The following is a 115,343-nucleotide window of genomic DNA, read 5'->3' as shown; positions in this document are numbered from 1 at the left end:
AACAAGTTTGGAATAAAGCCCAGCAAGATACTTTAGCGCAAAAAGAATATTATAAAACCCATCAAAATAAGTATGTTAGCTCACAATCGTATAACATAGATATGTATGCTTCTCCTACAAAAAAGGAAGCCAAGAAAATACAAAAAGCCTTGCGAAAAGGAAAAGACCCACAGGAGATTAACCATAAATATAATGTAGTTTATACCCAAGGAGTTTTTCCTGTAAATAGTTCTAAAATCCCTAAAGCATATACCCCAGCCGAAAAAGTATCCGAAATCTATAAAAATAATACTATGTTTGTAGTAATTAATTTATACGAAGAAGTTCCTGCGCAAGCATTAGCATTTTCTGCCGTAAAAGGGAAAGTAATTAGCGAATTACAAGAAGAGCTTGAACAAGAATTAGTAAAGGAATTACATCAGCGTTATAACTTAAAAACAAACCAAGAAACCTTAAGAAAACTTCAGCAGCAGCTTGAATAGGATAGGCCTACATATCATTATAATATTTAGTTTTACTAGCTGTAATTTATTTACAGTACAAAAAGAGCCAACTTCGCTTGCAAGAGTAAACGATGCTTACTTATATAAAAAAGATATTAAATTGGTGTTGCCAGAAACTTACACCAAAGAAGATAGTATTCTTTTAGTTAATAATTACATTAACAACTGGGCAACAAACCAATTGCTAACCGACCAAGCAAAAATAAATTTACCCCAATCACAGCTTAAAAAGTTTACTAAACTTATAGAAGATTATAAAAAACAACTTTATACAGAAGCCTATAAAGATGTTTTGATAAGTAAACAGCTCGATACGCTGGTTACAACGCAAGAGATAGAAACCTATTACGAAAATAATAAACAAAACTTTAAGTTAAATCAGGATTTAATTAAACTCCGATACATTTACTTTGCAAACTCTAATATCCATCAGGAAAAATTAGAAAAAGCTTTTAAAAATTATAAAGAAGAAGATGTTGCTTACCTTAAGCATGAGAGTTTAAAATACATAAGTTATTCATTAGATGATTCTTTATGGATCTCTAAAAAATCTATTGCAGAGAAAATACCACCGTTAAGCTCAAAAACAATAGATGAAAAACTAAAAAAAGACAAATATTTGCAACTTGAAGACTCTTTAGGCGTATTTTTGATAAAAATAAACGACATCAGGCGAGTAAACGAAACCGCTCCGTTAACCTATGTTGTGCCAACGGTAAAGCAAATTATACTAAACAAAAGAAAATTAGAGTTTTCTAAAAAACTAGAAAAAGAAATAAGAGAAGATGCACTTAAAAACAAAAAATTTGAAATCTATTAATTATAAACTTCTATTTACGGTTATAGGCCTAGGTATTAGTTCTTTTGTAGCAGCACAAACAGATACCACATTGGTTATTACAGAGGCAAATGCCATTAATAAACACCAATTAAAAACAGATACTACATCAAAAACATTTCAACGCTATAAAGCAGATGGAGTAGCCGCCGTTATTGGCGATTACTTAATTCTAGAAAGCGATATCCAAAAAATGCGTCAGGATGTAACTAACCAAGGAATTAAAGGAATTACCGACTGCCAACTTGCCGGCAGAATGATGGAAAATAAACTTTATGCACACCACGGGAAGTTAGACACTACAATTGTAGTATCAGATTTACAAATAGGCTCGCAAGTAGACCAACAAATTGCCCACATGAAAGAGCAATTGGGAAGTGTAGATAAAATGTTGGAATTTTATAGAAAAGACACCGAACAAGAACTTAGAGAAACCCTTATCGAAATCAACAAAGAACGTGTACTTACCTCAAACATGCAGGAAAAAGTAGTTTCGGAAGTAGAAGTAACCCCAGAAGAAGTACGTTTGTTTTTTGATAACATCCCAGCAGATGAACGCCCTACCTTTGGCGATGAAGTAGAAATAGCACAATTGGTTATTAAACCCGAAGTGCCACAAGAAGAAGTGCAAAAAGTAATCGACCAACTAAATGAGATGCGAAACGATATCGTAAACAACGGAGCGAGTTTTGCAACAAAAGCTGTACTTTACTCTCAGGATGGAACAAGTGGTAAAGGAGGGAAAATGAGTATAAAAAGAGACGATCCCTTAGATAAAGATTTTAAGCAAATAGCCTTTAGCCTTCGTGAAGGAGAGGTAAGCAAACCATTTAAATCGCAATTTGGTTATCACATTGTTCAGGTAGATAAGGTAAGAGGTCAAAACTTAGATATTCGTCACATTATATTAATTCCTAAGGTAACCAACAAAACCGTAGAAGCTGCGAAACAAAAAATAGACAGTATCCGTCAGAACATAATCGATGGGAAAATAACTTTCGATGCCGCTGCAAGACGCTATTCAGACGAAGAAGAAACCAGAGGAGATGGAGGGAAACTTATCAACCCTAAAAGTGGCGATACACGCTTTGAGCTTACCGATATAGATCCGCTTATTTACGATAAAGTAAACAACCTTAAGAAAGGAGAAGTATCTATTGTACTTACCGACCAAACTCGTACGGGTAGACGCTTTTTTAAAATTATTACCGTAATTGAAAAATACCCAGAGCATGTGGCTGATTATGCCAAAGATTACACAAAAATTAAACAATTAGCACTTCAAAAAAAGCAATTAAAAGAAGTACAACGTTGGCAAACAGAAAAAATAGAAGAAACCTATATTAAGATTAACGGAAAATATAGAGATTGTGAATTTGAAAGCAACTGGTTAAAAAATTAAACTTATGTCGGACGTAGCTGCTATCAAAAACTTAGTCGAAAAGCACAAGCAATTAAAAACAGAAATTTCTAAAGTAATTATAGGTCAAGAAAAAGTAGTTGACCAAATTTTACTGGCTATATTTTCTGGCGGGCATGCCTTGTTAATAGGAGTTCCTGGTTTGGCAAAAACCTTAATGGTAAACACCATAGCAAAAACCTTGGGGCTAGATTTTAAACGCATTCAGTTTACACCAGATTTAATGCCTAGCGATATCTTAGGTTCAGAAATTCTAGACGATAATCGTAATTTTAAATTTATAAAAGGCCCTATTTTTGCCAATATTGTTTTGGCAGATGAGATTAACCGAACTCCGCCAAAAACACAAGCGGCACTTTTAGAAGCCATGCAAGAAAAAACGGTAACCGTTAGCGGAACCAACTATAAATTAGAAAAACCTTACTTTGTACTAGCTACGCAAAACCCTATAGAACAAGAAGGTACATACCCATTGCCCGAAGCGCAATTAGATAGGTTTATGTTTTCTATTCAATTAGATTACCCCACTTTTCAAGAAGAAGTAGATGTGGTAAAAAGCACAACCACCCATAAAACAAATACGGTAGACACCTTGTTTTCGGCACAAGAGATTATAAAAATACAAGAACTTATTAGGCGTATTCCTGTAGCAGATAATGTTATAGAATATGCCGTTAGGTTGGTAGGAAAAACCAGACCAAAATCTGCCGATGCTCCAAACATCATTAAAGAATATATCGATTGGGGAGCAGGGCCAAGGGCTTCGCAAAATCTTATTTTAGCAGCTAAAACACACGCGGCAATAAACTCAAAATTCTCTCCAGATATCAGCGATGTGCAAGCAGTAGCAGAAGGAATTTTGCAGCACAGAATCCTTAAAAATTATAAAGCCGAAGCAGAAGGCTTAACCGAAGGGATGATTATTGAAAAAATACTTTAAAACACTAAAAAATCTATTTAGATTAAATATAAATTAACCTTAATTTCAAAACATAATTAATGGCTAAAAGTTTTATAATTAGCTATTTTTTTGAAAAAATATTTAGATTGCTAATTTTTTTAGGTTAAAATTATAAAAAATATAGTTTAGTGAATATATTTTAGAAAAATATGTATTTTGGTGCATATTTTTGAAAGTCTTTTAATTTACTTAAATTCGCCTACACTCAAAAAAATAAAACTCTATGGCATTTGATATCGACATGATTAAAAATGTCTATGCGAATATGGCAAAACGCATAGATAAAGCCCGTGAAATTACAGGCAAACCTTTAACCTTGGCAGAAAAAATACTTTACGCCCACCTTTGGGATGGAGAACCTACACAAGCCTACAAACGTAGTGTAGATTATGTAAACTTTTCTCCAGACCGTATTGCTTGCCAGGATGCTACAGCACAAATGGCACTTTTGCAATTTATGCAAGCTGGTAAAGATAAAGTAGCCGTACCAACTACCGTACATTGTGACCACTTGATACAAGCTAAAATAGGGGCAGATAAAGATTTACAAACAGCGCTTAACACCAGTAACGAGGTTTTTAATTTCTTAGAATCCGTTTCTAATAAATATGGAATAGGTTTCTGGAAACCAGGAGCAGGTATTATTCACCAAGTAGTGTTAGAAAATTATGCATTCCCAGGAGGAATGATGATTGGTACAGACTCACATACCGTTAACGCCGGAGGCTTAGGAATGGTAGCTATTGGTGTAGGAGGTGCCGATGCCGTAGATGTTATGGCAGGAATGCCTTGGGAGTTAAAATTCCCTAAAATGATAGGTGTAAAATTAACCGGTAAATTATCAGGATGGACAGCTCCAAAAGATGTAATTTTAAAAGTAGCAGGGATTCTTACCGTAAAAGGAGGTACCGGAGCTATTGTAGAATATTTTGGAGAAGGTGCTAAAGCTATGTCATGTACAGGTAAAGGTACTATCTGTAATATGGGAGCCGAAATTGGAGCTACCACTTCAACCTTTGGATATGATGAGTCTATGGAGCGTTATTTACGCGCTACTGATAGAAGTGAAGTTGCCGATGCAGCAAACGAAATTAAAGATTACCTAACTGCAGATCCTGAAGTATATGCTAATCCTGAACAATATTTCGATGAAGTAATCGAAATTAATTTAGATGAATTAAAACCACACTTAAACGGACCTTTTACGCCAGATTTAGCTACAGAAGTAGGTTCAAGTATGACCGAAAAAGCGAAAACTAACGATTGGCCTTTACAAGTAGAGTGGGGATTAATAGGTTCTTGTACAAACTCTTCTTACGAAGATTTATCGCGTGCCGCTTCTATTGCACAACAAGCTATCGATAAAGGATTAAAAACAAAAGCAGAATTTGGTATTAACCCAGGTTCAGAACAAGTACGCTATACAGCCGATAGAGATGGAATCTTAGATGTATTTGAAAATTTAGACGCAAAAATATTTACCAACGCATGCGGGCCATGTATAGGGCAGTGGGGACGTTATGAAGACCCAAAAAATGCGCCTAAAAACACCATTGTACACTCTTTTAACCGTAACTTTGCTAAAAGAGCAGATGGAAACCCAAATACACACGCCTTTGTAGCTTCACCAGAAATGGTTGCTGCTATTGCCATTTCAGGACGTTTAGATTTTAACCCTATTACCGATACATTGATTAATGAAAATGGGGAAGAAGTAAAATTAGACGAGCCAACAGGATGGGAATTACCTCCTAAAGGTTTTGCTGTAGAAGAAGCAGGATATATTGCACCTAAAGCCGACGGAAGTAGTGTAGAAGTAGTGGTAGACCCTAATTCTGACCGTTTAGAATTATTAACGCCATTTACTCCATTAGGAAATAAAATAGAAGGCGCTAAATTATTGATAAAAGCACATGGGAAATGTACTACCGACCATATTTCTATGGCTGGACCTTGGTTGCGTTACCGTGGGCATTTAGATAATATCTCTAACAACATGTTGATTGGTGCAGTTAATGCATTTAATATGAAAACAAATTTCGTAAAAAGCCAATTAACAGGAGAATACGATGCAGTACCTAAAGTACAGCGTGAATATAAAGCAAAAGGAATTAAAACAGTTGTTGTAGGAGACCATAACTATGGTGAAGGTTCTTCACGTGAACATGCAGCTATGGAGCCTCGCCATTTAGGGGTTGCTGCGGTAATTGTAAAATCTTTTGCACGTATACACGAAACAAACCTTAAAAAACAAGGAATGCTAGGCTTAACATTTGCTAATGAAGCAGATTATGATTTAATTCAAGAAGATGATACTTTTAACTTCTTAGATTTAGATAAATTTGCCCCAGGTAAACCTTTAACGATAGAGGTGGTTCATGCAGATGGTTCTAAAGACACTATTGTAGTAAACCATACTTACAACGAAGGTCAGATAGAATGGTTTAAAGAAGGTTCTGCTTTAAATTTAATAAAAAAGCAAAATGCTTAATTTTATATAGCTGATAAAAGCATAGATAGTTAATAAAAAGCCCTGGAATTTCCAGGGCTTTTTTTATAGGGATTAGTTTAATAAGTACAAGGTGAGTCCAATATAAGTCCAATGTACCTCCAATATGTCTCCAATATTTCTTATAAAAACATTGGACACAAACTAAAAGCACCCTCAACGTACTTTGTAAAAACAGTAAAATACAATATATAGTTAAGTGTTTTTTCTTAAAAAGTTATATATTTTTGAGGATATATAGAAGTTGTTCGAGAATACCCTATGGGTCGCTCAAGTCATGTCGCCTGCGGCAACATTTTCTCTTGAGCTATTCTCGAACAACGCCCTGACAGTACGACTGTAATTCGCTATATTTGTAGTATATTATTAATATTTTGACTTGAGACGCCTACATAGGTGAACTCTCGACAACAAACGGATATAGCGAATTACGTCTAATGGCTCTCTTTGCTCTTGAAGTTTTCACTTCAACGCAAATCGCCATATCCGTCAGGGCGTTGTACGCAAGCTGAAAAAAGCCACCTCACGTTCAAGCTCTTTTTATTTTGCTCGTGCCTCACAAAATAAAAAGAGCTTTCACTTCCCCACCACCCGAAAACAAATAGACAAAAAGTAAATAATATTCCGAATAAGTTAATATATTTGCGTTAAACACAAAGAAATTGGCGAAGGTGGAAATCAACAGAATTAAAGTTGCTCTAGCAGAAACAAGAAGAAAGAACAAATGGTTAGCTGAACAAATTGGAAAGGATGAATCTACCATTTCCCAATGGTGTACTAACGCAAGACAACCATCGCTCGAAAATTTAATGAGAATAGCTAACGTATTGGATATTGACATACGCGAATTATTATACTCAACAAAAAATTCTACAGATTAAGCTATGACTAAGAAAAAAACATATATCGACTTATTTGCTGGTTGTGGTGGTCTATCACTTGGGTTATTCAATTCTGGTCATTGGAACGCAAAATTTGCAGTTGAAAAAAGTCCTGATGCTTTTAAAACGTTAGAGCACAATTTAATTAATAATAACAATCATTTTGACTGGCCTAATTGGTTACCGCAATCAAACCACGACATAAACGAAATAATTAAAAATCATTCTGATGATTTAAAAGGCTTAAGAGGTACAATTGATATGGTTGCAGGCGGACCACCTTGTCAAGGTTTTTCTACAGCGGGAAGAAGAAATGAGAATGATAACAGAAATAAACTTATAGAATCGTATATCAAGTTTATCAGACTTGTCCAACCTAAAATTATATTCTTTGAGAACGTAAAAGGGTTTACACAAAAATTTGATAAAAATAAGGTAAAAGGAAGAGTTTATTCAGAATACGTTCAAAATGCCTTGAAAAGAGGTTCTAAAAATCTTGATGCTACTGGTTATGATGTCTTTGGTAAACTTATTGACTTTTCGGAATTCGGAGTACCACAAAAAAGAACACGATTTATTTTAGTTGGAATTAGAAAAGATATATCTGAAAAAGTTAGTCCAAAACATTTCTTTGAACAAATAAGCGAACGAAAAAAAGAATTTCTAGGGAATAAAGGAATTGGATTAACAAATAGTCTTGAAGATGCTATTTCGGACTTACTTAGAATAGAAGAAACTATATCACCCGACACAAAATCTTTTAACGCTGGTCTTTACAATAAGCCAAATTCTAATTATCAAAGACTATTAAAAGGTAAAGTCAATACTTCCATTCCAGACAGTCATCGTTTTGCTAAGCATAATCCTAGAACAATTGAAAAGTTTCAATTTATATTAGAATATGCAGAAAAAAACAAAACATTGTCAAGTGAAATAAAAGACAGATTTAATCTTAAAAAAAGAACTATCATTCCACTTTCAGGGGAATTGCCAACACCAACAATAACAACACTTCCAGACGATTATATTCATTATTGTGAACCACGTATTTTTACTGTTCGAGAATATGCCAGAATACAATCTTTTAATGATTGGTATCAATTTAAAGGAAAGTATACAACTGGAGGAAAAAGAAGAACACAAGAAGTTCCAAGGTATTCACAAATCGGTAATGCGATACCGCCTTTATTTGGCGAACAAGCAGGAATTGTTTTAAACTCAATATTGTAATGGCAAAAGTTAGGTTTAGAACGAACGTTTTACTAAAAAGTATAATTGGAAAAGATTTAATAACTGACGACAATATTGCAGTATTAGAATTAGTTAAAAATTCATTTGATGCTGGCTCAAATGAAGCAAAAATTATCTTTAAAAACGTAATTACCGAACAATCAATAAAGAACTATAAGAAGCATAACGAATCTAAAATTATACTTCGCGATACTGGTTCTGGAATGTCTGAATATGACCTTATAAACAAATGGTTGAATATTGCATATTCTGAAAAAAAATCGAAAAAAGAGGAGTTCAATAGACAATTAGCGGGTAACAAAGGAGTTGGTAGATTTTCTTGTGACAGATTAGGTAAATCATTGATAATCTATACTAAAAAAACAGACCAACCTTTATTAAAACTTTCTATAGATTGGACTGAATTTGAAAAGATTGATGATATTGAAAGAAACATTCAAGACGTTGATTTTGAATTAGAAGAAATTACTATAGAACAGTATATAAGGGAAACTCAACTTGAAAAATTTGAAACAGGCACTACTCTATTCATAAGCAATTTAAGAGAGGTATGGGGTTTACCAAAAATTCAATCTCTAAAAAGACAACTTGAACGTTTTATAAACCCGAATCAAAATTTTGAAGCGGAATCATTTGATGTTATAATTGAAGCTGAGGAATTTAAAAGAGCAGAATTAAAATTACCTGAAAGTGAAAGAGTAAATGGTACTGTTAAAAATAGAATCTTTACTAAACTAGATTTCAAAGCAACTTATATTAAAGCAACAGTCTCAAAAGACGGTCAAAATATCAAGACTGTTTTGAGAGATAGAGGAAAAGAAATTTTTACTCTAATTGAAAATAATCCATTCCAATTATTAAAGGATATTGAAATCCATATTTATTACTTAAACCCATACTCTAAAGCTTATTTCAAAAGGCAAACCGGAATTCGGTCTGTTGATTTTGGCTCTATATTTTTATTTATTAATGGATTTAGAATACCGCCTTACGGAGACCAAGGAAATGATTGGTTAGGTATGGAATTAAGAAAAGGTCAGGGTTATAATAGATTTTTAGGAACACGCGAAGTAATTGGGAGGATTGAAATAAATGGAGTCGAATTTGATGAAGATGAAGATGATTTTTTCATTATTTCTAATCGTTCTGGAGTAGATAATAATAAACATTTCGAACAACTTACTAAAAACGATTCCCCTTATGGCCTTTATTTTAAGACGTTTAGAAGACTAGAAAGATTTGTCGTTGAAGGAATAAAATGGGATAGCTCAGTATTAAAAGATACGGCTATTGAGAAAAAAGTTCTAAACGACAAAAATTGGAATGAATCAAAAGAAGAGTACCGAGAAGATTATCTGACACGAAATAAAAGAGTGATTTCTGTAATCGAGAAAATAATCAATATAAAAAGTGATGACATTGTCTCTTTGTCTATCAATAAAGATTTGGTTAGCGAATTAGCAGATGAACAAGCAAAAAAGGCTAAAGCCGAAATAAATTCAATAGTTGGTCAGCTAACAAATAAGACACTAACTTCTGAACAAATTTCAGAATTACTAAATGATTTAAAAATATCAGAAGCCGAAATTGAGAACTTCCCAGGTCAACAAAGTCAAATTGAAAACCTAAAAAAGGAACAAACCAAACTAAAACTTGAACTTCAAAAAAAGTTTGACGAGACAAAAGAACTTGAAGATGAAGCTACTAGATTAGAAGAAGAAGCTAAAAGACTTCAAGAAGAGTTAGAGCTAGAAAAAGAAAAAAACACTTATTTAAAAACATCTTCTAGAACTCTTACAGAAGATGCAAAAGGATTAGTTCACAATATTAAAATCACTTCTAGAAAAATAAGTAGTAGTGTAGATAATCTATATGACAAAATATTAAACGACAAATACACTAAAAATTCTTTACTTAAATCTTTAGGAGCAATTAAATTTCAATCAGAAAAAGCTAATAAAATTAGCAAAATTATAACGCGCTCTAACTTTAAAGCCGATAGAAATGCTCAAATAGCAGACGTTGTTCTTTATATAAAACAATACATAGATATTTACTCAGACATATACCCAAGAAATGAGCTTGATTTTAATGTAATTGACAATGAATCTAGTTTAACAAAGAAATTTAGTGTACTTGATATGTCTGTTGTTTTAGACGACCTAATATCAAACTCTGAAAAGGCAGGAGCAAGTAAAATCGAAATAGAGATGACTAATCCAAAAGAACAAGAACTCAAAGTTCTATTCTCTGATGACGGTAAAGGAGTAGAAAAAAAGTTCCTTGAAAATGAAAAAGCAAAAAACAAAATATTTGAGCTTGGTGTTACAACGACAAATGGAGGCTCTGGAATCGGATTAAATTCAGTTAGAGAAGGTTTAAAATCTATGAATGGTACGATTAATTTACTTGGTAATAATATAAAGCTTAAAGGTGCTTGTTTTGAAATTGTAATTAAATGATAAAAAGAAGTTGCCTAATAATAGATAACGAAGACCAAATTGAAGAAATTGAAAAATTGGTTAGGGATGCTAAACATCAAGGTATTGAACTTGATTGTCATCAGTTTAATGTAGGAAACACAGCCTATTCAGACATTCTCTCTGGAGGTTATATTGATATAGATAAAGTTTGTCAAGAGTTTAGAAAGAAGTTCAAGGGTATTTACTTTGACATTATTGCATTTGATTGGGATTTAGAAGATGACAATATTAATGGAGTAGAACTAATCAGACAATTTACATCAAAAAAAATCGCGAGATACTCACCTAAAATTGTCTACTCTGGTGTTCTAGATGATGTCATCAAAGATATTATTCAAGAAAATTTGGAACTTGTAAAAGTTGAAGAAGGATTTAAACCTATCATCAAAGATAAAGCGATAACTAAAATTAAATCTTTAGTAAGAAATAGAGTCTTTGATTATTTAGATAGAGGCAATCGTGACCCTATGATTTTAAAATTTCTATCTGAAGAAATTCAATCTACAGAACTAATTATAGTTCAAGTTCTGGAGCAGTATCCAGATTTAATTTTTGAAAACAATTTTGTAAATGCAAAATTTAATGGTAAAACATTTCAGGAATTAGCTGATTTTCTCAAGAATAATGACCCTATCGCTAATGAATTTAAAAGAGAAATTATCCAACAAGTAGTTTCGTATCTTACAGAAAAGATTTAGTATGGACAGTAAGGTTTTAATAGTTCATCCATACGATAAGTCTACTAGTTTCTTAGAAAGGATAAAAAATCATTTACAAGCAGAATTTGCAGAAAGTTTGCACTACTTCAGTGTAAAACCAAATGCCACTTCACACACTCAATGCCTTGAGACCATTAATTCTTTCTCTACTAATGGACTATTATTATTTATGGGACACGGCAAAAGTAACTGTCTGTATGGTGCAAAAGGAGATTATTATGGGACACTAGAAAATGAATTGGTAAAAGCTGAAGAACCTGATAAATATTTCTATGAGGATAATTTTATAAATGAAAATAATTTAAGTGTCTTCAACAAAAAGAAAATCATCTCATTGTCTTGCAATTCAAATGGACAAATAGGAAGAAAATCAGTTGAAAATGGAGCTAAAGTTTTTTTAGGATTTGGCGATTTACCTACTTCAACAGAAGAACTTGAAGAGCAAGGAGAAAAAAATAAGTCCGGTGTTTCTCTTAGTAAAATAGAACAAGCTTTAAAGACAGAAATTAATGACATAATTAAGAAAAGTGTTCGAATAGGAATTATTAAAAACTATTCTTTTTCAGAATTGGTTGACTTAATCAATTTTGTTACAAACCAAAAAATCAGTCATTACTTAGTTAATCAGAAAAAAGTAAATGAACGAAAACTTATTGCTAATTATTTATATACCTTTAAAAAAGAAATTAAAATTTACGGAAACGGAAAAGAAAAGTTAATTGAATAAGCCAACGTAAGTACAAGCACTTTTAAAGTTTGCTCGTACCTCACAAATTTAAAAGAGCTTGTACGCCAACGCTAGCAAGTTTACGGAAAGAAAAGCCAGCGTACAACAAAGAACTGAGGTGAAAAACAAATAAAATTTATACTTTTTTACACCAAAGTACTTTTATAATTTGCATCATAAGGCAAACCACTTTTTACTATGGCAAAAGCTTGTTTTAGAAGCTTATTACACACCGCTATTAAAGCAAGTTTTTTACTCTTCCCCTTAGCTACAATTCGGTCATAAAGTTCCCGACATGCTTTGTTGTATTTACAAGCATTAAAACTACACATAAACAATAAATTTCTAAGCTTTGGATTCCCCATCTTACTTATTTGGGGCTAAAGTAATCCCTTTTCATCATTTGAAAATACTGCATGTTGCCTACTGTGGTATAAAGTGGCATAATGGTCTTTTTTGATACATCAATCCCAATCACATCTCTTACTTTTTTCATATATTTAAAAAATTAATGATTAATGACGTTTTGCAACTATTTCCTTTAATGAGCCATAGTGGCTAGGTATTCCAAGTAGTTCAACTAAACGTCGTGCAAGAAGTAGAGAGGACTATTACGTGTAATAGGTATTACCTAAAGACCGTTCGAGTTCTCCTCTCTAATCTTGTTAAATTTAATAATATCAAAGTAAAGTAGACCGTTGGGCTTCATTTAAAACAAAAAAACTAAATGGCAGATAATAATCAGATTGTTCTTCAAACATTGATTGAGCAAAATCGACAAGAATTATACCCTGAATTAAAGTCTGATGACTATTTTCATCTATTTGTTACCGAACAAATTATGAAAGATTTGGAACTTTCATATGATGAGATAGATGAGGGAATAGTTGATAATGGAGGTGATGGCGGAATTGATTCTATTTACACTTTTGTCAATCAAGAATTAGTACAAAGAGATACTGAATTAATTGATGCTAAACGAAACTCAACAATTGATGTTTATATACTTCAATCAAAAAATGTAAATAGCTTTGGTGAGACACCTATTGAAAAGTGTAATTCTTCTGCTATTGATATATTTGATTTAAATAAGCCAATTGATAATTTAAGATCAATTTACAATTCTGATTTACTTGCAAATGTTGAAGTTTTCAGAAATCAATATTTGCATCTTGCTTCAAAATTTCCAATTCTTCGTTTCCATTACTTTTACGTAACAAAAGGAGTTGAAGTTCACCCGAACGTAGAAAGGAAAGTTCAAATTTTAGTTAATTCAATTAAAACCCATTTTGACAAAGCAGAAGTAAGATTTGAATTTGTAACTGCAAAGAAATTAATTGATTTAACTCGTAAAGAGCAAATTAGAAGTAAAGATGTTGCTTTAAATGACAATCCTATATCAACACAAGATGGTGGTTACATAGCTATAGTTCCTATTAAACAATATTTCGACTTCATTACAGACGAAAATGGACGTTTAATTAAATATTTTTTTGATGCTAATATTAGAGATTATCAAGTAAATGTTGATGTAAACAAAGAGATTAGAAAAACCTTAATTAGTCAAGATTCAAATGAAGATTTTTGGTGGTTAAATAACGGAGTAACAATAACAGCTGTTAATGCCACATTTGCGAGTAAGAAATTACATATTGAAGACCCACAGATTGTAAATGGACTTCAAACATCTTTTGAAATTCATAAATATTTTACAGATAATAAAATTGAAAATGAAAATAGAAATGTTCTTCTAAGAGTCATAAAGGTTCAAGATGAAAAAAGTAGACTAAATGTTATTAAGGCTACCAATAGCCAAACAAATATTCCACCTGCATCACTAAGGGCAACTGACCCAATACATCGTGACATAGAAGATTACCTACATTCTAAAGGATACTTTTATGATAGACGTAAAAACTATCATAAAAACCAAGGAAAACCAATAAATAGAATTGTTAGTATTCCTCATTTAGCTCAAATTATTACAGGTTTATATAATCAGAAGCCTGATTATGCTAGAGCTAGACCTTCAACATTAATTAAAAATAACACAGATTATCAGAATATATTCAAAGAAAGTTTACCTTTAGATATGTATCACAAAGGAATTCTAATTCAAAAGAAAGTTGAGAATGCATTAAAAGAATATAATAGTCCTAAACTGACTAGACCGCAAATAGGAGATATTAAATTTCATATTACAATGTATGTTGGGTGCTTGTTAACAAAAAAAATCAAACCAAAAGCAGAAGATATTGGAAATATTGACATTAATTTAATGACAGACGAAATGGTAAATAAAGCAATAGAAAATACTTTTATTGTTTATGACGCAATGGGTGGAACCAATTCAGTTGCAAAAGGAAATGAATTTGTAAAAGAAGTATTAGAGCAAGTTAGTAACAACCTTAAATAAAAAAACGAAAGCCCAACAACGGTAGTCGTTGCACAAGCCTATAACTTTGCCTAAATTGATTTTGTATAAGCCGTTTTAAGCGGCTTTATTTTTTTTATTAGTTAAGCGAATAGTTAATAGTTGAGTGGCTTAAAAGTGAAGATATAGACTTCTGTAAACGGTTTTTTACAGAAAACAATAAAGCAAGGCATCCTGCTCCACTTTTTGTTCGTTTTTCTATAAATTTCAGGTATTTTTTAAGGTTGTAAGCAATGGCAGAAAGCTGCATACACTTGTTTGCCTGTTTTAATCCTAAGGTATTTACTTTTCTCAGTCCCATAAACTGTGTTAATGTTCCAAATACGGGCTCTACCGTGCTTTGCCGTTTGGCTTTCATATACCGACCCTGTGGACTGTTTACTCGGGCTATGTTGCGTTCATATTCTTTGCGGTAGGCGGTAATGTTTATTCGTTTCTCATGACTTTTACCTATACATTGTTGCTTTATGGGGCAAGATTTACAATCACTACGTTTGGTAAAATATTGGTCTTTTAGCGTACCTTTTTCCAGTTTTTGTTTGCGGAAGGTAACTTTTTTACCTTCAGGGCAAAGTCAGTAATTACCCGACTGGATATGAGTAAACCCTTCAGGACCTCCTTTGTAAGTTCCATGAGGAGGAATAAAACTTTTTAGTTGATTTTTTTCTAAAAAAGCATAATTGTCTCCGCTGCTATAACCTGTATCGGCTATGCAGTTTTCCCACAGTAACCCTGCATTCCACAAACGTCTTTTTACTCGTTTTACAATATCTGGAAGTTGCTGATTGTCTTTGCCATCGGCATGGTAAGCTTTAATATCGGTAATAACGTGTTGATTGGTATCTACCGTTAATTGAGATAAATAGTTGATTTTTACAGCCTTACCAGGTTTTACACTGATACGGGCATCGGGGTCGGTAGGGCTGTAATGTGTTTTGTTGCTGGTATATCTAGCGCCTTTATTACCTGCTCCCGGGCGCCCGTTTTGTTCTTTAGACCATTTGTTGTTTCTGCTACTTATCGCCTGTAACTCTTTTTGATGAGCCGATAGGGTTTGTTGTACCTTAGTAGCTTTGTTTGTTTTTGCTTCACGAAAGGGTTTGTCTTTGTCTCTATTGCTGATATGACGAACTTTCCGAAGGTGTGCTTCTAGTTCTTCTTCAGGTACTTTTAGTTCTAAACTATCCATCGAAGCATTGGCCTTTACAGGGGCAGAATCTATGGCTTGGGTGTGACCACTTACCATGCCTGCTGATACACATAGTTCGAATACCTTGGTAAAAACTTCTTCAAATATTGTTTCAGGGAAAAGCTGTCGAGTTCGACTAATGGTGGAATGCCAAGGAAGTTCTTCATCGATATCATAACCTAAGAAAAACAAGATGTCTAAACGCATACTACAATGAGTTATAAGCTTACGGTCGCTGATAATATTCTCTAAATAGCCCACTAAATATAGCTTAAAGAACACCACAGGATCGATGCTTTTTTGCCCGCTGCTACCATAATAGCCTTTGGTAAGCGTGTATAAGTAGTCTAAATCTAAAACCTTGTTTAATCGACGATAAAAATTGTCTTCGGGAACACGCTCACTTAATTGAAAATTACTGAATAATTTTTCCTGATATTGTTTCTTGCCTTGCATACAACAAGTTACGAAAATTAATCACAGGAAAACACCTTAGCTATGGATTTTTTTCCTAAATTGTGCAACAGGCACAATGTATAACCGCAATTACGGCAGATTCGACTACGTCCGAATCCACTCGGAATTGCTAACGTCTGTGCTTAACCGAAAAATTAACGTATATTAACCCGTAACTGACGGTTATACGAAACCGTTGGCAATAATGATGAAAGAAATTAGAGCAAATAAAATTTGTAGGTTTTTAAAAGCAGACTTGGAAGTTTTTAAAAGTTTAGTCATTGACGCAAAAATAGATATTGACATAAAAGAAATTAGACCTACTACAAAATTTACCGAACCCGAAACAGAAAAAATTTTCATTGCTTTTGGGAAAACATTACATAAGTTTTTTAAAAATTCTAACTTAAATAAAAATCAAGAAATAATTGGTGAAAGAATTGAATATCCTATCAAACTTAGAAATATCGAATTAATAGACGAACAAAGGTTATTAAATTCTATTTTTTATTGCATAAAAACCCAAAATAAAGATTTCTTGATTAATAGCATTAATGACTTCCAACAAAAATCAAAATTTAGAAAACATATTGAATTTCTAAATCTTAAAAATCAGGTTCAATCAACTTCCTCTCAAAATAATTATATAGAACTATTTAATAAATTAGTGAACATAATAGAAAATACAGATGACCAAATAACAGATAATAAAAATAAAGATATTGAACAAGTAAAAGAAAAGAGTGTAGAAAAAAATGAAGTAAACAATACAGATTACGAAAAAATTGTAATGGAATCGTTTAGAACTGGAAATCAAGATAAGTTTGGTTATTAATTATGGAAATGGATTATTGGAAAATAATATTTAATCTTATTAGTAATCATATTTTAACTTTTCCTAATATGATTAACTAAAAACGATTAAATTGGATACAGTCGACCAATTATTTTCTAAAACCACTGATAATAAAACTTACTATGTTTTAATTTTCAAATACTGCAAGAAATAGATTATTTAAAAAGTCACTATTGCCAATCGAGTAGACGGCTCCGCACCCAAATAGGCACGGAGTTCGCTTCTCAAATATTTATATTCATGAAGTCCTATAATAAAAATAACAACGCACTGAGTACAACCACCGTACGTACGGGCCTCGTATACGGCGGTTTAATAATGATACATTATTTTTTGAGTATTTGCCCCGCACTACTCATATAAGAAAAACGGTTGGCATTAATACGGAACGAATTTTGATATTTCAATAAAATGTATTTACTTTGTAATAACATTAAAAATTATGGAAACATCAATAATCAAAATCGGAAATTCAAAAGGACTTCGTTTGAGTAAGACCATTTTGGAAAAATATAATATCAAGGATAAAGTTGAGCTTATCCTCGAAAAAGGACAAATAATTCTCAAACCAATTGCTTCGCCAAGAAGCAATTGGGAAAAGGAATTTAAGAAAATGAGTGAAAATGGAGACGACAAGTTACTTATGAACGATGTATTCGACGATGAAAACCTTGAGGAATGGATTTAAAGCAATACTCAATCGTTCTTGTAAATCTTGACCCGACAATCGGGAGTGAAATAAAAAAGACAAGACCTTGTGTTATCGTTTCACCAAATGAAATGAATAAATATTTGAACACAATCGTCCTTGCGCCAATGACAACGAACCTGAAAAAATACCCAACAAGGGTTACCGTAAAACACAACGGAAAAAAGGGAATGATTGCAATCGACCAAATTCGGACAGTTGACAAGACTAGAATCATCCGAGTTTTTGAAAGTCTGACAAAATCAGAAATTGAAAATTGTAAAGAAGTGATAAAAGAAACCTTTGTTGACTAAAAAGAAAGTACTAATGCCAACATTGGTAGTTGTTGCACAAGCCTATAACTTTGCCTAAATTGATTTTGTATAAGCCGTTTTAAGCGGCTTTATTTTTTTATTAGTTGATTGAATTTGAGTGTATTAAAAATGAAGCTGTACGTTTTTTTTTTAATACCAAACAAACCAAAAGTGTCGGGTTTTTCGGCATCGTGAAAATTGTCTGTAAAATTTGCCACGAAAGAAGCGTTGAAATTTTAGGCTGTTTGAGTATTGGTTTACCAATACGAGTTCTCTAAAATTTAGCTTCCGAGTAATAAATTTAAGACAAGATTCAGTAGCCTAGATTTTTTTGATTCGTTTTTTTATCGATGAAAAAAATGAATACTCATGTCGCCTACAGCAACATTTTCTCTTGAGCTATTCTCGAACAACGCCCTGACAGTACGACTGTAATTCGCTATATTTGTAGTAAATTATTAATAACTATTGACTTGAAACGCCTACATAGGTGAACTCTCGACAACAAACGGATATAGCGAATTACGTCTAATGGCTCTCTTTGCTCTTGAAGTTTACACTTCAACGCAAATCGCCATATCCGTCAGGGCGTTGTTACCAATTTAAGAAATGATGATATTACTGTTTTCTGCCTTATTATTACTTATAATATTAGTGATTAGATATTTTGTTGGTTCAAAACGGAATAACGGATTGAAACCCCTCGTTGGTTTTGGAATTTTAATCGGACTTTTATCTTTGGGAGCGAATTTATTGTTTAGCGATTCATTTGGAGCTTCAACACCTGTTAATATTCGGACTGAAAATCTGACCGATAAAAGCTTGAAAATTTACACAATAGCATTTTGGAGCAACAGCTGGAATGGAACAGGAAACTACGTAACTTATGATACAGAGTTAAAACCAAATGGAAAGTCTGATTTTTGGTTTGAAAATGAGGGAACGACAGAATTTTGGATTGTCGCAAAAAACGAAAATAACAAAATTGAATACTTAAATGTTATTACAGAAAAAGAAAGTGAATTTGATTTTAAAATAACCGAAAGTAAAAATATCGACGCTGATAAAATTAAAATCGCAGAAGAATTAACATTTAAAACGGATAAAAATGAGCGAATGGAAAAGTATGCGATTTGGTCGAACATTGGATTAATAGGACTTCTGATTTTGAGTTTAATAAAAATAAAAACTAGCGCCAACAGCATGTAAAAAATTAGTACTTGGTTTTTGCCTACTCATTCTTTTTTTAATAAGTTAGTTGATTGCATAGGCAATGAGCCATAGACTAACCATTGACTAAAATTTATGAAAAAACACATATTCATCATATCGCTATTAAGTATTGTATTTAATCTAAATGCGCAAGACATTCCCATAGCCGGAACGGTTTATCAGATGCAACATAAATATTTAGGTGACTTTGATAACTTTATTGAGGTTATTGATACTGTGGAAACTAATGATTATGACATATATTTAATAAGTGATTTAAAAGGTTCTAAGAAAAGAAAAATACTAAAAAGTAAAACTTCAAAATTTAATGTTTCTATAAAAAAGAAAACACTAAAAAAATTTCCTTATTTAGAGTTCTACTCAAAAAAAGAATATTCATATAAAAAGGTCAAAATAGACTCCTTAAAAACTACTGATAATAAAATAATTCTTGAAAAAATGCCTGTTTTTACGGCAAAACCTGTCATTTATCTTTATCCATTGAAAGAAACACAAATTTCATTAAAGATAGATATTAAAGGTGGAAAACTAGAAACTACTTATCCAGAATATAAAAATGGGTGGAACTTAATAGCAGACAAAACAGGAAACATACTAAATGTAGAGGACAACAGAAACTATCAGTATTTATTTTGGGATGCTTTTATAAAGTTTCCTTCAGAGCATTTCAATTATACATCTGGATTTTTCATCGATAAAAAAGATTACATTTCTTTTCTTCAAAACACTTTAGGTAAAATTGGACTAAATGAAAAAGAAATAAATGATTTTATATCATATTGGTTGCCGCAGTTAAATAAATATAACAGATCGTTTGTTCATTTTAGGGTAAATGATAATATCGATAACAGTGTGTTTTTAAACTGTAACCCTAAACCTGATACTGAAATTAGAGTTTATATGGAGTTTAAAGATGCAGAAAACGAAATAAATAGAAAAATCCCTACTCAAAAGTTTAAAAAAATAGAAAGAAAAGGATTTACTTTAATTGAATGGGGCGGTGCAGAAATAAAAAAACTGTAACCAATTGAGTAAACAGCTTCTTCTTAAAATAACGGAGTAATACCTCTTGACTATTTATATTCACGAAGTCGTACAGCAACACTTTTTCTTGAGTTATTCTCGAACAACGCCCTGACAGTACGACTGTAATTCGCTATATTTATAGTAAATTATTAATAACTATTGACTTGAAACGCCTACATAGGTGAACTCTCGACAACAAACGGATATAGCGAATTACGTCTAATGGCTCTCTTTGCTCTTGAAGTTTACACTTCAACGCAAATCGCCATATCCGTCAGGGCGTTGGGCGCAAGCTTAAATCTTTTCAGAAAATAAAATTCAACTTTAAACTTGGATAAAGTTGCCTTTTTAGGTAACTTTGTCAAAAATTAAACGACAAATAAATTTGAGCGAATTTAACAGACAAATATGTTTTTACGAAAATCACTTTAAGGAATTTTATAAGAAACAATTGCTTGCTGTAAGAAATAAAATTGACTGGACTCTTTTGCTCATAAAAAGAACAAGGATTGTCCCAGAAAAATATCTGAAACATTTGACAAATACAGATGGACTTTGGGAAGTAAGGGTTTCAGCGGGAAATGGAATTTTCAGAATCTTCTGTTTCTTTGATGAGGGTAATTTAGTTGTTTTATTAAGTGGATTTCAAAAGAAAACACAGAAAACCCCAAAAAAGGAAATAAAAAAGGCTGAACGATTAAAAAAAGAGTATTTAGAAAACAAATAATAACTTAAAAGTGGCGAAAACACAAAAAATACGGTAAATAAGTTATGAAAACAAATAAAAATATAACATCTTTTGACGACCATTTGGATGAGCAATATGGGAAAATTGGAACAGAATCAAGAGAAAAATTTGAGGAGGAATTTGAAACTTTTAGAATAGGAGTTTTAATTCAAGAAGCTCGAAAAAAACAGCACCTGACTCAACAAGAACTTGCAGAGAAAGTTGGAACGACAAAAAATTATATTTCTCGAATAGAAAATAATGCGAGTGATATCCGACTATCGACTTTGATGCGCATAATCCGAGAAGGGCTTGGAGGAAGTCTAAAATTATCTTTGGATATCTAAAAAAGAACTAATGTCAATCGAGTAGACGGCTCCGCACCCAAATAGGTGAGGAGTTATACCTCTTAATTACCAACACGGGTTCGGTTCAATAATGATACATTAAGTTGTAGCTTTTTTGATTAGATACCTATCAACCGATGGTAACTAAAATCCAGCTAACAATATTTCTTTAAATTTAAAAAAGCAAAAGCCCTGGAAGGAAATTCCAAGGCTTTTTTATTACCATTGGTGTAGCTTATAAGCACTATCCCAAAACATAAATTCTAGATTACTAGCTGCAATAAAAGCTTCTGTCATGGCTTCTTGTTGTTCTGGTGTACAATTTTCTGCCGCAGCATTGCAAATAGCTAAAGCAGAAGTTACAGATTTTCCGAATTCTTCTCCAGCATAGGTATCAATCCAATTTTTATAAGGGTTGTTTTCTGCGGTATTTTTATAAATAAAATCTCCTATTTCTTTATAAATCCAAAAACAAGGCAATACCGCTGCCATGGCAACTTCTACTTGTGCTAAACTTGCTGTACTTTCTAAAAAATGAATGTAATGATGTGTAGTAGGTGCTAATTTTCCTCTTTCTTTAAGGTTAAATTCTTTAAAATAAGAATCGTGTAATGCTCTTTCTACAACTACAGCCCCTTCTGCAAATCTTATAAAGGCTAAGCAGTTGTCTACATTTTTAGTTCTAGCGCCAATAATAGCTAATGCACGTGCAAAATGCTCTAAATAATGAGCATCTTGATCCATGTAAAATTGAAACTTTTCTAAGGCTAAAGTTCCTTCTTTAAGTTCTTTGATAAAAGGCATTTCTTGGATACGCGTATAGATTGGGGTGATGGCCAACCAAGCTTTATTTGTCCAGTTCATATTTAATAAGTTTTTGAGGATTAAAAAAATGATTTACAGGGCCGTTACCTTTGCCTATACTTACATCTTTTCCGTTTTCTATGGCTTTATGTATGTAATCTTGAGCAAGTTTAACAGCCTCTTCTAATGGATACTCTTGTGCTAAATAACTTGCGATGGCTGTAGATAATGTACAACCAGAACCATGCATGTTATGGGTATTAATTTTTTGAAAATGGTATGCTGTTGTTTTATTTTCTTGAAATAAATAGGAGGTCAATACGGCGGTATGTAAATGTCCTCCTTTTACCAATACGGCTTTACAACCTGTTTTAAGAATGGTTTTTCCTGCATTTTGCATTGCGGTGGTGTTGTTGACTTCCATATTTGCGAGTATAGCAGCTTCATCCATATTTGGGGTAATAAGCTCGGCTATTGGGAATAGTTTTTCTTTTATGGCCTTAATGGTTTCTTTTTCGATAAGGCGATGACCACTGGTAGAAACCATTACAGGATCAAATACAATAGGGATATCAGGGTAATTTTTTAAAAAGTTAGCTATAACATTGACTAATGCAGTACTATGAACCATGCCAATTTTGATAGCAGAAGGCACAATATCTTCAAACATACATAGTAGTTGTTGTTTTATAACTTCCTCTGGAATAGGATGAATAGATTTTACTCCTGTTGTATTTTGTATAGGTAATGCTGTTAATACCGTGGTTGCATAACAACCTAAAGCCGAACTTGTTTTTATATCGGCTTGAATGCCTGCGCCACCACTACCATCAAAACCAGCTATGCTTAATACTGTAGGGTAGGTATATGTTTTCATAATGCTTTTTCTATTTCGTTTCTAATTTCTAATGCGGCTTTTTGTGGGTTTTTACTTGCACAAATGGCCGAAACTACAGCCAGGCAGTCGGCACCTGCTTTTATGGTGTTATAAGCCGTTTGTTTATTCATGCTTCCTATTCCTACAAGTGGTTTATCGGAAATAGTTTTAATGTATTCTATTCCGTGATATCCCCACTCGGTAATTGTATTGGTTTTTGTAGGCGTTCTAAACACGGGGCTAGCCGCTATATAATCGGTATGTTTTATGTTTTCTGTGTCTAATAATTGTTGTTTATACTCTATAGAATAGCCTACGGTTAAGTTTGTATTTTGATTTTTGATAAACGCAGGACTTTTGTCCTGCTGCCCAACGTGTATTCCAAAACTATTTATAGCATTTGCTACAGCAAGATTATCGTTAATTATTAGCGGAATACCATAATGAGTTGTTATGGCTTTTATTTGTTTGGCATGTTTAATAAAAGTAGGGGTTTCCATGTTTTTTTCGCGTAATTGGATAACATCAACTCCCCCTATAATGGCCTGTTTTACAACTTCTTCTATCGGGAAATAAATACAATTCTTTTCTGAGATTACTAAATATAACCGAAAAGGAAATTTATTATTCATAAGTTGTTAATTGTAAGTTGTTTATAAATTCCTTCTCAGTTATTGTGTACAATACATCCAGTAAATGTACTTGAAAACTACCCGGACCTTGACTTTTTTTAGCAGCAAGACTTCCAGCTACGCCCAACAAAGCCATAGCTGTTGTGGTGGCTATAAAATAATTGGAAGTAATACCACAAAACGCAGCGGTTAGGGCAGAGGCTGTACATCCCATCCCGGTAACTTTCTCCATAATAGGATCGCCATTATCTAGCTGAATTTGTGTCGATTCATTAATAATAATATCGGTAGCTCCTGAAATACAAACCGTACAAGCATACATTTTTACAAGCTGTTTTGCTGCTGCAATAGCTTGGTTGCTTTCTGCAGTACTATCAACTCCTTTTGTCGATGTATTTTGTGTAGCTAAGGCAATAATCTCGGAGGCATTGCCTCGAATTACTTGTGGCGATAGTGCTAATAGCTCACTAAGAACTTTATTTCGGTAAGTTGTTGCACCAGCACCAACGGGGTCTAACACCCAAGGGATTTTATTTTGTTGGGCAACTCGGGCAGTTTTTAGCATACTTTCTACCCAATACTCATCTAAGGTACCAATGTTTATAACAACGGCCTGTGCAATAGAACACATGTTTTCTACTTCGGCTTGCGCATGTGCCATAACGGGCGATGCACCAGAAGCAAGTAAGGCATTTGCCGTATTATTCATAACCACATAATTGGTAATATTATGTATAAGGGGCGATTTTTCTTTTAAAAGAAGAATATTCTTCCAGAGTTGTTCTTTCATTAGTGTAAAATTTAATAAATTATATAGGCTGAAGGAACACGCTCTTTTTGAAGAAAGAATGGTGTAAAAACAATGTGTATAGTTACTTTTCCCTACGCTGGTATAAACCAAATCAGGTTCAAAGGGACTCTCTCAATTCTTTTCAGAATACCCCTAAAGCCAATTTCAAATATATAAAATATACGTTAACTTCCCGCATAAATAAATTATTAAAAACTTCTTGTTTTATAGGTTACTTCTTTGTTTATTCATCGTTAAAATATATTGATATGAGTTGGGTTTATTTAATTCTTGCGGGTTTATTTGAAATAGGCTGGCCATTAGGGCTAAAACTATCACAAACAACACCACATAAATATGCTTATATAAGTGTTGCCATTGTTTCTATGGCCATTAGTGGTGTATTTTTGTGGATGGCGCAAAAAACAATTCCTATAGGAACTGCCTATGCTATTTGGACAGGTATAGGCGCTGTGGGCACATTAACTATCGGAATTTTATTTTTTCAAGATTCGGCATCTATTTGGAGGCTATTATCTGCTTTATTGATTGTTGTTGGTATCGTAGGATTAAAATTGGCGCATTAGTTATTGTTTTAATTATATTTCGAGAAAAATAACTTTATGGAAAAGAATCAACTAATTTATGTATTTGATGTGTTGTGCTCTTGGTGCTATGCTACCGATAAAGAAATACAACAAATTCAGGATACTAACAAAGAGGTTTTAGAGGTTAAGGTAGTAAGCGGCGGAATGTTTATAAACGATACGCCTAGAGGAATTCTAGATATTTTTAGTAAAGACCAAGTTAAACCAGCATACCAACGGGTAAGTGAGTTAGGTGGGGTAGAAATATCGGATAAGTATTTAGAGGATTTGGTGATGAAACAAAATTACCGATTAGATTCTAAAATTACCTCCATGGCTTTTTCTGCCTATAAACTTTTAGAGACAGATCGCAGTAAAGATTTAAACTTTATCTTCGAAATGCAAAAAAGTATTTATGTAGATGGGTTAGACCCAAATTCGGAGAATTTTTATAAAGCGGTTGCAGAAAAATATAACATAAATACCGAAGCGTTTTTAACACTTATGAAATCGGAAGAGGCAAAACAACTTACTACTAGCGATTTTAATTACGCTAGGCAATTGGGCGTAGATTCTTATCCACAAGTATTTTTTAGAACTAAAAATGATGAGTATTATCTTATTGCAAAAGGGTTTAGAAAAGCAGTAGACATCCAGCAAATTATAGACAGTATCCTTAGCGAGAAAAGCTAGGCAGGCTGTTGTCTTAAAATAATAAAAAAAGCAGAAGTAACTAAATTGCTTCTGCCTTTTTTATATCGTATAGATTTTTTTGTAATTACTCGTTTTTATTCTTTTTATAGGGTTTATCTGTTTTTTTAGGCGGTAAAGGTCCGCGTAAGTGAATAATAAGTCCATTAAGAAAATTACGTAAAAACTGATCGCCACATTCTTTATACTTAGGGTGGTCTTCTTTTCTAAAAATAGCTCCTAATTCGCTTTTGGTTACTTTAAAATCTACCAATTCAAAAATCTTGATAATATCGTCATCACGTAATTTGTGAGCTACACGTAATTTTTTAAACACATCGTTGTTTGATAAAGCCATATTTATAGGTTACATTAATGGGAGGGCAAAGGTAGTGTTTTTCTGGCAACCCTTTACGGGTTATATAAACAAGCTCGTATTAACTAGTTTACTTTTTTTACAGTTCCTTGCTGCTTGGTTGTTTCGCCAACTACAGAATATTCAAACGTATAGCTATCCTCTGTAGTCGATAAAATTTTCATGTGAAGTGCTTTTTCTTCAGCCATATTTTTAGGATTTAAGTTTTTAAGAATAAACTCACAATCGTTTATCCACCTAACCGAAGAGGTATCGGCTTTATTCCTGTAATAATCAATTTCAATGGTATCGTTACGTACAAAAGTTGTTTCTACCAATTCTCCATCAAGGTAGGTTTCAAACTTAAAAGTACCTGTTTTAAAATCGGCACAATTTCTATCAGGAGCATAACAACTAAGCATCGCTAAGCTAAGGCATAAAAAAGCAATTTTTTTCATGTTCAATTTTTTGCTGTAAAAATACGCAATATTTACTGTTATAGGTGCGAAAAAGCTTCAAAAGTACCATCGGTATACAAAATAACAACCTTCTTTATTGTTTTGGCTTCATCGGGGTTTTTATATGGTTTAGGAGGTACTTTGTCTAGTTGAGTTGGAATAGGGACATCGGCTTCCGAAAAATTTAGACTCGATTGTTGCTCTACTGTTTTTGACGTATTAATGCTAGGAGGGGTATCTTCTTTTTTAGGAAAACTTCCTTCACCTTTTAATAGCCAATATAAATCCACTTCGGGAAAACTATCTGCAATTTTCATAATAAAATCTAAGCTGGGTTTATTTCTACCCGATAGGATATGAGAAATAGAAGAGCGGCCAACATCTATTTGGTCGGCAAAACTAGAAGCAGATAAACTATAATATTCAAGGATATTTTCTAGGCGTTTAGTGAATTCCGTGTTGTTTAACATTGTGAACGATTGATTTAAAACAGAATGTTTACAAATGTAATAAATACAATTTGTTTTTCCTATAATAAGGATGTTTTTTGTTATTTTAGTTAAATTTAATGTTTAGATAGCTATGTTTAATAACCTAGAAAACAATTAATTAGTGTTTTGTATGAAAAGCTATTGAAATATCTACAATAAGGGGTTACATTGCTAAATAATATCGTTTACAGAACTAAACAAAAGAAGGATTTTTATTGTTTACAAATGTAAAATAGTATTTGTTTACATTTGTAACATGGAAAAAGCACTACGAAAATCAGTATTAAATTTTAACTGGAATAAACCTGCATTTTTAAATCAGAGGTATTTTATTCCTAATCAACTTATAGACCTTTTAATAGAAAATGATTTTAATCTTACCGAAGAAGGAAAATCTGTAAATAAACAACCTATTTATAGTTTAACTTTAGGTACAGGGAAAACAAAAGTCTTGGCTTGGTCGCAAATGCATGGTAACGAAACAACCACTACAAGGGCATTAATAGACTTTTTGATGTATTATAAAAAACTGCAACAAGAAAATAAACTAGGCTTTTTAGAAAATTTATCGATAAAAGTAATTCCTATCTTAAATCCAGACGGAGCAAAAGCTTATACGCGTTATAATGCCAATAAGGTCGATTTAAATAGAGATGCTTTAACCTGTACCGAGCCAGAAAGTCAAGTATTACAGCAATTATACACTTCTTTTAAGCCAGATTTTTGCCTAAACCTTCACGATCAACGTACTATATTTTCTGCAGGAGAAGAGAAAAATCCGGCAATTCTTTCTTTTTTAGCTCCAGCTTATAATAAGGAAACTACTATAAACAATACACGCCTAAAGAGTATGGCTGTAATTACCGCTGTAAATAAGGTGCTACAAGAATACTTACCGGCTAAAGTAGGAAGATACGATGATGCTTTTAATCCTAATTGCATAGGCGATAGGTTTACGCAGTTGGGTACGCCTACGATTTTATTTGAAGCAGGGCATTGGCCGGGGGATTATCAGCGTAAAAAAACCGTAGATTATTGTTTTTTAGCATTATTTAGCGCATTAAAAGCTATCGAGGAGCTAACCATAGCCGGTGCCGAACATGGTTATTTTAAAATCCCAGAAAATGAAAAGAATTTTTACGATATCATTATAAGAAACGTGGTTTTTTGTAATAATTTAACCGATGTAGCCATTCAATATAATGAAATTTTGGAAGATAAAACACTTAAATTTGTTCCGTTTTTAGTAAAAATAGGAAACTTATCTAAGCACCATGGACACTCGGAAATTACTGGGAATAATAAAAAAATGCAAATAAATAAGCTTGAATATTCAGAAATTAATGTTAAAATTGAGAATATAGCACTAGATAATGAAAATTATATCGATTTTTTAACATTAAATTAGCCTTTTATAAAATATATATAATCTAAATAGTGTAATTTTGCGGATACTTAAAAAAATAAAATTGTAAAAAATGGCAAAATTTAGATTAGATGAGGTAGATCATCAAATTTTAGACATCTTAATCGATAATACGCGTACACCTTTTACCGATATCGCTAAAAGATTAAATGTTTCTGCCGGAACCGTACATGTACGTGTTAGAAAGATGGAAGAAGCAGGGATTATAGTTGGATCTTCTTTAACGTTAAACTACAGAAAGTTAGGTTATTCTTTTATTGCCTATGTTGGAGTTTTCTTACAGAAAACTTCCCAAACAAAATTTGTATTAGAGCGTATTAACGAGATTCCTTTTGTAACTGTAGCGCATGTAACTACAGGAAAGTTTAATATTTTCTGTAAAATAAGAGCAAGAAACACAGAGCATGCTAAACAAATTATCTTTGAATTAGATGATATAGAAGGTGTTTACCGTACAGAAACTATGATTTCGTTAGAAGAGAGCTTAAACGATAAAAAACGCTTAATGCATTCTATTTTTAAAGAAATGTAAGCATTTTTTTTGTATATTGATCGGTATGAAAATTTTAAATAAAATAGTTTTTGTTTTCTTATTGAGCATAAGTACAGCTACTTGGGCTCAATTAGATCGATCAACACCACTTCCTCCTGGAGGCACACTTAACAATTCATTATCTACAGATCCAAATGAAAACTTAAGAATGCCTCCAGGATTATCTACCAAAAAAAGTCTTTTTCAACGGAGTAAAGAAAATAGAGAACTCCTTACCAAAGAAGAAGAGCCACTTTCAATACAAAATCAAGAGGTTTTTATAGAGCCCAATGTTGAATTTAATCCTAAATATGCTCAAAATGAAGGCAAAGAGCGTAAAATGGGAGAGGAGTTTAAACGCAATGAATACCTTGGCGAGTATGTAAGCAATGGTGAATTTGTAAAATTTTTATGCCGAGATCATCAAGCGGTAGATGGAGATAGGGTAAAGATATACTTAAACGGGAAAGTAGTGGTAGAAAATATATTCTTAGAAAGTCAATTTAAAGGTGTTTACCTTCCGTTAGAAATGGGCTTTAATAAGATAGAAATAGAAGCCTTAAACCAAGGGCAAAGCGGTCCGAACACAGCAGCTTTTAAGGTGCTAGATGATAATGGAGGAACTGTTTCTTCTAGCGAATGGAACTTGGCAACAGGGTATAAAGCCTCTATTATTATCGTAAAAGATGAATAGCCTCTAAAAGCTATTCACGAAGTTTTAGTTTTTTAGTAACTTTAGTTACTGATATTCTTAAAGAGAATAGCGTATTTTACCCATAAACTCTTCTAAAATGAGAAAATTAATTTATTTCATAGCGTTTTTAGGGCTTTTATCTTGTAAAAACAACGCTCAGGATAATTATAGATTATTAACCGAATATAAAACTAAAGCGGATTCTGCAACAGCAATAGCTCAACAAACCTTGCTTGGTAAAGTGGCTTCCTCTATTAAAAAAGGAGGAACTACCTATGCGGTAGACTTTTGTGCTGTAGAAGCTATGCCTATTACAGATTCTTTATCTAAACACTTTCAGTTAAAAATAGGGCGTATTTCAGATAAAAATCGTAATCCTAAAAACAATTTATCTACGCCAACAGATAAAGCTGCTTTTGCACTTTTTAGTGAAAATAAAACCCTTATAGATACTTTATTACCTATAGAATCTCCCGTTTATTATAAACGAATTAACCTGGCGATGCCAGCTTGTTTAAAATGTCATGGAAACCCAGCAATAGATATTTTACCAAGTACATTGCAGTTAATACAAGAAAAATACCCAAAAGATTTAGCTACTAATTATCAGTTAAACGATTTAAGAGGACTATGGAAAGTTGAATTTCCTAAAGAATAGCGTTTAGCATAAAAGTATTTTTCTAGAAAAGAACAGGATAAAAGCTAATCTTTGTATTTTTGTTTCACCTAAGCAATATATAACTGGTGAAAAATTACGTTAATAAGATACAATCGTATTGGTTGGCAGATGTTAGTTTTGTTACACTTTTAGTAATGTTACTCTGTGTAGTTTTTGTTCTGCCAATTGTTATGGCTACTAGTAACCAAGGTATTTTACTTTTTAATGTCTTACTGTTAAGCGTATTTCTTTCAGGAGCGTTTTCTACCAATAATAAATGGTTAATTTTTATTAGTGTAACCTTATTTAGTATTCATTTAGGATTAAGAGTTATACGTTTTGGCGATAATCCTTACTCGTACTATGTATTAGAAAATTTAATCGCTATAGCCAATACTATTTTATTTATAATCATCAACTTAAAACTCTTGTTTAGAGATTATAGTATTAATGCCTATAGGGTAATAGGCGCTGTAAATGTATACTTGTTATTAGCTTTGATGGGCGCATTAACTCTAGAGGTAATACATAGTACTACAGGAGAATCTATAGCAGGAAATGTAGCATTACAAGGAAATGATATAGATTATGTACACTTTATATATTTTAGCCTATCTTCATTAACTACGGTAGGATTTGGAGATATTTATCCGGTAAATATTTTTACAAAAATGTTAGCCACATTTTTATCGGTTATGGGGGTGTTATTTCCTGCGGTAATTATAGCTAGACTATTAGGAATGGCTTCTATAGAAAAGTAAAATCTCTATGCTAAAAAATTAACACAGAGATTTTTATAAATATTTACAATGTGTCTAAAATTTAGAACATTTCTTTTTTTACGCTCTCAAATTCTTCCATAATGTCGTTTATTACTACAGCTGCTGGTTTTATTTCGTGAATTAAACCGCTTATTTGTCCTATTTCTAATTCACCTTCTATAAGGTCGCCTTCAAACATTCCTTTTTTGGCTCGCGCTCTTCCCAAAAGTGCTTTTAACTCATCTATGCCAGGTCCTGTTTTGTAAAGTTCTTCCACATCGTTAAAAAACTTATTTTTAATGAGTCGTACAGGAGCTAATTCTTTTAAGGTGAGTTTTGTATCTCCTTCTTTAGCTTCGACAACTGCATTTTTGAAGTTTTGATGAGATGAAGCCTCTGGTGTGGCTACAAATCTGCTTCCTATTTGTACAGCATCTGCACCCAATACCATTGCTGCCAGCATGCCTCTTCCTGTTGCGATTCCTCCTGCAGCAATTAAGGGTATTTTTAATTGTTCTTTTACCATAGGAATTAGCGTAAAGGTCGTGGTTTCATCTCGGCCATTATGTCCTCCAGCTTCAAAGCCTTCTGCTACAACAGCATCTACGCCTGCTGCTTCGGCTTTTAAAGCAAATTTTAAACTGCTTACTACATGTACTACCGTTATTCCGTTTTCTTTTAATAAGGGAGTCCATGTTTTAGGATTTCCTGCAGAAGTAAATACTATTTTTATATTTTCTTTAATTATAATCTGTATAATTTCTTCGATATTAGGATAGAGCATAGGTACATTTACCGCAAAAGGTTTATCGGTTGCTTGTTTACATTTTGTAATATGCTCTTGTAAAACGTCTGGGTACATCGAGCCAGCACCAATCACTCCAAGTCCGCCAGCATTGCTTACAGCGCTAGCTAATCTCCATCCGCTTGCCCAAATCATTCCTCCTTGAATTATAGGGTATTTTACATTAAAAAGCTGTGTTATTCTATTAGTTGTCATTAGTATTTTATTATTTTATGAATAAAGTTTTGTTTTTCTATCTCTAAATGAAGAATATATATTCCTTGTGTAAAGTTTGAGACATCAATTTTTTGTTGTACACCTTTACGCTTTTCTATTAATTTTCCCTGTGTATTATAGATTTTATAATTGAAAGTGTAAGATGTATTTATTTGAATAAAATTGTTGGTAGGATTAGGGTAAACTAAACTAGTATTGGTTTTATTTTTTGTGGTGTTTAAGACATTATTAAGGGCTAAACTAAAATCGGGTATTCCATAACCATAAAAATTATCTGGTTGGTTGTATCTAGAGGAAGAAGCTTTTATAATTTGCATAAGCTCTTCGGCGGTTTTGGATGGGTTTGCTTGCCATAAACAAGCGGCTGCACCAGCGATAATAGGAGCAGAAAACGAAGTTCCGTTGTTGGCAACAATGGTATTGTTAGCATTTATTACCGCCGTAGAAACACCTTTTGCCATAACATCGGGTTTTATTCTGCCGTCTGCGGTAGAACCAATAGAACTGAAATTAGCATAAGTTTCATTACTATCTACAGCACCTACCGTAAGTACATTAGCATCTGCGGGAGCACTAATATTTGGAAAAGAGCTATTGTTTCCAGAATTTCCTGCAGAAACCACTACAAGCATCCCTTTTTCGGTGGCAATATTGGCTGCTTTGGAACAAAAAGCTGTTTGTCCATCCATATCAGAAGGGGTGTAACTGTATGCAGAATTATCATAAATACTATAACCTAAAGAGGTATTTATGACATTTACGCCTAAGCTATCGGCTCGTTCTATGGCTTCTACCCAGTAGCTTTCTTCTACGGGAGTTTCAGCATTACCATCTTCGGTTCTAAATAAATAATAACTGGCTTTTGGCGCTGTACCTACATATTGGTTAGGGATATTCCCTGCCATTGTCGCCAAAACTTTTGTGCCGTGATCTCCAGCAGGAAGCCAATAATTGGTAGATTTTTCTACAAAATCATAACCACCTAGAAGTCTATTTTGGTTGCGTAGCTCAGAAAAAGCTGCTATGTTCATTACGCCCGAAAATCCGCCATCTATCACGGCAATATGTATGTTTTCGCCAGTATAATTGTTTTCATGTAGCACATGAGCGTTTAACATTTCTACCTGCTCTTGTGTATTTCCGTAGGTATATACTTCTTCTTGATTTTCTACATTTTTTGTTATTGTAGTATAATCTCTTTTATTTATTTTGGAAGTAACCGGACTTATATTTTTATTCGCGAATACAATTTTATCGACAAAATTAAAATTGATAAGTGCGTTAATGGTATTAATATCTCCAATTACGTGTACGCAATTAAGCCATTTAGAAGTTGCTTTTACAGAAATTCCTGTCTGGTTTTTTATCGTAGTTACATAACTTTCTTCTACAGGAACATCGCGTACATCAATAGGGGTTTGGTGTAGGTTTTTTCTAGCTAATGCCCGTTGACTAAGCATACTTTGTGGATTAGCTAAATAAGTATCAGCTTGGGGTTTATCGTTAAAATAAACCCAAGCATGTTCTTGTGCTGTAAGCGGAAATATTCCTAGAATAAGGAATATAATAATACAATTAAGCTTCATATAAGCAAATATACAATTTGCCTACAAGTTACGAAATTACTCCAGAACCTATCAATTCATCATCCAAATACCAAGCTACAAATTGCCCTTCGGCAATTGCCGTTTGCGGAGTATCAAATATTACATACAAGCCTTTCTCGGTTTGGTATAGTTTTGCGTCTTCTAGGGTTTGGCGGTAGCGTATGCGTGCTTTTATAGGCATGCTTTCGCCTGTTTTTATGGCTAAATCTTCTCTAATCCAATGTGTCTCGTTAGGTTTTACCAATAATCCTCGGCGCAATAGTCCTGGATGATTTTTTCCTTGACCGGTGTAAATGATGTTATTTACCACATCGGTTTCTATCACAAATAAAGGTAGGGGAGTACCACCAACAGCAAGCCCTTTACGTTGTCCTTTTGTAAAATAATGCGCGCCGTTATGTTCGCCAACTTTTTTGCCAATTCCTAATGGATAAATTGTTTTTTGTGCTAAAAAGTCCAATTCTTCTTCTTTAGAAGAAAATGATTCGGGAAGCACTTTTTTATAAATATCATTTGCTGCATCGACCTCTACAATATCTCCTTTTTTGGGCTTTAATTTTTGCTGAAGAAAGTCTGGTAAACGAACTTTACCTATAAAACAAAGTCCTTGCGAATCTTTTTTATTGGCCGTTACCAGGTTTTGTTGTGCTGCAATTTCTCTTACCTCACTTTTTTGAAGCTCGCCAATAGGAAATAGCGTTTTGCTAAGTTGTTCTTGCGAAAGCTGACATAAAAAATAAGATTGGTCTTTGTTTTTATCCTTTCCTGCTAGTAAACGGTATTGTGTCTTTCCGTTTATTTGGAGGCTATCCCTACGGCAATAATGCCCTGTTGCTACATAATCTGCACCAAGCGATAAGGCAATTTTCATAAAAACATCAAACTTTATTTCTCGGTTACACAACACATCAGGGTTGGGTGTGCGTCCGTTTTCGTATTCGTTAAACATATAGTCAACGATACGTTCTTTATATTGTTCGCTTAAATCTACGGTTTGAAACGGAATTCCTAATTTTTCTGCCACAAGCATCGCGTCGTTACTATCGTCTAACCAAGGGCATTCATCGCTAATGGTTACCGAATCATCGTGCCAGTTTTTCATAAACAAGCCAATAACATCATATCCTTGTTCTTTTAATAAGTAAGCAGAAACACTAGAATCTACTCCGCCACTTAAACCTACAATTACTCTTTTTTTGTTTCCCACAACATCATATTTTATCTGTACAAAAGTACGTTTATCTGTCGGATTTATTCTTTCTTGATTACACTAGGTTTTAAATTTGGATATTTTTGTGTTTTTAGGCTATCGTTTTCATAAGTTTTCCATTCACCATGGCGCATTCCATTTTTATAATTCCCTTCAGAACGTAGTTTCCCAGTACCTGAATAGGTTTTGGTTAATCCGTGTAATTTCCCATTCTTATATGTATAATACTGAATTAGCTGTCCGTTTTTTCCGTAGATAAATTGTTCTCCATCTAAAACGCCATGCTTATAATGAGTACGCTCGGTAAGTGTACCATCTGGGAAATAAGTTTCTACCCAACCATGTAGTTTATTATTTTTATAATACTCTATATTCATGGCTTGTTTACTGTTTTTATGGTAGATAATCCATTTTCCTTCCCGTTGTTGTCCTAACATTCCACCTTGGCTTACCAGGTTGCCTGTTTTGTTATAAAACTTTACCTGTATAGTATCATTATTAGCACGATAAGTTTTGGTGGCTACAGGTTGTTTTTTACTATCGGGTTTGTAAAATTTAAAAGTACCTACTTCTTTACCATGCTCAAAAGTGCCTTGATAGCGTATTTGGTCTGAATTTTCATAGTGTTTTACCCATTTCCCATGGCGATTTCCCTGTGCATCAAATTGATTAACTTCTTGTGCTTGGCTAAAAAAGACACTGCCCAACCCCCATAATAATAGGCATGTAAATTTGTTTATACGCATAGCTATTGTATTTTTACGTTTAAAACTCTAAAGAATGAATTTTATTTTAAAAATCAAAAAAATTACCAGCTTAAGCTTTATCTTTTTGTTACTGTTAAGTTGTAGCAATGATGATGGTGGACGTATTATTGAAGGGACAAATTCTATTACCAATTTCTTAGAAAAAACACCCGAATATAGCTTATTTTACAACCTGCTTGTACGCACCAATATGGCAAATACATTAGACGGAAATGCAGGGACACATACTGTATTTGCGCCTAATAATACGGCTATAGAAACTTATTTGGAAGAAAATAACCTAACAAGTTTAGCAGATTTGGATAATGATACGGCTTTACAACTTGTAAATTACCATTTATTATCTAGTTTGGTACCTAAAAGTAATTTTGTAAGCGGATATACCAAAACAAACGCTACAACTCCTATTACCGATAGTACTACGACCAACTTAAGCATGCTGATTAATACAAATGAAGAAGTGCTTTTTAACGGAATTTCTAAAATTACCGAAGCCGATATCGATGTAGATAATGGAATATTACACGGCGTAGATCATGTAATTCCTCTACCTACATTATATACGTTTGTAACAGCCGATAAAAATTTTCAGGAATATTATTCGGTTTTACAAAACTTAAGCAATTTCACCGAGTTTAAAGATAAGCTTACACAGAATACCCTAAATTACACCCTGTTTATTCCTAATAATAGTTTTTTTCAAAACACTGATTTTTCACACCTTAGTGAAGCTGCGTTAAATAATTTATTAAACAACCAATGGATGGAAGGGAAACTAACTTCTAATGCGTTTAAAACCGATTATTTTAGCAGTTTAGCTTATGATGCACAGGAGGAACATCAGCTCTCTATCTTTATGAATAATACCTTAGGAACAAAGCTTAACGCAACAACATCTATCAATACGCCTAATATTGTTTGTACAAATGGGGTAATCCATTTAACCGATAATTTTATCCCAATTGCTTATTTAAAAACCTTTATCGAAGCAGATAATCAACTGGTAAATTTCCATGAAGCATTAAGTAGAGAAGACCAAGCTACTCAGAATTACCTTGATTTCCTTAACGATAATGCCAATACTACCCATACGCCCCCTTATACTGTTTTTGCTCCAGACAATAAAGCTTTTGAGCGTGTGTTGTTAGAATTGTATCCTACAGAAAATGCTACTTTAGCGCATATTACAACACAGGACTTAACCGATATTTTAAATTTACATATTGCAGAAAATTTATATTTATCAGCTACCGATTTTCAGCAGCAAACTATAGAAATGCTAGGCGGAAACATAACACAAGATGCTAATAAATTAAAAGATTTACAGAATAGAACCAGCAATATTATCAAAACCAATGCAAGAGCATATAACGGTATTTTACACCGTATAGACACGGTTATGTTGCGATAATTGACTGCCATATTTTATAAAAACTTACAAAAGCTAAGTGTTTTTTACCAGCGATTAATTTTTAAGGTAGAAAATACTTAGCTTTTATTATTGGCAGTAGGTAACTTTACCTATTGAGGTTGATGATTTCGAGCATCAAAAATATTTTTATTTAGAAAAAACGCCATGTTCTTTGCTCTGTTTTTAGCAATTTCAGCCGTTTCGCCTTCAAAAAGCTCATCAATGGTTTCATTCCATAGGGTTAACCAAGTTTCAAAATAAAGTTCATTAATTATACCTTTAACTTTTTTATCGACTTCTATATGCGCATGCATTGGGTTACCAAAATATTTTCTTTCAAAAAAAAGATTACTCTCCCAAAAACTCACAAGTAATTTTAGATGTGAAGGCCAATCTTTTATAACATTGTTAAAAACAGGTCCCAGAAGTTTATTTTCTCTAACTTTAGCATAAAAAGTATGTACGAGTAAGGTAACATCTTCTTGAGATTCGATATTTTTTTTCATTATTTTTACAGTAAAGTTATAAAAATTAATAATGTGTTTACAAGCATACCGATTATTAAAAGCCAAAAAGCAAACTTTTTATTTAGACCAGCTAATAATGCTGCGTTGTACCCCATGCATAACGATACGCAAATAGTAAGTTCTATTGCTGATAATAAATTTGTACCCTGTGCCAAAATTCCCATAGCAGCAACAGAGCCTACGCAGCTATTAAGGATGATAGTTAAAGGAATATACATATAATAGTCCTTTAGAAACTCATGTTGCATTTTTTTTATAGATAAATATCTCATGATAAAATAAATATTACTTAATTTAAGGTAAATTTACATGTATAATAAGCCTTATTTTATGAGGCAAATCATAAAGAAATGATTCCTGAAGAAATATTACTAGATTTTGGAGCAACCCTCGAAAAAATTAAAGCGTTAGAAAATATTGTAACCGAAAAAGCACGGGCAGATTTTTATTTTCAAATTAAAATAGGTGAAGTGAAAATGTTTAATATAAACGATAATGGTAAGGAGTTTATTCAGGCTTTTTTTTATAATGGAGAAAGCTTTGCCGAACCACCTTTGTTTGCTAATTTTAAATATCCCGCCTCTGCAGCTGCTGTAAAACCCACAACATACTATAAACTTTCAAAAAAAAAGTTTTTTGAATTACTAAGGCATAATCCTGAAATTAATTTAAAATTCACTAAAATTTTAGCTAAACGTTTATATTATAAAGCTACAATTTTAAAAGAAATATCGGTACACTCTCCAGAACACCGAATTTTAACCTTGATAGACTTTCTGAAAAATAAATATGGAGGTGAAAAACTTTTTCAGGTAGAGCTTACACGACAACAAATTGCAGATTTAACAGGACAACGAGTTGAAACAGTTATTCGAGCAATTAAACAACTAGCACAAGATGGGGAAGTTAAAATTATAAACCGTAAAGTTTTTAGGTAAAATTATTTAAGAAAAGAAACAATCGCATCAAATACAAAAAATAAACCCTAAGCTTTTTAAAAACTTAGGGTTTATTTTTTTAGACCAAAACTACCTTACAATAGTTTAGCATTTAATGTTGAGCAAAATTATTTGCTGTTTTTATTACGCTGTTGTTTTTCAGCTTCCTCCATGATTTCTTGGAATTTTCTCGCAAATTTTCCTTTTTTCTTGGCAGGTTTTTGTTTGTTCTGTTCAATTTTAGCCAGTATTTTATTATCGTCAATAATAAAGTTTTTAATTACCAACATAATCCCAAGGGTAATAAGGTTAGAGGTAAGGTAATAAACAGAAAGTCCACTTGCATAGTTATTAAAGAATACCAACATAAAGATAGGCGATAAATAAAGAATAAACTTCATATTAGGCATTCCTGGTTGTGTAGGTTGCATGTTTTGCCCTGTGGTCATCATCATATAAAAGAAGATAGCAATAGAGGCTAGAATAGGGAATAAGCTAATGTGGTCTCCATACAACGGAATATGGAAAGGAAGCTCAGCTATGGTATCATAACTAGATAAATCTTCTGCCCATAAAAAGCTTTTCTGACGTAAATCAAACGCACTTGGGAAAAAGTGGAATAAAGCATAAAACACCGGAATTTGCATTAACGAAGGTAAACATCCACTCATAGGATTGGCTCCCGCTTTGTTGTAGAGTTTCATGGTTTCTTGCTGACGCTTCATAGCGTTATCCTTATACTTTTCATTAAGCTCGTTAATTTCAGGACGTAATACCTTCATTTTAGCTTGCGAAACATATTGCTTGTACTGGATAGGCGATAGTAAAAGTTTTACAGCAATGGTTAAAAAGATAATGGCAATTCCTGCAGGTAAAAATCCGCTGATAAAGTCGAAAAATGGAATGATAAAGTATTTGTTTATCCAACCAAAAATTCCCCATCCTAATGGGACAATCTCGTCTAAATTACGGTCGTATTGCTTTAAGGTTTTATAATCTGACGGACCATAATACCAATTCATATTTTGGTTGATTTCTCCTCCTTTTATAGCGATAGGAAATTTAGCCTCATAAGCTTTAAGGTAAGTGGTATCTACTTCTTCATCTTCAATAAGATTTTTAGAAATAAAATCAGCTTTTTTAAATGGCGTATCGGTAAGTAGGATAGAAGTAAAAAAGTGCTGTTTAAAAGCTATCCAAGAGACATCTTTATCGCTTTCTTCGGCTAGGCTTCCTTGCCCAGTATAGTTATCTTTTCCGTTTTCGTATTCCCAGACAATTTCGGCATATCTATTTTCGTAAGAATTACTTTTGGCATGTCTATAAGCTTTAAGTTTCCAATTTGCTTGTAGTTCATCTCCGCTAAGTACTTGGTTTAATCCGTTAGAACGTACTGCAAAATCCAGCATATAATCGCCAGGTTTTAGCTCGTAATAATACTCTAAGTATTTATCTTCGGCTACTTTTAGCTTCATAGATAAAGCCGTATGATCGCCTTTTTTGATAATTTCAGGTTGAAAATATAAATCTTTTGTGGCTAATTTCCTGTTATCGGTAGTGCTAAGGTTTAGGTTAAACTCCGCGTTGTTATCTCTAATAAGGTAAATTGGTAACGAGTCGTATGTTTTAAAATTTTTAAGTTTAGCTTCTACAACTTGTCCTCCTTTATTACTTACACTTAACTTTAGTACATCATTTTCTATCGTTGTTATCTCATTTGTAGCAGAAGTTAAGCTTGCAGAATAAGCAAATGCACCGTATTTTTCTGTATTTAAGATGTTTTGAATAGAATCTGGGAGCACCTTTTTGTCTGCTGCTGCAGTAGCATTATTAAATTCTTTTGGAGCTTTATCGGTTATTTGCTCTTGTTGTGCAGGGGTATTAACATCGGCTTCATTTTGAGCGGTATCGTCTTTACTGCTGTAAAGCATCCAGATTAAAATGATTGCAATAAGTGCAAAGCCAATAATTGAATTTAAATCGAACTTTTTTTCTTCCATAGTTATTTTTTAATAATAAAAGAGGCTTTTATAACAAAGCCGCAATCTAGAGGTTCACAAACTAATTACCAAAACCACTAGATATGCCAAACTGACATTATTTTTTTTCTTGCGCGTATATTTTAGCAGCATTTACAAAACCTACAAAAAGCGGGTGAGGATTTGCTACGGTACTTTTATATTCTGGATGGTATTGCACGCCTATAAACCAAGGGTGGTTGGCTATTTCTACTACTTCTACCAATTGGGTTTGCGGGTTAATTCCAGAGCTTATTAATCCTGCCTTTTCTAATTGTGTTTTGTAATCGTTATTGTATTCGTAGCGATGCCTATGACGCTCGCTAATTTGTGTTTTACCATACATTTTCTCGGCTAGACTACCTGGTACAAGGTCGCAATCCCAAGCCCCTAAACGCATGGTTCCCCCCATGTGAGTTAGGTTTTTTTGGTTTTCCATAATGTCAATTACAGGCGCTTTGCTGTTTTCGTCCATTTCTGCCGAATTTGCATCGGTAATTCCTGCCACATTTCTTGCAAACTCAATTACTGCCATTTGCATTCCTAAGCAAATCCCAAAGAAAGGTATTTTATGTTCCCTAGCATATTGTACAGCTTTTATTTTTCCTTCTATACCACGTTCTCCAAAGCCTGGTGCGACTAGAATACCATCCATAGCGCTAATTTCTTTCGCTATACTTTCGGTAGATAAAAACTCGGAGTGGATTGACTTTATAGTTACTTTCACTTCGTTGGCTGCACCTGCGTGTATAAACGATTCTAGGATAGATTTGTATGAATCTTGTAATTCTACATACTTTCCTACTAAACCTATAGTAACTTCGGCTTTAGGGTTTTTTAAGCGTTTTAGAAATTCATTCCATTGGGTTAAATCGGGTTGCTTTTCATCTGGCATCCCTAATTTTTTTAATGTAATGGTATCTAAACCTTCTTTTAGCATAAAATTAGGTACATCGTAAATGGTATCGGCATCGATAGACTGGATAACCGCTTCGGGTTTTACGTTACAAAATTGTGCTAATTTCTGACGTAATTCTCCGCTTAATTCATGCTCGGTTCTACAAACCAATACATCGGCATTAATCCCGCTTTCCATAAGGGTTTTAACACTGTGTTGCGTAGGTTTTGTTTTAAGTTCTTTTGCAGCAGAAAGGTAGGGGATAAGGGTAAGGTGAATCACCAACGAGTTTTGTTCTCCTAAGTCCCATTTTAACTGGCGTACCGCTTCGATGTACGGAAGCGATTCTATATCGCCTACGGTTCCTCCAATTTCGGTAATTACAATATCATAATCGCCGCTATTTCCCAAAATCTGTATACGTTCTTTAATCTCATTTGTAATATGAGGCACTACTTGTACGGTTTTCCCTAAAAATTCGCCACGGCGTTCTTTTTCTATTACGCTTTGGTAAATTCTTCCCGTTGTAACGTTGTTTGCTTGCGAGGTATCTACGTTTAAAAAACGCTCGTAATGTCCTAAATCTAAGTCGGTTTCGGCACCATCTTCTGTTACAAAACACTCCCCATGCTCGTATGGGTTTAGCGTTCCTGGGTCAACATTTATGTAAGGGTCTAATTTCTGAATAGTTGTTCTGTATCCTCTAGCCTGTAGAAGTTTAGCTAAAGAAGCTGCGATAATTCCTTTCCCGAGAGACGAAGAAACACCACCGGTAACAAAAATGTACTTGGTTTGGGCCATTTTAGTAGTTTTGGGTTGTAAAAAATGTCTATACGGGGTGCAAAAATACAAATTCATATTTAGATTTCCTCTAGCTAATCCGTTTAATTTTTTGTTTCTGTAAAACCTAAGGAAACTTTTGTGTTTATTAGCTTGAACCTAATCTTCTTACTTGTTTTAGCAGTGGTTCTAACCCGTTTATTTTTAGCTCTAACACAGCTTGCATTTGTTTTCCGAGTTTTCCTTCGGGAAAGCCTTTTTGCCTAAACCAAACATAATAAGGCTCAGGAATATCAGACAAATACCAATCTTTATATTTCCCAAATGGCATTTTGGCATGTGCTAAAGTAATTAACGATTTTTTAGAAAGTTCTTCCATGTAAATAGTGGGATATGAGTATATAGTTTTTATCTTTTTATAGATTTGATGCGCTAGCTAACATAAAACAAAAGCTTTAAATGTTAGGCAATGTTTTTTACTTTTTTAGAAAACCGTATTTGTTTTTATTGTGTATAAGAACATAAAGAATAAGCAATAGATAGCTGTAGGTAAAGAAATAATTTAAGGTGTAAGGATTGTTTTGACATAAAAAGTTATATATATTTGAGGATATATAGAAGTTGTTCGAGAATACCCTATGGGTCGCTCAAGTCATGTCGCCTGCGGCAACATTTTCTCTTGAGCTATTCTCGAACAACGCCCTGACAGTACGACTGTAATTCGCTATATTTGTAGTAAATTATTAATAGCTATTGACTTGAGACGCCTACATAGGTGAACTCTCGACAACAAACGGATATAGCGAATTACGTCTAATGGCTCTCTTTGCTCTTGAAGTTTTCACTTCAACGCAAATCGCCATATCCGTCAGGGCGTTGTGCGGCATACAAGAAAAGCCAACCGCACAAACAGCACATTTGGTTTTTGCCGACACGAAAGCTAACGCTGAAAAAACCAAAAGAGCTGTTTTTTGCCAACGGCTCGACTGAAAATAACAAAAAGGAAATTAGAATATGCTTGAAATAAGAAAAGGAACGGCAGCCAAGAATTATGAAAACACTTTCTTTAGAGAGTTTGCAGAAAACCTTAAAAACTTATTTGACAAGTATTCACTTGACGGACTACTAATCGCAAACTCTGAATGTGAAGCTGAAAAGAGACTTCAAATTGATGCATTACTGATTACTGAAAAAGCAGTATGCATAATTGACTTTAAAAATTTCGGTGGAAAAATTACTTTACCAAAAAACGCAAAATCTGAATTTGACTTTGGCAAGTGGACTAATGAGAAGGGTGAGATAATTAAAGGCGGTAGTTCCATTAATCCGTTCATTCAACTAAAAAACCAAAAAGACCGATTCATAAAAGTTGTAGAAAACCAAATCTTAGACAGATTGCCAACGTCAGACTGTTTCAACCCTTATCACACGGTGCGAACGGTTTGTTTTCAGAAGCAAATTGAATTAATTGGAAGTATTCCACCAAAGGAAGAACTCAACTTCTTCATAATTGATAAATCCAACTACCTTGAAAAAATCAAGGACATTATTGATATTACTGATAAAGAAGTTTCTCTAACAAAAGAATCTTATGATGTATTTAAAGATGTTTTCAGGGCAGACATTTTTGACCTTTCAGAAAATTATGGAGAAACTACAGATTTCACCACTTATGAAACTGCTTTAGATTTTGAAAACCTGTATCCTGACCAAAAGTCTGCTCTTCAGGAAATCGAATCTTTCTTGAAATCAGAAGACGAAAGGTTTTTTGTACTTCAAGGAACATCATTAAGCGGTAAAACACATTTGATTCCTTTCATACAGGATGTAGCATATAATAATCAAATTCCAGAAGCCAGACTATTTGCATCATCTGGACGAGTAGCCAACAATTTATTGAAGAATACAAACTTAGAATTTGAAAGTATCTACTCTTACATATACGGTGGAAGCATTACTAATTCAGCAACTGAAGAAAAAGAAGAGTCTGAAAATCAAGACGAAGACAAAATAGACTTAGAAATTGTTCCGCTCAAAAAGTCGGACGACACAGAAGAAGCAATATTCATTGTGGATGAATCTCATCTAATTTCAGATAATTACCACCAATCTATTGACTTGCGATTTGGCTCAGGCAAGTTATTGAAGGATTTTATTGAGTTTGCAGACTTAAAAAATTCAAAGCGAAAAATCATTTTCGTTGGAGACAGCTTTCAACTTTCTATTGGCAAAAAAGAAGAATCCGCACTTAACCCTGAATATTTAACTGATGAATACAACTTTGAAGCTAAAGCATTTCAGCTTGTTGATAAAGAGAAGAAATCTCCTATTGTTGCGGAAGGATTAAAAGCTGTCAAATGCATTCGCCATCAATCGTTCAACAACTTAAAATTTGAGATTTCCGATTCTCTGAAAATCTTATCAAAGGATGAATTGAAAGAAGGAATTGAAAACTCTTTGAAATCAACCTCAAGCTCACATATTCTTTGCTACTCAAATTTTGATGCTCAGAAAATAAATTTCTGGATAAAGAATTCTATCCTTAAAAATGGAAACGACTTAACAAAAGGTGATTTAGTCATTTTTGGAAACAACATAAGAGTTGAGGATGAAAACGACCCTTTTGCTGAACCTAAAAAGATTTTCAATGGACAATTTGGAACAGTTGTTTCTGTGTCAAATACTATTACAAAAACTGAAAAACTAATCACACCTTTAACCTTCCGTGAAGTAACCATCAACTTACAGAAATCAAATCACACACTTAGTTTTCTCAGCTTAGAAAATTTTAGACTAAGTGATAAAGGAGAACTTTCGAAAGAAGAAATCATATCCTACAAGATTCTTTTGGCTCAATTGGCAGAAAAAGAGTTGGACAACTTTAAAAATGGCAAATATCACGTTGATGAAGAATTGAAAGACTTATTGCAAAAATTGGCTGATGGTAAGCGAGTAAAAACTAAAGTTACCCGCAAAATTCAACGTGCACTAAGCAATATGCCAGCAACGGATTATTACAAGTTCAAAAATGCTGCTCAGATGCGATTTGGTTGGGCTTTAACGGTTCACAAATCAATGTCCTACAAGTGGGATGAAATATTTTTTAATGTAGAAACGGGCGGTGGTAAAACGAACGAAACCTACTTTAAATGGATTTATACAGGTTTGATAAGAGCAACTTCAAAAGTTAGCCTTATCAATTACACACCTATTTCTCCATTCTATAAAGTTGATTTAAAACCAACAATTCCTTCAAGTTCAAATGGGAAGGACTTATTCTATATTGCTGATGCATCTATTGATTTAAGTAATCTCAATAAAGAAGTAGCAAATAAATACAGTTTCAAAGATGATGATTTTAAGTCCTCTCTACTTCAATTACATCAATTCATCGAAGGAAAGCTAACAAGCAAGAAAATAACCATCGATTCCATTAATCATCCAAATTATCAGGAATTATATGAGCTAAAAGGGAATTCTGGAGAAACAGCCACAATTTCAATCTACTACAATAAAAAAGGTCAATTCAAAATGCCTTCTTTGATGAAATCACAACCGAAAGAATTTGGCGAAGAACTGCTGAATATTCTGAAAGCAGATAATTCGCTAGATGATTTCGGCTTCATTAAAGACAATTGGAGAGTTTCAGCGTATTGTCAGTTAAACGAAATTCTTAAAGAAAAGGACTTAACAATAAGCTACATCATTCAAGCTCCATACAAAGATACGGTTCAACTCATTCGTTCTGGCAATAAGCTGACAGCCGACCTATATTATGACGGAGATGGATTTTTCTCAACGATTTCCGCTTTGTCATCAACTGAAACAAGTTTATGGACTGATTTTCAGCTAATCATTAACGATTTAAAAAACTTCGATGGATTCTAAAACGGTTTTTGAATTACGAAATGAAGCTAAAGATTTATCAGGTGTTGAAAAACTGAATAAATTAAACAATGCCTTAGGAATAGCAAGAAAACTATATTCTGATGAACCTTATGATGATTGGATTCAAAAAGCATTTGCTTGGGTTCTCATAGATTTATGTAAACACTACATAACAGACAATAATTTAAATCAAGCAGGAACTTGTTACAGAGAATTAAGCACAATAGATTTTCAAGGTTATGAAGATGAAATAATTGAAAGTCAAAAAAACTTTCTTCGTCCAAAAATTGATACTAATTATTCGGAAGTTCATAAAGCTGAAGAATTAAGTAAGAATGGGAAACATAAAGAAGCATTAGCTATTTGCAAAAAACTGATTTCTCAAAACCAACTTTCAGAGTTACATCACGAATCTTATGGTTGGATAATTTACCGATACATTAAAGCAGAAGAAAGCAATCTTTCATCCCTTGGGGTACGAACATTTTTGAGAGATTATATGAACTTGAAGAATGAAAGACCTTCAATGCTTCATTCTATGATTCTAAATTTTGCTCTAAACTATTCCAAAACACACAGCGACTTTAAATTTTACAATTTCTTCCTTTTATGGAATCCAGACAATCTTCGATACGAAGATTTAAACGATGGATATATAGATGGGAAAAGTATTCCTTCGCTTATATCACGCATTTGCAGAGAGTTTGTAAAATCAAATACCGAAATAGACCTCGAAGAATTTTCAAACAAAATAGACCTTGATAAAGAAACCGTTTTGGACTTTTTCAGAGAAACCATTTTTTGGAACATTTTCAATACTCACAAGGAAAACAGGTTTGCCGAATTGTGGAATTTATTTGAGCAATACAATGTCAATTATTCAAAACAAGGACAATCAAAGTGGCATTCCGAAATTCTAAATCTTGCAGAAAGATTTATGAAAGAAAATGAAGAATGGCGGTTTATTAACTTTTTCAAAGATTGGAATCCCGAGAATTTAAGAAATCAAGATTGGAAAGAAACCAAAAAAGACGAAAACACATACCAGCCATTAGCAACAAAGGCACTTAAGAAGACTTTTGAAATTCTGAAAACCCAAACATCGGAACAGGATTTATCTTGGCTTATCCAGGCATATGAACAAGCAATCAAGTTGTTTCCAGATGATGAATGGTTGTTGCGTCAAAAAGCATTACTACATTTAAGAAACAACGAATTAGAATTGGCAATCAAAATATACAAAAAGCTTGTTCTAGAACTTGCTGAAAAGCATTATGTGTGGCAAGAGTTTTCAGATTGTATTATTTCCGATAACTCCTTAAAAATCGGGATGTTGTCAAAAGCATTGAAATTAGAAAATAACGAAGATTTTTTGGGTGATATTCATTTGAATCTAGCAAAGGCTTTGATTGATGAGAATTTGTTAGAAAATGCACTCATAGAACTTGAAGCATACAAGAAGCATCGAGAAATAAAGAACTGGAAATTGTCATCAGAATTTGATGAGCTTTACAAGAAAGCGAATCAAGTCAAACTAAGTATAGAAGACAATAAGGAACTATATAAAAAATACATTCCATTTGCTGAAACCTTCGCATATGATGATTTTAATTGGACAGAAGTTGTTTTAACGGATAAATGGAAAAACAAAAAGGGGAAAGAACGTTTGACTTTTACTAACGGAGAAACAATAGAGTTTTCTATTGGAAAGAATCGTTTTGAAGTTTTGAAGCAATCCGAAATAGGTCAGATTTTCAAATTCAAACTTCACAAGCAAGAAATTAAAAAAGAAGTGGAAAGAAGTTTTTCTTGGCTTAGTAAAAATATCATAACAGAATACAAATATATTCCTCTCATTGCGGACAAAACAGAAAAACAAAATTGGGAAATACTTAATGACACTTTTGCGGTTGTAGATTACATCAACAAAGGGAAAAACATAATTCATGCAATTACAACGGACAACAAGGAAGTCTTTTTTCCTCAATTAAATAGTGAATTACAAATTGGCGATTTTATAAGAGCTAAGAGTTATGTCAAGAAGGTAAAAGACGAAAAACGAACGGAATTAAGACAAATCCAAAAAATTGACAAAGAAGTAGCAATTTCTAAATTTCAAACTCAAATTGCCATTGTGGACGGAGTAAATGAACAAAAACAATTATTTCATTTTGTCATTTCATCCAAATTGCAAGGAATAGTTAAATATGCTGATACAAACATTAGACCAAAAGAAGGCGATTTTATTAAACTGTCTTTTGGCACTAAAACAGGAAAAGACAGAAAATTAAGAGTAAAAGTATTGAACATTGAGCCTACAGAAGAAGTAAATCCTAATTTAAGAAAGGATATTACAGGTCTATTAGAAGTTAAGTATAAGAATTATAATTATGATGAAGAAATACCCGACTTTGCTTTCGTTGGTGATTATTACGTGCCGAAATATCTCTTACAAAAACATCAAATTTTGGTTGACTGTAGAGTTAACGCAACAGCAATTTATGCAGGGGACAAATGGAAAGTAACAGAAATTGAAGTAATATAATGCCAACGCTAAAAGCCATACACATTTGCAATTCGCACCAGCCAACGCTGCAACCAAAAATTGCAAAAGAGTATGTCTTTACCAACGCTGACGGACAGAAAAAGAAAAAGTACGACCGCACAACATTGGTAACCGTTGCACAAGCCTATAACTTTGCCTAAATTGATTTTGTATAAGCCGTTTTAAGCGGCTTTATTTTTTTTATTAGTTAAGCGAATAGTTAATAGTTGAGTGGCTTAAAAATGAAGCTGTACGTTTTTTTTTTTAATACCAAACAAATCAAAAGTGTCGGGTTTTTCGGCATCGTGAAAATTGTCTGTAAAATTTGCCACGAAAGAAGCGTTGAAATTTTAGGCTGTCTGAGTATTGGTTTGCCAATACGAGTTCTCTAAAATTTAGCTTCCGAATAATAAATTTAAGACAAGATTCAGTAGCCTAGATTTTTTTGATTCGTTTTTTTATCGATGAAAAAAATGAATACTCATGTCGCCTACAGCAACACTTTTTCTTGAGCTATTCTCGAACAACGCCCTGACAGTACGACTGTAATTCGCTATAGTTGTAGTATATTATTAATATTTTGACTTGAGACGCCTACATAGGTGAACTCTCGACAACAAACGGATATAGCGAATTACGTCTAATGGCTCTCTTTGCTCTTGAAGCTATCACTTCAGCGCAAATCGATATATCCATCAGGGCGTTGGCTATAATTTGGAAGTGATTCGTATTTGGTGTATATTTACATCAAATAATTAGATTATGTCGAGACAAAGTATATCATTTACAAAGCCGAACGATGAATGGCTAAAATCCCAAGTGGATAATAAGGAATATTCAAGTAAAAGCGAGGTAGTTAACGATTTGATTAGACAAGCCCGAAAACAGCAAGTTAAAATTGACTGGATTCGAGCTAAAATTGAAAAAGCTGAAAAAAGTGGATTTACGGATGACAGCAAAGAAAGTATTTTAGCTCAATCAAAGTCTTTACTAGATGGCTAAATACAAACTGACAAACGAAGCGAAAAATGACTTGATTCGGATTCACCATTACGGAGTTAAAAAATTCGGAATGACTCAAGCGGACAAATATTTTGAGTCTTTTTTTGAATATTTTGATATCATTGCTGAACGACCTTTTTCCTTTGAATCTGTTGACTATATAAAAAAAGGATACAGACGTTGCGTTTGTGGAGTTGATGGTATTTACTATAAAATCAATGAAAATATTGTTGAAATAGTGACAATACTTGGAAGACAAGATTTGAATGAAAAATTATAATGGAATTTTAAAAAAAACTATTGCCAATCGAGTAGACGGCTTTGCACTCAAATAGGAAAGAGTTCGCCTCTAAAATATTTATATTCACAAAATCGTACAGCAACACTTTCTCTTGAGCTACTCTCGAGCAATGCCCTGACAGTACGACTGTAATTCGCTATAGTTGTAGTAAATTATTAATAACTATTAACTTGAAACGCCTACATAGGCGAACTCTCGACAACAAATAATGGCTCTTTTTGCTCTTGAAGTTTACACTTCGGTGCAAATCGCCATATCCGTCAGGGCGTTGACAACAAGCTGAAAAAAATTAGATAATCATAAAAAGCAACCGAAATTGATAATTTTGTATCTTTGATAAAAAGACAATAGGAAATGGATTTAGAAGCAAGGAAAATATCATTTGTTCAAGAGTTTTTAAGACTTCAAAATGAGGAAATCGTGAGCGGACTTGAAAAATTATTACGCAAAAAGAAAGCTGAATTAATTGAAAAGAACTTCAAGCCAATGACAATAGAGCAATATAACGCTGAAATTGACCAAGCAATGGAAGACTCAATAAATGGACGAATGATAAAAGCAACGGATTTAAAGGCTAAAATCCAAAAATGGAGTTAGAAGTTTATTGGTTAGAGCTTGCAGAAAACAAACTTGAGGATATTTACAGCTATTATCTAATCAAAGTAAGTAAAAAAGTCGCTGAAAATTTAGTGAATGGAATTGTTGACTCGACTATTGGAATTGAAAAGCAACCAGAAATTGGGCAAGTTGAAACCAGCTTAGAACATAGAAAACAAGAATTTCGATATTTAGTGTTTAAGAATTACAAAATAGTTTATTGGATAAATTATGACTTTAGACGTATCGAAATTGCGAATGTTTTTGACACAAGACAAGACCCTGATAAAATAGATGAAACTGAATAAAAAGCCAGTTGCCAATCGAGTAGACGACTCCGCACTTAAATAGAGAAGGAGTTCGTCTTTCAACGAGTTATATTCGCGAAGTCGTACAGCAACACTTTTTCTTGAGCTATTCTCGAACAACGCCCTGAAAGTACAACTGTAATTCGCTATATTTGTAGTAAATTATTAATAACTATTAACTTGAGATGCCTACATAGGTAAACTCTCGACAACAAATAATGGCTCTCTTTGCTCTTGAAGTTTTCACTTCAACGCAAATCGCCATATCCGTTAGGGCGTTGGCTACAATTATGAAAAAACACGAAATTCAAGAGAGTTATGCTTAAATATTTAATATTTGGAATATCAATATCATTTATATCGTGGATAGTCGGAATGATAATTAATAGTATTCTTGTCAAAACTGAATATTACAAAAAAATATCAAATCTGAATTTTATTGAAAGTAAATCTTTAAATAAAACTATTGGAATTGATTATTTTAAATGGATTGTGAAAAATTCATTTTTCAAGTTTTTTAATCAGAAAATAAAATTGAAAAATAAAAAAACGGAATTGACTGAAATACGAAAGGAAATGACAATTGCGGAAATAAGTCATTTAATTGGGTTTATTTTCGTGACCTTTTTTGCTGTTTATAAAAGTATTACTCACGACTTTTTATTCGGTCTGATAATAATGATTGCGAATATTTTAATGAATTTATATCCTTCATTATTACAACAAGAAAACAAAAGACGGATTGACAAACTCATTAATCGTCAAATAAAACTGTAGCTAACAATAGTAGCTGTTACACAAACCTATAATTTTACCTAAATTAATATTATATAAGCCGTTTTAAGCGGTTTTATTTTTTTACTAGTTGAGCGAATAGTTAATAGTTGAGTTTCTTAAAAATGAAGCTGTACGTTTTTTTGTTTTAATACCAAACAAACCAAAAGTGTCGGGTTTTTCGGCATCGTGAAAATTGTCTGTAAAATTTGCCACGAAAGAAGCGTTGAAATTTTAGGCTGTTTGAGTATTGGTTTGCCAATACGAGTTCTCTAAAATTTAGATTCGGAGTAATAAATTTAAGACAAGATTCAGTAGCCTAGATTTTTTTGATTCGTTTTTTTATCGATGAAAAAAATGAATACTCATGTCGCCTACAGCAACACTTTTTCTTGAGCTATTCTCGAGCAACGCCCTGACAGTACGACTGTAATTCGCTATAGTTGTAGTAAATTGTTAATAACTATTAACTTGAGACGCCTACATAGGTGAATTCTCGACAACAAATAATGGCTCTCTTTGCTCTTGAAGTTTACACTTCGGAGCAAATAGCCATATCCGTCAGGGCGTTAGCGGTAATGTGAAAATTTTATAACTGAAATTATTTGTTTCAGTTTTATTTTTTCTATTTTTGTAACAATCATTATAAAAATAAATGAAAGGAAGACCGGTTGTTTATAAAGACAAAGAAATGGTGCTCAAAGCCCAAGAAATATTTTGGAAAAAAGGATATAATGCCACGTCCTTGTCTGAACTAAGTACTGCTACTGGAGCAGGGGCAGGTAGTTTATACAACACATTTAAAGGCGGGAAAAAAGAATTATTCAAAAAATCACTGCAACAACGCAAAGAAGATTTAGAAACTTTCAAAACCAAACTACAAAATAGCGATAAACCTATCGAATTAATTAAAGAGTTTTTCATTAGTGTGGCAACTGTGTCAAAAGAATCCCACTTGAAAGGATGTATTGTTGCTAATACAATTGTAGAAATGACTTTTATAGACGAAGAGCTAGAAAATGAAGCAATAAAAATTATAAAAGAAACAGAAAAACTCTATACTACTACCATTCTTAAAGAACAAAAAAAAGGCAACATCAAATCAAAAATAGCGGCAGATGTTTTGGGAAAGTACTTGATTACACTTTGGCTTGGAATTAATACATTACGAAGAATTTACCCGGATAAAGAAATTTTAAAACAGCAAATTGAATTGCAACTTCAGATAATCAATTAAATTTTTTTAAACATTTATTTAATAATCATTACAAAAATAAAAATGGAATTAAAGTTAACAGGAAAGACAGCATTTATAAGTGGCTCAACACAAGGAATTGGTTTTGCTATCGCGCAGCAATTATTGCAAGAAGGAGTTTCTGTAACCATTAACGGACGAAAAAAATCAAAAACAGAACAAGCAAAAAAACAATTACAAAAACAATTTCCTAATGGAATAATTTCAGCAATATCGGCTGATTTTTCAAAGAAAGAAGAAGTAGAAAATCTGCTTCAGCATCTAACTGATATAGATATTTTGGTAAATAATATCGGAATTTTTGAAGTTGAAGAATTTCAAAATATAACCGATGAAGATTGGTATAACTACTTTGAGGTAAATGTAATGAGTAGTGTTCGTTTATCTCGTAAATTATTGCCTAAAATGCAAAATAAAAATTGGGGGAGAATTATTTTTATAAGCAGTGAATCAGGAGTAAATGTGCCTGAAAATATGATTCACTATGGTATGACAAAAGCAGCAATGTCGGCTATTGCTAATGGACTTTCTAAATTAACAAAAGGAACCAAAATTACAGTAAACACTATTTTAGGTGGTCCTACCTATTCCGATGGAGTATCAAAGGTTGTTGAACAAGTTGCTGAAGCCCAAAGCTTAGAGGTTGAACAAATGAAAAATGTAATTATTCAGCAGTCTAACCCACAAATTTTATTACAAAGATTCATTGAACCAAATGAAATAGCAAGTTTGGTTACTTACTTGGCAAGTCCACTTTCAATTGCTACTAATGGAGCTTCTTTAAGGGCAGATTCAGGAGTACTTAAAATAATATAGAAACTACTTACAACACCAGCACACCTATAGCATTACCTAAATTGATTTTATATAAGCCGTTTAAAGCGGCTTTATTTTTTTATTCGTTAAGCGAACAATAATAAAGAGTAAGGATAATAAAGGTAATCACTACACAATTTAGAACGAGTTGTAATGCTTTTATAGGTATAATTTAAAATAAAAAATGTCCGTAGCAGAAAAAATTTAGCTAATTGTTAGTTAGGAAGAATAAAAGCCTTAAATAAAATTGTCTTAATTTAATACATTTCTTATTTTTGTGCATCATAAACTAGAACACGAGAAAAACCTGATTATGAATTTACACGAATATCAAGGAAAACAAATACTAAGTAGTTTTGGCGTTCGCATACAACGCGGAATAGTTGCCCAAAACCCAACCGAAGCTGTAGCAGCTGCAAAAAAACTAACCGAAGAAACAGGAACTGGTTGGCATGTAATTAAAGCACAGATACACGCGGGAGGCCGTGGTAAAGGAGGCGGTGTTAAATTAGCTAAAAACCTACAAGAAGTAGAAAGCCTTGCTGGACAGATTATTGGGATGGATTTAATAACTCCGCAAACTCCACCAGAAGGTAAAAAAGTAAATCAGGTGTTGATTGCCGAGGATGTATATTATCCAGGAGACAGCGAACCTGAAGAATATTACATGTCTGTATTGCTTAACCGTGCTACAGGACGTAATATGATTATGTATTCTACCGAAGGAGGTATGGATATAGAAACTGTTGCCGAGGAAACTCCACACTTAATCTTTACAGAAGAAATAGATCCTGCTACAGGAATTCTACCTTTCCAAGCTCGTAAAGTAGCTTTTAATTTAGGTTTATCTGGAGCAGCTTTTAAAGAAATGGTAAAGTTTGTAACTGCTTTATATACAGCCTACGCAAAATCGGATTCTTCTTTATTTGAAATAAACCCAGTATTAAAAACTAGCGATGATAAAATCATGGCTGTTGATGCTAAGGTAACGCTAGACGATAACGCGTTATACCGCCATAAAGATTATATGGAAATGCGTGACGAGCGTGAAGAAAACCCAACCGAAGTTGAAGCTAAAAAATCTGGATTAAACTATGTAGATCTAGACGGAAACGTTGGTTGTATGGTAAATGGTGCTGGATTGGCCATGGCTACTATGGATTTGATTAAACAAGCAGGAGGGGAGCCAGCTAACTTTTTAGATGTTGGTGGTACTGCCGATGCAAAACGTGTAGAGGAAGCTTTCCGTTTAATCTTAAAAGATGATAACGTAGAAGCTATTCTTGTAAATATATTTGGAGGAATTGTACGTTGCGACCGTGTAGCACAAGGAATTGTAGATGCTTATAAAAATATGGGAGACGAAATTAAAGTTCCTATTATTGTACGTTTACAAGGTACCAATGCAGATATCGCTAAAGAACTTATTGATAGTAGCGGATTAAACGTAGAAAGTGCAGTAGAATTTAAAGAAGCTGCAGATAAAGTACAAAAAGTATTAAGCTAAGCTTTAAAATAGCGAAGGCATAAAAAATCCCATCCAAGTTTTTGGATGGGATTTTTTTATATTTCTATTTAAGGCTTTATATAAAAAAAGCCACCTAAAATTACTTAATAAGTAGCGGTAGCTTTTTCTCAATTAACTATTAACCCAAAAATTTCTTTAAAATTTTGTTTTTAGACTGATTTTTAAGGCGTCTAATTCCTTTTTCTCTAATTTGTCTAACGCGTTCCCTGCTTAAATCGAAAGTATCTCCAATTTCTTGTAAAGTCATTGCAGGCTGATTTCCAATTCCGTAATTTAACCTAATCACATCAGCTTCACGAGGGGAAAGCGTATCTAAAGCCCTATTGATTTCGATGCTTAAAGAATCTTTCATAAGTTGATCATCTGGGTTTGGCGATTCTCCAGAGCTAACAACATCGTATAGGTTAGAATCGTTTTCACCTTCTTTAAAAGGAGCATCCATAGAGAGGTGCCTTCCAGAGTTTTTTAAGGCTTCTTTTACCTGAGCGGTTGTCATGTCTAACTCTTTGGCTATTTCCTCGGCAGAAGGCGGGCGCTGGTATGCTTGTTCTAGATGAGAAAAGGTTTTATTTATTTTATTAATAACTCCAATTTTATTTAAGGGTAAACGCACTACACGCGATTGTTCTGCCAATGCCGATAATATAGATTGCCTAATCCACCATACTGCATACGAAATAAATTTAAACCCTCTAGTTTCATCAAAACGTTTGGCGGCTTTTACCAAACCTACATTTCCTTCGTTAATTAAGTCGGGAAGCTTTAAGCCTTGGTTTTGGTATTGTTTTGCTACAGAGACAACAAATCTTAAATTTGCATTGGTTAATTTTTCTAAAGCAGCTTGGTCTCCTTGTCTTATGCGTTGTGCTAATTCTACTTCTTCTTCGGCAGTAATTAAATCTACTTTACTTATATCTTGTAAATACTTATCTAACGATTTAGATTCACGATTGGTTACCTGTTTGGTAATTTTAAGTTGTCTCATATAGAAATCCTTGTTTTTTAAAGAATAACAAGTTCCATGATACAAAAAAAAAGCATGCAAACCAAATTATTAACTAGTTTACTTGCTTTTTTAAGTTATGTTAGTATTTTTTAATAAAAATACTGGGTAAAAAGTAGTTTTAAATAACTTGTATTAACAATTATTTAATTTCTACCAATTCTAATTCAAAAATAAGATCTTTTCCTGCCAATGGGTGGTTAGCATCTACAACAATAGCTTCATCTTTAACTTCTGCAACACGCAATTGTCTTTCGGTACCATCTGGGTTTTTAGATACTAAGCCCATACCTACTTTTGGCTCTATTTCTTGTGGGAGTTGACTTTTAGGTACTTCCATAAATAATTCTTCTTGAACATCACCATAAGCTTCATTACTAGGAATTTCGATAGTTTTCTTTTCGTTAACTTTCATATCGATAACTCCGTTTTCAAATCCAGGAATTAATTGTCCTTGTCCTAAAGTAAATTCTAAAGGCTCTCTTTCTAAAGAACTATCAAAAATTTGCCCGTCTTTAAGTTTTCCTGTGTAGTGTACGCGTACGGTGTCGTTTTGTTTAACTTGACTCATAAGTTTCGTTTTTCTATTTTATAGGAATCATATTTTATGATTATTTCCTTATCGACGAAAGTACACTTTTATAAAAGCAACGCCATAAAAAAACGCCAGAAATGGCTTATTTTTTTATAAACTTAACATATTTTAAACCAAAAAGCCTTCTTTTTTTAAAGAAAGAAGGCTTTTTTAGTTTTATACGAAGTTTAATTTTATTCTTCTAGCATTGCTAAAAACTTATCTAAGTTAGGAAGAATAATGATACGTGTTCTTCGGTTTTTTTCTCTTCCTGCACGGTCTTTATTGTCGGCAATAGGGAGGTAGCTGCTTCTTCCTGAAGCGATAAGCTGTTTTCCTTCTACCTTGTATTTGTTTTGTAAAATACGAACAACAGAGGTAGAGCGACGTACACTTAAGTCCCAGTTATCTTCTAGGTAAGACTCTTTTTTGATGGTTTGAGAGTCGGTATGTCCTTCTACAAGTACCTCCATGCTTGGTTCACTTTTTACTACTTCTGCAATTCTTTTAAGCAATGGGTAGGCTTTAGGGTTTACCCAGTAGCTTCCGCTTTTAAAAAGCATTTTATCAGAAATAGTTATTTGCACTACTGTTTTATCTACATTTACCTCGATATCTTCATCTTCTCCAAACGATTTTGTTAAGTTATAAGCGATTGCTAAATCTATAGAGTCTGAAAGTGTTTTGGCACCGGCCAATTTTTCTGGAGATACATTTCTCAATGTCTTACGCATGGCAGCTTTGTTTTTTTCTGACATTGCTGTAAGGTTTTCTACCATTTCTAATTTGCTGTCGTTATCGTCTTGTAGGGCGTTAATCTTAGCATAGTAGTTATCTACCTTTTCTTCAATTTTAGCGTATTTTTCTTCGCATTCGTCTTTTTCTACCCTTGTTTTTAGGAGTTCAGATTTTGTTGTGTTTAACTCGTCTTCAAGTGCGGTAAATTTCTTTTTAGAAACACATGAGGTACTTAAAATACCTAATGCAACTGCTGTTAATACAAAAGATTTTCTCATAGTTATATAATTATTTATTGATGATAGTGTATGGCAAAAAACAAAAATCTATTGGTTTTAGTGTATTTAATTCCTTAAAAGTATGTTAAAGTACTATTTGTAATATGGCCTAATAAGGTAAGGCTCTCAAATATAGTTGATTGTGTGAGTACGGTTAAAGCTTACAAGTTTAGTTAAACATTACAAAGGTTAAGTTATTATTGAACCGTTGTGTGCAATACTTGTGCGTATATTGGGTGATAGCTATTTTTAGGATTTAGTGAGAATATAAATAGTTGAGGGAAGGAGCTATTTATTTACTTGGTAATAGGTAGTATTATTCTTTTTTTTGTGGTTTATTATTACATAATGTTTATAGTAAAAAAAACCTCCACAAAGGTGGAGGTTTATTAGTTTACAGGTAATACTTAGCAGGAATTATTTTAGTTCCATAACCAAAGTTATCATTAGAGGTTTCTAATGCTCTATACCAAGCAAAGGGTATGATGCCATCAGAAGGTAATTTTTTATTAGGTAAAGGGGTATCATCGTATACATAAAAGGAAACGACTCTAATATCTGCATTTGCCTCTATGTTTAAGTCGTCTAGTATGGTTTCATCTAGTGTGATGTGTACTGAACTTTGTGCATCGTTAAGTTTATTATATAATTTAACCATGTTTTTTGAAAACTTACTCTTATCTATAGCATCTAGATCTCTAAAGTCGTTTAGGTATTTGGATGTTTTTTTTAAAACAGCAATATTTTTAGCATATTTAGGATTTATAGAGTAAACTAATAGTACTGCTGCCGGGGTGATATCACTAGTAACTTTTTCCCATAAACGTTTATCTGATTGAATTACAGATGAGTATATTATTTTAGCGTTAGTTACATCATTTCTCCATTTAGATTTTCCGAAAAGCAAAGGAGGTTTAATGGTATCTTTAGCCATTTGGTGTGTAGGATTGTTTATTGCAGTATCTAGGTTTTCTAGTTTATCTATATTTGTTTTATTAGTAATAAATTGAGCGTCTACTTTTTCTAATGTAAATCTCAGTATATTGGAATACTTATCAATTTCTTCTTGTTTTTTTTGGCGAATAAGAAATCGCTCTTTTATTTCGGTTACATCAACACCTTTTGATTCTAGGTCGAGGATACCTTCCCAAGTTAAATTTTCTTCCCAATTTTGAGCTATATTCATACCAGGTAATTTCATGTTTTTTTATTTTGGTAATGGTGAGATTAGGTTTTATTCTAAAAGCTTAATTAAAATAATACAATAAAAAAACCTCCTATGCCTATAATGGACGTAAGAAGGTAAACAGTTCCTATAACAATTCTAAAATTTTTACGCCCGAACGTATTATAAAAAAAGCGTTGATTTCCACTACTTGGAGAAATTGCCCAATTTTTATTTCTTACAATCGCTATAAAAAGTATTAAGAATACAACTCCGATAATTAAATAAATCCACTCTGGTGATTGTTTAAAAAATGTAACTTTGGAAAATCAAGCAGTTCTAAATGGGGGAAGCTGACACTCCGTACCTATTTAGAGAGGGGTGGAGCTATCTACTCGATTAGGCACTGGCACTGGCTTTTCCTTTTAAATATGTTTCAGGTGTCAAAATGGCTAATTCACTCTTTTTAAAATCTTTTAAATTTCTCGTTAAAATAATTTTAATTTGTCCGTTTTCAATTGCCGAAAAGTTTTGTAAGGCATCCTCAAAATCTTTAAACTCTGAATTTAAAGCGTTCATAACTGCATTTTTGTCCATTTTTACAATTTCGATAATTGTCAAAAGCTGTTTTATTTTTTCTACAATGATGTTGTGTTTTGCAGTTTTACGCAATAAGTAATAGACACTTGAAATAATTACCGGTGTTGTAAACCCTTGTATTTGTTTTTCTGCACAAAGATTGATTAATTCTGTTGAATACTTTGCAAATGGTTTTCTGTCGAAAAAGAAATCCATTAAAACATCTGTGTCGATAAGAACTTTATCCATTATAAATATTTTTCTTCTAAACGGTTTTTAAGTTCTTTTTTATAATCCATGTTTTTTGGCATTTTAAATGAACCTTTTAATGATTCGACAATTGGATTAAGTTTTTGGTCTTCGTTTTTTTGTTCTTTTTCAATAAGAGTTTTCAAATAGTTTTCAATTATATCAGATAAACTACGATTTTTATCTTTTGCATAACTTTTAGCTCGTTCAATTATATCCCGTTCTATTGTCAATGTTAACTTTGTATTCATTTTAATTAACTCTTTTAAGTTCAATTACAAAGTTACAAATTGATTTTTAATTCACGTGCTTTTTTTATTTAATCTACACGTGTTATTTTTAACTTATGGCTAGCACCCTGACGGATATGGCGATTTGCGTTGAAGTGTATACTTCAAGAGCAAAGAGAGCCATTAGACGTAATTCGCTATATCCGTTAGTTGTCGAGAGTTCACCTATGTAGGCGTCTCAAAGTCAATAGCTATTAATAGTTTACTACAAATATAGCGAATTACAGTCGTCGTACTGTCAGGGCGTTGTTCGAGAATAGCTCAAGAAAAAGTGTTGCCGTAGGCGACATGACTTGAGCGACCCATAGGGTATTCTCGAACTACGGTTTGCAGCTTGGCGAAGTGGCGGAAATCGAAGCACAAATGTTCAGTTTTGCACAAAAGTTCAATCGAAGAACTGCTGTTGAATTTAGCAGTGAACCCGCCATTTTGCCAAACTGCTGTTACCTGCCGTTTTTCTTTTTGTGTCTACTGGTGTCATTGTTTATCTTTCACAAGCATTTAGAAATTCAAAACCGAAGTCTGTGATATAAAATTCGCCAGACGCTAATTCTTCAAAGTCCCATTTCCACTGTCCTGTGCTTTCGTCAATGTCACCACCATACTGAGAAATTTCAAGAGTTTCTTTAATAAGCCCAAGTCTTTCAAGATTAGCCAATTCTTCGGAGGTAAATTTTATCTCTTTGTTTGCATTGTAGCCTTTAAAGGTCAATTTGTTTCCGTTGGATTGCAGAAATCTCAATATTGTAACTTCATTGGTTGAGAGTTGCTTTAAAATATTAGGGTAAACGTTTATCGTTAAGTTCTTAGAAGTGTCAATGTAGTTAGTAAATAACTTTGCCCATAAATCTTGCAAAGTTTCATCCTCTTCAAGTGAAACACCTTCCAAATAAGGAATAAGAACTTTCAGATTAACTTGCTTTATGTCAATTTTTTCCTCGTCAACAATTTTCTTGACCTTCTCTAGATTTCTGATTTGATTTTTCAGTCTCCAGAGTTTTACATTGTCTGAAAACAATAGTCCGAGTTCGTCAACAGAAGGACCAATAAGTTTTTGCAAAAAGTCTTTTGCCAAATCAAGCGACTTTTCAATTGTAGATGACTTTAGGTTTAGTTCTCCCATTTTAATTTTCATTTTGTTTTTGTTCTACTCGCATAGCAGCTAATTTCTTGTCTGTAACTCTTCTAACATAACTTGTGATTTCATCCCAGTTAATTTCAGAAAGTTTGTTTTGCCTTGGAAAATAAATTGTAAAATTTTCTTGGTCAGGATTTGCAGGTGGAGTAACGTCTTTTAAAAGAATCCAATATGCTTCGTTTTCATCTTCAATGAACTTGACCATAAGAACAACCCTAAGATTGTCCCAAAGATAATTATAGGTTGAAACCTTTAGTTGTTGTCTTTCTGTCTCATTTAAGGTGCCGCTTGTTGCAGATGATTTCAATTGAACAATAAGGTCTAAACCTCGATATTGACCTTCTTCACATATTTCCAAATTCAAATCTTGTCCATAGTCTTTCTTAGGAGTTGTTGCAGTCCAGTCTTGTGGCAAATGTTGCAAAAAATAAGTTTCAGATTTCTGCTCCAAAGTATGGTTGTTATGTCTTTCAGGATATTGCATTGAGGTCGCTTTTGATTGTCTGTTAGTTATTTTGTGTCGCCCAAAATGGCTGGTAACTTGTATATATCCTCAAATATAGATAACTTTTTATGTTAAAACAAAAGAAGTTCTAAACCCTAAGAGGGTTTGGTTAAAAAATTAAAGATATGGGTTGTTTTTTAAATAAAAACCATAAAAAAATCAGGTCGAAAATACTTCGGATAGAGAGCTCTATTTTTTCGCTTTTTTATAGCTTATAAATAAGTCATTTTTACATCATAATTAAACCATAGCTAAACTAAAATCAGCCCATTTTTTAGTGGACAATTTGTGGTCTCACCCTAGACTAGGTATGGACTAGGTGTGGACTAGGTATGGCTTTGATAGGGGAAAAACACGGGTAAAACTAAAGACTGGTTTTTAGTGTTTTTTAAGGGGTTTAAAAAGCAAAAAAAATCCTGCTTAACACTAAGCAGGATTTTTAAATTATTAATTAGATTTCATGGTATGAAAAACATTTTGGACATCGTCATCATCTTCAATTTTTTCTAAGAGTTTTTCTACCTCTTCTTGTTCTTCTATGCTGAGTGTTTTGGTAACGGTAGGAATACGGTCAAAACCCGATGATAGGATTTCTATTCCTCTGTTTTCTAATTCGTGTTGTATTGATCCAAAACTTTCAAAAGGTGCGTATAGGCTTATTCCGTCTTCATCTTCAAAAACTTCTTCTACGCCTAAGTCAATAAAATCGAGTTCTAATTCTTCTACATCTTGTCCTTCTGCTTTTACAGTAAAGTTACAGGTATGGTCAAACATAAATTCAACAGAACCCGAAGTTCCTAAACTTCCGTTGTGTTTATTAAAGTACGAACGTATGTTAGCTACTGTACGCGTGTTGTTGTCGGTGGCAGTTTCTATAAGTACGGCAATACCATGTGGGGCATAGCCTTCAAATAAAACTGTTTTATAGTCGCCTTGATTTTTATCGGAAGCTCGTTTTATAGCTCGCTCGATATTATCTTTAGGCATGTTTACGTTTTTAGCGTTTTGTATTACGGCACGTAGTTTTGCATTAGCATCGGGATCGGGACCTCCTTCTTTTACTGCCATTACAATATCTTTACCAATTCGCGTAAAGGCTTTGGACATTTTTGCCCAACGTTTCATTTTACGCTCTTTTCTAAATTCAAAAGCTCTTCCCATAATTATTTTAAAAAATTTTCACAAAAATATAAAAACCTTGTTTAATGCTGAAAAAAATGCCTTATTCTGTTGGCTCTGGGATGTTATTTTTTTTCTTTTTCTCTTTTTTATCTTTCGTAGAAGCTTTTTCTATTTTTCCTTTTCTTCCTTCTTTTATCATTTCATCTTGCTTATGCATGTCTATTCTATACGAGAATCCTAAAGCTACTTGCCAGCGGCTTGGGGTATCTTTAAAGTTAACTAAGCCGGATAGGTCTACTTGAAGGTCTTTTGTAAAAAGGTAAGCACCTCCAAACCTAGCAATATCATCGCTATACAAATCGTTTTTTATGGTTTGGTATTCGGCAAAAATAGATACTTTAGCACTTGCGGCATGTGTCATGGTAAATATTCCTGCATAGGTAGGGTATTCGTCCCCAATTTTTTCTGCGATAATATTCATTACAAATACCCAACGCCCCCAATTGTTTTGGGTAATTAACGCAGCAGTAGGGGTTATTTTGGTTTCTAAATTGTCATTTATATAAGGGTAATACATCAGTTGGTTGTCTCCAAAAAGGATATTTGCCCCTGCATATAGAGAAACGGCCGGAATTAAATCTCTCCATTTAAAACGGTTATTTGCCTTCCAGCTGTATAGGTTAGGTTTTTCAAACATTCTTTTTTTATAAGGGTCGTAAATTAAATATTTCACCCCTAAGGTGTTAGACCTAAAATTACTGTATTTTAATTCTTCGGAAGTGATGCCTTTGGTGTTGGTTACCGTTGTGTTTAGGTAGCTACCTAGTAAACTAACTTCGAGTTGCTCTTTAAAAAAACCGTACCTAATGCCATAATCTATTCCCCAGAAATCGGTATCGGTATGGGTAAGTTTATGTTCATCGTTTCCCAATTTAAGGCCTGTTTCTATCTGAAGCACTTCTGTACCTACTGCAAAAGCCCCTTGCGAGCCTCCGGGTCTGTTAGAATTAATGGTTTCTGTATATTGTGCAGAAGCTATCAAACTTGTGCAAAAGGCGCAAATGCCAACAAGTGTTTTTTTCATTTTCTTTAAAATTTAACTCAAATATAGCCGATTTTTACTATTTTTTATGCTTCATAAGTAATTTTTGAGGTTTAAAATTAATATTTTTGTAAGCTGATTATAGACTTAATGCATTTATGGAGTTTTTGAAAACACTTCTTATTATCATCCTTATTTTTTTAGGCATTCGTATTTTTTTTAGAATGTTTGGCCCAGCTATTATGCGCTATGCAATGAAAAAAGCCAGCGATAAAATGTCTAAAAAATTTCAGCAACAATATCAATCTCAACAGTCTAATAGACAACATACGCAAGAAGAAGCTGGGAAAGTTAGCTTTGATTCTCACACAAAATCTACCCGAAAGGCAAAGAAACAAGTAGGAGAGTACATCGATTTCGAAGAAATTGATTAATTTTCGGCCTGTATTTAAATAGCAGCTTAATGAATTTTAAAAAGTTACTTCCACATGGCTTAGTATTGCTAGGCTTTATCGTTATTTCTTTAGCTTATTTTCATCCCGTATTGTCTGGAAAAGTTATTTTTCAGAGCGATATAGCACAATATGTAGGGATGGCGAAGCAACAAAATGACTTTAGGCAAGCTACCGGAGAAGAACCTTATTGGACAGATGCTGCTTTTGGAGGGATGCCCACTTATCAGCTTGGTGCCAACTATCCGTATAATTACATAAAAAAACTAGATCGAGGTTTGCGTTTTTTACCACGCCCTGCCGATTATCTTTTTCTTTATTTTATAGGCCTGTATATTTTTCTATTATGCTTAAAAATAGATTATAAGCTAGCCGCAATTGGCGCGTTGGCTTTTGGGTTTTCTACCTATCTTATTATTATTTTAGGCGTAGGGCATAACGCTAAAGCACATGCTATTGCTTATATGCCATGGGTGTTGGGTGGAATTGTGCTTTGTTTTAGGCAACGGTACTTGCTAGGGGCTATTTTGTTGTGTTTAGGAATGGCTTTAGAAATTAATGCCAATCACTTTCAAATGACCTACTATTTATTACTGTTGGTGCTGGTTATGGGAGTAGCATACTTTTATGATTTTTATAAAAAGAAAAAACTACCGCAGTTTTTTAAGGCCATAGGCATTATGTTGGTGGCGGTACTTATTGCCGTAGGTACAAATGCTACAAACCTATTAGCTACAAAAGAATATTCGGACTTTAGTACACGTGGAGATACAGGACTAAGCATTGACCCCGATGGAAATGAAAAAGAAAAACTAAGTGGGCTTTCTTATGAATATATTACAGAGTATAGCTATGGTATTTTAGAAAGCTTGAATGTATTTATACCGAGGTTTATGGGAGGCTCTAGTGCCGAAAACCTAGGAAAAGATTCCGAAGTGTATAAAGCCGTTATACAATTAGGAGCTTCGCCACAACAAGCAGAATACTTTTCTAGTAGAGCGGCAACTTATTGGGGGAACCAAACTTATATTGGAGCACCGGCATATATTGGAGCAGGAGTTATTTTCTTAATGATTTTTGCCTTGTATTTAATAAAAGGAAGATTAAAATGGTGGCTTGTAGGCGGGTCGTTGTTAGCATTGATACTATCTTGGGGAAGCAATTTAGCTTTTGTAACAAAGTTTTTTATCAACTACGTGCCACTTTATGATAAGTTTAGGGCCGTATCGTCTATCCAAGTAATTATGGAGCTTTGTTTTCCTGTTTTGGCTATTGTAGGCTTATCGAAATTGTTTGCTAAGGATATCTCCGAAAAAACAAAACTCCATGCGTTAAAATGGAGTAGTATTATTGTAGGAGGAATTTCTATCAGTTTTTTACTGCTAAAGTCAATGCTGTTTGATTTTACAGGAAGCAGCGATGCCGCTATGATAGACCAGCTAGGGGTAGATTTTGTACGTGCATTACGCGAAGATAGAAAAAACATTTTCACAACCGATACGCTTAGAAGCCTTATTTTCGTGCTTTTAATCGCAGGGGTAATCTGGGCTTATCTTACCAAGAAGCTTCAGCAAAACACAGGTATTGCCCTTATAGGCCTATTGTTGGTTGTCGATTTAGTAAATGTAGATTGGCGTTATGTAAATACCGAAGATTTTGTAAATAAACACGAAATGGAACGTCCTTTTATCGCTACACAAGCCGATAAAGAGGTGCTAAAAGATACAACGCATTACCGCGTATTAGACATTACCGATAGTCCGCTAAATTCGGCAAGGGCTTCTTTTTTTCATAATTCTTTAGGCGGTTATCATGCTGCCAAACCAGGACGCATGCAGGAGTTGTTTGATTTTCATGTTTATAACGGAAATCAGCAAGTGTTAAATATGCTTCACGTAAAGTATATTTTGATGGAAGATAGGGAAAAAAGAGAAAGCATAGCCGAACCTAATCCCGATACAAACGGAAATGCTTGGTTTGTAAATGAGTTGCAAACGGTAGAAAGCCCTAACGAAGAGATACTTGCCTTAAATAAAATAAACACCAAAACAACGGCTGTAATAACAAAGGAATATGCTACAAAGCTTCCGCAGAAAGACTTTAAAACCGATACAACGGCTTCTATCAAACTGGTTTCTTACCAGCCTAATAAATTGATTTATACCTACGAAGCAAAAGAAGATCAGCTTGCGGTGTTCTCTGAAATGTATTATCCACATGGATGGAAAGCTACCATAGACAATGGCGAATCGGTAAATATTTTTCCTGTAAATTATGTGTTACGAGCAGCAGTACTTCCAGCAGGAAATCATAACATCAGTTTTAGTTTTGAGCCAGAAGTAATTACCACCGGGAGTATGATTACCTTAATAAGTTTAGGGCTTTTACTTATATTATTAGCAATAGGAATATGGCAGTTTATTAAAAATAAACATGCTCAAAAAGTTACTCACTAATGGAAACTAGGGTACTTATTGTTGCTTATTATTGGCCTCCCGCCGGTGGTCCTGGCGTACAACGTTGGTTAAATTTTGTAAAATATTTACCCCAAAATGGAATTAAACCTGTAGTTTTTGTTCCCGAAAATGCCAATTACCCCATTATTGATAAAAGCTTTGAACAGGAAATTCCCGATGGGGTAGAAGTGCTGAAGTTTCCTATTTTTGAGCCCTACCAATGGGCTTCTTTTTTAGGAAAAAAAGAAACCAACAGCATTAGTTCGGGAATTATAGAAAAAGAAGAAAATCAGACCTTTACACAAAAGTTAATGCTGTATATACGTGGAAACTATTTTATTCCAGATGCACGTATATTTTGGGTTAAACCTGCTGTAAAATATTTAACCGATTTTTTAGCTAAAAACAAGGACATTAAAACGCTTATTACAACAGGGCCACCACACAGTTTACACCTTATTGGGTTAAAGTTAAAACAACAAAATGAAATGAATTGGGTGGCCGATTTTAGAGATCCTTGGACAACTATTGGCTATCATAAAAAATTAAAATTAACGGAAAAAGCACATAAAAAACACTTGCATTTAGAGCAAGAGGTTTTAGATAAAGCTTCTTTAATTTTAACCACAAGCTACACTACAAAACAGGAGTTTTCGGAAAAAACAACAACGCCTATACAAGTAATTACCAATGGTTTTGAACCTAAAGAAGTACTTGAGAAACCTTTAGATAAAAACTTTACATTAGCACATATAGGCTCTTTATTATCAGATAGAAACCCTTTGGTTTTATGGAAGGTGATACAGGAGTTATTACAAGAAAATACGGAGTTTAAAAAACACTTTAAATTACGCTTTATCGGTAAAGTAAGTAAAGAGGTTTTAGCGAGCTTAGCGACATATCATTTAACCGATTTTGTAGAAAATTTGGGTTACCTTCCACATCAAGAAGCGGTATTATTTCAAAACACAAGTCAAGTATTATTGCTGATTGAAATAGATTCGGTAGAAACTCGCGGGATAATTCCGGGTAAATTGTTTGAGTATTTAAACACATCGAGACCTATTATTGCCATTGGCCCTGAAAAATGGGATGTAAACCAAGTGATGAAAGCCGTAGGAGCGGAGTCTTGTTTTACCTATCAAGATAAAACAGCTTTAAAAGATAGTATAGCAGCTTATTTTAAAGCTTATCAAGAAGCTAACTTAAAAGCTACGGCTAGGTTTACCGAAAATTTTACCCGAAAAGCACTCACTAAGCAACTGGCAATAGCACTAAAACAACTGCCTAATGGGTAAAAATATCGTATTTAGCCAGTCTATTACCAATATGCTAACCACTTATATTGGTTTTGCTTTTGGAGCAGTAAACACCTTGTTTTTTTACCCCAGTTTTTTTTCGCAAGAAAACTACGGACTTGTTTCTTACTTGCTTTCGGCAGCTACGTTGGTTTGGCCTTTTATGGGGTTTGGAATACAAAACACACTTATTAAGTTTTATAGCGGATATACCTCTAAAATAGAACAAGAAAAACTACTTAGTTTAGCCTTGTTTTTTCCGTTATTTATCGCTTTGGTGAGTGGGAGTGTAGGCTTGCTTATTTTTGATAAAATTACAAGTTATTACCAAACAAATGCATTGGTACAACCTTACATTTGGAGTATGTACTTTATCGCTTTAGCTATTGCTTATTTCGAGTTGTTTTTTGCTTGGAGTAAATTAAAGCTAAAAAGTGTGTTTGGAAACTTTATGAAAGAGGTTTTTCATCGTGTAAGCATTAGTGTTTTACTTTTTTTAGTTTATAAAAACCACCTTGATATAACAAGTTTTATTTGGTGTATGGTTGGGGTTTATGTATTCCGAATGTTGGTTATCATGGCGTATGCTTTTTGGCTTATTCCTCCTAGAATAAGGTTTAGCTTACCCGAAAATTTTAAAAGTATCCTCAATTACTCGGCACTTATTTTTATAGCAGGTTCGGTCGCTACGGTTTTGTTAGAACTCGATAAAGTGATGCTAGAACGTTTTATTCCTATAGAATTAATATCGGTTTATGCCATAGGGGTTTATATAGCATCGGTTATTGCTGTTCCTGCACGGGCTTTACATCAAATAGCAAATCCTGTAAGTGCTAAGCTGCTAAATACCAATAAACTAGAAGAGTTGAGCGTTTTATATAAAAAAAGCTCATCTAACTTGCTTATTATTAGCGGATTAATATTTTGTTTAATTATAGGAAATACCACAGAGTTGTATCAGATAATTCCAGAAAATTACGATTTAGGAATATGGGTTTTATTGCTTTTATGTGTTATAAAACTGTATGAAAATATGCTTGGCAATGCCAATGCCATTATATTTAACGCTGATTTTTATAGGCGGGTGCTTTTTATAGGCGTATTGGTGGTGTTATTTGCTGTGTTGTTTAATTGGGTGTTTATCCCGAAACTAGGTATGCTAGGTGCAGCTTTGGCAAGTTTTATAGCTTTTGGTATTTACAACAGTTTAAAGCTGTTTATTATTCAAAAAAAGCTTCATATACAGCCATTTAGTTTAAAAACTTTATTGCAATTGGCTGTTATTTTCACCATAAGTTACTTAAGCTATACCATAGATTTGACAGTTAGTGTATGGATTGGTATAGCGATAAAATCGGTAATTATTGTATTGATTTATACGTTTTTAACTTATATGTTTAAATTTTCTGAAGAGCTAAATACTTTTATTAAAAAACTGCTATTTTTTGTAAAGTAATCGAAGATATCATTAAGCATTAAAGCAGCTATAAAAGCTTAGGTAAGTGCAAGGTGAGTCCAATATAGGTCCAATGTACCTCCAATATTTCTTATAAAAACATTGGACACAAACTAAAGACATCTTGAAAATACTTTATAAAGGAAGTGAAGTATATTGAGTAATTTATTTATTTTTTATTAAATATTTATATACTATTCATATTTATTGATAATTGCAAAATAAAAAGTCATATATTTATTGCTATAGTTAATAAACTTGATGAGGACTTTAAAAGCTTATCTATAAAACTAGGGTAGAAATTTATAATACAATCAATTTTGAAAACTAAAGGTATAAATATTTGGTGGTTACTGAAAGTAAACATTATTTGTTCTCTCTTAGTTTGGTTTATTTCAAGGGTTAATCTTTACTTGATAAGTAAAGATTTAAAAAGTTTGATTTATTTAATTCCTAGTGCTATAATTTATACAGCATTAATATTAACCACTGCTTATATTTATAAGAGTAGTAAAAAATTAAATCTTTTAGTTTTTGGTATTATAATGGCAATTTATACCATAAATTTAGGTCTATTATTAAATTTAATCCCACCTCTTTGTGATAGAAGTTTAGAGTTGACAACAGTTTATACTGTAGTGTTTTTGTTTATAATTGTTTTTATATCATATTTAACGCTAAGATTAAATTATAAATTATGTAATAGCTATAAATTGGTAATTTTATTCATCGTATTAGGCTTAATTCATTTTATATGTACATCTTTTTCTTACTATTTAAACTACATTGTATTTTATGAATTTATTTTTAATAGTGTGTTTTAATAGTTGGAAATTCGTTGCCCAATAAAAGTTGATGGCAATGTCATAAACTAATGGACAGCGTCTATCTATTAGCTATTTATATCATAAAGTGCTATATCAACTTTTTTTCTTGAACTATTCTCGAACAATGCTCTGACAATTTGGTTATATTTGAAGTATGAAAGAAAACGAGCTTTTAGATATAATCACAGTATATTTTAAAGAGAAAATTTTTGATAACCATAAAATAAATTCTTTAAAAACCCACTCAAAACTTAAATCATACAAAATAAATCCAATTATAGTAAAGTATTTATCTAAGCTATTGGAAAACGATTTTACGCCAATTGGAATAGCAAAAGCGCTTTATTACCCTAGAATTTTAGGCACATCTATAAATACCTCTTTTGGAACACGAATTCAAAATATGTTTGTAGAGCTAGGGCTTGCACAAGGCTCGCTTATAAAAGGCATGGATATAGAATTCATCGATAAAATTGATAATAGAAAAAAATGGTGCCAACTCAAATCAGGCCCGAATACAATCAACTCGGAAGATGTAAATCCTTTATTAAGGAAATTTACAACGGTGACAAATTTGGCTAGAACAAATTCTATGAAACTGAATAATTCTGACCTAATTTTAGGTGTTCTTTACGGAGACAAAGAACAGTTGAGTCAACACTATCAAAAAATAGATAAACAATTCCCTGTAATAATTGGGGAAGAATTTTGGCATAGACTCACAGGGTTTCCAGATTTTTACAATAAACTCGTTTCAAATCTTGACAAAATGATTTTAAATATAGATACAGAAGATTTCTTTAAAAAAGGTTACATGACTTTAGCAAAAGAGATAGAAGAATCAGACTTGTTTGACTTTGAATAGACATTATTTAGGAACTTAATAATAGAATACCCTAACTCTTTGCCTAAGTTACAAGGCACAGCATTTCCAATTTGCTTATATTGTTGAGACACAGAACCTGAAAACTTCCAATTATCAGGAAACGTTTGTATTCTGGCGTATTCCCTAACTGTAAAAGGGCGAGTTTCGTCAGGGTGACATCTTTCTGTTTGTTTTTGTGCAGGACTACAAGTTAATGTTAAACTAGGTTCATCCCAACCAATTCTTCTCGCCATACCTGTTTTTCCTCCACCTAAATAAAAACTCTTACCCATATATTCTTTTTGTATATCTAGTGGTAAATCTCTCCAATACCCTTTAGGGGGAACCAAATCCAAAACTTGTTTTTTATGTTCTGGGTATGTAGAGCCTTTAGATTTAGGGACATCTGTGTTATACAATTCTCCTTTTTTAAGTGCATCGGATAAATTATAAATAGTATTATACGGTATAGGATATTCATATTTAACAGCTATATCTTTTCTTATTCCTACTAAAATTAAACGCTCTCTTTTTTGAGGAACTTTATAGTTAATAGCTTTCAATACCTGAACAGGAACAACATTATATCCGATTTCATCTAGAATAGAAATCATTCCCTCCAAAGTTTTACCTTTGTCGTGAGAAAGTAAACCTTTAACGTTTTCGCCAACGCAAATCAGAGGATTAACTTCTTTTACTACTCTTGCAAATTCATAAAATAAAGTTCCCCGAGCATCTTCTAAACCTAATTTTTTTCCAGCATAGCTAAACGCCTGACAAGGAAAACCACCTGTAACTATCTCTATTTTATTTTCATATTCTGTAAAATCAAAATCTTTAATATCTCCTTCTAAAACATTCCAATTGGGTCTATTTTCTCTTAAAGTTTTACAAGCCCATTTATCAATTTCATTTAATGCTGCACATTTAATCCCCGACTGTTCCAAGCCTATTGCCAGGCCACCTGCCCCAGCAAATAATTCTATCACTTTGTAATCTTTAAGTGGAAGTTCAGTATTATCAATACTATTATCTATCTCTGTTAATAAAGGTTCTATTAAAGAATCAATGTCTTCTTTTCTATAAACTCTATAGTTACTTATTGGTTCTCTAACAGCATTTAATTTACCGTCTCTATCCCATCTTCGTAGAGTTTCCTTACTTTTGCCTAATACTTCTGCCGCTTCCGAAAGCGAATAATATTCTTTAATAACCATGTTACTCAACCTTATACATTGGTTACAAATTTAATATAAAAATTAGAATAAAAAACGTATTTTTAATCAAAGTTGATGGCTTTGTTATAAACTAATGCACAGTGTTTATCTATTAGCTATTTATATCATGAAGTCATAAATAAACAATATAATTGAGCTTACTAATTACTCAAGATTAGCCATAAGTTGGCGAAGTTTGCCTTACTCATCAAATGTTCCCTGTTTTTTTATAAACAATAGAGTACCTAGAGCTTTGCAAGAGGGATGTATATATTTTAGTTAGAATAAAAACTTCTTTTTTGTAGATTTGTTATAACTATGCAATCTATTTTAAAGCTTTTATTTTTTTAGGTATAATTATTATATTATTTTTTAGATGTACTGTTGCATCTAATTCAACTAATAGTAGTAATTCTACAGCTATTCTATCAGATAGTCTTCAATATTGGATGTCTGCTTTTAAAAATAAGGATTACACTATTACCCAGCGTATGTATTTTTTAGAAAAAGCTTATCAAGATGTATACAACTATCCTAAAGATACATTATTGTCTAAAAAGTTAAGTACTATTGCTTATCGTTATTTACAGTTAAAAGACACCCTAAAGTTTAAAAAAATAAATCAGCAAGCTTATAAATATGCTCAGGAGGTTAAAGATACTTTCACTTTAGCCGATACGCATTGGAGCTATGCCAATTTATATAAGAATACAGAACAGTACGATAGTGCATATTTTCATTACAATCGAGCCCACTTGTTATTTGAAACTATAAACAAACAACATTACCTAGATGATATGCAGCTCGTAATTGAAGGCGATTATACAAGAGAGGCTACTTTGCTAGAATTAAGCGAAAATAAAATGGTTTTTGTATTTAAAAATCCTGAGGATAATGATATTAATTATCAAATGGACTTTTCACCTTTTACTGATGACACTCCAATACAATAGCTATGAATTACAAAATACTAAAATTACTATTTGATCCAAGAGAAACAATTAGTAAGCAAGAATTTTTATTGGGTATAATAATTTTATTCTTGCTAACTTTTAGTACCATTAGTGATTTAATTATAAATACTAGTGTAACATCAACCATAAGTTCTAAAGGTACGTACTTACTAGCAACACATCAAATTGTAAAACCATTTAGTACCCCTAATTTACCTGTAGATTTTATTTTACAGCGCTGTAACTTTAACTATTAAAAGAGTAAAAGATTTACACAACAAGCTATGGATTGGGATTCTAGCTGGAATATCTATCTTTTTGTTAGATAAAGATTCTAAGCCTTTGATTTTTAAAATTGAAAAAATACCGTAATTAATACTAAAACCTTCCTTTCACTTCTTTATTCATTTACAAACTCTTCTGTAGTTAAATGTTCACCAAAATGATGTACGATTTCGTTCAAAAAATAGGTTTGTTGCTCTTTATTAAATGCTGCAGTTGCATCTGATATAATATAAGTATTATAACCAATATCATGAGCTTCACGCAAAGTACTCTCTACACAAACATGAGATGCATAGCCCGTTAAATAAAGGTTTTCAATTTTATTATTTCTCAAATAAGCATCTAAATTTGAGCCAGCAAAACCACTTGCTCCCATACGACCAGATACAATAAATTCGTTTTCTAAAGGCTTTACCGATTTGTAAAACTCCGATCCAAAACTATTTTTTTGAAACGTTCCTGCATTGGGTATTGCTTTTCGCAAACCACTTTTTCCATTCGCTAATTCTGGATACCCCTTTTCAAATTGTAAGCGAACATAAACAACAGGAATGTTTTGTTTACGAGCATATACCAACGATTTCTCTATGTTATGGATTGAATTAAGCATCATTTCTTCATTTTCCACCAAAGCTTTACGTAGTTTTCCATCACGATGCATCCATTCATTTTGAGTTTCAATTAACAACAACGCCGATTTACTTTTATTTTTCACCTTGTTTTCCAACAGCCAATTGTCGTGCAGCCACTTTTCGGTAACTCTTCTTTGTTCTTCTGTATTCCATTTAATATCTCTTTCAAAAGTGATGATTGAACCATCAAAACCAACAATTACCCAAGCATAATCATCTTTTGATAAACGATAACATTTGTATTTCATTCCTGCAATGGTAGTCGCCTTTCCTCCATCTATAAAAATTTGTTCATCATGTCGCTCAATCCATAGATTTTTCAAATCATTCGCTAACGAATTGTCTACTTTAACTAGAAAGTTTTTAGCTATTTTTTCACTTTCTTTCCTTGTAAGCATTTTTAAGTTACTGTACTTCTTGCTCATGTTTGTAAACCCTAAAATCTTCTTTTCAGCCACAGACATTAAAAAAGAAAAGTGCTCTCCAGAAAGCCCTTTGTTTTCGTCTTTTTGATACCTGAACAAATAAGCTTCTACACCATGTGATGTTACTTTTGTCACCTTATGAAAATGAAAATTCTCAGGAATTTTCACTTGTGATTGAAAAGCCTCCAAGTAAGGTTTAACCTCTTCAAAGGGAATTTCTTGTGCTGTTGTTACCGACATCGTTATAACAGTCATTAAAATTAATAATAGATTTCTCATGTTACTTTTTGTTTTTTAATTACAATAATTGTAGATTATTTACAATTTTCAAAACAACAACAAATTTTATATATTCGCAACAATAATTGTAAATAATTTACAAAATGGATAAAAAGGAAAATTTATCGTTTGATTTTGACTTTCTGGAAAAGTTAGTTGTGGGTATTGGTGAAGTTTCACAAATTACAGATATACCAACTAGGCAGATTAGGTATTGGGAAGAAAAAAAAATAATTGAAAGTTTAACAGAAAAGGAAGGAAAAAACAGACGATACAACTATAAAAACATCAAAAAAATGCTGCTAATTAAAGAACTTTTGGATGAAGGGTACACCTTAGACGCTGCTGCTGAAAAAGTTAAAAATAGAATGCAAATGATAGAGGAAACATTAAACAAGTTGAATAAAAAAGAAAATGATTAAGTTAAGGTTTATAAGCTAAGCTTGGTTGGTTTGTATAACAATGTTCTGCGTTATATTACTTTGCTTTGGCTATTGAGTTAATGAATATGCTTCACATAAAACAACAATAGGAGAGGAGTAATATGTATAGAACTATTTATACCCTGCTTTCTTTTAATTGGCTATTCTCAATAAATCGCTTTAAAATATAGTAAGATATAATTGCAAAAACCAATCCAGTCATGATACCACCAACTAGAAGCGAGATATATACCTCTGAACCAGCTTTTAAAATAGTATTAACAAACTGCATGTTTATTGTTTTAGGAATTTCAAAAGACGATGTGATTCCTAATACTTTTTTACCAAGCCAATAGTTAAAAGCAAATATAAATGCTCCAGTAAAGAGGTTGGTATTAAACACCGCTATGCAGGCTGCTTTTGTATTTACTTTAAAAAGTTTTGAAAAACCAAATGCTACAAAAATTTGAAACCCTGGGATAGGAATCATCCCTATAAATGAGCCTAGAGCAAAACCTTTAGCGATAACTTTTGGGCTATCTTCAATTTTAAAGAGTCTTTTAAATTTTTTAATTGGATTGTTCATGCTACAAAGCTTTTTCTTTTAAGTTTACAAATGAATTAATTAGCGTTCGTTGAATTATAGGATCTCTCAAAAACTTAGGGAATCTAGGTGGCGTAAATGAGATTGCACAAAATTCAATTTCTACAATACTGTTTGCCATAGCCTTAAAACGCCATTCAGAAAAATTATAGCCTTCGCGCTTAACGCCTTCCTGTTGTTTTATATAATTTGGTAAGGATCTAGAAGAAAGTATGATTGTATTTTCCTTTTTTGTTAGTGTAGATTGTGTTACCAAATCTTGCTGCTTAAAAGGGAATGGGATGTTGTAAGTTGTGTGCGAAATCCATTTTGTGTCTTTATTTTCAAGAATTTTAACATCACTAACGCCATCATTCCAAATTTTGATATGCTTTGGTAGTTTAACCTGGGTAATAAGCGAGTCAATACTCGGTGATTTTAATCTAAATTTTACTAAAAGCTGTCGCGTTTTGATAGTATCTGCAATTATTAAATCCCTATAATTAATGCTTACTCCATCTTTGTTATTAACCTCTTCCCATTTCCCTTTTTGAGCTATGGAAACCAGTCCTTCAAGGCTATTAATTTTATCTAAAAACTCATTTTTAGTTTGTGCTTTAACAGTAGTAATAGCTGCTACTGTAATTAAAATTACTGTTCTAAACATAATGATCTATTTTTGTGTTTGAAAATAATCTACGGCATCAGTTATCGCTTTTTCAATAGGTTGATAGCTCATATCCAATTGCTTTATAGACTTGTTGTTAGAAAAGTAGTTTTCTATGCATAAAATTTTTGTGTTTGTTAAACTTAGGCTTGTGTTTATTTTCAGCTTTCTCAGGAGGTTTCCAAAGTAACCCATCGTGATAAGAAGCTGTTTTGGAATTTGTATCATCATTGGATTTTGATTTGTTAGTCGATTGAGAGTTGTAAAGAATTCTCTGTAACTTAAATTTGTATTGGCAAGAAGGTATTTTTCTCCAGAACCCCCTTTTTCAATAGCTTTTATAATCCCAAATGACACATCTTTGACGTGTACAAAATTTTTCCCTCCAGGAGGATAAAAAATCAGTCGTTTATTCCATCCCATTAATATTATTTTCCCTGAACTAGGTTTGGTATCATAGGCGCCTAACATAAAGGTTGGGTTTATGATTACGGTGTCTATTTTGTGTTTGTTTTTGAGTAAGTAATTTTCTGCCTCAAGTTTGCTTTTTGCATAATGCGATTGTTTAAACAAAGGGTTTATTTTGTGTTGTTCTGTCCCCAATTTTTTTAATGAACCAAAGCCTAAAGTATTGGCAGTACTTATAAAAATGAAGCGTTTTACTTGGTAAACAATCGCCGTGTTATACAATTGTATAGTGGCGTGACAGTTTATTTTCCAATAGTTTGAATAATTGATTAAACTCTGACTGGTAGTAGCTGCGATGTGTACAACAACATCTACGCTTTTTAAAACCGACGAAAAATCATCAAACAACTGCCCCTCTATTAATTCTAAGTTTTTATGATACTTTCCTTTGTAACTATTTTTATTTCTAACAAGACCAATAACACGATAGCCTTTATGTAACAAATCAAGACACAAATTTGTACCTAACAAACCACTAACTCCCGTAACAAATACGCGTTTCATATTAAGCCTCTCTTTTTACAATGTTAGTCATCATCGGTACCTTAATCCAGTTGGGCAGAAGTGTAGAGATAAACCAACTTACTGGGTTAACTAAAATAAAAGTAGTGCCTTTAAACATTTTTCTTAAAGAATATTCGGCCACTTTCCTAGGCTCTAATAAGGTTAATTTTCCTACAAAGCCTTGTTTCTCAATACGTGCTGTAATTTCAGGGTTTGTTTTCATTGCACCAGGGTTTATAACACTTACAGATACATTGCTGTTTTTTAATTCTTCAGATAAGCCTAATGAAAATGAATGTATAAATGCTTTGGATGCAGGATAAACTGTTTTGTAACCAACAGGCGAAAAAGCTGCAATACTCGAAACATTGAGTATATAAGATTTTGGTTGTTTTTTTAAGTTTGGTAATAATTGATGTGTAAATACTGTGGTAGCTTTTACGTTAACTTGAATAATAGTATTTATGTAATCAAGTGATACATTATCTATTTTTCTTGTGCCTCCAGTTCCTGCATTATTTATTAAAATATGAATAGCATAATTCTCATTAAGATGCTTTGTTATAGCAGTTACATTTTCATCTAAAGAAAGGTCGGTTTCAAAGTAAGCTACTGCAACATTATATTTCGTTTTGATATAGTTTGCTACTTCTTCTAAGTTTTGGTTTGGAAGACTAATTAAAACAACATTATGCTTTCTTTTTGCCAATGAAATTGCAAACGCTTTTCCTAAGCCTTGACTTGCGCCTGTAATCACCGCAAATGAGTTTACCGAATCTGTTTTCATAGTTTTCACTTAAAAGTTGTACTACAAAAGTAGAGTAGGAGTGTACTTTTTACGCTCTTATTTATAAATGAGAACAGGTTTTTATTTAGCTGATAATTAAATTTTTAAAAATAAACTATGTTCTTGTTTATAAAGTAGAACTTTGGTTTTTAAATTCGGTAGGAGTAAGGTTGGTAAATTTTTTAAATGTAGTATTAAATGCTGTTTTAGAATTGAAACCAGATTCGTAAGCTATTCCTAAAATGGTCAAATTTTGTGAAGATTTGTCTAATAATAATTCTTTTGCTTTTTCAATTCGATACGTATTAATAAACTGATAGAAGTTTTGATTAAATCCATTATTAATAACATACGATAATTGGTGCGATGTTATTTGCATTTCTTCTGCTAAAGAAGCCAAATTGATATCGTTATCTAAATACAAGTGTTTAGCTTTCATCAAAGCATTTAATTTAGCTTTTAACAGAACAAGCTCTTTGTCTTTAATAATTTTTCGTTTAGTGGTATCGGTTTCATCATCATCATCATTCTCAATCGCAATAATATCTTCGCGATGCTTCTGGTTGGTTGGAAAAATTTCTTTTTGTTTTAAGGCGTTGTAAGTCATAAACAAGATAACGCCTAGTGTAATAATGTTTAAGTATAAGTTTAGGGGTAGCCCAATATAAATAAGGTTAAAAACGCTTATAATTAAAACTAAAGCCATTATTACCAGAATAATATTTTCTAACCATTTTAAATTAATTTCGTCAGTATTGGATGAAAACAAAGTTATTTTTCGCTGATGAATACGAAGCCTTAAAAACGATTTTGTAATAAACACAATTGCATTAACAAGTATTAATGTTACTAATAATAACTGATAATTAGTAACCGAGAGGTAATTATAAATAATTGCAACTAAGTAAACTATTGGTATAATGAATACAGCGCTGTCTTTAAGTGAAAATTTATAATTAGGATTAGAAAAAAACAAAACACTGATATACAAAAATATAGGTGTAAAAAACTGTATAAATGAAATTACTAAGTTTAAAATATCGCCAAAAGGTTCTGCCTTTGTTAGCAGTATAATTTCTTCTAACCAAAAACTTGACCATAAAAACAAAGTTATTCCAAACCAAATATTAGCTTTTCTATTTACCCGCAACGGATTTGAAAGCATGATAAAAGAAAGCAGTATTAATGAGGAAAAAACAAGTATTTGGATTAAGTGAATTAACATTTATCTTTTTTATGTAAATATACATCAATTAGATAATCTTAATAACAACAAGATTAAAAACAAATTTTAACGATAAAGACCATAATCACTTTTAAATATAGTTGCACTATAATGTATATTATGTAAAATAGGATTTATTAATACAAAAGAAACAATAAATATACCTAGCTTTTAGTACTCCATACTTTCTTTTGTGTTAACGTCTTGATAATTTCGTTTTACAAACTCCAGCGCTGTTTTTAGAATATTCCCCATAGTTTTGGCGCGTTTAAAGCGAATATCTTTAGAATATTCTACCAAATCCTTTCTAAGTTGCTTTACATTTTTGGTAGTCGAAATATGATCATGTGTCATGCACCGTATCAACTCCCGAAACCGCTTTTGAGAACTTATAAGTCGTTTTGCTACTTGCGAGCGTTCTTCACGTTGGTATTGCGCTATAGATGAAGCTTCTAGTCTGTCTGAAACCAATTTTACCATCACAAAATTTTCTTTAAAAAATTGTGGTCGATATACTTTTAAATTTCCTTCGTAGCATTGCTGGTCAAAATCAATGGCACGTATTTGGTAAGAAATATGGTCAAAATCGTGTGTTGGAATCACTACATAATTATAAGAACGCATATCGCCTAACAGCCGTAACGTACAACGCTCGTTAAACTTTACAAACTGTTTTGCGATTTGTGTTTTTGCATATTCTTCACATAAAGGCAAGTGTTCTTTTATAAAAACATCGCCAGGAATACCAGCAATGTGCTCTTCGATGAGTGTATCTTTATAAATAAGGAAATTAATACGGTGCGGCGATAAAATATGCTCTATTTCTAAGCCATAAATACGCGAAGCATCTGCTTTTTTTACATAAAAATAAGTAAAACTATCGTTAAGAATGTTTCTAACCTTGATTCTAAAGGGTTTAGAGTTCCCAAAAGTACAATAATCTATAGCATCTACATTTAAGTACTGAAAAGAATCATCGCTACCATCAGAGTGTAAAATCGTATATACTCGCTTTAAACTATTATCAATCTCTGTACGCTCATGGTCTGCATAATAGCAACGTACCCAAAGGGTGTCTTCATCGTGCCTATCATAAACGGTTATAGAACCAGAAAAACGTAACAAATCCTCATAAAACACGGGAATTTTAGTATTTCTATTAAATTTTATGAGGTATTTATCCAAACGCTCATTAATAGGAAATGTTGGCTTTTTTCTCGACATTAATTTTTCTTCTTCAGGCATTTCTTTGTTTTAATTTTTTATTCTGATAAAATAAAGATTCTATTTCTTGTAACAAAATTATACTTTAGCCGTTGAAAGTATAAAGAAAAACCAATTATTATTTTGAAAACAATACTTAGTTTACAACAACTTACCAAAAAATTCGGGGCTTTAACCGCCGTAGACCATGTTTCCTTTACCATAGAAAAAGGACATGTTTATGGTATTCTTGGTCCTAATGGAAGCGGAAAATCTACTACTTTAGGCATGGTGCTTAATGTTGTAAATAAAACCAGTGGCAATTTTTATTGGTTCGATAAATCTTATTCTACTCATCGAGCATTAAAAAAAGTAGGTGCCATTATCGAGCGGCCTAATTTTTATCCGTACATGACGGCCTATCAAAATTTAGCTTTGGTTTGTAAAATTAAAGAAGTTACCGAAGAAAATATCGATAAAAAGCTTGAACTTGTAGGCTTATTAGAACGTAAAAACGATAAGTTTAGCACCTATTCGCTAGGGATGAAACAGCGCTTAGCTATTGCCTCGGCACTACTTAATGACCCCGAAATATTAATTTTAGATGAACCAACCAATGGGCTAGATCCGCAAGGAATTCATCAAATAAGAGAAATTATTAAAAAAATTGCCAGTACAGGAACTACCATACTTCTCGCCTCTCACCTTTTGGATGAAGTAGAAAAGGTGTGCTCTCATGTAATTATTTTAAGAAAAGGAAAAATGCTTTATGCCGGCAGCGTAGATAAATTAAACGCAAGTTTTGGATATGTTGAGCTTAAAGCAGAAAATCATGAAGATTTGCTAAGCATCGTACAAAATCACTCTTGGTTTACAGCCGAAAAAGTAGATCCTGAAAATCATATCATTACCGCCAATTTAACCGAAAACATTGCCGCCGATGCCTTGAATAAAATGTTTGTAGAAAAAGGCATTTTTCTATCACATTTAATAAAACGAAAAGAAAGCTTAGAAGAACAATTTTTACAACTTACCAATCAATAATTTATGTTACGATTACTTACTATAGAATTACAGAAAATAAAATATAGCAAATCGGCTAAAGCATTACTCATTATTTATTTTGGGTTGTTTATGTTTATAGCGTTGATAGCTTCTATAAAATTTAATTTAGGATTTGTAGAATTTCATCTTGCAGAACAAGGCATATTTAACTTTCCTTATATCTGGCATTTTAATACCTATATTGCTTCATTTTTAAAAATATTTATGGCGGTCATCATTGTATCGATGGTTGCTAACGAATACAGCAACCGAACGTTAAAACAAAACTTGATTGATGGCTTGAGTAAAAAAGAGTTTATCCTGTCTAAATTTTATACGGTAATTCTTTTTGCATTAGCCTCTACCCTTTTTATATTTTTGGTGTCTTTTGTTTTAGGACTTATTTTTTCTTCATACACAGAGTTTAGCATTATTTTTTCTGATTTAGAATACCTTTTTGCTTACTTTATTAAACTAGTAGGCTTTTTTGCCTTTTGTCTGTTTTTAGGAATATGGATAAAGCGTTCTGCTTTTGCCTTGGGGTTTCTGTTTGTATGGTGGATTGCCGAAAGTATTATTATTGGGGTGCTAAAATTTGTAATTTTTAAAGACTCTTTAATCGCAAATAAAATAAGTCAATTTTTACCTTTAGAATCCATCTCAAACCTCGTAAAACAACCTTTTACAAGGTTAAATGTGGTTCAAGCATCAGCTTCTCAAATTGGTGCCGATGTAAATTGGGATTCTTCAGTTAGTATATTACAACTTCTTATTGTGTGTGTATGGACAGGTATATTTATATTTTTATCGTATAAAATAATAAAACGGAGGGATTTGTAATTTTTATTAAAATATGTTAAATAAGTTGTATTTTTAGTTATATTTAAACAATAAAACTAAAAATACGGCTTATTTTGAAAAATATTTACTTTAGTTTATGGTTAAGCTTAGTGAGTTTAGCTGTTTTTTCACAAGATATAGAGCTATACACCCAGTTTAATGGGCATTATGATTATACAGCAATAGGCAATACTCTTAATGATGCAGAAAATAATGAAACTCAATCAACCTCTTGTACTATTTTAACTTCGGCAAGTGCAAGTTTATCGCTATTACCTACACAAAATATTACTGCTGCTTATTTATACTGGGCAGGTTCGGGAACAGGAGATTTTTCGGTAAAACTCAATAACCAATCCATTACTGCCGATAGAACTTTTGCATACACGCTTAATTTTTCTGGGCAAAGCTTTCCCTTTTTTGCAGCCTTTACCGATGTTACCACACAAGTAACCACAACCGGAAATGGCACTTATACATTGAGCGATTTAGACTTAACAAATGTTATTCCTACCTATTGTTATAATGCGACAAACTTTGCTGGTTGGAGCATTATTATTATCTATGAAGATGCTTCTCTTCCGCTTAATCAAGTAAGCGTTTATGACGGTCTACAAGGTGTACATGCTACAGTAAATAACCTGCAAATAGTACTGGATAACCTAAACGTTGTTGATAATATTGGTGCAAAAATAGGTTTTTTAGCCTGGGAAGGTGATGAAGGTTTGGCTATAAACGAGACCTTAAGAATTAATGGAAATATTTTAAGTACGCCTTTAAATCCTGCAAATAATGCATTTAACGGGACTAATAGTTACACAGGCATGTCCAATTTATACAATATGGATTTGGACGTTTATGACATAGAAAACAATATAAATATTGGTGATACTTCGGCAATTATCGAATTAACTTCTGGAGATGGCATCAATGGAGATTTCATCATGATAAACAATGTGGTAACTGTTTTAAATAGCGAAGTACCTAACCCCTCTCCTATCATTAATGCCGTTATTACAGATTGTGGCTCACGAGATATTCTGATAGATTATACCATTACCAATAACAATTGTACCGGAATTTTACCCGCAGGAACACAAATAGATTTTTATGCAAATACCAGTTGGGTTGGGCAAACCAGTACGCAAAATGATATTCCTATAGATGGGTCTGAAACTTACACCTATACCCTTAACATTCCTCAAAACATTCCTGATAGTTTTACACTCGAACTCATTGTAAATAAAGATTTAAATGGAAATAGTATTATCCCAGAAACGAATGAAGATGATAACATCGCTGTAAAAAATGTTGCTTTAAAAATTTTAAAAATAGCAAAAACACCTGTAGATATAATTCAATGTGACGATTCTTCTAATGACGGAATTTCGAGTTACAACTTTACCGAAAACTACCACTTGGTATTAGGAAATCAAACAAGTCTTGATGCAAGTTTTTATGCCAGTTTAAACGACGCCGAAAATGCAAACAATCCCATCCCTGATTATACAGATTACCTTACCAACAATCTGCCGCAAGTTATTTATATACGCATTTATGATGAAGCAGACCCTAGCTGCTATAGGATAACCTCTTTTATGATAGATCTATATTATCAACCCACAGCAACACCTATTCCAGACCAACATATTTGTTTAGGTATTTCGGAAACACCTCTAGCTTATTCTTTAGCTATAAATGAACAACAAATCATAGACAATCAGCCCGATATAGCTGTGCGATTTTTTCAAAACCAAACCGATGCCGAAGCTAACCTAAATCATATCCAAGAAGTTATGCTCGATGAGCAATCCTTAACCATTTATTACCGGGTAGAAAATAATTTACACCCAGCTTGTTATGCCATTGCGAGTTTTAAGCTATCAAGTTATCGAGGTACTTTAACAACATTACCACCACTTACCACTTGTAATGAAGGTAAAAAAATAGGTACCTATAAGCTCACCGAAATAGAAAATTATTTACCCGAAGGTAATTATTTGTATTTTGAAACAAAAGCTTTGGCAGTTTCTCAATTTATTGTAAACATCACTAATCCTGAAAGTTATACCAATATAAAAAAACTTGACGAAATTTACATACGAAGCTATGAAAACGATCCTACAAATATAGATTATTGTGGTGAATTCTATAAAGTTTCTCTAATAACAGAAAAATGCCCTCCTAGAATTCCACAAGGATTTTCTCCAAATACAGACGGAGTAAACGACACTTTTTTTATAAGCGGTCTTTATGATATTTTTGAAGACTTTCATTTAAAAATATTCTCAAGGTACGGAACCCTTATTTATGAAGGTTGGAACCATACACAAGCTTGGGACGGAACCAGTAATCGTGGTTTATTAAATCAAGGAGAAGAATTACCCACAGGAACTTATTTTTATGTGTTAGATACCAAAGATGCTAAATTCGGAACTTATAAAGGTTGGGTTTACTTAAACCGTTAGGTTAATTATTTGTAAAATCTTTTATAGAGGTCTCCTATTAATAAAATACTAATTACTTTTGGGGGCTCAAAAAAAATTGCCTTGAATAGCTATTACAACATACACCTAAGTATCATTCTATTTTGCTTGTTTTTTTCAACACAAGCTCAATATTTAAAAGTAAACCACAACACTCATACTCCACAAGAGTTAATCGAAGATATTTTTATCAACAGCGGTTGCATAACAAACATCAATATTACCCATACTGCTGGCGGAAATTTTTCGGATGGAGATAAAAGTTTTGGGTATTTTGAACGTAACGGAAGTAATTTTCCATTTGAAGACGGAATCGTATTAAGCACAGGAAAACTCAAGAATGTAGAAGGCCCTAACGATTCTTTAAGTGATGATGATGCTCCCAATTGGGGAAGCGATCCTGATTTAGAAAACGCGTTAAACGAATACACCACCACCAATGCTACGGTTATAGAATTTGAGTTTACGCCACAACTAACAAGTGCCATACAATTTAGGTATATATTTGCTTCTGAAGAATACCAAGCTAACGATGAAAGTACCTGTATATACTCCGACTTATTTGCTTTTTTAATACGTCCTACCACAAGCACACAATATCAAAACATAGCCTTAGTTCCCGGAACAAACACTCCTGTAAAAGTAACAACCGTACATCCTGATATTCCAGGACATTGTTCTGCTATTAATGAAACCTATTTTGGTCAATTCAACCCACAAGGTTTCTCTAATGCGGCTATAAATTTTAATGGCCAAACAGCTGTACTAACCGCTACTGCTCAAGTTGTTGCCAATACCACATATAAAATAAAATTGGCCATAGCAGACGAGCATAACGCAAGATACGACTCTGCTGTTTTTCTAGAAGGAAATAGTTTTAATATTAATTCGGCAGACTTAGGTCCAGATTTAACAGGAGAAAACGCCCTATGCCAAGGCACAACACATACACTCTCTCCACTAAATATTACAGGAACACCAACCAATTACACTTGGTATAAAATAGAAGGAAATACAGAAACAGAATTAAGCAATGGCCCACAAGAAAGCCAATTAGCGATAACACAACCAGGAGAATACAAAGTAGAAATTTCTTACAATGGCTGTACAACAACCGATACTGTTTTGGTTGAATACGCTACCGATGCTAATCTAAAAGATGAAGTGACTTTATACCAATGTCATTTTCCTGATGAAGAAAATGAATTCAATCTCACAAACACTACTAGCATTATATTAAACGGAAATACAAATTATACTCTTCAAGGTTTTTACCCTTCTTATCAAGACGCTGAGAATAAAGAAAATGAAATTGATACCCCAAGCAATGTTCTTGTTACAGCAAATAGAAGTTTTTATTTACGTTTAGAAAATACCAACGGCTGTTATGCGATAAAAGAAATAAAAACCATTTTAGTAGTTACCCCGCAAGAAGATCCTTATTACCAAGCACCAAAATATTGCTTAAATTCCGGAGAGTCTTTACGTATTTATGCAGGAATGTTAGGAAACTCTACTAATTACACCTATTTGTGGGATAGCGGAGAAAAAACACCTTATTTAGACATTACAAGTCCAGGTAGTTACGAAGTAACCGTTACATCGTCAAGTAATGTAGATGGAAGAACTTACTATTGCTCTATCCGAAAAGTAATCGAAGTAGGAAGTTCTGAAATAGCAAACCTAGATTATACGATATCTGGCAAAGTAAGCAACCAACAAGTAGAGATTTTTGCTACGGGAATAGGAGATTATGAATATGCACTAGACCAAAAATCTAATTATCAAGATAGTCCTATTTTCAGAAACCTTTCAGCAGGTAAACATACCGTTTACGTTCGAGATAAAAACGGCTGTGGTATTGCTTCCGTAAGTTTTTATATTGTTACTTTCAACAACTTTTTTACCCCCAATGCAGACGGAATAAATGATGTATGGAGGCTAGGAGGAATAGAACTAGGTAAATCTCCAATAGAAAAAATTATTATTTTTGATAGATTTGGAAAAATACTTACCGCCTTTGATACCTATGGAAGTTGGGATGGTACCTACCGTGGTAAACCTATGCCTGCAAACGATTATTGGTATGCTATTTATTATAAAGATGGCAGCGTTAAAAAGGGGAACATTACCCTTTTAAGGTAAAGCATTATCGTGGTTTTTTGTAGTTTTGTATTCTATGAAATTCAACCTACAATCCGCATATAAACCTACAGGAGACCAACCGCAAGCCATAAAACAACTTGTGCAAGGAATCGAGGCCAATGAACCTTACCACACCTTATTAGGGGTTACAGGTTCTGGTAAAACATTTACCATGGCAAATGTTATTCAGCAGGTAGAAAGGCCTACGCTTATTCTTGCGCATAATAAAACGCTTGCCGCACAGCTCTATACAGAGTTTAAAGCCTTTTTTCCTGATAATGCAGTAGAATATTTTGTTTCCTATTACGATTATTATCAACCAGAAGCTTTTATACCTACAACCAATACGTATATAGAAAAAGATTTATCTATAAACGATGAAATCGAAAAATTACGTTTAAGCACCACCTCTTCTCTACTTTCTGGACGTAGAGATGTTATTGTTGTTGCTTCGGTGAGTTGTTTATATGGTATTGGAAACCCCGTAGAGTTTCAGAAAAACGTAATTAGTCTTTCGGTAGAACAAGAAATATCACGCACTACCTTATTAAAACGTTTAGTACAAAGCCTATACGCCCGTACCGAAGGAGAATTTTTACATGGAAACTTTCGAATTAAAGGAGATACATTAGATGTTTTCCCAGGCTATGCCGATGATGCTTTTAGAATTCATTTTTTTGGTGATGAAATAGAAGAAATAGAAGCTTTTGACCCACAAACTAATCAGGTTATTGAAAAATATGAGAAGCTAAATATTTATCCTGCAAATATGTTTGTTACCTCTCCAGAGGTTTTAAACAAAGCTATCGATCAAATAGCTTTAGATTTAGGTAAACAAGTCACTTATTTTCAGGAAATAGGAAAAACATTAGAAGCTAAACGTTTAGAAGAACGTACAAATTTTGATTTAGAAATGATAAAAGAGCTGGGTTATTGCTCTGGCATTGAAAACTACTCGCGCTATCTTGATGGAAGAGAACCAGGAAGCCGTCCTTTCTGCTTGCTCGATTATTTTCCTGATGATTATTTAATGATTGTAGATGAAAGCCACGTAACCATCCCACAAGTAAGTGCTATGTATGGTGGTGACCGCTCTAGAAAAGAAAATTTGGTAGAATACGGATTTCGACTCCCTGCTGCAATGGATAACCGTCCTTTACAATTTGAAGAATTTGAAGCACTCCAAAATCAAGTTTTATACGTAAGTGCAACGCCTGCAGACTATGAGTTACAAAAATGTGAAGGAGTGTATGTAGAACAACTTATCCGTCCAACAGGTTTACTAGATCCTATAATTGAAGTTAGGCCTAGCCAAAATCAAATAGACGATTTGCTGGAAGAAATACAACTACGTGTAGAAAAAGATCAACGTATACTTGTTACAACACTTACCAAACGCATGGCAGAGGAATTGGTAAAATACTTAACGCGTATTGATGTTAGAAGTCGGTATATACACAGCGATATAGACACCTTAGAACGTGTAGAAATAATGCGCGATTTGCGTAAAGGCTTATTTGATGTTTTGGTAGGTGTAAACTTACTACGAGAAGGATTAGATTTACCAGAAGTCTCGTTGGTTGCTATTTTAGATGCTGATAAAGAAGGCTTTTTACGAAGCCACCGGTCGCTAACCCAAACCATAGGTAGAGCTGCAAGACATATAGAAGGAAAAGCCATAATGTATGCTGATAAAATTACCAACAGCATGCAAAAAACCATCGATGAAACCGAATACCGCCGAAATAAGCAAATAGCCTACAATACGGCTCGTAACATAACTCCTACACCACTTAATAAACCTATAGAGGAAACCCTAGTAGGTAAAAAGTATGAAGCTTACGAAACAGAACAAGCCAATACCATGGCCGCAGAAGAAGAGATTACTTATTTTAACGAGAAGCAACTTAAAGAAAAAATAAAACAAACCCGTAAGAAAATGGAGGCTGCAGCTAAAGAATTAGATTTTATATTGGCAGCAAAATACCGAGATGAGCTAAAACTATTTCAAGATAAGTTAAATGATAAATAAAAAATCGTCTAGGAAAAATACCTAGACGATTTTCAACTAACTAAACAAATATGCCCTATTAGGCAATTTCAATCAAACGTTTATACACTATTGCCTTAATGCATAAATGTTTATAATCCTAAGGCGATATAACCTTCTTGTTGCGCATTTAAGCTGTATTTAAATGCATTATCTACATATTTTAATTGCTTTGATAAGTCGTTCTTCGAAATTTCGAATTTCTTTAGAGCAAATTCACATAAAATAATATCTACATTTGCTTTTTTAGCTTGTTTAAGCAGATCTTTAGCTTTAGGATTTTTATAGAAAACTTTTACTGCTTCTCCATAAATAACGAGTTCAAATTTACCCAAATTACTGCCTTGTTCTTTACGCATTTCTGCCGCTGTCATAATCATAGGCGCAATATAATGTGATACGCCTGTTGTCATTAGGTAATTGCTTTTGGTATCAAGGTGTTTTACAGCAGCTTGTTTTAGGGTGCTTTGAGCACTTAAACTAGTAGGAATACTCAATAAACTTAATAATCCGATTACTAAAAATGTTTTTTTCATGGTATATTTTTTTATTTATAATACTTCAAAATTAGCATTTACCCACCTATGCATCTGTAACAAAGGTTACGCTAACTTCCATGAAAACTATTGTATTATTTATGGTTATAAACTTATAACCAAAGCTTTTACAAGAACTATTTTTAAGCTTTACTTATTTCTAACAATTTCATTACTGTTTTCCAATTTCTTGTAGTTGCCTTAATCGCTAGTTGTTTCTCGAAAAAGTTATTAGACAGTTTTGATTTATGGTATTTATCTGCACAAAAAATAAACACTGTTTTTCCTGTTATTTTAAACTCATCTGGAGGATAATTGTAAGTAAGTGCTTTTGTTATTGCTGTATTGGTTGGTTCTTCTTTTAAAAAGGTCACGTGCAATTGATTCATAGCTGCATCTTTACCTATAAAAGGATTGTTGTTAATTGTGGTTTCTAATTCGTTTTGAGTAATGATGATTACAGGAACATCAAATCCAAACTGTGCTTGAATTGCTTCTTCTAGATTTTTCGCTAATACAGGTATTGGTTCATCTGAGTTAAAAATTATATTTCCGCTTTGGATGTATGTTTTTACATGCTTAAAGGCTAAATTCTCACAAAGTTTTTTAAGGTCTGCCATAAGTATTTTTCGCTTCCCTCCTACATTGATGCCTCTTAAAATTGCTATCTTTTTACTCATTATAAATACTTTTCTATTCTTCAATATAACTTAACTATACAAAAGCATAGTGAAAATATCATTTTTTCTTACCGGTTAAATAGTGTAGATTTTTGGTTATTTTTTCCAACTCCCAATCCCACCATTTTAACGCTAAAAGCTTCTTTATTTTTTCCTCATCAAACCTTTTACGCAACAACTTTGCTGGGTTTCCTCCTACAACAGAATAGGGATTCACATCTTTAGTAACTATACTTTTTGTAGCTATAATTGAACCGTCTCCTATTTTTACTCCTGGCATTATGGTTACATCGGCTCCAATCCAAACATCGTTCCCTATAATTGTATCACCTTTATAAGGGAGCTCATCTAATGTTGGAGTTACTTTTAACCAATCTTTTCCGAAAATATTAAACGGATAAGCTGTTATTCCATCCATTTTATGATTTGCTCCATTCATTATAAATGTTACTCCTGAAGCTATCATACAGAATTTCCCAATTATTAGTTTATCACCAATAAAATCAAAATGGTACTTTACATTTTTTTCAAAATTATAAATATCTTCAAAATCATCATAATATGTATAATCTCCGACTATTATGTTTGGATTTTCAATGATATTTTTTAAAAAACAAAGCCTTTTATAATCCTTTAGTGGGAATATTTGATTTTTGTCGGGTATTTGCATTTTATCTAGCTTATAGTTGAAATGCTTCTTAAATAAATTAACCTTCACAAAACTAAAATTATTTTTCAGCTAAATTATATCTGATTTTAACAAACAGAAAATCTTAAAAAAAGAGAAACCTCACACTAACTTTAATAATTGGTTTTTATGATAAATAATGTTTCAAGAGTCTTTTTGTTGAAGCATCTTTTACTTCTTCTGCATCTTTATTAACAATTGCCTTAAACGTATTTTTAGCCAACTGCTTTCCTAAGGCAACTCCCCATTGGTCAAAGCTATAGATGTTCCAAATTACGCCTTGTACAAACCATTTATGCTCATACATGGCAATAAGTTTTCCTAGACTATTAGGGGTTAATTTATCTATAAGAATAGATGTTGTAGGCTTATTGCCTTCAAAAATTTTATGCGGAAGTATCGGACTTTCTTCACCTAAGTTTTTTTCTTCTGCCAATACTTCTGCTTTACTTTTACCTACTAATAAGGCTTGCGTTTGTGCAAAAAAGTTTGCCATAAGCAAATCATGGTCTTCTGTGTAGGTATGTATAGGTTTTTTAAAGCCTATAAAATCGCACGGAATAAGTTTTGTGCCTTGATGTATTAGCTGAAAAAATGCATGTTGCGCATTTGTTCCTGGCTCTCCCCAAACTACGGTTCCTGTTTGGTAACTAATTTTATTACTATTTCTATCTACGCCTTTTCCGTTGCTTTCCATACTTCCTTGTTGTAAAAAAGGAATTAATTTATGCATGCTTGCCGCATAAGGTATAACCGCTTCGGTTTCTGCTTTGTAAAAATTATTATACCAAAGGCTAATTAAGGCTAAACATACAGGGATATTATTGTTAAACGGGGTTTCTCTAAAATGCTTATCCATTTGCTGAGCTCCGCCCAACAAGTTTTCAAAATTTTCATACCCGATTGCACAAGCAATAGAAAGTCCTACGGTACTCCATAACGAAAACCTTCCGCCTACCCAATCCCACATGCTAAAGGTATTTGCTTTAGAAATTCCAAAAGCTGCTACTTTATCGGTATTTGCAGATACCGCTACAAAGTGTTTTTCTAAATACTCAGCTTGTTGTGCTTGTTCCAAAAACCAATCTCTGGCAATGCTTGCATTATGAAGTGTTTCTTGTGTTGAAAAACTTTTACTTACAACAATAAATAAGGTGGTTTCTGGGTCTAGTTTCTTTAAGATATTCTCTATCTGATGCCTATCAAGGTTATCTACAAACGAAACCTCTAAGTGATTTCTATATTCCGTTAAAGCTTCTACTACCATTTCTGGTCCCAAACTACTTCCGCCTATACCTATATTAACAACATGGGTAATAGGTTTTCCGGTATAACCTGTATGCTTTCCCGTTATAATGGCTTCGGAAAAAACGTTCATCTTGGCTAAATTTTCTTTTACCTCGTCGGGTTTATTTTTTGCCCTAAGTGCGGTATGTAAAACGGCCCTATTTTCTGTTTCATTTATTTTCTCTCCAGAAAACTGCTTCTCTATCGCTGCTGATAATTGCAGCTCTTCTGCTAAAGCTAATAATAGTTTTTTTGCTTTTGTATCTATTTTGTTTTTAGAAAAATCTATAAAAAAATCTTCCCATAAAATACTAAACTCGTTAACCCTATTAGGATTTTTATTAAACAAGTCTAATACAGGAATATCTTTAACTTTAGAAAAGTGTTTTTCTAATTCTTGCCAAGCTTGGGTGTTTGTTGGGTTAGTATTTTGTAATGACATATTATTTTTTATTACAATAGTGGTTTATGAGACCATCTATAGGCCGCTGAATAATATTTCCTAATCTTAAATTATATGCTTTTAAGCTGTCTGAGATAATGCTCCTAGAGTAATGGGCTATACTTCCTACAAAATGAATAGGGAGTTTATCGGCTTCAGCATAGCATAATATTCTTTTTTCTATAAATTCATTAATTCCCTCTGTAATTAAATGCTTAAAATAATTGTTTTCTTCTTGTGCATAGATAAACGCAGCAAAAGAGGCCAAATAAGCATTGGGATTTTCTTTTTTATAAAGGTTATGTTTAATTTCGTCAGGGTCTAAATTAAAAGATTTTGAAAAATTTACCCTAAGTTCTTCGGGCATAATTTCGTAAAAATAATCTCTAATAAGCCGTTTTCCAAAATAATTTCCACTGGCTTCATCCATCAATGTATAGCCTAATGATGGAAATTTAAGGTGTATTTGATTTCCATCAAAATAACAACTGTTAGAGCCTGTACCTAATATACACACAATTCCTGGCTGTGTAGTTACCGCTAAAGCCGCAGCATAAGTATCTTCAAAAACAGCAACTTCGGCGTTTTGAAATAAACGTTGCAAAAGTTCTTTTAATGCTTTACGGGGTTGTTCTGTTCCGCAGCCTGCACCAAAAAACTCTATTTGCGTAATGTTTTCTTTTACTGAAAATAAGGTCGAGTTATCTTTAATTCTTTTTTCTAATACCGCAATATCAAAAACAGAAGGGTTTATACCTAGTGTTTGGGTTTCTAATAAAACCTGAGCATTTTCATCTAATAATAGCCAATCCGTTTTTGTAGAACCAGCTTCTGCTATTAAAATCATAAATTAATTTAGCTATATTGCTGCTATATAAGCAACCATATCTATTAATTTGGCAGAATATCCGTATTCGTTATCATACCAAGCTACAAGTTTAAAGAAATTTTCGTTAAGTGCAATACTTGCTTCTGCATCGAAGGTAGAAATATGCGCATCGGAAACAAAATCTTGAGAGACCACTGCATCTTCTGTATAAGCTAAAATTCCCTTTAACTCATTTTCTGAAGCTTTTTTAACTGCTTGTTTTAGCGCTTGGAAGCTTGTTGGTTTTTCGGTACGTACTGTAAGGTCTACTACCGAAACATTTGGCGTAGGCACTCTAAAAGCCATTCCGGTAAGTTTTCCTTCTAATGCTGGTATTACTTTTCCTACGGCAAGTGCGGCTCCGGTAGAAGTTGGAATTATGTTTGCTACGGCGCTTCTGCCTATTCTAAAATTCTTTTTAGAGGCTGCATCTACGGTAGATTGTGTTGCGGTTACCGCGTGTACTGTTGTCATTAATCCTTCTACAATACCAAAATTATCATGTATAACTTTTGCTAAAGGTGCCAAACAATTGGTTGTACAAGAGGCATTAGAGATAATTTTATCTTCTGCTGTTATTTCAGCATGGTTTACTCCCATAACAAACATTGGGATATCTTTTGTAGGGGCAGAAATGATTACTTTTTCTGCTCCTGCTTTGAGGTGTAAGCTCGCCAACTCTTGGGTTTTAAAAATCCCGGTACAATCTATAATAATTTTTGCTTGAACTTCATCCCATTTTAAATTTTCAGGATTTTTTTCTGCGGTAACTCTTATTTCGTTTCCGTTTACAATAAGTTTATTATCTCCTTCGGTTTTTATATCGGCATCTAGCTTACCATGAACAGAGTCGTATTTTAGTAAATATGCTAATTGTTTTATTGGTAATAAATCGTTTACGGCAACAATTTGTAAATCTTTATTATTTAAAGCTATACGAAAAGCCAATCTGCCTATTCGTCCAAAGCCATTAATTGCTATTTTAGTTTTCATAATATTTGGTTTGTTATTTAAATTGAAATTATATCGGCAACCTTAAGTAAGCTCTTATCGATATAGTTACTTCCTGAAGTAGTGCTTGAAAAAGGCACTTCGACTACTTGATTATGATTGATACCCACCATACAACCTTGCTTGTTTTCTAACAATGCTTGTATAGCGCCTACGCCTAATCTACTCGCTAATACGCGGTCGTAACAACTTGGTGAACCTCCGCGCTGAATATGTCCTAAAACCGTAACACGAACATCATAATCTTTTTTGTTTTCTTTGATATAATCGGCTAATTCAAATATATTTTTCCCTATTTGGTCGCCTTCTGATACAACAACTATACTTGATGTTTTTCCTGATTTCCTACTACGGTCTAAAGATTCTAATAATCTTTCTATGCCTAAGTTTTCTTCTGGGATAAGAATTTCCTCTGCTCCTGCTCCAATACCTGCATTTAAGGCAATGTCTCCTGCATTTCTTCCCATTACTTCTACCAAGAATAATCTATTATGAGAATTTGCAGTGTCTCTAATTTTATCTATTGCTTCTACTGCGGTATTAAGTGCGGTATCGTAACCTATGGTATAATCGGTTCCTTGAATATCGTTATCTATTGTTCCTGGGATGCCTATAATAGGAAACTTATAGGTATCGCCAAAAGCTTTAGCTCCTGCAAATGTACCGTCGCCCCCAATAACAACAAGGGCATCTATTCCTTGTTCTATAAGGTTTCTATAAGCTTGTTCTTGACCTTCTTCTGTACGAAATTGAGGTGATCGTGCTGACTTTAAGAAAGTTCCTCCTTTATGGATGATGTTTTTTACAGAACGGGCAGTTAAGCCTATAAAATCGGCTTCTATCAGCCCTTCATAGCCTCTATAAATTCCATAAGCTTCTAATTGGTAATAGCTACAGGCTCTTACTACTGCTCTAATGGCTGCATTCATCCCTGGGGAATCTCCACCAGAGGTTAAAACTCCTACTTTTTTAATCTTGTTTTTCATGATTATTCAAATATAAATGAATATCTATATAAAAACTACTCGTAGGAGTTTAATTTAAAGTTAGTTTTTACTTTTTAAAGTTTGCAATCCCTTCTTTAAGCCAAGCTTTATATTCTTCTATATCGGGTGTATATCCTATAGCTTCATTTAACTTCTCTTCATCATGATCTAACAACACATAATAAGGTTGTGCGTTAGCCCCGTAATGTTTAATCTGGAAATCACTCCATTTATTTCCTATTGTACGAATGCGTTTTCCTGTAGTTTCGCTTGTATATCGTTCTGCTTTAGGCAGCTTCTCTTTTACATCTACGTATAATGATATTAATACAATATCGCTTTTAAGAATGCTTAATATTTTAGGGTCGCTCCAAACTCTTTCTTCCATTTTTCTACAGTTTACACATGCCATTCCTGTAAAATCTAAAAAGATAGGTTTGTTTACTTTTTTAGCATAAGCCACTCCTGTTTCATAATCTTTAAAGGCAATAATATCGTGAGGTCCTAAAGATGCTCCCTCTGGGAAGTCGCTAATTTCTCCAGCTACACCGCCTTTGGTATATCCTACCCCATAAGGTGATTCGCTATAACTCATTGGTGGAGGGAAACCGCTTATAAGCTTTAATGGCGCTCCCCATAACCCTGGAATTAGGTAGATGGTAAACGTAAGTACCAATAGACCAAAACCTAATCGCCCTACCGAAATGGATTGGACTGGAGAATCGTGTGGTAAGCGTATTTTTCCGAATAAATACATGGCTAAAGTACCAAAAACTGCAATCCAAATAGCTAAGAACACTTCACGCTCTAACCAATGTGCTTGCAATACTAAATCTGCGTTGGATAAGAATTTAAAAGCTAAAGCTAATTCTAAAAATCCTAAAACTACTTTTACCGAATTTAACCATCCACCCGAACGAGGTAATGAATTTAACCATCCTGGGAACATGGCAAATAATGCAAAAGGAATTGCAATAGCCGATGAAAAACCAAGCATCCCTATAATAGGTGCTATTCCTCCTTTTGAAGCGGCCTCCACTAAAAGTGTTCCTACAATGGGTCCTGTACAACTAAACGATACAATGGCTAAAGCTAATGCCATAAAAAAGATTCCTATAATTCCTCCTTTATCGGCTTGCTTATCTACTTTATTTACCCATGAGTTAGGTAGCATAATCTCAAATGCTCCTAAGAACGAAGCGGCAAAAACCACTAACAACAAAAAGAAAATTACATTAAACCATACATTGGTAGATAATGCATTGAGTGAATCTGCTCCAAAAATAGCCGTTACTATAGTTCCTAATAAAACGTAGATAACGATAATAGAAACCCCATAAATAATAGCATTTTTAATTCCTTTTGCTTTATTTTTACTTTGTTTAGTAAAGAAACTTACCGTCATCGGAATCATAGGAAACACACAGGGTGTTAGCAATGCCGTAAATCCAAACAGAAAAGAAGCTATAAAAATACCTAAAAAACTACGTCCTTCTTCTTTCTTTTCTTTTTCTTTAACTTCTTTCTTAGTTGTTGTATTGTTTTCTTTTTTAGGCGTATCCTTTTTTACTCCATAGGCTTCAAACTTATCAAAGTTTTCAAATACTTTTGCTTTTTTTGTGTCTAAGTTAAAAGCTATATAAAACGTCTGATTGATACACACTTCTTTACATACCTGATAAAACAACTCTGCTTTTACCACATTAAGCGAAGTGTTTTTTAGGGTTATATTTTGCGTTAGTTTTGCTTTTTCTGAAAAATAGATTTCATCTACCCCAAAAATTTCACTAAACCCTGTTTTTGTTTTGCTTTCTTGTGTTTTTCCTTCTAAAATATACTCTCCTTCCTCTACTCCTCTGTACGTAATTTCTAATGGCAACGGTCCTCCATCTGGGGTATGTTGACTGTAAACATGCCAATCGTTCTCTATCTCGGCATCAAAAACTAATTTATATTGATTTTCTCCTGTTTCTGTTACACTTCCAGACCATTTTACTGGGTTTATTATTTCTTCTTGACCTGTACTTTGTAATCCAAATTGAGCTTGTATTAAAAAGCTCATAAACAAAGCAATTATACTTAAGTAGTACTTCATGAGATTAGGGTTATTTTTAGTATTTCTGTTGTTTTATTTGTTATTTTATAGGTTTCATCTATTCGATGGTTTATAATCCATATAATTCTGTTTTGCGCACATAAAAGCCATGTATTTTCTTTTTCTAATAGCGAGCATTTTTCGTCCTTTAAAAAATCACTCACCTTTTTGTTTCCTTTCATACCAAAAGGTTTAAATTTATCTCCAGCTTTCCATTTTCTTACTTCTAAAGGATAGGTTATTAAACTATTATCGACATAGGCTACATTTTTGTCGAAATTTCCTGTTTTCCCTACAATCTCTAGTGTTAATTCACCTAAAGGAAACGCTAAAGTTTCCTGTACAGATGCTAACAAATAAGAAGAAGTTTTAGCTGCATAAATTTCGCTCAAAAGCAAAAAATCTCTATGCTTTAATAAACGATGCGTGGTTGAAAAAATTTGTTTTCCTGACGCTCCTTCCAATAAATTATAAATATCTTCCCATGCCGTAAAACCATACGGGGAAAGCAAACGATATAATATTTGGTTATAATGCGGCTTTTGTTTTAGCTGTGAAATATTTAAGGCTTGTACATTATCTTTCTCTACAAACAACTCTTGCTTAAGCAGGTTAATATAATCTTCTACCAATGTTTCTGAAGCCTTTAAATGCTCTTGAGTTTGCTTAAAGGTAGTTAAAAAACGTGAATTTTCTCCCTCAAACCAAGGAACAACCTGATGCCTAATTTTATTACGAAGGTAATTGGTAGAAGCGTTGGTTTGATCTTCTCTCCATGTAATTTGATGTTTTTTTGCATACCGCTCGATTTCTTTACGAGAATAAGGCAACAAAGGACGAAAGATGTTTTCTGTTTTCTCTGGTATTCCCACTAAACCTTTTAGGCCCGTACCTCGAAGCAAATTTATAAAAAAGGTTTCTAGGCTATCATTTGCATGATGCGCTGTAAAAATATAGTCAAAATCATATTCTTCTTGCAGTTTTCTAAACCATGCATAACGCAACTCTCTGGCCGCAATTTGCGTAGACACTTTATGGTCTACTGCATATTGAGTTGTATCAAAACATATACTAAAGCAATTTACGCCAAAGGCTTCGGCTTTTTCTTTTACAAAAATTTCGTCGATATCGCTTTCTTTTCCACGTAAACTAAAATTACAATGCGCCCAAGTTACCTTTAGGTTTGCTTCCTTGCACAAATGTGCCATAACCATGCTATCTATACCTCCACTTATGGCTAATAAATAAGTTTCTGATTTAGAAACTAACTGTTGATTTATATGTTTTAAAAAAGATGTTATCAAAATTCAGAAAACCGTAAATATAAGTTTATTTTTTTACGCAATTACACTTATTTCTTGATAAAACTTACAAAGGTGAAATTTTGTTGTGTTTTAAATGGTGTGGTGTGATTTAAATTTACACTTTTTTCTACTATAAATTCATCCGAAAAGGTTTCCTTTAACGCTTCTACATCATACTGTTTTATTGGTATGCCACTGCATTTTGTAGGTCCCTCCTTAGAGAATGTCCCTAGTATTAAGCGTCCGCCTGGGTTTAAGTGTTTTGCTGCTATTTGCACGTATTGTTTAATTTCTTCCTTGTTGGTTAAAAAATGAAACATTGCACGGTCGTGCCATAAATCAAACGTTTTAGAAGTAGTTAATTTTAGTACATCACTTACCACCCAATGTACATTTTTTGCTTTTTCGGATAAACGTTTTTTTGCCCTCTCGATTGCGTTTCCCGAAATATCTAACACGGTTATATTTTGATAGTTTTCTGCTATTAAAAAATCTACCAAAAAGCTATCTCCAGCTCCAATATCGATAATTTCTGCATCTTTAGCGAGTTTAGCTTCAGCGATTAAAGCTAACGAAGCTTCTGGTTTTGGCTGATACCAACTTACCTCATCGATATTTTTTGTTGCAAAAATTTGTTGCCAATGATTTTTTCTTTCTTCTAAATTCATATTCAAAAATAAATAAACAACGAATTAATTAAAAATACTTTCATTTTTCTGTAACATAACTTACATAGATGCTAAAACTTGTTTCATTGCTTTTGCCTTTAATAAGCATTCCTCATATTCTTTTTCTGGGTTAGATTTTGAAGTTATTGCCCCGCCCACAGAGAACGAAACATATTTCTCTGCCTCATTATAGAGGATGCTTCGGATGACTACATTGAAATCAAAATCGCCTTCTGGTGTAAAATAACCTATACTTCCGCTATATAAACCTCGTTTGGTTTCTTCCAATTCTTCTATAATTTCCATAGCACGAAGTTTTGGAGCTCCCGTCATGCTTCCCATCGGAAAAGTGGTTTTTATAACATCTACAGGTGTTGTTTCTGATGTATTTATAGTAGATTGAACGGTTGATATTAACTGATGAACTTGCTTAAAAGTGCACAGCTTACATAAGGCTTCTACAGTCACACTGCCTTTTGTGGCGGTTTTAGACAAATCGTTACGAACCAAATCTACAATCATAATATTTTCTGCTCGCTCTTTTGGGTCGTTTACTAAGGCTTTTTTTAAATGCTCGTCTTCCGTTATATTTTTACCTCGTTTTGAGGTTCCTTTTATCGGCTCGCTTACAATGGTACTTCCTTGTTTCTTAAGATAGCGTTCTGGACTTGCCGAAAGCAAAAAGTGTTGTGCGTTTTTAAAAAAAACAGCAAACGGTGGTTGAGAGATTTGATTCAATTTATGGTAAACCGATAGCGGATTTATACTTGTATTTTCTATATAAAACTCTTGACAGAAATTAACCTCATAAATATCTCCACGTTGGATGTACGCCAAAATGTCATGAATTTTACTTATGTATTTATCTTTGTTTATTTTATTCTTAACCTCCTTATATTCAGGTGTTAAAATATCTTTATTTAAATAATTAATTTCAGCTAAAAAAATATCTTTTAAATCTTCATCTACCTCATCATCTACCATTTTTAGGTACTGTATCTCTAAAGTTTTCTCTGTAAAAAGGAATAATTTTTTAGGTTGAAAAAAGTATAATTCTGGAAAATGTAACGCATCTGCATTTTCAGATTTTAGGCTTTCTGTATCATTTTTTAAATCATAAGAAAGATAGCCTAAAATCCAATCTTTTGTAATTTGCTGATACTCATTTAAGCGGTCAAAAGCTCCTACGGCTTCTGTTTGAATAGCCGTAAATGCCTCTACCCCTAAAATGGCTTGATACTTAGATGGTACTTGCCCTCCTTTATAAGCGTTGGTATCTAACCAAACTACTTCTTCATGATGTGTATTTGCCCAAGTTAAAAATTGCTGTTTAAGTGCTGGGGTTAATTGAAAGTTTATTGTTGTTGTTGTTCGCACTTTTTTATCGTATTGTTTTCAAAAGCAGTCAATATTTCTTTAATATTTTTAGCTTGAATTGAATTTATAATTTCTCCTTCACTAAAATTCTCATTAAACAAGGGAAAACTATAACTGTTTACCAAGTTAGCCCCAAATTTTACTAAAGCCTCTTTATAATAAGCCAAAGCCTTTGCTCCGCCGTATTTACCGGTAGAAGTACTAAAAAGCAACACTTCTTTTTTAGCTAAAAACTCCCTATCTAGCCGGGAAAGCCAATCGGTAATATTCTTTATAAAAGCCGAAGGAGCTCCATTATGCTCATTAACCGACATTATTAGTGCCGGATATTCTTGAATAAGCTTATGCAAACGAAGTACATCTTTAGGAAAGGCTTTATTTTCTATATCTATACTATACAGCGGAATATCAAACTTAGATAAATCGATTAATCTTACCGCTAATTGATTGCATTGTTGAGCTAAGTAACCAACAAGTTGCTTATTGATGGATTGACTGCTATTAGAACCTGCAAAGACCAATACTTGCATAAACTTATATTTTTATCGTTTATAGTGATTACTCAAATGACGTATTTTTAATAGAAAAAAACAAGTGAAACTTTGTTTCTTAACAGGTTTAGTGTAGTTTTAACCTATGGATTTTAGACTTCGCGTTTTTCAGGAAGTGGCAGGATGCTTAAATTTTTCCAAAGCTGCTAAAAAATTACATGTTTCGCAACCTGCTGTTTCTAAACATATAAAAAGTTTAGAAGAAAAGTATAACACTAAACTTTTTGAGCGGAAAGCTAATGGCATAAGCCTTACGCATGCCGGGATAGAACTCTTAAACTATGTAAATAAAATTCTGAATATCTATACAGAAATAGATCAATATTTTTTTCAACTGCAAGACAAAGTCCCGCCACAAGTTACCATTGGTGCAAGTACAACTTTAGCGCAATATATCGTACCTAAAACTTTGGCTTTATTGAAAAAGCGTTTTCCTGAGTCTCGATTTACCTTAATTAACGATAATTCATCTAGTATTGAAGCAAAAATTGAAGAAGGTATACTTGATTTTGCACTAATAGAAGGAAATAACCATAACCCATTATTAAATTACGAAAAATTCTTAGATGATGAGCTTGTGCTAGTCACAAAACAACATAACACTAAAGAACAACAAATTACATTAGAGAAGCTCAAAAAACTCCCCTTAGTAGTTAGAGAAGAAGGCTCTGGAACTCGTAATATTTTAGAGGGAAGACTTAAAAACATCAACATAACGCTAGACGACCTTAATGTCGAAATTATTTTAGGCAGCACCGAAAGTATAAAAACATACCTGATAAACTCTAACAGCTATGCTTTTGTATCTATATTTTCTGTTTTTGAAGAGTTGAAAAATAATCAATTAAGAATTATAGATATTCAGGGTTTTGAAATTAAACGTCCTTTATATTTTGTAGCCTTACAAGGTTACCCCTCTAAACTATATGATTTAATGAAAAGCTTTTTTACGCAAAACTATAACCTGTAGTTATTACGTATAATTATTTAGACTTAGTAAGTAGTTCTAAAAAATCGCAATTTTGTAACAAATAGTTGCAAGATGATAACGATTCCTTTACCTGCTAAAAAAATATTTTTTATAATTCTTTGCTTGTTATTTCTTACGCCTTTTTTATCGGCACCTATAGCCTTGCTTAGTGGTTTTTTATTTACAAATCTTTTTGGAAACCCTTTTGATTCTTTAAGCAAGAAAACCGTAAAATGGCTTTTAAAAGCATCGGTAGTAGGTTTAGGCTTCGGGATGTTTTTGCAAAAAACGATAGAAACAGGAAAGGATGGACTTATTTTAACCGTTATCACTATTGTTTTAACCATTACCTTGGGTGTATTACTAGGTAAACTTTTAAAAATAGATAAAGCTATTGCTTACCTTATCTCCACAGGAACTTCTATTTGCGGAGGAAGTGCTATTGCTGCTGTTTCATCGGTGATAAATGCTAAAGATAAGCAGATATCTATAGCACTAGGCGTGGTTTTTTTCCTAAATGCATTGGCTATATTTATATTTCCTGCTTTAGGAAACTTACTAGAATTAAGTCAGCATGAGTTTGGAATATGGAGTGCCATTGCAATTCATGATACCAGTTCTGTTGTTGGTGCTGCCATGGCTTATGGCGAAGAGGCGCTAGATACAGCCATTACGGTAAAATTAGCTCGTGCTTTATGGATTATTCCTGTATCTTTAATCTCGATGTTTATTTATAAAAGTGACAATGGAAAAATAAAAATCCCTTGGTTTATATTTTTATTCATTTTAGCTATTTTGGCTAATAGCTTTTTAGATTTACCTAGCTTTATCACTTCTTATGTTCCCGCTATTTCGAAACAACTTTTAGTACTTACCTTATTTTTAGTAGGTACGGGCTTATCTATAAAAACAATAAAATCTACTGGGTTTATGCCTATCCTATTAGGAGTATTATTATGGATAACCATATCGGTTATTTCATTACTATATATTCTTAATTTCAGTTAAGTACTTTTATAAAGTTTATAAGTAAGCTATAATAATAAAGCCACCTTAGTTTTTAAGGTGGCTTTATTTATTTCTAAAAATTAGTAACTTATATGTGTAAAGCTCTATTTTCTGTTGCTGCTAATGCGGCTTCTTTTACTGCTTCAGCATAAGTTGGGTGTGCATGGCTCATACGAGAAATATCTTCGGCACTAGCACGGAATTCCATTGCTGTTACTGCTTCGGCAATTAAATCGGCTACTCTTGCTCCTACCATGTGTACACCTAAAACCTCATCGGTAGTGGCATCTGATAGGATTTTAACAAACCCATCGATATCTCCACTGGCTCTAGAACGTCCTAACGCACGCATTGGGAATTGCCCAACTTTATACGTTAGCTTAGCTTCTTTAAGTTGCTCTTCTGTTTTTCCTACCGAAGCAACTTCTGGCCAAGTATAAACTACTCCTGGTATTAGGTTGTAGTCTATATGAGGTTTTTGTCCTGCAATAGTTTCGGCTACAAAAACGCCTTCTTCTTCGGCTTTATGTGCCAACATTGCTCCTTTTATTACATCACCAACCGCATAAATGTTACTTGCCGAGGTTTGTAATTGCTCGTTTACCTCTATTTGTCCTCTTTCGTTAAGTTTAACTCCTGCATTTTCTGCTTTTAAACCTTCTGTATAAGGTCTTCTTCCTACACAAGCTAAGCAATAGTCTCCTTTAAACTCAACTTCATTTCCTTTTTTGTCTTTTGCTTTTATTACCACTTCATCGCCTGTGTTTTCTACAGAGGTAACTTGATGTGAAAGTGCAAATTTCATTTTTTGTTTCTTCAATACTTTGGTAAGCTCTTTACTTTGTGCACTATCCATTGTAGGAAGAATTCTATCCATATATTCAATTACTGTAACTTCGGCACCAAGGCGTTTATAAACTTGCCCTAATTCTAAGCCTATTACTCCTCCGCCGATTACTAGTAAATGTTTTGGTACTTCTTTAAGCTTTAATGCTTCGGTAGAAGTAATGATACGCTCTTTATCTATTGTAATAAAAGGAAGGCTTGATGGTTTACTACCGGTTGCAATAATACTATGTTTAGCTTCTATTGTTTCGGTTTCACCTTTTTCGTTAGTAATTTCGATATGGGTTTTATCTTTAAAAGAACCTTCTCCTTGATAAGAATCAATCTTATTTTTATCCATCAAGAAATCTATCCCTTTAGTGGTTTGCTCTACTACAGAAGCTTTGCGCTCCATCATTTTCTGAAGGTTAACTTTTACTTCTCCTGTAAGTTCTATCCCATGTTCTGCAAAGTGTTTTACAGCATCTTCGTAATGATGAGAAGAATCTAATAAAGCTTTAGAAGGAATACAACCTACATTTAAGCAAGTACCACCCTTAGTGGCATATTTTTCTATAATTGCGGTTTTCATTCCTAATTGGGCGCAACGAATGGCAGCTACATATCCGCCTGGACCCGAACCTATGACAACTACGTCGTATGTGTTCATAATGTGGTTTTGTTGATTTTTATATACTAAAAACAAAAGTACAATAAGTTATTCAATGAACAAGGCATTATTAATAAAGGATTGTTAAATATACCTCTAAAACTTTAGTCTTGTGCTATGCTTTACATCATCTATTATAAATGTACTCTGCGTGCTTCCCACAGGCTCTATAGTAGTAAGTTTATGCAATACAAACTCTCTATATGAAAGCATATCTTTTACCTGAACTTTTAAAATATAATCATAATCACCACTCACATGCATACATTCTAATACTTCGTCTAGTTTAGCTATTTCACGTTCAAACTTCTGTATATTTTGCTTTTTATGCAGGATGAGTTTTACATGACAAAGTACTTTAAAATCCTTTTCTGCTTTTTGGGGATTTACTAAAGCCACATATTTTTTTATAACACCATTGCGCTCCATTTTCTTTATCCTTTCATGAATAGCTGTTAAGGATAATTGTAAATGATTGGATAATGCTTTCGTGGTAATTTTAGCATCATCTTGTAAAAAGTTCAGAATTTCTTTATCTATTTTATCTAAGGACATCTATATTTTTTTCGTTAAAAAGCAAAATTACCTTTAATTATGTGAAAAATAAATTTAATTATTGAATTAAAATAGAAAAAAATTCGATTTTATACAACTTTAATTGATAAAGTTTCTATTATTAAAGATATTCGTAGAAAATATAATACCAACATGAAACACAATCCAGCTAACAACATTCAAGATTTACAATATTTCGGAGAGAATGGAGGCGTTAACCCTTCTATTTCAGACTCTTCTACTTATACTTTTCTTACAGCCAAAGCCATGTCGGATACCTTTGAAGGCAATACCGATGGTTGTTACCTATACTCTAGGCATACCAGCCCTAGTAATTTAAACCTTGCTAGTGCTTTAGCAGCAATGGAAAACACAGCATCTGCTACCGTAACGGCAAGCGGAATGGGCGCTATTACCCCTGTACTTTTACAACTGTGCAAAACCAACGAACATATTATTTCTAGTAGAACCATTTACGGAGGAACTTATGCTTTGCTAAAAAACTTTTTTCCACGTTTAGCTATTCATACCAGCTTTGTAGATATTACTAATATTGCTGCCGTAGAAGCTGCAATAACCCCTAAAACACGTGTAATTTATTGCGAAGCTTTAAGTAACCCACTATTAGAAGTTGCTCCGCTAGAAAAACTTTCTGCATTAGCGAAAAAACATAATTTAAAATTGGTGGTAGACAATACCTTTACTCCATTGTCTATTACTCCTGTTCATCATGGAGCCGATGTTGTTATCCACTCGTTAACTAAATTTATTAACGGAAGTAGCGATACCGTTGGTGGCGTAATTTGTGGAACTGAAGACTTTATCAACAGCCTAAAGGATGTAAACGACGGTGCTTGTATGCTATTAGGATCCACTATGGATAGCATGAGGTCTGCCTCGATACTCAAAAACCTACGTACTCTGCATTTACGCATCCAGAAACATAGTGAAAATGCACTTTACCTAACTAACGAACTTCAGAAATTAGGCTTAAATGTTGTTTATCCTGGGTTAGAAAATTTTAAAGATAAAGAAGTTTTTGAATCTATGTTAAATAGTGATTTTGGCTATGGCGGCATGTTTACCTTAAACTTAGAATCCTTAGAAAAAGCTAACGCCCTAATGGAGCTTATGCAACAAAAAAACATAGGTTACCTTGCGGTAAGTCTTGGTTTTTACAAAACGCTATTTAGTGCCCCTGGAAGCTCTACTTCTTCAGAAATCTCTGAGGAAGAGCAACAAAAAATGGGCTTAAGCAATGGGCTTATTCGTTTTTCTATAGGTTTAGATCATGATATCAAACGTACCTTTACGATGATTAAATCTTGTTTGGAAGAACTTAATATTTGCTAAACACACAATATAAGTTCCATAAAAACCCTTATAAGACTCCATTTTATAAGGGTTTTTTATTTCTACGTACTATAAATTTGTTCTACAAAACAAAAAATTGTAAAATTACATGATTATTTTAAGCTTAAATTTTCTTTTATGCCACAAACTCCTAAACCAGCTTCGGTACCTAAAAACATAAGTATTTTACAAGCATTAATTCCTGTTATAGCGCTTATTGCTATGCTCGCCTTTAATGTAGTGGTTTATGGAGACGATGCCCTTTCTGGATCTAATCAATTTATTTTATTAATGGGAGGAGCCGTAGCGGCACTTGTAGGTGCTGCCAATAAAGTAAGCTTTAACAATATGGTAGAGGAAGTTGCTAAAAATATAAAATCTACCACTGGAGCTATTTTAATTTTATTAATGGTAGGTGCCTTAGCAGGAACTTGGCTTATTAGCGGAATTATTCCTGCGATGATTTATTATGGCTTACAAGTATTAAATCCTACTTTTTTCTTAGCAGCATGCGTTGTTATATGTTCTGTAATTTCTGTAGCAACAGGAAGTAGTTGGACAACCTCGGCTACTGTAGGAATTGCACTTATCGGAATTGCCGAAGCGCTAGGTATTCCCATCGGGATGACCGCTGGGGCTATTTTATCGGGGGCTTATTTTGGCGATAAAATGTCTCCGCTTAGCGATACTACCAATTTGGCACCCGCTATGGCAGGAACAGATTTATTTACACATATACGGTATATGATGCTTACCACTGTTCCTACTATCATTGTTACCTTGCTTATATTTATTATTATAGGCTTTACACTAGATACTTCTGGCAATCCAAATACCGAAACCATTTTAGCAGCAATACAAAACTCTTTTACTATTTCCCCATGGTTATTTATTGTTCCTGCACTTGTTATCATTCTTATTATAAAGAAAACACCTCCTTTAATCTCTCTACTTATAGGCACATTATTGGCCGCAATATTTGCACTTATATTTCAACCAGAAATTGTAATGCAAAATGCAAATAGCACAAATTTAACTATACAAAGTGCTTACCAAGGCATTATGAATGCCATTACTACAGATACCGCGATAGAAACCAATAATGAAGCACTAAACGATTTATTCTCATCTGGGGGAATGGCAGGAATGCTAAACACCATTTGGTTAATAATATGTGCTATGGTTTTTGGCGGAATTATGGACGGTATTGGTGCTTTAGCCAAAATTAGCGAAGCATTATTAAATCTTTTTCATACTACATTTGGTTTATTTACCAGTACCGTAATTAGCTGTTTAGCATTAAACATTACAGCATCAGACCAGTACCTCTCTATTGTTGTACCCGGAAAAATGTTTGCAAAAGCCTACAAAGATAAAGGTTTAGCTCCAGAAAATTTAAGTAGAACATTAGAAGATTCTGCCACGGTAACCTCTGTATTAGTTCCTTGGAATACTTGCGGAGCATATCATAGTGGCGTATTAGGAGTTCCTGTTGCACAATACTTCGGTTATGCTTTTTTTAATTACTTAAGCCCATTTACAACACTCCTATTTGCTGCTTTCCATATAAAAATAAAACAATTGGTAAAAAAATAACTTATGAAACTAGACATATTAGCCATTGGCGCACACCCAGATGATGTAGAACTAAGCTGTGCAGGAACACTTGCCAAAGAAATTGCTAACGGTAAAAAAGTGGGTATTTTAGACCTAACACGTGGCGAACTAGGTACACGAGGCTCTGCCGAAATTAGAGATAAGGAAGCAAAAAATGCTGCCGATATCTTAGGGGTTAGTATTAGAGAAAACTTAGGTTTTAGAGATGGCTTTTTTAGTAATGATGAAGCACATCAACTAAAAATAATTGAAATTATACGTGCTTATAAACCAGAAATTGTGCTCTGCAACGCAATAGATGATAGGCATATTGACCACGGAAAAGGAAGTAAACTTACAAGCGACGCCTGTTTTTTAAGTGGCTTAAGGAGAATAGAAACTGTTTTTAATGGTGAAAAACAAACCGCTTGGAGACCTAAACAAGTATTGCATTATATCCAATGGAAAGAATTACAACCCGATATTATTGTTGATATTTCTGGGTTTATAGACACAAAAGTTAAAGCTGTAAAAGCTTACCAATCTCAATTTTACGATGCTAATAGCCACGAACCTAAAACTCCAATTAGTAGTACTAACTTCTTAGAGAGTGTTACCTATAGAGCTCAAAATTTAGGCAGATTAATAGGTACAAGCCATGCAGAAGGCTTTACTACCGAACGTACACCAGCAGTAAATTCTATATTTGATATAATTTAATTTAAAAAATATTTTGTTTATTGAAGTTTTTTATTAAATTTGCATCCGCATTACAGAAATTATTATTTCTACAATGTAAGTTCATAATTAAATATGGTGGATGTAGCTCAGTTGGTTAGAGCGCTTGATTGTGGTTCAAGAGGTCGTCGGTTCGAGACCGATCTTCCACCCTTTTTTAGCCTTTGTATTTTTTACAAAGGCTTTTTTTATACAAAAAACCGCTTAAGCTCTACACCAAAGCGGTTTCTAAACCAAAAAACAAAACAAGTACAACATATAGTTAACTCACAATATATTGTATCTAAAAATTAACTTGTATAAAGTTAACATTATTTTTAATACTTACAACTTTTTATCTTAAAAAATAATTAATAAAATAAAAAATAAATCACAAGTTGTTATTATTGTTAATTTTTAAACTGAAAATATACATTTTACTCAAGCCTGTAAATTTCCATTACATTTTCCATAATTTTTAAATAATCAATATTTAGATCGATTAGTTTTCCTGAGTGAATATCAAACACCCAACCATGAACGGTAATTCCGCGATCGTTATAGGCACGTTGTACTTCGGCTGTTTTAATAACATTTCTGCATTGTTCTTCCACATTGAGCTCCACCAGACGTTTATAGCGTTGTTCCTCATTAGTAATTGCATCTAATTCTGCTTGGTGTATACGGTAAACGTCTCTAATATTTCTTAACCATGGGTTTAAAATACCTAAATCTGCCGATTGCATGGCTGCCTTTACTCCTCCACAATAATAATGTCCGCAAACTACTACGTGTTTAACCTTTAGATACGATACAGCATAATCTATCACAGACATTACACTTAAATCTGTATTAGGAACCATATTGGCTATATTTCTATGTACAAAAGCTTCTCCTGGAGTTACGCCCATTAAATCCTCGGCAGTAACACGGCTATCTGAACATCCTATATAAAGAATATCAGGATTTTGTCCTTCTGAAAGTTTTTTAAAGTAATCTGAATTAAGCTGTAACTTTTCCTCTACCCATTTGTGGTTATTCTCGAAAATTTTTGATATATCCATGTTTTTCTTTTTTAATTTATAGTCAAAGATAGAAATAAGAGGTTTTTTTAATTTATTTATCTATAATTTTTTATTCACATTTTTTTCAAGAGTTTATTTAGGTATAACTCATAAAAAAATCGGGTTAAAAATAACCCGATTTCCTCTTTTTCATAGCTTATTTTCACTTTAAACTATTTAACATATCCTCAAATTTTTGCGTATTGTAATTTGCCATGCCTTTATGTGTAAAGGCAATATTACCTTGAGCATCCAATACAAATGTTGTGGGAATACTAGTACTTTTATATACACTAGGAAGGTTTGAACTTAATTGGTGTATATCGAAGTTGAAGTTTTTCCGTTTTTTAAAGTTCTTGGCTTTCTCGAATTTATCATCTAGCGATACCATGATAAACACAACATCTTTATCGTTTTCAAATTTTTTGTATAAATTATTTATGCTTGGCATTTCTGCAACACAAGGCGGGCACCAAGTGGCCCAAAAGTTTATAAAAACCACTTTCCCTTTTAAATCGTTAAAATCTATTTGCTCTCCGTTCTGGTTTTTCACCTTCATTTGATAGCTTGCAGGTGTTTTACTTTCTAAAGCTTGTTCTGTATCAGGATTCATAATGCCTATTTCTAATAAACCACGCTGAATAAAACCAAATACTTCGGCACGTAAGCTCCCTGTAAAAAGAACGATTACAAAGGCAATCCAAAATCCGTAATTGAGTATTTTTTTGATATTTACTTTTTTCATCTATTTATTATTTTATAAGTTGATAATATAAAAAACTTATTTAAATTCATAATCGGTTTGTGGAACTGTAGAGAACGAATAAGTTCCTAAATGTTCGCAATAAGCACGTTTTTCTAATACGGGCGATACAGGAGAATGTTCTTTTAGGTAATCTATAAAAACATCGTGTACGGTATAGTCTTTTACCTCTATATCTTTAGCATTTGGCAGCCTACAAAGTGTAGTAAGCGGATCTCCTGGTCTAACACAAGAAGCAATGGTATAATACTTATCTCTTTTAATAGGTTTACCATTTATTTTTATAGACTTTACACGGCTATTCATTTCACCTTGGCTATCAAATTCTATTTTCATTCCAGAGAAACGTACCAACCAACCTCCAAAACGCTCGGTAGGATTTTGCGAAAAAGCATTATTAATCTCTTTCTCTAACCAGTTTTTAATTTGTAAGCCAGTTACCTTCCCTACTTTTACTTTTTCGTTTACAGGAAGCATATTCCATAAGTTAGCTTTTGTAATGGGAGCTGGTTCACCATTTTCTGGAACAATAGGATTACCAAACCTAAATCCATTGGAAATTGCAACATCGGCTCCTGTTTTCCATTTTGTAGCATCTGTAATTAAATTATCCATAGGGTTTTCTACCGTAAGGTAACGGTAAAGCGGTGTATTGGTATAGCCTATTATTTCCTCCATTTCCTCTTTATAAGGAGCTTTAGCTTTATCTACTAAGGCTTGTAGGTTTGCATCTGCTGGATAAATTGCTGGATCTACATCTAGCAGCTCATAATTGTCACCTACAAGTTTACCATCTACAAAATTTAAGGTTAGCTTCCCTACAAAAGAACCAAAGGCACCCGGCTCGGTTACTTTAGCATACTTCCCTTGTATAGGTTTACGTACACGTTCATGGGTATCGTTTCCTAAAATATAATCTATATGTTTAGCCACAGGATTGTTAGCGAGTTCTACCTGCTTGAAAATACCTATATGAGTGATTAAGAAGAGTACATCTACTTTTTCCTTTTCCTTTAAATGGTCTACAACCTGTTGCATATTCTCATCCCATGGATTAAAATCGATGCCCTTGCTAAAAATAGGGTTTTGACGTACGGGAACATCAGGATCGTTAAGCCCTACAAAACCAAGTTTTATACCATTTATTTCTTTTACCCAATGCGGAGGAAATAATTGTGTTTTGTTATGCTCGTGTTTCATATTTTGAGCTATGATAGGGGTTTTATAACCTTGCATTACCTTTAGCATTTGATCTTTCCCGTAAATTACTTCCCAATTTCCTGGAATTAGCACATCATAATTCATTTCATTAATAATATCCGAAAAAATTTCGCCTTCAGAACGAGCAGCATAACCACTCCCTTGTATTAAATCGCCACCATCAACGATAAGTGTTTTTCCTGGATTTTTCTTACGTTCTTGGTCAAACAAAGTCTTGATGTTTGCTAAACCTCCTCGTGTTTTAAACACTATTTCTCCATTTTCCCAAAACAATTCATTATGCGGATCTAATTGTCCGTGTATATCGGCAGTTTGTAAAACGGTGATTTTTAGCGTGTCGCTTTTGATTTTAGTTTCCTGCTTGTTTTTTTGAATATTGCTTTTATTAAAATAGGTAAAACTTGTTAGTCCTATTATTGCGATACTAAATATTAATACTTTTTTCATGTTTTAAATTTCTATAGAGGTGTACCCCTTTTTTTGTAATTGTATGTTGTGTAATATTCCGTTTTCTACAGTTTGCATTCCTTTAGGAAGACTTTGAGGAGCTACGTTAAATTTATTTAACGAAAAGCCGCATGCTTTTATTTGCACCCCCAAGCTTTCTGCTTTTTTTAAAAAGCCTGGAACGCTAGCTGTTGTAGCTAACTTTTGTACTGTCTTTCCGCAAATAATTACTTGAAAGTCTCCAAAATTATTTCCGTCTTCTGCTTTCAAGGCTTCTGCGGTGAGCAAAATGGGCTGTAATTGCGGTATTTTTTTAGTTAAAATCACATAGTTTTGGGTATTGCTTATTTCTTGCTTTTGAGCATTTATACTCGAAATACTTAGCAAGAATACTAAACTTATAAATAAATATTTCATGTTTGTTTTTGCGTTAATGGGTTCATAATAAAAAATATTAATCCACCAAAAATGGCAATATTTTTAAATAAGGGTCCTAGCGTACTGGCTTGTCCTACTTGTATGGTAATGGTTATTGGAATGAGGACAAACATTAAAATCAAAGCTGCCCATTTGGTTTTATAACCAATTAATAAGCTTGTACCTGCAATAAGCATAACCCCTCCTGATAACAGTACTAAATTTTCTGGCGAAGCTATCCAAGCGCTTAAATTAGCTAATTTTGCTTTCTCTAGCCTTGCCACTGTTTTCTCTGTTTTTAGAAAATGATTTAATCCTGCTACTAAAAAAATTCCGCTAAGGCAAATACGCATTACCACGACCGATAGTTTATTAACTTCAGTTTTTTGTTGCATAAAATTGTATAATTATTATCTGTTTTAGAATAGCTTGGCAAAACCTAAAGAAATTCTGCCAACATTATAATTTATACAATAGGTTTGGGAGGTGGTAATATTTTATCGTGAAAAATTTGAGGTAAGTTTTGAAATAAAGCAAAATTATGCTCTATATTCATATAGAAGTTTGGTGCTGTTTTTTCTTGTGAACAACCTAAAAAAAACACGGTAGTACATACCGTTGCTACTTGAAATGCTTCCTGTGGAATGTTTTCTTCATACATAAACGTTAAACTGCTATTCTCTTCTGATGAAGCTTGTTTTTTACAAAACGGATTTACCAAAGCAATTTTCTCTGTTTTGGAGAAAAACTGCCATAGTTTAGCATCGAAAGTTGCCATTTTGGTTATAAAAACCAAACTTAATAGGATACTTATGTAAAACTTTGCATTCATCAAATCAAAAATAATTTTTTAATAGCTTTCTTGGTGTAACCTATGTTACAAATAAGGTGTTTTTTAAGAAAATTTATAGGTATTTGTTAAATCAATCTAACGAAAAACCAAAGCCAAAGCTAAATTGCGGACCTTCTTTTCCTGCAAAATAATTTATCGTTCCGCTAATTGCTTCAGCTCCATTTATCCATATTCCGCCTCCAAAATTATTATGCCATTTATTGGTATCTAAATTTTTGTTATACCATACCCTTCCAACGTCGCCTCCTAAAAACACCCCTAGCTGAAATGGCAAAATACTGGTTTTTGCATCGACAAGACTATACCGAAGGTTACCGCTAAAGGCCAAAGAGGATTTCCCTGTAAAACGCTCGTTTCTGTATCCTCGTAAGCCTGAATATCGTCCTAAAGTTGCTGCTTGATAAAACTGATAGCCTTCTCCAAAATTAACTTGCGATTGAATTTCGGTATGTAAAACCAGTTTTTTATTATTGGTTAAAGCACTGTATATAGAAACTTTAGGCTTGATATAAGCAAAGTTTTGACCTGAATGCTCTAAGTTTTGTTTTACACCTCCAATTAAATTTGCTTCTAAAGCATTGCCTGGAGTTAATTTACTATCAAAATTTTCGTAATGCAAATGGGCTTCTAT

General features: G+C 33.1%; 111 protein-coding genes, 1 tRNA gene, 2 pseudogenes and 1 riboswitch (2 of these 115 cut by a window edge). Of the genes and pseudogenes, 56 read left to right on the top strand and 58 right to left on the bottom strand.

What is annotated here, in order from left to right:
- The 10 genes from GGR32_RS02180 to GGR32_RS02135 form a co-directional block, all read left to right on the top strand.
- Positions 1–482, top strand: partial view of a peptidylprolyl isomerase gene (locus tag GGR32_RS02180; protein WP_183475885.1) — the 3' end only. It extends 1,417 nt beyond the left edge of the window; only the last 482 of its 1,899 coding nucleotides appear in the window; its start codon lies off the left edge, out of view; it ends in the stop codon at positions 480–482.
- The gene (locus GGR32_RS02175) at positions 475–1,323 is read left to right on the top strand and encodes a peptidyl-prolyl cis-trans isomerase (protein ID WP_183475884.1); all 849 of its coding nucleotides are present in this window, start codon (positions 475–477) and stop codon (positions 1,321–1,323) included. The genes GGR32_RS02180 and GGR32_RS02175 overlap by 8 nt, the downstream gene beginning before the upstream one ends.
- Positions 1,310–2,743 (top strand): peptidylprolyl isomerase, encoded by a 1,434-nt coding sequence (locus GGR32_RS02170; RefSeq protein WP_343066411.1) that lies wholly within the window; start codon positions 1,310–1,312, stop codon positions 2,741–2,743. Before GGR32_RS02175 ends, GGR32_RS02170 begins: the two co-directional genes overlap by 14 nt.
- A 4-nt stretch (positions 2,744–2,747) precedes the next feature.
- Positions 2,748–3,701: an AAA family ATPase gene (locus tag GGR32_RS02165; protein ID WP_183475880.1), complete on the top strand. Its 954-nt coding sequence runs from the start codon at positions 2,748–2,750 to the stop codon at positions 3,699–3,701.
- 244 nt (positions 3,702–3,945) lie between these two features.
- A complete protein-coding gene (locus tag GGR32_RS02160; RefSeq protein ID WP_183475878.1) occupies positions 3,946–6,213 on the top strand; it encodes an aconitate hydratase in 2,268 nt (755 codons plus the stop codon).
- Between the two features lie 689 nt (positions 6,214–6,902).
- Positions 6,903–7,112, top strand: coding sequence for a helix-turn-helix transcriptional regulator (locus tag GGR32_RS02155; RefSeq protein ID WP_343066416.1), 210 nt, complete (start codon positions 6,903–6,905; stop codon positions 7,110–7,112).
- A gap of 3 nt (positions 7,113–7,115) precedes the next feature.
- On the top strand, positions 7,116–8,342 hold the full coding sequence (locus tag GGR32_RS02150; RefSeq protein ID WP_183475875.1) for a DNA cytosine methyltransferase: 1,227 nt from the start codon (positions 7,116–7,118) through the stop codon (positions 8,340–8,342).
- A complete protein-coding gene (locus GGR32_RS02145) occupies positions 8,342–10,825 on the top strand; it encodes an ATP-binding protein (protein ID WP_183475873.1) in 2,484 nt (827 codons plus the stop codon). Before GGR32_RS02150 ends, GGR32_RS02145 begins: the two co-directional genes overlap by 1 nt.
- Positions 10,822–11,544: a hypothetical protein gene (locus GGR32_RS02140; RefSeq protein ID WP_183475871.1), complete on the top strand. Its 723-nt coding sequence runs from the start codon at positions 10,822–10,824 to the stop codon at positions 11,542–11,544. Before GGR32_RS02145 ends, GGR32_RS02140 begins: the two co-directional genes overlap by 4 nt.
- 1 nt (position 11,545) lies before the next feature.
- Positions 11,546–12,292 carry a hypothetical protein gene (locus tag GGR32_RS02135; protein WP_183475869.1) on the top strand — a complete coding sequence of 249 codons (747 nt, stop codon included), beginning with the start codon at positions 11,546–11,548 and terminating at the stop codon, positions 12,290–12,292.
- Between the two features lie 146 nt (positions 12,293–12,438).
- On the opposite strand, the pseudogene GGR32_RS12020 reads toward GGR32_RS02135, so the two are convergent.
- A pseudogene (locus tag GGR32_RS12020) lies at positions 12,439–12,669 on the bottom strand (IS110 family transposase); the annotation flags it as partial.
- A gap of 350 nt (positions 12,670–13,019) precedes the next feature.
- Here GGR32_RS12020 and GGR32_RS02130 point away from each other — a divergent pair.
- On the top strand, positions 13,020–14,708 hold the full coding sequence (locus GGR32_RS02130) for an AIPR family protein (protein WP_183475867.1): 1,689 nt from the start codon (positions 13,020–13,022) through the stop codon (positions 14,706–14,708).
- A gap of 97 nt (positions 14,709–14,805) precedes the next feature.
- Here GGR32_RS02130 and GGR32_RS02120 read toward each other — a convergent pair.
- Positions 14,806–16,371, bottom strand: a pseudogene (locus GGR32_RS02120) (IS1182 family transposase).
- Between the two features lie 205 nt (positions 16,372–16,576).
- Between GGR32_RS02120 and GGR32_RS02115 the strand changes: the two are divergent.
- From GGR32_RS02115 to GGR32_RS02085, 7 genes are all read left to right on the top strand, one after another.
- Entirely contained in the window at positions 16,577–17,206 is a 630-nt protein-coding gene (locus tag GGR32_RS02115) for a hypothetical protein (protein ID WP_183475863.1), read from the top strand.
- Positions 17,207–17,669: 463 nt separating this feature from the next.
- Positions 17,670–17,915: an AbrB/MazE/SpoVT family DNA-binding domain-containing protein gene (locus GGR32_RS02110; RefSeq protein WP_183475861.1), complete on the top strand. Its 246-nt coding sequence runs from the start codon at positions 17,670–17,672 to the stop codon at positions 17,913–17,915.
- Positions 17,906–18,229, top strand: coding sequence for a type II toxin-antitoxin system PemK/MazF family toxin (locus GGR32_RS02105; RefSeq protein ID WP_183475860.1), 324 nt, complete (start codon positions 17,906–17,908; stop codon positions 18,227–18,229). Before GGR32_RS02110 ends, GGR32_RS02105 begins: the two co-directional genes overlap by 10 nt.
- Before the next feature lie 609 nt (positions 18,230–18,838).
- Positions 18,839–19,438, top strand: coding sequence for a hypothetical protein (locus tag GGR32_RS02100; protein ID WP_183475858.1), 600 nt, complete (start codon positions 18,839–18,841; stop codon positions 19,436–19,438).
- A 96-nt stretch (positions 19,439–19,534) separates the two neighbouring features.
- Complete coding sequence (locus tag GGR32_RS02095; RefSeq protein ID WP_183475856.1) at positions 19,535–20,485, top strand: hypothetical protein; 951 nt, start codon at positions 19,535–19,537, stop codon at positions 20,483–20,485.
- Positions 20,486–20,873: 388 nt separating this feature from the next.
- Positions 20,874–21,215, top strand: coding sequence for a type II toxin-antitoxin system RelE/ParE family toxin (locus GGR32_RS02090; RefSeq protein ID WP_183475854.1), 342 nt, complete (start codon positions 20,874–20,876; stop codon positions 21,213–21,215).
- 44 nt (positions 21,216–21,259) lie between these two features.
- Positions 21,260–21,562 carry a helix-turn-helix domain-containing protein gene (locus GGR32_RS02085; RefSeq protein ID WP_183475852.1) on the top strand — a complete coding sequence of 101 codons (303 nt, stop codon included), beginning with the start codon at positions 21,260–21,262 and terminating at the stop codon, positions 21,560–21,562.
- A 219-nt stretch (positions 21,563–21,781) separates the two neighbouring features.
- On the opposite strand, the gene tenA is transcribed toward GGR32_RS02085, so the two are convergent.
- Genes tenA through thiM form a run of 4 tightly spaced genes read right to left on the bottom strand, consistent with a single transcriptional unit; the run spans position 21,782 to position 24,665 of the window.
- A complete protein-coding gene (tenA, locus tag GGR32_RS02080; RefSeq protein WP_183475850.1) occupies positions 21,782–22,426 on the bottom strand; it encodes a thiaminase II in 645 nt (214 codons plus the stop codon).
- Entirely contained in the window at positions 22,410–23,243 is an 834-nt protein-coding gene (gene thiD, locus GGR32_RS02075) for a bifunctional hydroxymethylpyrimidine kinase/phosphomethylpyrimidine kinase (RefSeq protein ID WP_183475848.1), read from the bottom strand. The genes tenA and thiD overlap by 17 nt, the downstream gene beginning before the upstream one ends.
- Positions 23,240–23,875 (bottom strand): thiamine phosphate synthase, encoded by a 636-nt coding sequence (thiE, locus tag GGR32_RS02070; RefSeq protein WP_183475846.1) that lies wholly within the window; start codon positions 23,873–23,875, stop codon positions 23,240–23,242. The genes thiD and thiE overlap by 4 nt, the downstream gene beginning before the upstream one ends.
- A complete protein-coding gene (thiM, locus tag GGR32_RS02065; RefSeq protein WP_183475844.1) occupies positions 23,868–24,665 on the bottom strand; it encodes a hydroxyethylthiazole kinase in 798 nt (265 codons plus the stop codon). The genes thiE and thiM overlap by 8 nt, the downstream gene beginning before the upstream one ends.
- 72 nt (positions 24,666–24,737) lie before the next feature.
- Positions 24,738–24,830: riboswitch (TPP riboswitch) on the bottom strand.
- Positions 24,831–24,934: 104 nt separating this feature from the next.
- Here thiM and GGR32_RS02060 point away from each other — a divergent pair.
- Complete coding sequence (locus GGR32_RS02060) at positions 24,935–25,252, top strand: DMT family transporter (RefSeq protein ID WP_183475842.1); 318 nt, start codon at positions 24,935–24,937, stop codon at positions 25,250–25,252.
- Between the two features lie 36 nt (positions 25,253–25,288).
- On the top strand, positions 25,289–25,945 hold the full coding sequence (locus GGR32_RS02055) for a DsbA family protein (RefSeq protein WP_183475841.1): 657 nt from the start codon (positions 25,289–25,291) through the stop codon (positions 25,943–25,945).
- A gap of 85 nt (positions 25,946–26,030) precedes the next feature.
- Here the strand turns inward: GGR32_RS02055 and GGR32_RS02050 are convergent, their stop codons facing one another.
- The 3 genes from GGR32_RS02050 to GGR32_RS02040 all read right to left on the bottom strand — a co-directional run bounded on the left by GGR32_RS02050 (position 26,031) and on the right by GGR32_RS02040 (position 27,225).
- Positions 26,031–26,300, bottom strand: coding sequence for a DUF1456 family protein (locus GGR32_RS02050; protein ID WP_183475839.1), 270 nt, complete (start codon positions 26,298–26,300; stop codon positions 26,031–26,033).
- A gap of 83 nt (positions 26,301–26,383) precedes the next feature.
- Entirely contained in the window at positions 26,384–26,755 is a 372-nt protein-coding gene (locus GGR32_RS02045; RefSeq protein WP_183475837.1) for a DNA topoisomerase IV, read from the bottom strand.
- 38 nt (positions 26,756–26,793) lie between these two features.
- Entirely contained in the window at positions 26,794–27,225 is a 432-nt protein-coding gene (locus GGR32_RS02040; protein WP_183475835.1) for a helix-turn-helix domain-containing protein, read from the bottom strand.
- Positions 27,226–27,502: 277 nt separating this feature from the next.
- Here GGR32_RS02040 and GGR32_RS02035 point away from each other — a divergent pair, with 277 nt between their 5' ends.
- The 5 genes from GGR32_RS02035 to GGR32_RS12095 all read left to right on the top strand — a co-directional run bounded on the left by GGR32_RS02035 (position 27,503) and on the right by GGR32_RS12095 (position 31,317).
- Positions 27,503–28,654 (top strand): M14 family zinc carboxypeptidase, encoded by a 1,152-nt coding sequence (locus GGR32_RS02035; protein ID WP_183475833.1) that lies wholly within the window; start codon positions 27,503–27,505, stop codon positions 28,652–28,654.
- 70 nt (positions 28,655–28,724) lie between these two features.
- Positions 28,725–29,204 carry an Lrp/AsnC family transcriptional regulator gene (locus GGR32_RS02030; protein ID WP_183475831.1) on the top strand — a complete coding sequence of 160 codons (480 nt, stop codon included), beginning with the start codon at positions 28,725–28,727 and terminating at the stop codon, positions 29,202–29,204.
- A gap of 25 nt (positions 29,205–29,229) precedes the next feature.
- Entirely contained in the window at positions 29,230–29,898 is a 669-nt protein-coding gene (locus GGR32_RS02025) for a hypothetical protein (protein WP_183475828.1), read from the top strand.
- Positions 29,899–29,995: 97 nt separating this feature from the next.
- On the top strand, positions 29,996–30,556 hold the full coding sequence (locus GGR32_RS02020; protein WP_183475826.1) for a Tll0287-like domain-containing protein: 561 nt from the start codon (positions 29,996–29,998) through the stop codon (positions 30,554–30,556).
- Positions 30,557–30,642: 86 nt separating this feature from the next.
- Positions 30,643–31,317 (top strand): ion channel, encoded by a 675-nt coding sequence (locus tag GGR32_RS12095; protein ID WP_183475824.1) that lies wholly within the window; start codon positions 30,643–30,645, stop codon positions 31,315–31,317.
- Between the two features lie 61 nt (positions 31,318–31,378).
- Here GGR32_RS12095 and GGR32_RS02010 read toward each other — a convergent pair whose 3' ends face one another.
- The 4 genes from GGR32_RS02010 to GGR32_RS01995 are packed head-to-tail and all read right to left on the bottom strand — an operon-like array spanning position 31,379 to position 35,901.
- Positions 31,379–32,317, bottom strand: coding sequence for an NAD(P)H-dependent flavin oxidoreductase (locus GGR32_RS02010; protein ID WP_183475822.1), 939 nt, complete (start codon positions 32,315–32,317; stop codon positions 31,379–31,381).
- Positions 32,317–33,924, bottom strand: a complete 1,608-nt coding sequence (locus GGR32_RS02005) for a S8 family serine peptidase (protein ID WP_183475813.1) — start codon at positions 33,922–33,924, stop codon at positions 32,317–32,319. The genes GGR32_RS02010 and GGR32_RS02005 overlap by 1 nt, the downstream gene beginning before the upstream one ends.
- A 28-nt stretch (positions 33,925–33,952) precedes the next feature.
- Positions 33,953–35,152, bottom strand: coding sequence for a tRNA 2-thiouridine(34) synthase MnmA (gene mnmA, locus GGR32_RS02000; RefSeq protein WP_183475811.1), 1,200 nt, complete (start codon positions 35,150–35,152; stop codon positions 33,953–33,955).
- Positions 35,153–35,196: 44 nt separating this feature from the next.
- Positions 35,197–35,901, bottom strand: a complete 705-nt coding sequence (locus GGR32_RS01995) for a toxin-antitoxin system YwqK family antitoxin (protein WP_183475809.1) — start codon at positions 35,899–35,901, stop codon at positions 35,197–35,199.
- A 34-nt stretch (positions 35,902–35,935) separates the two neighbouring features.
- Between GGR32_RS01995 and GGR32_RS01990 the strand changes: the two genes are divergently transcribed.
- Positions 35,936–37,333: a fasciclin domain-containing protein gene (locus GGR32_RS01990; protein ID WP_183475807.1), complete on the top strand. Its 1,398-nt coding sequence runs from the start codon at positions 35,936–35,938 to the stop codon at positions 37,331–37,333.
- 110 nt (positions 37,334–37,443) lie between these two features.
- Here GGR32_RS01990 and GGR32_RS01985 read toward each other — a convergent pair whose 3' ends face one another.
- Both GGR32_RS01985 and GGR32_RS01980 read right to left on the bottom strand, forming a co-directional pair.
- Positions 37,444–37,839, bottom strand: coding sequence for a group III truncated hemoglobin (locus GGR32_RS01985; RefSeq protein WP_183475806.1), 396 nt, complete (start codon positions 37,837–37,839; stop codon positions 37,444–37,446).
- A gap of 5 nt (positions 37,840–37,844) precedes the next feature.
- On the bottom strand, positions 37,845–38,132 hold the full coding sequence (locus GGR32_RS01980; protein ID WP_183475804.1) for a hypothetical protein: 288 nt from the start codon (positions 38,130–38,132) through the stop codon (positions 37,845–37,847).
- A 78-nt stretch (positions 38,133–38,210) separates the two neighbouring features.
- Here GGR32_RS01980 and GGR32_RS01975 point away from each other — a divergent pair, with 78 nt between their 5' ends.
- On the top strand, positions 38,211–38,798 hold the full coding sequence (locus tag GGR32_RS01975; protein ID WP_183475802.1) for a Crp/Fnr family transcriptional regulator: 588 nt from the start codon (positions 38,211–38,213) through the stop codon (positions 38,796–38,798).
- Positions 38,799–38,926: 128 nt separating this feature from the next.
- On the opposite strand, the gene yidC is transcribed toward GGR32_RS01975, so the two are convergent.
- The 3 genes from yidC to GGR32_RS01960 form a co-directional block, all read right to left on the bottom strand.
- Entirely contained in the window at positions 38,927–40,798 is a 1,872-nt protein-coding gene (yidC, locus tag GGR32_RS01970) for a membrane protein insertase YidC (protein WP_183475800.1), read from the bottom strand.
- 97 nt (positions 40,799–40,895) lie between these two features.
- Positions 40,896–42,515 (bottom strand): CTP synthase, encoded by a 1,620-nt coding sequence (pyrG, locus tag GGR32_RS01965; RefSeq protein WP_183475798.1) that lies wholly within the window; start codon positions 42,513–42,515, stop codon positions 40,896–40,898.
- Between the two features lie 127 nt (positions 42,516–42,642).
- Positions 42,643–42,873: a DUF3820 family protein gene (locus GGR32_RS01960; RefSeq protein ID WP_183475796.1), complete on the bottom strand. Its 231-nt coding sequence runs from the start codon at positions 42,871–42,873 to the stop codon at positions 42,643–42,645.
- 635 nt (positions 42,874–43,508) lie between these two features.
- Between GGR32_RS01960 and GGR32_RS01955 the strand changes: the two genes are divergently transcribed.
- From GGR32_RS01955 to sucC, 11 genes are all read left to right on the top strand, one after another.
- Positions 43,509–46,382, top strand: a complete 2,874-nt coding sequence (locus GGR32_RS01955; protein ID WP_183475794.1) for an NERD domain-containing protein/DEAD/DEAH box helicase — start codon at positions 43,509–43,511, stop codon at positions 46,380–46,382.
- Entirely contained in the window at positions 46,372–48,927 is a 2,556-nt protein-coding gene (locus tag GGR32_RS01950) for a tetratricopeptide repeat protein (RefSeq protein WP_183475792.1), read from the top strand. The genes GGR32_RS01955 and GGR32_RS01950 overlap by 11 nt, the downstream gene beginning before the upstream one ends.
- Positions 48,927–49,088, top strand: a complete 162-nt coding sequence (locus tag GGR32_RS01945; protein WP_183475790.1) for a hypothetical protein — start codon at positions 48,927–48,929, stop codon at positions 49,086–49,088. Before GGR32_RS01950 ends, GGR32_RS01945 begins: the two co-directional genes overlap by 1 nt.
- Positions 49,089–49,689: 601 nt before the next feature.
- Positions 49,690–49,929, top strand: a complete 240-nt coding sequence (locus GGR32_RS01940; protein ID WP_183475788.1) for a ribbon-helix-helix domain-containing protein — start codon at positions 49,690–49,692, stop codon at positions 49,927–49,929.
- Positions 49,922–50,209 carry a type II toxin-antitoxin system RelE/ParE family toxin gene (locus GGR32_RS01935; RefSeq protein ID WP_183475786.1) on the top strand — a complete coding sequence of 96 codons (288 nt, stop codon included), beginning with the start codon at positions 49,922–49,924 and terminating at the stop codon, positions 50,207–50,209. The genes GGR32_RS01940 and GGR32_RS01935 overlap by 8 nt, the downstream gene beginning before the upstream one ends.
- Positions 50,210–50,584: 375 nt before the next feature.
- Positions 50,585–50,827 (top strand): hypothetical protein, encoded by a 243-nt coding sequence (locus GGR32_RS01930; protein WP_183475784.1) that lies wholly within the window; start codon positions 50,585–50,587, stop codon positions 50,825–50,827.
- Positions 50,818–51,135 carry a type II toxin-antitoxin system RelE/ParE family toxin gene (locus tag GGR32_RS01925; protein WP_183475782.1) on the top strand — a complete coding sequence of 106 codons (318 nt, stop codon included), beginning with the start codon at positions 50,818–50,820 and terminating at the stop codon, positions 51,133–51,135. Before GGR32_RS01930 ends, GGR32_RS01925 begins: the two co-directional genes overlap by 10 nt.
- Positions 51,136–51,453: 318 nt before the next feature.
- Entirely contained in the window at positions 51,454–51,912 is a 459-nt protein-coding gene (locus tag GGR32_RS11960) for a glycosyl-4,4'-diaponeurosporenoate acyltransferase CrtO family protein (RefSeq protein ID WP_221403674.1), read from the top strand.
- 652 nt (positions 51,913–52,564) lie between these two features.
- Positions 52,565–53,146, top strand: coding sequence for a TetR/AcrR family transcriptional regulator (locus tag GGR32_RS01920; protein WP_183475780.1), 582 nt, complete (start codon positions 52,565–52,567; stop codon positions 53,144–53,146).
- A gap of 42 nt (positions 53,147–53,188) precedes the next feature.
- A complete protein-coding gene (locus GGR32_RS01915; RefSeq protein ID WP_183475778.1) occupies positions 53,189–53,980 on the top strand; it encodes an SDR family NAD(P)-dependent oxidoreductase in 792 nt (263 codons plus the stop codon).
- Between the two features lie 313 nt (positions 53,981–54,293).
- Positions 54,294–55,487, top strand: coding sequence for an ADP-forming succinate--CoA ligase subunit beta (gene sucC / locus GGR32_RS01910; RefSeq protein WP_183475776.1), 1,194 nt, complete (start codon positions 54,294–54,296; stop codon positions 55,485–55,487).
- A 139-nt stretch (positions 55,488–55,626) separates the two neighbouring features.
- On the opposite strand, the gene GGR32_RS01905 is transcribed toward sucC, so the two are convergent.
- The 11 genes from GGR32_RS01905 to GGR32_RS01855 form a co-directional block, all read right to left on the bottom strand.
- Positions 55,627–56,493: a sigma-70 family RNA polymerase sigma factor gene (locus GGR32_RS01905; RefSeq protein WP_183475774.1), complete on the bottom strand. Its 867-nt coding sequence runs from the start codon at positions 56,491–56,493 to the stop codon at positions 55,627–55,629.
- Between the two features lie 160 nt (positions 56,494–56,653).
- Entirely contained in the window at positions 56,654–57,082 is a 429-nt protein-coding gene (locus GGR32_RS01900) for an FKBP-type peptidyl-prolyl cis-trans isomerase (protein ID WP_183475773.1), read from the bottom strand.
- A 197-nt stretch (positions 57,083–57,279) separates the two neighbouring features.
- A complete protein-coding gene (locus tag GGR32_RS01895; RefSeq protein ID WP_183475771.1) occupies positions 57,280–58,101 on the bottom strand; it encodes an OmpA/MotB family protein in 822 nt (273 codons plus the stop codon).
- A 394-nt stretch (positions 58,102–58,495) separates the two neighbouring features.
- Positions 58,496–59,302 carry a hypothetical protein gene (locus GGR32_RS01890; RefSeq protein ID WP_183475769.1) on the bottom strand — a complete coding sequence of 269 codons (807 nt, stop codon included), beginning with the start codon at positions 59,300–59,302 and terminating at the stop codon, positions 58,496–58,498.
- Between the two features lie 50 nt (positions 59,303–59,352).
- On the bottom strand, positions 59,353–59,544 hold the full coding sequence (locus GGR32_RS12125; protein ID WP_425487747.1) for an Imm17 family immunity protein: 192 nt from the start codon (positions 59,542–59,544) through the stop codon (positions 59,353–59,355).
- A gap of 121 nt (positions 59,545–59,665) precedes the next feature.
- A complete protein-coding gene (locus GGR32_RS01880) occupies positions 59,666–60,094 on the bottom strand; it encodes a type II toxin-antitoxin system VapC family toxin (protein ID WP_183475767.1) in 429 nt (142 codons plus the stop codon).
- Positions 60,094–60,345: a DUF6364 family protein gene (locus GGR32_RS01875; protein WP_183475765.1), complete on the bottom strand. Its 252-nt coding sequence runs from the start codon at positions 60,343–60,345 to the stop codon at positions 60,094–60,096. The genes GGR32_RS01880 and GGR32_RS01875 overlap by 1 nt, the downstream gene beginning before the upstream one ends.
- A gap of 523 nt (positions 60,346–60,868) precedes the next feature.
- Positions 60,869–61,519, bottom strand: coding sequence for an Abi-alpha family protein (locus tag GGR32_RS01870; RefSeq protein ID WP_221403673.1), 651 nt, complete (start codon positions 61,517–61,519; stop codon positions 60,869–60,871).
- Complete coding sequence (locus GGR32_RS01865) at positions 61,509–62,006, bottom strand: DUF4365 domain-containing protein (RefSeq protein WP_183475762.1); 498 nt, start codon at positions 62,004–62,006, stop codon at positions 61,509–61,511. Before GGR32_RS01865 ends, GGR32_RS01870 begins: the two co-directional genes overlap by 11 nt.
- A gap of 468 nt (positions 62,007–62,474) precedes the next feature.
- Positions 62,475–63,188, bottom strand: a complete 714-nt coding sequence (locus GGR32_RS01860; protein ID WP_183475760.1) for a YebC/PmpR family DNA-binding transcriptional regulator — start codon at positions 63,186–63,188, stop codon at positions 62,475–62,477.
- A 61-nt stretch (positions 63,189–63,249) separates the two neighbouring features.
- Positions 63,250–64,233, bottom strand: a complete 984-nt coding sequence (locus tag GGR32_RS01855; protein ID WP_183475758.1) for a transporter — start codon at positions 64,231–64,233, stop codon at positions 63,250–63,252.
- A gap of 116 nt (positions 64,234–64,349) precedes the next feature.
- Between GGR32_RS01855 and GGR32_RS01850 the strand changes: the two genes are divergently transcribed.
- From GGR32_RS01850 to GGR32_RS01830, 5 genes are all read left to right on the top strand, one after another.
- Positions 64,350–64,625, top strand: a complete 276-nt coding sequence (locus GGR32_RS01850) for a DUF4834 family protein (protein ID WP_183475756.1) — start codon at positions 64,350–64,352, stop codon at positions 64,623–64,625.
- Between the two features lie 29 nt (positions 64,626–64,654).
- Positions 64,655–67,099, top strand: a complete 2,445-nt coding sequence (locus tag GGR32_RS01845; RefSeq protein ID WP_183475754.1) for a YfhO family protein — start codon at positions 64,655–64,657, stop codon at positions 67,097–67,099.
- Positions 67,099–68,397, top strand: a complete 1,299-nt coding sequence (locus GGR32_RS01840; RefSeq protein ID WP_183475752.1) for a glycosyltransferase family protein — start codon at positions 67,099–67,101, stop codon at positions 68,395–68,397. Before GGR32_RS01845 ends, GGR32_RS01840 begins: the two co-directional genes overlap by 1 nt.
- Positions 68,390–69,853, top strand: coding sequence for an oligosaccharide flippase family protein (locus tag GGR32_RS01835; RefSeq protein WP_183475750.1), 1,464 nt, complete (start codon positions 68,390–68,392; stop codon positions 69,851–69,853). Before GGR32_RS01840 ends, GGR32_RS01835 begins: the two co-directional genes overlap by 8 nt.
- Positions 69,854–70,834: 981 nt before the next feature.
- Positions 70,835–71,545, top strand: coding sequence for a PmeII family type II restriction endonuclease (locus GGR32_RS01830; protein ID WP_183475748.1), 711 nt, complete (start codon positions 70,835–70,837; stop codon positions 71,543–71,545).
- On the opposite strand, the gene dcm is transcribed toward GGR32_RS01830, so the two are convergent.
- Positions 71,491–72,762 carry a DNA (cytosine-5-)-methyltransferase gene (gene dcm / locus GGR32_RS01825; protein ID WP_183475746.1) on the bottom strand — a complete coding sequence of 424 codons (1,272 nt, stop codon included), beginning with the start codon at positions 72,760–72,762 and terminating at the stop codon, positions 71,491–71,493. The genes GGR32_RS01830 and dcm overlap by 55 nt on opposite strands.
- A 449-nt stretch (positions 72,763–73,211) precedes the next feature.
- On the opposite strand from dcm, the gene GGR32_RS01820 reads away from it, so the two are divergent.
- Positions 73,212–73,715, top strand: coding sequence for a hypothetical protein (locus tag GGR32_RS01820; RefSeq protein WP_183475744.1), 504 nt, complete (start codon positions 73,212–73,214; stop codon positions 73,713–73,715).
- Positions 73,716–74,115: 400 nt separating this feature from the next.
- Here GGR32_RS01820 and GGR32_RS12010 read toward each other — a convergent pair whose 3' ends face one another.
- The gene (locus tag GGR32_RS12010; RefSeq protein WP_246415150.1) at positions 74,116–75,336 is read right to left on the bottom strand and encodes a cysteine hydrolase family protein; all 1,221 of its coding nucleotides are present in this window, start codon (positions 75,334–75,336) and stop codon (positions 74,116–74,118) included.
- A 104-nt stretch (positions 75,337–75,440) separates the two neighbouring features.
- On the opposite strand from GGR32_RS12010, the gene GGR32_RS01810 reads away from it, so the two are divergent.
- Positions 75,441–75,758, top strand: a complete 318-nt coding sequence (locus tag GGR32_RS01810; RefSeq protein WP_183475742.1) for a MerR family transcriptional regulator — start codon at positions 75,441–75,443, stop codon at positions 75,756–75,758.
- 136 nt (positions 75,759–75,894) lie between these two features.
- Here GGR32_RS01810 and GGR32_RS01805 read toward each other — a convergent pair whose 3' ends face one another.
- From GGR32_RS01805 to GGR32_RS01780, 6 genes are all read right to left on the bottom strand, one after another.
- Positions 75,895–76,344 (bottom strand): DUF2062 domain-containing protein, encoded by a 450-nt coding sequence (locus tag GGR32_RS01805; protein WP_183475740.1) that lies wholly within the window; start codon positions 76,342–76,344, stop codon positions 75,895–75,897.
- A 1-nt stretch (position 76,345) separates the two neighbouring features.
- Entirely contained in the window at positions 76,346–77,008 is a 663-nt protein-coding gene (locus GGR32_RS01800) for an SRPBCC family protein (RefSeq protein ID WP_183475738.1), read from the bottom strand.
- Positions 77,009–77,014: 6 nt separating this feature from the next.
- Positions 77,015–77,980, bottom strand: coding sequence for an NAD-dependent epimerase/dehydratase family protein (locus tag GGR32_RS01795; RefSeq protein ID WP_183475736.1), 966 nt, complete (start codon positions 77,978–77,980; stop codon positions 77,015–77,017).
- Between the two features lies 1 nt (position 77,981).
- A complete protein-coding gene (locus GGR32_RS01790) occupies positions 77,982–78,767 on the bottom strand; it encodes an SDR family NAD(P)-dependent oxidoreductase (protein WP_183475734.1) in 786 nt (261 codons plus the stop codon).
- Positions 78,768–78,894: 127 nt separating this feature from the next.
- Positions 78,895–79,992 carry a helix-turn-helix domain-containing protein gene (locus GGR32_RS01785; RefSeq protein ID WP_183475732.1) on the bottom strand — a complete coding sequence of 366 codons (1,098 nt, stop codon included), beginning with the start codon at positions 79,990–79,992 and terminating at the stop codon, positions 78,895–78,897.
- A 171-nt stretch (positions 79,993–80,163) separates the two neighbouring features.
- Positions 80,164–81,237, bottom strand: coding sequence for a hypothetical protein (locus GGR32_RS01780; RefSeq protein WP_183475730.1), 1,074 nt, complete (start codon positions 81,235–81,237; stop codon positions 80,164–80,166).
- Between the two features lie 102 nt (positions 81,238–81,339).
- On the opposite strand from GGR32_RS01780, the gene GGR32_RS01775 reads away from it, so the two are divergent.
- The 5 genes from GGR32_RS01775 to uvrB all read left to right on the top strand — a co-directional run bounded on the left by GGR32_RS01775 (position 81,340) and on the right by uvrB (position 89,742).
- Positions 81,340–82,239: an ABC transporter ATP-binding protein gene (locus GGR32_RS01775; protein WP_183475728.1), complete on the top strand. Its 900-nt coding sequence runs from the start codon at positions 81,340–81,342 to the stop codon at positions 82,237–82,239.
- 3 nt (positions 82,240–82,242) lie between these two features.
- Positions 82,243–83,079, top strand: a complete 837-nt coding sequence (locus tag GGR32_RS01770; RefSeq protein ID WP_183475727.1) for an ABC transporter permease — start codon at positions 82,243–82,245, stop codon at positions 83,077–83,079.
- 74 nt (positions 83,080–83,153) lie between these two features.
- Entirely contained in the window at positions 83,154–85,547 is a 2,394-nt protein-coding gene (locus tag GGR32_RS01765; protein ID WP_183475725.1) for a T9SS type B sorting domain-containing protein, read from the top strand.
- 81 nt (positions 85,548–85,628) lie between these two features.
- Positions 85,629–87,710: a T9SS type B sorting domain-containing protein gene (locus GGR32_RS01760; protein WP_183475723.1), complete on the top strand. Its 2,082-nt coding sequence runs from the start codon at positions 85,629–85,631 to the stop codon at positions 87,708–87,710.
- A gap of 34 nt (positions 87,711–87,744) precedes the next feature.
- Complete coding sequence (gene uvrB / locus GGR32_RS01755) at positions 87,745–89,742, top strand: excinuclease ABC subunit UvrB (protein WP_183475721.1); 1,998 nt, start codon at positions 87,745–87,747, stop codon at positions 89,740–89,742.
- 110 nt (positions 89,743–89,852) lie between these two features.
- Here uvrB and GGR32_RS01750 read toward each other — a convergent pair whose 3' ends face one another.
- The 12 genes from GGR32_RS01750 to GGR32_RS01695 all read right to left on the bottom strand — a co-directional run bounded on the left by GGR32_RS01750 (position 89,853) and on the right by GGR32_RS01695 (position 102,232).
- The gene (locus tag GGR32_RS01750; protein ID WP_183475720.1) at positions 89,853–90,296 is read right to left on the bottom strand and encodes a DsrE family protein; all 444 of its coding nucleotides are present in this window, start codon (positions 90,294–90,296) and stop codon (positions 89,853–89,855) included.
- Positions 90,297–90,439: 143 nt separating this feature from the next.
- The gene (locus GGR32_RS01745; protein WP_183475719.1) at positions 90,440–90,976 is read right to left on the bottom strand and encodes a DUF1697 domain-containing protein; all 537 of its coding nucleotides are present in this window, start codon (positions 90,974–90,976) and stop codon (positions 90,440–90,442) included.
- 58 nt (positions 90,977–91,034) lie between these two features.
- Entirely contained in the window at positions 91,035–91,646 is a 612-nt protein-coding gene (locus tag GGR32_RS01740; protein WP_183475718.1) for a Vat family streptogramin A O-acetyltransferase, read from the bottom strand.
- Between the two features lie 145 nt (positions 91,647–91,791).
- Entirely contained in the window at positions 91,792–93,393 is a 1,602-nt protein-coding gene (gene pgi, locus GGR32_RS01735; protein WP_183475717.1) for a glucose-6-phosphate isomerase, read from the bottom strand.
- A gap of 1 nt (position 93,394) precedes the next feature.
- Positions 93,395–94,240: an N-acetylglucosamine kinase gene (locus tag GGR32_RS01730; protein WP_183475716.1), complete on the bottom strand. Its 846-nt coding sequence runs from the start codon at positions 94,238–94,240 to the stop codon at positions 93,395–93,397.
- A 12-nt stretch (positions 94,241–94,252) separates the two neighbouring features.
- On the bottom strand, positions 94,253–95,254 hold the full coding sequence (gene gap / locus GGR32_RS01725) for a type I glyceraldehyde-3-phosphate dehydrogenase (RefSeq protein ID WP_183475715.1): 1,002 nt from the start codon (positions 95,252–95,254) through the stop codon (positions 94,253–94,255).
- 17 nt (positions 95,255–95,271) lie between these two features.
- Complete coding sequence (pfkA, locus tag GGR32_RS01720) at positions 95,272–96,258, bottom strand: 6-phosphofructokinase (RefSeq protein WP_183475714.1); 987 nt, start codon at positions 96,256–96,258, stop codon at positions 95,272–95,274.
- A gap of 67 nt (positions 96,259–96,325) precedes the next feature.
- The gene (locus GGR32_RS01715) at positions 96,326–98,320 is read right to left on the bottom strand and encodes a protein-disulfide reductase DsbD family protein (protein ID WP_425487746.1); all 1,995 of its coding nucleotides are present in this window, start codon (positions 98,318–98,320) and stop codon (positions 96,326–96,328) included.
- A 29-nt stretch (positions 98,321–98,349) separates the two neighbouring features.
- Positions 98,350–99,657 carry a tRNA lysidine(34) synthetase TilS gene (gene tilS, locus GGR32_RS01710; RefSeq protein WP_183475712.1) on the bottom strand — a complete coding sequence of 436 codons (1,308 nt, stop codon included), beginning with the start codon at positions 99,655–99,657 and terminating at the stop codon, positions 98,350–98,352.
- A gap of 47 nt (positions 99,658–99,704) precedes the next feature.
- Positions 99,705–100,325, bottom strand: a complete 621-nt coding sequence (locus tag GGR32_RS01705) for a class I SAM-dependent methyltransferase (protein ID WP_183475711.1) — start codon at positions 100,323–100,325, stop codon at positions 99,705–99,707.
- 60 nt (positions 100,326–100,385) lie between these two features.
- A complete protein-coding gene (locus GGR32_RS01700; RefSeq protein WP_343066410.1) occupies positions 100,386–101,702 on the bottom strand; it encodes an anthranilate synthase component I family protein in 1,317 nt (438 codons plus the stop codon).
- Positions 101,681–102,232, bottom strand: coding sequence for an NADPH-dependent FMN reductase (locus tag GGR32_RS01695; RefSeq protein WP_183475710.1), 552 nt, complete (start codon positions 102,230–102,232; stop codon positions 101,681–101,683). The genes GGR32_RS01700 and GGR32_RS01695 overlap by 22 nt, the downstream gene beginning before the upstream one ends.
- Before the next feature lie 106 nt (positions 102,233–102,338).
- Between GGR32_RS01695 and GGR32_RS01690 the strand changes: the two genes are divergently transcribed.
- Both GGR32_RS01690 and GGR32_RS01685 read left to right on the top strand, forming a co-directional pair.
- Positions 102,339–103,223, top strand: a complete 885-nt coding sequence (locus GGR32_RS01690; RefSeq protein ID WP_183475709.1) for a LysR family transcriptional regulator — start codon at positions 102,339–102,341, stop codon at positions 103,221–103,223.
- Between the two features lie 72 nt (positions 103,224–103,295).
- Positions 103,296–104,231: a YeiH family protein gene (locus GGR32_RS01685; protein WP_183475708.1), complete on the top strand. Its 936-nt coding sequence runs from the start codon at positions 103,296–103,298 to the stop codon at positions 104,229–104,231.
- An 88-nt stretch (positions 104,232–104,319) separates the two neighbouring features.
- On the opposite strand, the gene lpdA is transcribed toward GGR32_RS01685, so the two are convergent.
- Positions 104,320–105,726 (bottom strand): dihydrolipoyl dehydrogenase, encoded by a 1,407-nt coding sequence (gene lpdA, locus GGR32_RS01680; RefSeq protein WP_183475707.1) that lies wholly within the window; start codon positions 105,724–105,726, stop codon positions 104,320–104,322.
- A gap of 96 nt (positions 105,727–105,822) precedes the next feature.
- Positions 105,823–106,281, bottom strand: a complete 459-nt coding sequence (locus tag GGR32_RS01675) for an Lrp/AsnC family transcriptional regulator (protein ID WP_183475706.1) — start codon at positions 106,279–106,281, stop codon at positions 105,823–105,825.
- A 153-nt stretch (positions 106,282–106,434) separates the two neighbouring features.
- Here GGR32_RS01675 and GGR32_RS01670 point away from each other — a divergent pair, with 153 nt between their 5' ends.
- From GGR32_RS01670 to GGR32_RS01655, 4 genes are all read left to right on the top strand, one after another.
- Positions 106,435–107,634 (top strand): aminotransferase class I/II-fold pyridoxal phosphate-dependent enzyme, encoded by a 1,200-nt coding sequence (locus GGR32_RS01670; protein WP_183475705.1) that lies wholly within the window; start codon positions 106,435–106,437, stop codon positions 107,632–107,634.
- A gap of 138 nt (positions 107,635–107,772) precedes the next feature.
- Entirely contained in the window at positions 107,773–109,230 is a 1,458-nt protein-coding gene (nhaC, locus tag GGR32_RS01665; RefSeq protein ID WP_183475704.1) for a Na+/H+ antiporter NhaC, read from the top strand.
- 3 nt (positions 109,231–109,233) lie between these two features.
- Complete coding sequence (gene bshB1 / locus GGR32_RS01660) at positions 109,234–109,950, top strand: bacillithiol biosynthesis deacetylase BshB1 (protein WP_183475703.1); 717 nt, start codon at positions 109,234–109,236, stop codon at positions 109,948–109,950.
- A 95-nt stretch (positions 109,951–110,045) separates the two neighbouring features.
- Positions 110,046–110,121: transfer RNA gene (locus GGR32_RS01655), tRNA-His, on the top strand.
- 263 nt (positions 110,122–110,384) lie between these two features.
- On the opposite strand, the gene GGR32_RS01650 is transcribed toward GGR32_RS01655, so the two are convergent.
- From GGR32_RS01650 to GGR32_RS01620, 7 genes are all read right to left on the bottom strand, one after another.
- Positions 110,385–111,011 (bottom strand): carbonic anhydrase, encoded by a 627-nt coding sequence (locus GGR32_RS01650; protein ID WP_183475702.1) that lies wholly within the window; start codon positions 111,009–111,011, stop codon positions 110,385–110,387.
- A gap of 163 nt (positions 111,012–111,174) precedes the next feature.
- Positions 111,175–111,756 carry a TlpA family protein disulfide reductase gene (locus GGR32_RS01645; protein WP_183475701.1) on the bottom strand — a complete coding sequence of 194 codons (582 nt, stop codon included), beginning with the start codon at positions 111,754–111,756 and terminating at the stop codon, positions 111,175–111,177.
- A gap of 36 nt (positions 111,757–111,792) precedes the next feature.
- Positions 111,793–113,442 carry a bifunctional metallophosphatase/5'-nucleotidase gene (locus GGR32_RS01640; RefSeq protein WP_183475700.1) on the bottom strand — a complete coding sequence of 550 codons (1,650 nt, stop codon included), beginning with the start codon at positions 113,440–113,442 and terminating at the stop codon, positions 111,793–111,795.
- 3 nt (positions 113,443–113,445) lie between these two features.
- Positions 113,446–113,859: a DsrE family protein gene (locus tag GGR32_RS01635; RefSeq protein ID WP_183475699.1), complete on the bottom strand. Its 414-nt coding sequence runs from the start codon at positions 113,857–113,859 to the stop codon at positions 113,446–113,448.
- Complete coding sequence (locus GGR32_RS01630) at positions 113,856–114,254, bottom strand: DoxX family protein (RefSeq protein ID WP_183475698.1); 399 nt, start codon at positions 114,252–114,254, stop codon at positions 113,856–113,858. Before GGR32_RS01630 ends, GGR32_RS01635 begins: the two co-directional genes overlap by 4 nt.
- Before the next feature lie 71 nt (positions 114,255–114,325).
- Positions 114,326–114,691: a hypothetical protein gene (locus tag GGR32_RS01625; RefSeq protein ID WP_183475697.1), complete on the bottom strand. Its 366-nt coding sequence runs from the start codon at positions 114,689–114,691 to the stop codon at positions 114,326–114,328.
- Positions 114,692–114,782: 91 nt separating this feature from the next.
- A protein-coding gene (locus tag GGR32_RS01620; RefSeq protein ID WP_183475696.1) for a metallophosphoesterase crosses the window boundary here: on the bottom strand, positions 114,783–115,343 show its 3' portion. The gene runs 3,135 nt beyond the window's last position; 561 of the gene's 3,696 nt are visible here — the last part of the coding sequence; the start codon falls outside the window, past its right edge; the stop codon is at positions 114,783–114,785.

It is taken from the genome of Mesonia hippocampi (assembly GCF_014197445.1).
GTDB classification, from domain to species: domain Bacteria; phylum Bacteroidota; class Bacteroidia; order Flavobacteriales; family Flavobacteriaceae; genus Mesonia; species Mesonia hippocampi.
This window is presented reverse-complemented; position numbering and strand designations above follow the sequence as displayed.

Bases quoted from the DNA above. Each gene is read 5' to 3' on its own strand.
- pgi (WP_183475717.1), bottom strand. From the start codon at position 93,393: ATGTCATTACAAAATACTAACCCAACAAACACCCAAGCTTGGCAAGAA.
- GGR32_RS01890 (WP_183475769.1), bottom strand. From the start codon at position 59,302: ATGAAATTACCTGGTATGAATATAGCTCAAAATTGGGAAGAAAATTTA.
- GGR32_RS02060 (WP_183475842.1), top strand. From the start codon at position 24,935: ATGAGTTGGGTTTATTTAATTCTTGCGGGTTTATTTGAAATAGGCTGG.
- GGR32_RS01785 (WP_183475732.1), bottom strand. From the start codon at position 79,992: ATGTTAATTCACTTAATCCAAATACTTGTTTTTTCCTCATTAATACTG.
- GGR32_RS01855 (WP_183475758.1), bottom strand. From the start codon at position 64,233: ATGAAAAAAACACTTGTTGGCATTTGCGCCTTTTGCACAAGTTTGATA.
- GGR32_RS01770 (WP_183475727.1), top strand. From the start codon at position 82,243: ATGTTACGATTACTTACTATAGAATTACAGAAAATAAAATATAGCAAA.
- GGR32_RS02085 (WP_183475852.1), top strand. From the start codon at position 21,260: ATGAAAACAAATAAAAATATAACATCTTTTGACGACCATTTGGATGAG.
- GGR32_RS02025 (WP_183475828.1), top strand. From the start codon at position 29,230: ATGAAAATTTTAAATAAAATAGTTTTTGTTTTCTTATTGAGCATAAGT.
- GGR32_RS01860 (WP_183475760.1), bottom strand. From the start codon at position 63,188: ATGGGAAGAGCTTTTGAATTTAGAAAAGAGCGTAAAATGAAACGTTGG.
- GGR32_RS02160 (WP_183475878.1), top strand. From the start codon at position 3,946: ATGGCATTTGATATCGACATGATTAAAAATGTCTATGCGAATATGGCA.
- bshB1 (WP_183475703.1), top strand. From the start codon at position 109,234: ATGAAACTAGACATATTAGCCATTGGCGCACACCCAGATGATGTAGAA.
- GGR32_RS02165 (WP_183475880.1), top strand. From the start codon at position 2,748: ATGTCGGACGTAGCTGCTATCAAAAACTTAGTCGAAAAGCACAAGCAA.
- yidC (WP_183475800.1), bottom strand. From the start codon at position 40,798: ATGGAAGAAAAAAAGTTCGATTTAAATTCAATTATTGGCTTTGCACTT.
- GGR32_RS01995 (WP_183475809.1), bottom strand. From the start codon at position 35,901: ATGCGTATAAACAAATTTACATGCCTATTATTATGGGGGTTGGGCAGT.
- GGR32_RS01695 (WP_183475710.1), bottom strand. From the start codon at position 102,232: ATGCAAGTATTGGTCTTTGCAGGTTCTAATAGCAGTCAATCCATCAAT.
- GGR32_RS02145 (WP_183475873.1), top strand. From the start codon at position 8,342: ATGGCAAAAGTTAGGTTTAGAACGAACGTTTTACTAAAAAGTATAATT.
- GGR32_RS02050 (WP_183475839.1), bottom strand. From the start codon at position 26,300: ATGGCTTTATCAAACAACGATGTGTTTAAAAAATTACGTGTAGCTCAC.
- thiE (WP_183475846.1), bottom strand. From the start codon at position 23,875: ATGAATAATAAATTTCCTTTTCGGTTATATTTAGTAATCTCAGAAAAG.
- GGR32_RS01975 (WP_183475802.1), top strand. From the start codon at position 38,211: ATGATTCCTGAAGAAATATTACTAGATTTTGGAGCAACCCTCGAAAAA.
- thiD (WP_183475848.1), bottom strand. From the start codon at position 23,243: ATGAAAACATATACCTACCCTACAGTATTAAGCATAGCTGGTTTTGAT.
- GGR32_RS01925 (WP_183475782.1), top strand. From the start codon at position 50,818: ATGGAGTTAGAAGTTTATTGGTTAGAGCTTGCAGAAAACAAACTTGAG.
- GGR32_RS01955 (WP_183475794.1), top strand. From the start codon at position 43,509: ATGCTTGAAATAAGAAAAGGAACGGCAGCCAAGAATTATGAAAACACT.
- GGR32_RS01880 (WP_183475767.1), bottom strand. From the start codon at position 60,094: ATGGATAAAGTTCTTATCGACACAGATGTTTTAATGGATTTCTTTTTC.
- GGR32_RS02105 (WP_183475860.1), top strand. From the start codon at position 17,906: ATGGATTTAAAGCAATACTCAATCGTTCTTGTAAATCTTGACCCGACA.
- GGR32_RS01830 (WP_183475748.1), top strand. From the start codon at position 70,835: ATGAAAGAAAACGAGCTTTTAGATATAATCACAGTATATTTTAAAGAG.
- GGR32_RS01870 (WP_221403673.1), bottom strand. From the start codon at position 61,519: ATGAAAATTAAAATGGGAGAACTAAACCTAAAGTCATCTACAATTGAA.
- GGR32_RS01930 (WP_183475784.1), top strand. From the start codon at position 50,585: ATGGATTTAGAAGCAAGGAAAATATCATTTGTTCAAGAGTTTTTAAGA.
- GGR32_RS02095 (WP_183475856.1), top strand. From the start codon at position 19,535: ATGAAAAAACACATATTCATCATATCGCTATTAAGTATTGTATTTAAT.
- lpdA (WP_183475707.1), bottom strand. From the start codon at position 105,726: ATGAACACATACGACGTAGTTGTCATAGGTTCGGGTCCAGGCGGATAT.
- pfkA (WP_183475714.1), bottom strand. From the start codon at position 96,258: ATGAAAAACAAGATTAAAAAAGTAGGAGTTTTAACCTCTGGTGGAGAT.
- GGR32_RS01640 (WP_183475700.1), bottom strand. From the start codon at position 113,442: ATGAAAAAAGTATTAATATTTAGTATCGCAATAATAGGACTAACAAGT.
- GGR32_RS01920 (WP_183475780.1), top strand. From the start codon at position 52,565: ATGAAAGGAAGACCGGTTGTTTATAAAGACAAAGAAATGGTGCTCAAA.
- dcm (WP_183475746.1), bottom strand. From the start codon at position 72,762: ATGGTTATTAAAGAATATTATTCGCTTTCGGAAGCGGCAGAAGTATTA.
- GGR32_RS01985 (WP_183475806.1), bottom strand. From the start codon at position 37,839: ATGAAAAAAAATATCGAATCTCAAGAAGATGTTACCTTACTCGTACAT.
- GGR32_RS01805 (WP_183475740.1), bottom strand. From the start codon at position 76,344: ATGAACAATCCAATTAAAAAATTTAAAAGACTCTTTAAAATTGAAGAT.
- uvrB (WP_183475721.1), top strand. From the start codon at position 87,745: ATGAAATTCAACCTACAATCCGCATATAAACCTACAGGAGACCAACCG.
- GGR32_RS01800 (WP_183475738.1), bottom strand. From the start codon at position 77,008: ATGTTTAGAACAGTAATTTTAATTACAGTAGCAGCTATTACTACTGTT.
- GGR32_RS01915 (WP_183475778.1), top strand. From the start codon at position 53,189: ATGGAATTAAAGTTAACAGGAAAGACAGCATTTATAAGTGGCTCAACA.
- GGR32_RS01745 (WP_183475719.1), bottom strand. From the start codon at position 90,976: ATGAGTAAAAAGATAGCAATTTTAAGAGGCATCAATGTAGGAGGGAAG.
- GGR32_RS01840 (WP_183475752.1), top strand. From the start codon at position 67,099: ATGGAAACTAGGGTACTTATTGTTGCTTATTATTGGCCTCCCGCCGGT.
- GGR32_RS01685 (WP_183475708.1), top strand. From the start codon at position 103,296: ATGATAACGATTCCTTTACCTGCTAAAAAAATATTTTTTATAATTCTT.
- GGR32_RS01630 (WP_183475698.1), bottom strand. From the start codon at position 114,254: ATGCAACAAAAAACTGAAGTTAATAAACTATCGGTCGTGGTAATGCGT.
- sucC (WP_183475776.1), top strand. From the start codon at position 54,294: ATGAATTTACACGAATATCAAGGAAAACAAATACTAAGTAGTTTTGGC.
- GGR32_RS01845 (WP_183475754.1), top strand. From the start codon at position 64,655: ATGAATTTTAAAAAGTTACTTCCACATGGCTTAGTATTGCTAGGCTTT.
- GGR32_RS12010 (WP_246415150.1), bottom strand. From the start codon at position 75,336: ATGAGAAATCTATTATTAATTTTAATGACTGTTATAACGATGTCGGTA.
- GGR32_RS01940 (WP_183475788.1), top strand. From the start codon at position 49,690: ATGTCGAGACAAAGTATATCATTTACAAAGCCGAACGATGAATGGCTA.
- GGR32_RS01865 (WP_183475762.1), bottom strand. From the start codon at position 62,006: ATGCAATATCCTGAAAGACATAACAACCATACTTTGGAGCAGAAATCT.
- thiM (WP_183475844.1), bottom strand. From the start codon at position 24,665: ATGAAAGAACAACTCTGGAAGAATATTCTTCTTTTAAAAGAAAAATCG.
- pyrG (WP_183475798.1), bottom strand. From the start codon at position 42,515: ATGGCCCAAACCAAGTACATTTTTGTTACCGGTGGTGTTTCTTCGTCT.
- GGR32_RS01670 (WP_183475705.1), top strand. From the start codon at position 106,435: ATGAAACACAATCCAGCTAACAACATTCAAGATTTACAATATTTCGGA.
- GGR32_RS01900 (WP_183475773.1), bottom strand. From the start codon at position 57,082: ATGAGTCAAGTTAAACAAAACGACACCGTACGCGTACACTACACAGGA.
- GGR32_RS01905 (WP_183475774.1), bottom strand. From the start codon at position 56,493: ATGAGACAACTTAAAATTACCAAACAGGTAACCAATCGTGAATCTAAA.
- GGR32_RS02115 (WP_183475863.1), top strand. From the start codon at position 16,577: ATGATGAAAGAAATTAGAGCAAATAAAATTTGTAGGTTTTTAAAAGCA.
- GGR32_RS01850 (WP_183475756.1), top strand. From the start codon at position 64,350: ATGGAGTTTTTGAAAACACTTCTTATTATCATCCTTATTTTTTTAGGC.
- GGR32_RS01650 (WP_183475702.1), bottom strand. From the start codon at position 111,011: ATGGATATATCAAAAATTTTCGAGAATAACCACAAATGGGTAGAGGAA.
- GGR32_RS01750 (WP_183475720.1), bottom strand. From the start codon at position 90,296: ATGAAAAAAACATTTTTAGTAATCGGATTATTAAGTTTATTGAGTATT.
- GGR32_RS01730 (WP_183475716.1), bottom strand. From the start codon at position 94,240: ATGATTTTAATAGCAGAAGCTGGTTCTACAAAAACGGATTGGCTATTA.
- GGR32_RS02100 (WP_183475858.1), top strand. From the start codon at position 18,839: ATGATGATATTACTGTTTTCTGCCTTATTATTACTTATAATATTAGTG.
- GGR32_RS02140 (WP_183475871.1), top strand. From the start codon at position 10,822: ATGATAAAAAGAAGTTGCCTAATAATAGATAACGAAGACCAAATTGAA.
- gap (WP_183475715.1), bottom strand. From the start codon at position 95,254: ATGAAAACTAAAATAGCAATTAATGGCTTTGGACGAATAGGCAGATTG.
- GGR32_RS02040 (WP_183475835.1), bottom strand. From the start codon at position 27,225: ATGTTAAACAACACGGAATTCACTAAACGCCTAGAAAATATCCTTGAA.
- GGR32_RS01690 (WP_183475709.1), top strand. From the start codon at position 102,339: ATGGATTTTAGACTTCGCGTTTTTCAGGAAGTGGCAGGATGCTTAAAT.
- GGR32_RS01780 (WP_183475730.1), bottom strand. From the start codon at position 81,237: ATGCCTGAAGAAGAAAAATTAATGTCGAGAAAAAAGCCAACATTTCCT.
- GGR32_RS02055 (WP_183475841.1), top strand. From the start codon at position 25,289: ATGGAAAAGAATCAACTAATTTATGTATTTGATGTGTTGTGCTCTTGG.
- GGR32_RS02010 (WP_183475822.1), bottom strand. From the start codon at position 32,317: ATGACAACTAATAGAATAACACAGCTTTTTAATGTAAAATACCCTATA.
- GGR32_RS01875 (WP_183475765.1), bottom strand. From the start codon at position 60,345: ATGAATACAAAGTTAACATTGACAATAGAACGGGATATAATTGAACGA.
- GGR32_RS01950 (WP_183475792.1), top strand. From the start codon at position 46,372: ATGGATTCTAAAACGGTTTTTGAATTACGAAATGAAGCTAAAGATTTA.
- GGR32_RS01675 (WP_183475706.1), bottom strand. From the start codon at position 106,281: ATGTCCTTAGATAAAATAGATAAAGAAATTCTGAACTTTTTACAAGAT.
- GGR32_RS01635 (WP_183475699.1), bottom strand. From the start codon at position 113,859: ATGAAATATTTATTTATAAGTTTAGTATTCTTGCTAAGTATTTCGAGT.
- GGR32_RS02130 (WP_183475867.1), top strand. From the start codon at position 13,020: ATGGCAGATAATAATCAGATTGTTCTTCAAACATTGATTGAGCAAAAT.
- GGR32_RS01990 (WP_183475807.1), top strand. From the start codon at position 35,936: ATGAATTTTATTTTAAAAATCAAAAAAATTACCAGCTTAAGCTTTATC.
- GGR32_RS01795 (WP_183475736.1), bottom strand. From the start codon at position 77,980: ATGAAACGCGTATTTGTTACGGGAGTTAGTGGTTTGTTAGGTACAAAT.
- GGR32_RS02005 (WP_183475813.1), bottom strand. From the start codon at position 33,924: ATGAAGCTTAATTGTATTATTATATTCCTTATTCTAGGAATATTTCCG.
- GGR32_RS02020 (WP_183475826.1), top strand. From the start codon at position 29,996: ATGAGAAAATTAATTTATTTCATAGCGTTTTTAGGGCTTTTATCTTGT.
- GGR32_RS01835 (WP_183475750.1), top strand. From the start codon at position 68,390: ATGGGTAAAAATATCGTATTTAGCCAGTCTATTACCAATATGCTAACC.
- GGR32_RS01790 (WP_183475734.1), bottom strand. From the start codon at position 78,767: ATGAAAACAGATTCGGTAAACTCATTTGCGGTGATTACAGGCGCAAGT.
- tenA (WP_183475850.1), bottom strand. From the start codon at position 22,426: ATGAACTGGACAAATAAAGCTTGGTTGGCCATCACCCCAATCTATACG.
- nhaC (WP_183475704.1), top strand. From the start codon at position 107,773: ATGCCACAAACTCCTAAACCAGCTTCGGTACCTAAAAACATAAGTATT.
- GGR32_RS02045 (WP_183475837.1), bottom strand. From the start codon at position 26,755: ATGAAAAAAATTGCTTTTTTATGCCTTAGCTTAGCGATGCTTAGTTGT.
- GGR32_RS02110 (WP_183475861.1), top strand. From the start codon at position 17,670: ATGGAAACATCAATAATCAAAATCGGAAATTCAAAAGGACTTCGTTTG.
- GGR32_RS01945 (WP_183475790.1), top strand. From the start codon at position 48,927: ATGCCAACGCTAAAAGCCATACACATTTGCAATTCGCACCAGCCAACG.
- GGR32_RS01705 (WP_183475711.1), bottom strand. From the start codon at position 100,325: ATGAATTTAGAAGAAAGAAAAAATCATTGGCAACAAATTTTTGCAACA.
- GGR32_RS01935 (WP_183475786.1), top strand. From the start codon at position 49,922: ATGGCTAAATACAAACTGACAAACGAAGCGAAAAATGACTTGATTCGG.
- GGR32_RS11960 (WP_221403674.1), top strand. From the start codon at position 51,454: ATGCTTAAATATTTAATATTTGGAATATCAATATCATTTATATCGTGG.
- GGR32_RS02035 (WP_183475833.1), top strand. From the start codon at position 27,503: ATGGAAAAAGCACTACGAAAATCAGTATTAAATTTTAACTGGAATAAA.
- GGR32_RS01960 (WP_183475796.1), bottom strand. From the start codon at position 42,873: ATGGAAGAACTTTCTAAAAAATCGTTAATTACTTTAGCACATGCCAAA.
- GGR32_RS02030 (WP_183475831.1), top strand. From the start codon at position 28,725: ATGGCAAAATTTAGATTAGATGAGGTAGATCATCAAATTTTAGACATC.
- GGR32_RS01820 (WP_183475744.1), top strand. From the start codon at position 73,212: ATGTCTGCTTTTAAAAATAAGGATTACACTATTACCCAGCGTATGTAT.
- GGR32_RS01810 (WP_183475742.1), top strand. From the start codon at position 75,441: ATGGATAAAAAGGAAAATTTATCGTTTGATTTTGACTTTCTGGAAAAG.
- GGR32_RS02150 (WP_183475875.1), top strand. From the start codon at position 7,116: ATGACTAAGAAAAAAACATATATCGACTTATTTGCTGGTTGTGGTGGT.
- GGR32_RS01895 (WP_183475771.1), bottom strand. From the start codon at position 58,101: ATGAGAAAATCTTTTGTATTAACAGCAGTTGCATTAGGTATTTTAAGT.
- GGR32_RS01645 (WP_183475701.1), bottom strand. From the start codon at position 111,756: ATGAAAAAAGTAAATATCAAAAAAATACTCAATTACGGATTTTGGATT.
- GGR32_RS01980 (WP_183475804.1), bottom strand. From the start codon at position 38,132: ATGAGATATTTATCTATAAAAAAAATGCAACATGAGTTTCTAAAGGAC.
- GGR32_RS01715 (WP_425487746.1), bottom strand. From the start codon at position 98,320: ATGAGCTTTTTAATACAAGCTCAATTTGGATTACAAAGTACAGGTCAA.
- GGR32_RS02135 (WP_183475869.1), top strand. From the start codon at position 11,546: ATGGACAGTAAGGTTTTAATAGTTCATCCATACGATAAGTCTACTAGT.
- GGR32_RS01625 (WP_183475697.1), bottom strand. From the start codon at position 114,691: ATGAATGCAAAGTTTTACATAAGTATCCTATTAAGTTTGGTTTTTATA.
- GGR32_RS01740 (WP_183475718.1), bottom strand. From the start codon at position 91,646: ATGCAAATACCCGACAAAAATCAAATATTCCCACTAAAGGATTATAAA.